Source organism: Nocardioides sp. NPDC047086 (assembly GCF_040643685.1).
Taxonomy (GTDB): Bacteria; Actinomycetota; Actinomycetes; order Propionibacteriales; family Nocardioidaceae; genus Nocardioides.
Genome location: NZ_JBEYUV010000005.1, coordinates 67475 through 176969 on the forward strand (window position 1 = coordinate 67475; position 109495 = coordinate 176969).

Below are 109495 nucleotides of genomic sequence, written 5' to 3' on the forward strand. Positions count from 1 at the left end.
TACCTCGGTGAACAGTCACCCACCGACCGAGTTACCTCGGTGAACAGTCACCCACCGACCGAGTTACCTCGGTGAACAGTCACCCACCGACCGAGTTACCTCGGTGAACAGTCACCCACCGACCGAGTCCCGCCACGCGACGAGGTCCTCGAGCGGCTTGAGGTCGTAGCCGGGACCGCCGACGCCGTAGGTGAACAGCCGGGCACCGGCGTCGTAGAGCGGCTTGGCGGCCTCTGCGCTGTTCGCCGCGGTCGAGACCTCGATCTCGCTCACGTCGCGGCCGATGGACTCGCAGTGATCGGCGAGGATGCCGCGCTTGCGCTCGAGGGTCGGGACGTCGGAGAAGGAGTGCCAGATGTCGGCGTGCTTCGCGACGTACTTCAGGGTCTTCTTCTCCCCGCCGCCACCGATCATGACCGGGATCTTGCGGAGGGGTGCGGGGTTGAGCTCGGACCAGCGCTTCTCGATGCGCGGGAGCGCCTCACCGAGCGCGTCGAGGCGCGAACCGGCGGTGCCGAAGTCGTAGCCGTACTCGGTGTAGTCCTTCTCGAACCAGCCCGACCCGATCCCGAACAGCAGCCGCCCGCCGGAGATGTGGTCGACGGTGCGGGCCATGTCGGCGAGCAGCTCGGGGTTGCGGTAGGAGTTGCAGGTCACCAGGCAGCCGATCTCGACGCGGGTGGTCTGCTCGGCCCAGGCCCCGAGCATCGTCCAGGCCTCGAAGTGCTTGCCCTCGGGCTCGCCGTAGAGCGGGTAGAAGTGGTCCCAGTTGAAGATCACGTCGACGCCGATCTCCTCCGCGCGGCGGGCGGCCTCGCGGATCTGGGCGTAGTCGGCGTGCTGGGGCTGGATCTGGACTCCGATGCGGATCGTCATGTGGCCAACCCTACGGAGCGCCTGGCTTCCGTCCTCGCGTGAATCGGCCCTATCGTTCGGCGAGCGGCGAATCGCGCCGTACGAGAGCTGAAGAGGGTGCGAGATGCGACTCGGTTGGGATCTGCACGATGACGGCAAGAACGTACGCGAGGGCGCGATCGTCAAGCCCGGGGAGCGGTTGAGCTGGCCCCGGACGATCGGCTTCGGCGGCCAGCACGTGGTCGCGATGTTCGGCGCCACGTTCCTGGTGCCGTTGCTGACCGGCTTCCCGCCGACCACGACGCTGTTCTTCTCCGGTCTCGGCACCCTGCTCTTCCTGCTCATCACCCGCAACCGGCTGCCCAGCTACCTCGGCTCCTCGTTCGCCTTCATCGCGCCGATCGGTGCCGCGATGGGTGGCGGCGGGATGGGCTCGGCGCTCTTCGGCATCCTGGTCACCGGTGCGCTGCTGGCGCTGGTCGGCGTGATCGTGATGGTCACCGGCACCGGCTGGATCGAGGCGCTGATGCCGCCGGTGGTGACCGGTGCGATCGTGGCGCTGATCGGTCTCAACCTGGCGTCGGCCGCGACCAACAACGTCGTCGGTGGTGACCCGACCAGTCCCGACAACGGGGCGGTGCTGGTCGCCGCGATCACCCTGGCGACCGTGCTGGTCGTCGCCGTCGCCTTCCGCGGCCTGATCGCGCGGCTCTCCATCCTGGTCGGCGTCGTCGTCGGCTACATCGCCGCGCTCATCATGGGCCAGATCGACACCTCGGCGTTCGAGAAGGCCGCCTGGTTCGGCCTCCCCGACTTCTCCACCCCGTCCCTCGACTGGGCCGTGGTGCCGATGTTCCTCCCCGTCGTGCTCGTCCTCGTCGCCGAGAACGTCGGCCACGTACGCAGCGTCGCGCACCTCGCCGGCGACGACTCCATCAACCGCGAGACCGGCCGGGCGCTGTTCGCCGACGGCCTCGCCACCACCATCGCCGGTGGTTTCGGCGGCTCGGCGACCACGACGTACGGCGAGAACATCGGCGTCATGACCGCGACCCGGGTGTTCTCGACGGCCGCCTACTGGGTCGCCGGCGTGGTGGCCGTGCTGCTGTCGCTGTCGCCCAAGTTCGGCGCTCTCCTGAACACGATCCCCGCCGGTGTGCTCGGCGGGATCACCGTCGCGCTCTACGGCCTGATCGGCCTGATCGGCATCCGGATCTGGATGGACAACCGGGTCGACTTCGCCGACCCGGTCAACCAGTTCACCGCCGCGGTCGCCCTGGTCATCGGCATCGGCAACCTCACCCTGAGCTTCGGCGACCTCACCTTCACCGGCATCGCGCTGGGCACCATCGCCGCGGTCGTGATCTACCACGGGATGAGTGCGCTGGCACGCCTGCGAGGCCGCCGCTGAGCCGGCGGCTCAGTGCTTGTTCAGAGCGCGCTCAGAGCTTGCTGCGATCGGTCGGCGTCGGCGAGAAGGCCGCGCTGAGCCGAAGCACCTTGGCGAACTCGATGATCTTCTCCACGGGCAGGAAGCCGTCCCCCTCACCCGACCCGATGACGACGCCACCGTTGTCGAGTCTCTCGAGGTGCTTGTCCATACCCCCCGGCAGGGCCTTGGCCCTCCCCTCGGAGAGGTAGTTCAGGTAGCCGAGCTTCGGCCCCGGCTTTCCGGCGGGCTGCACCTCGGCGAGGGCTTCGTTGAGCGATCTCGAGGTCACCGCGGCCCAATCCGGGTCCCAGGCAGCGGCGAGCTGACGAAGGACCCGGTCGGCGAATTTCGCGACATCGGCACCACGCCACTTCACCACGATGCTGTTGCGCACCCTGGCAGATTCGGTATATCCGCCGACGACCAAGGTGATCGCCACCATGATTCGATCTCCGCGCCCCCGATAAGCCTGGCTGATTCCAAGATTCGGAGCGTCGGTGTTCTCACGGAACGCGTCGGAGATCGCTTTCAGTGCGTTATCCCGATCGTCCAGCGACTTTCCGGGCATCGCGGGCGAGGACCATGAGATCTTCTCGCCGAAGACCTCATCGAGGCCTGCGATGAAGGCGCTCAGCTCGTCCGCGACCTGCTCAGGTGTCTCCTGGCGTGGACCCCAGAATCCTCGTGCGATCAGCTCTTCATCCACGGTCATGACCGTATCACCGCTCCCTCTTCATATCGGCCGTCGAACTCTGCCCGGCTCACCGTCGTGACCTGAGGTTCAGCCATTGCTCTTCGGCGCATTCCAGCCGTCCCAATCGCTGGCGGGATTGACGAAGTCCTGGTGCCTGACCGAGATAGGAAGATCGAAGTCCTCGAAGAGGGTCCGCGCCGCCTCCATGGCCTCTTTGTTCGAGAAGACCCACTCCACCGGGGTGTCGCCCGCCGCGTCCACCTGTCGTAGGGCTTGATCGAGCCATTCCTTTTCCTTGGCTCCGTTGGGATATCCCCACGAGTCGATCATCTTCCCGTAACCGTGCTTGGTCTCGATCAGCTTCCCGTCGAGGATTCCGTCGAACTTGACCTCGTTGTCCATCGATCCACGGAGGCAGAACTCCAGCCCGTCGTCCTTGCCGGTCACCTGGCGTTCGAACTCGGCGCCGAGCTTCTGCTGGAGAAACTTGTGGTTCCGGTTGACGGGCCTCCACTCGCCGGGGCCCAGCCGGCCGTCCAGCTGACGACGAGCCTCCGCCTGCTTCCGGATGTCCTCGGCGACGTCGTCGGCGTTCTTCTTGAGCGAGTCCCCGACCCCGGTGAGGACCTCGCCCGCCTTCTCGAAGGCCTCCTTGGCGACATCGCCGATCTGCTTGGCCATAGCTGTCTCCTACGAGGCGAAGAGGGGAAGGGCGGACACGTCGGCGGCGAATGTCGTGCACAGGTCGTACTGGTCGGCGCCGCAGTCGCTGAGCGCGGTCGCGATCTGCTCCATCAGGTCGTAGCTGAGCTGGGTCGCCGCGGTCGCCTCGCCGTCGGTCACGATCGGAGCCTCGGCGATCGACATGGCGAGCTCGGTGATCGTTCCGGTCAGCGGCTCGATCACCATGCTCGCGACCTGACCGATCACCTCTTCCATCGCGATGTCGGTGGCGATGTCGAGCGCCTTCTTCCGAGCGGCGATGATCGCTGCGTTGCCGACCACGCTGAGGCCTCCGGTGACCACGGCGGTCGCCGCCGCTGCCGCGATCTGCGCCGCGGTGATCGTCAGCTCGGCGATCACCTTCACCTTCAGCCCGACGATCGCATCAGCGAGGATGTCGATCCCCGTGGCAACCTCGGGCAGCATGTCGAGCAGCCCGTCCATGTTGGCCGTACGGTTGTCGGTCCATGCCCTGATCAGCGCATTCACCGACTGCGCCTTGGCCCCGTCGCCGAGCTCGTTGACCCGGATCTCCAGCTCATCGAGGGTGGCGCGGAGGTTCGACTCCAGACCGCGCACCAGCTGCGCGGCGTCGCGGACCGCGTCCTCGTTGACGTTCGGCCACTCGTAGCCGAGCAGGTCGAGTACGAAATCCAGCTCCCCAGGGATGGTCATCCCCACGTCTCAGCCCTCCCATCGTCATGCGGACATGTCAGAAGCCCATGACGGGGTCGGCACACGAACCCGAGCAGGAGCCACCGCGACGGAAGAGGTTAGTGAAGATCCAGGCGCGCGGACAGCGAATTCTCGCGATCTCCCGCCCCGTTGTGGAGGCCGGTCAGGGAAGGCGCTCCAAGAGGTCGGCGATGTCGACGCGGGCACCGGTGTAGAACGGCACCTCCTCGCGTACGTGGCGACGGGTCTCGGAGCCGCGCAGATGACGCATCAGGTCGACGATGCGGGAGAGGTCGTCGGCCTCGAAGGCCAGCATCCACTCGTAGTCACCGAGGGCGAAGGAGGGAACGGTGTTGGCCCGCACGTCGGGGTAGTCTCGCGCCATCTGGCCGTGCTCGGCGAGGAGGCGGCGGCGCTCCTTGTCGTCGAGGAGGTACCACTCGTAGGAGCGGATGAACGGGTAGACCGCGACGTAGTCGTGGGTGCGCTCGTCGGCGAGGAACGCGGGCAGGTGGCTCCGGTTGAACTCGGCCGGGCGGTGCAGCGCCATCTGCGACCAGACCGGCACCAGCCGGCCGCCGAAGGCGGTGCGGCGCAGGCGGTGGTAGGCCGACTGGAGCTTGTCGGAGGACGCGGCGTGCAGCCAGAACATCACGTCGGCGTCGGCGCGCAGGCCGGCCACGTCGTAGGTGCCGCGCACCACGATGTCCTCCTCGGCGAAGGCCGCGAAGAGCTCCTCGACCTCGACCGCCTCGGCCTTGCGGTCGGCGTCACCGAGGGTCTCCTCGAGGGAGAAGACCGACCACATCGTGTAGCGGATGGTCTCGTTGAGCTCGTTGATCTTGGCTGCGTTGGACTTGATGTCGGCCTGCGGGTCGGTCATGCCCCCATTTTGCGCTACGCCCGGTCGCCGATCCCCTCCGGGCTCCGTCCTCGGACCTCTAGGGTGTGGGCATGCTGCCGCTGCGTACCCGCATCTTCGCCTTCCTCCAGGAGCGCCTGGTCAAGCCACCGCTCAACGCGGAGGAGATGATCGCGCTGCGCGCCCAGCGCGAGGGGTTCCGCACCGGGCCGGTCACCGCCCTCCTCTTCGGCCGCCCCGCGGATGTCGAGACCAAGGAGACGTACGTCGACGGGCGCCGTTTCGCGATCTACACGCCTCCTGGTGTCGGCGACGCCGCCCCGGTCGTCATCAACTACCACGGTGGCGGCTGGTGTCTGGGGACGCCGGAGCAGAGTGCGTGGGTCTCCTCGCACGTCGCCGCGGAGACCGGGTCGATCGTGATCGCGCCGTCCTACCGACTGGCGCCGGAGCACCCGTTCCCGGCCGCCGTCGAGGACGCCTGGTCCGCCTTGGAGTGGGTGGCGAAGAACGCCGCCGACCTGGGTGGGGACCCCTCGCGGATCGCGGTGATGGGCGACAGCGCCGGCGGCAACCTGGCGGCCGTGGTCTCCTTGATGGCTCGTGATGCGGGCGGGCCGGCGGTGCGGGCCCAGGTGCTGATCTATCCGGCCGTGGAGATGTACGAGAAGTTCCCCTCCGAGGCGGCCAACGCCAACGGGCCGGTGCTCACCTCGACGCAGATGAGCACCTTCGGCCACCTCTACATGGGCGATCGCTACGGGGACGAGTCCTGGCAGGCCTCACCTCTGCGTGCCGCGTCCCACGCCGACCTGCCGCCGGCCCACATCATCACCGCGCTGCACGACCCGATCCGCGACCACGGCACCCGATACGCGGAGGTGCTCCGTGCCGCCGGGACGCCGGTCTCGCTCGTGGACTACGACACCGCGTTCCACGGGTTCATGTCGCTCCCCGGAGTCGCTCCGGCCGCGCAGGAGGCTCTCGCCGGGATCGTCGCGTTCCTGCGGTGAGATCATCAACAACTTTCAACAATCGATTGGGCGTCTGTTAACCCTCCGCGCCCAGCCGTGTTGTAGCGTTCCACTCGGGTGTCCATCGCCAGGTTGTCTCGGGTTGTGCGCCACCTCGATCCCCCCCATTCGCCTGCAGCTGAGAGCGCTTTCGCGTCCCCTCGGCGAACCTGCGCATACCGGAAGGGCGTAGCGACATGCCAGACGTCTCAGTCAAGATCGAGACCCTTGATCAGACGGTCAAGAAGCTGGACTCGATCATCGACGAGTTCGACCACGCGGTCGGCAACTCCGACGCACTCGAAGGCGCCATCGGGAATCCGTTCCGCCGCGGCGAGCTGCGCGGCCAGGCCGACGACTTCGAACAGCGCTGGGACATGAAGCGCAAGGATCTCAAGGACGAGCTCTCCGACGTGCGAGACCACATCAAAGGCGTCGTCGAGGGATTCCAGAACTGGGACAGCGAGACGGCTCTCCTGTTCCAGCAGAAATAGACGGATGGAGTGAGTCATGGATCAGTCACCCAAGGGCCGGGAGATCCAACCTCTCACCGGCGACTCGGCGGTGATCGTCGCTCGCGGGAACAAGATCGAAGAGCTCGGCGTGCAGATGTCCGAGGCGGCCACTGTCCTCGAGCAGGTCGCCACCGGCGAGCTGGCCGACGGCCAGATGCAGGGCAAGGCCGTCGCCGAGCTCCAGGACAAGATCGGGTCCTCCTACGAGACGTTGCGGGAGGCCAGCGAGCTCTACACGCCCGTGGGGCCGCTGATCGCTGCGTACGGCACGAGCCTCGGCGAACAGCAAGCCAAGATGGGGCCGTTGGTCGAGTCCTGCACGGACAAGTGGACCACCTATGAGGGGCTCCCGGGAGACCGCGAAGCGGACGATGACGAGGGGCAGGCCAAGAAGGCCGCCTACGACGAATGGCAGGACGACGCGGAGACCTGGGATGCCGAGTACGACACCTGGGAAGACGCCTATGACCTCGCGGTCAACGGCATCGGCAACGAGATGGCCGGCAGCATCAAGGACGGCTTCTGGGAGATCTTCGGCTTCCTGATCAACATCCTCGAGGCCATCGCGATGGTCTTCATGATCGCCGGGCTCTTCCTCGGTGGAATCGTCGCCGTCATCGGATTCGCCCTCGGCGCCTTGGTGCTGATCGGCAAGATCGTCCAGGCCTCAGCCGGCAAATGCGAGGTGACAGACGTGCTCCTAGCGGTTCTCGCGGTGCTCCCCTTCGGAAAGCTCGGCCAGATCGGCAAGGCCTGGGGCCAGCTGGGGAAGGGCGCCGCCTCCGGCGGGAAGACCGCCGGCGCGGCCGGACGAGGCTTCGGAAACTTTGCTCTGAAACGAGCGGCGCCGCTGAACCCACCTCCCGTGAACGTCACGTTCGGCGCCAAGTTCAAGACCGCACTCTCCATCTCCACCGGCTTCAGGGAGGTCCCCCGGACCAGGGCCGCTTGGATGGCCAACCCGTTCAAGCCCCCCAAGGACATTCCCGTGGGCATCATGAGCGGCTCCGACATCGCCACCGGGATGGCCATCTACGGGGGGATACGCACAGGGACCTGGGGCCAGAAGATCGGGGCCGGCTTCGACGGGCTCAGCGGCCTGGGGAAGTGGGCAGGCGAGTGGTACGGCACCACCTCGACGAGCCAGGGGCTGGACGAGCGCCGGACCCATGACCAGCAGAGCAGACAACCCTCGGAGGCATGATGCCGGAGACATGGCAAGCTGAGATCGCCCAGCCATCGGAGCGTTGGATCTGGGTCCCGAACGCGGGCGAGCTCGACGCCGCGGGTGCGGAGACCTGGGTCGAGGACGTGCTCGCCGCGCTCCGCGACACCTGGGACGGCGACTGGACCGACGAGGTCGACCCCGACGCTCGTGCGCTGCTCGCCCACCACCTCGCCGGCGACCTCCACCCCGGGACGCTGGCCTCGATGCTCCACTGGCCGCTGCCCGCGCCCGTCCTCAGCCGGGTGCGGGTCGTACTCGGGGGCGGTGAGCCGACCTCGCCCGAGGAGTGGCGGCAGCAGGGCTTCGACGTCGATGAGTACGCCGGGGCCGCTCTCGGTCCCGGACTGAGATGTCTCGCGTCCAGGACCGGAGAGGTCGACGGGGAGACCGTCGAGTTCCTCACCGGCATCTTCGTCTTCGCGACGCAGGAGATCAGCGTGATGGTCGTGGTCGAGGCAGGCGCACCCGAGATCTTCGGTCTCACCATCGCGGACATGCCGCTCTTCCTCGCCGAGCTCGAGGTCGTACGCCCCGATGGCACCCCGTTCTCGGCAGAGCCGGTGCCCGGCATGCCGAACGACCCGTTGGACGTATGGGAGGACTCATCCTTTGTCTGAAGCAGCACCCGCCCCGCAGTCATCGCTACGCGAGCTGCTCGGCGGCACCAAGGAGCCGGAGTTCGAGCTGAAGCTCCTCCCCGGCTGGGAGCGACACTCCCCCGGTGAGGCCGACCGGGCCGCGATGGACGCGGCGTTGAAGAAGCGCTTCATGAGCATCAACCGGCCCGAGCTCCACGCCTCCATGCGTGCGCAGCTCGATCAGGCGTACGCGCTCATGAAGCAGCAGCAGGTCAAGGCCTACTTCGCCGCCACCGCCGAGACCGACAGCCTCGCCCTCATCCCCGGCGCGATCGTCGCGACGACCTTCCACGCCCACAACGGCGGGACCCTCGACACCCACGTCGCCGCGATCATCCGTGACCACGGCGCCAAGCCGCTCTTCGGCGACAAGCGGTTCATCCGCTACGAGCACGAGTCGACCAAGACCGCCGAGGGCGACGATCCGGTGATCGTGACGTCGATCGCCTACATGACCCCGATCCCCGGCTCGAAACGGCGCCGGGGGCTTCAGCTCACTGCGACCCTGGCGCGGCCGATCGAGATGGCGGCGACCGACGAGAAGTTCGTGGCCTGGAAGCTGGCGCTGGACGTCTGCGTCTCGACGCTGCGGTGGGTCCCGGCGGCCTGAGAGCATCCTGGTCAGGCGCGCGTCAGCTCCGCGGCGGCTCGGTGGGCCGAGCCGATCGTGGCGGGGATGCCGACGCCGTCGTAGGACGCACCGGCAAGGGCGAGTCCGGGGACGCCCCGGAGTCCCTGCCGGATCCGGGCGACGCGGTCGAGGTGGCCGACGGGATACTGCGGGAGCGCGTCGGTCCAGCGCTGGACGTGCACGTCGGTCGGCGTTGCGGTGATCCCGGCGAACTCGGCAAGGGCAGCCAGGGAGTCGGCGATCAGGCGGTCGTCGTCGTCCGAGGGTGGCTCACCGTGGCGCCCGATGGAGGTACGCAGATAGTTGCCGCGCTCCCCCACCCAGGCCCACTTGGCGAAGGAGAAGGTGGAGGCCTTGATCGCGCAGTCCTCGACCGGCGGGACGAGGAAGCCGGACCGCCCGGACAGTTCCGCGGGGAGGTCCGGGAAGGCGAAGGTCACCACCGCAACGCTCGCAGTCTCGATCGCGGACAGCTCGCGCGCCACCGACGGAGCCGTCGAGCGGAGCAGCCTCGCGGCGACCGGTGCGGGTGTCGCGACCACGACGGCATCGGCCGCCTCCACCTCGTCACCGGTCTCGATCAGGAAGCCCTGCGGGGTCCGGGTGACGGTGTCGACGGGAGTGTCGAGCCGGATATCGAGGCCTTCGGCGAGGGTCTCGGGCAGCCGGGACATCCCGCCGTCGATCCCGGCGAAGACCGGGATGTCAGAGGCCGGGAGCGCGGCGGCGGCCTCCAGCAGCGACCCCTTCTCGGCCAGCATGAACAGCTGCGGCGCGGCCGCCTTGACCGAGATCGCGCGGGCGTGGCCGGCGTAGACCCCCGCCAGCAAAGGATCCGCCAGCCGGTCGGCCGTCTCGTCCCCGAAACGGGACGCGATGAAGTCACCGACCGAGATGTCCTCGTCCGTTTTCGCAGGTGGGAGAGTGGGTTCGCGGCGTACGACCTCCAGGGTCGACTCCGAGAGGAGTCCCGAGGACTCCAGTGCGGCCAGGTCGAGGGGCACGCCCATGATCGAGCGCGGGATCGGCCTCAGCGCGCCGCGCGACCAGATCGAGGACTTCGCATCCGTCGGGTGCACGATCTCGAGGCCGACCTCACGAGCCAGGGACACTCCCTCCGGCCGGCGGTTGAGCATCGCCTCGGCGCCGACGTCGACCAGCTGCCCGGCGACGGACTCCCCGCGGATCTTTCCCCCGACCCGGCTGGAGGCCTCCAGCACCGTGACCCGGTGGCCCTTCAGGGACAGATCGCGGGCCGCGGTCAGCCCGGCGATCCCTGCTCCGACGACGATGACACGCACAGGAGAAGTCTCGCACCCCGGTGATCGTCGGGGTCAGGCGAGCCGCTCGACCGCGTTCTTCGCCTCGACCAGCCCGGCGCCGGTCGCCTCCCGGTAGACCTTGATCGCCTCGATCTTCTTGCCCGCACGCACCAGGGCCACGACCTCGTCCTGGCGCGGCAGCGGTGGCTCCTCCAGCCCCGCGTGCTTCAGGAGGAGGTCGACCTTGTCCTCGAGCCTGTTCATCCGGCGGCTGAGCTCGGTCCGGGTCCTCGTCGCCGACGACTCGATCGTGAAGTAGAGCAGGACCAGACCGACGAGGGCTACGACTCCGATGACATCCACAGCCAAACCCTAGTGCCGAGGCCTCGGCAGGTTGGCGTCAGCTGGCCAGCTTTCCGAAGTTGGAGCGGTGGAAGACCAGGGGCTGGCCGGCGCCGTGGTCGGCGGCGTGGAGCTGGAGGAGTACGACGATGTGGTCGCCGGCCTCGACCTCGCGATAGACGGTGCAGTCGAACCGTGCCAGGCCCTCGTCGAGGGTGAGGGCGCCGTCGCGGGACGAGCTGACCACGAGGCCGTCGAAGCGGGAGTCGACCGGACCGGCGAGCCGGCGGCAGACCTCGCCGTGATGCTCGGCGAGCACGGTGACCCCCAGGTGCGAGGACCGCCTCAGGTCGGGCCAGGTCTTCGAGGTCCGGGCCACCGAGAAGGAGACCAGGGGCGGGTCCAGGGACACCGAGGTGAACGAGGAGGCCGCCAGGCCGATCGGCTTGCCGTCGATGAGGGCCGCGACCGCGACCACACCGGTCGGAAAGACCCCGAACGCCTTCCTCAAGGCTTGCGGATCGAGGTCCTGGTTGGTCGTCAGGGGCGGTACGTTCGTCATCTCTGGTCCTCTCGTCGTGATGTCATCTAATCGATGAGCCCGGGTTCGACGACCGTGCTGAAGTCGACCTTCTCGGGGATCTCGCCTGCCTCGAAGAAGGCGTCGGCCAGCTGCTGCTCGGAGGCGATGTGCTCCTCGGTCACCGGGCCGACCACGGAGGCCTTCTTCGTCGCCACCTCGCTGGTCGTCGAGACCGGGAGGCCCGACTCGGAGGCCCAGCCCTCGCCCCACTTGTCGGGGTTCTCCTGTGCCCACTCGAAGCCATCCCTGACCAGGCCGACGAAGTGCTGGATCGACTCGCGGGTGTCGGTCTCCTCCAGCGAGGCCGCCGAGGCGATCTCGAAGGCGAGGTACGGGTCGGTGGAGCCGCCCTCGTCGGCGGTGATGTCGATGGCGCCGTCCTCGTTGACGGCCTGAGTGACGAAGTTGACGGCCTGAGTGACGAACGGGTCCCAGATCGACCAGGCGTCGACCTCACCGGCCTGGAACGCCGCCAGCCCCTCGGCGGGCTGGAGGTACTGCGGGTCGACGTCGTCGAGGGTCAGACCGGCCGACTCCAGCGCCAGCAGCAGGTGGCCGTGGGCGGAGGTGCCCTTGCCGACGGCGATCTTCTTCCCCTTCAGGTCGGCGGAGGACCTGATGTCGGACCCCTTCGGGACCAGGATCGAGTCGGTCTTCTCGTCCTGCTCCTCGACGGTGGCGATGACCTTGAAGGCTGCGCCGGCGGCGGCTCCGAAGATCGGCGGCGCCGAGCCGACCCAGGCCACGTCGATCTGGTCGGCGGCAGCCGCTTCGATGATCGGCGGCCCGGCGGTGAACTCCGACCACTCGATCTCGTAGGGCAGGTCCTCCAGAAGACCGGCCTGGGTCAGCACGGAGCGGATGCCGTCCTTCTGGACGCCGACCCGAAGTAAGGGCTTGCCCTCCTCAGCCGAGCCGGACGAGCCACAGGCGGCGAGTGCACCGCCGAGAAGGACGAGCGCGGCCGGGGCGACGAGGAGACGCGTGAGAATGCTGTGTGGGGACATTGATTCGATGCCTTCTGTCTGTCGGTCGGGGGTCATGCGGCCTGGTCGACCACGCCCAGGAGCGTCAGCAGCGCCGCTCGGCGCTCGACGATCTCGGGGTGGTCCCGTCGACGCGGGTGCGGCAACGTGATCTGCTCGTCGTGGACGATGGCGCCCTCGTCGATGAGGATCACCCGGTCGGCGAGCAGGAGAGCCTCCTCGACGTCATGGGTGACCATGAGGACGGCCGGGCGATGGGCGTCGACCAGGCGGCGTACGAGGTCCTGGGCGGCGATCCGGGTGAGCGCGTCCAGGGCGCTGAACGGCTCGTCGAGGAGGAGCAGGTCCGGCTCACGCACGAGCGCGCGGGCCAGCGCCACCCGTTGACGCTGACCGCCGGAGAGCTGACGCAGCCAGGCCTTCTCGCGCCCTTCCAGGCCGACCTCGGCGAGCATCTGCCGGGCGTGGGCGACGGCGCCGGGGCCCCTCAGACCCAGCGAGACGTTGTCGAGCACCGTACGCCACGGAAACAGCCGTGGGTCCTGGAAGACGACCGCCGGGGCGGTCCCCGTGACCACCGTCCCGGTGGCACCGGAGTCGAGGCCGCCGACGATGCGCAGCAGGGTGGACTTGCCGCTCCCGGAGCGGCCCAGCAGGGCCACGAACTCCCCGGAGCGGATCTCCAGATCGATCCCGGCGAGCACCTCGTGCTCGCCGAAGGCACGGTGAACCCGCGCCAGCGAGGCGACGACGCTCATGCCGCCGCCTCCGTAGCGGAAGGCGAAGAGTACGGACGCGGCGGCCTGAGGCCTATGGTCGCTCGCTGACGCTCGCTCATGCCGCCACCTCCGTAGCGGAAGGCGAAGAGTACGGACGCGGCGGCCTGAGGCCTATGGTCGCTCGCTGACGCTCGCTCATGCGCTTCTCCCTTCGTCACGCCAGCGCAGGGCGCGGCGCTCGAGCAGTCGTACGGCCCAGTCGGTGAGCAGCCCGAGCACGGCGTAGCAGAGCAGGCCGACCACGATCACGTCGGTCTGCAAGAAGTCGCGCGCGTTGTTGATCAGGAAGCCGAGACCGGCGCCGGCATTGACCTGCTCGGCCACGATCAACGCGATCCAGGCCATGCCGAGTGCCTGACGCAGCCCGACCAGCAGGCCGGGCGTGACCGCCGGCAGGTACAGGTGGCGCAGGCGCTCGGACCAGGTGAGCCGCAGCGCGCCGGCCACCTCGGCGAGGTCCTGATCGACCCCGCGCAGGGCCGCGACCAGGTTGAGGTAGAGCGGCACGATCACGAAGAGCGCCACCAGGTAGATCTTGGGCTCCTCCTTGATCCCGAACCAGATGATGAACAGCGGCACCAGCCCGAACAGCGGCAGTGTCCGCAGCATCTGGACCAACGGGTCGACCAGGGCGTCACCCAGAGCGCTCAGACCGACGATCCCACCGAGCACGAACGCGATCAGCGCCCCGAGCAGGAAGCCGAGGGCGGCGCGGCGCGCGGAAACGGCGATCGCCTCCTGCAGCTGCCCGCTGCCGATCAGCTCCCAGGCGGTGCCGGCCAGCTGCACCGGCGACGCCAGGGTGCGCTCGTCGAGGATCCCGAGCGAGGAGAGCAGCTGCCACGCCGCCAGCACGAACACCGGGCTGAGCGAACGCAGGACCCTGAGCGTACGCGGCGCGAGCACGCTCCGGCGTGCCGAGACCGTCCGCCCGGCGGGCGCTCCGGCGACCTCCTCGACGGCCGGATCGGTCGCGGCCAGACCAACCACCTGGCTCATCGGGGCGCCCCGAACGGGACCGCGGCCCCGCGGCCGACCACCGGGGCCGGGTGGGACCACAGGCCCCGGCGGGCGAGCTCGGGCAGGACGCCCTCACCGAACCAGTAGGACTCCTCCAGGTGCGGGTAGCCGGAGAGGACGAACTCGGAGATCCCGACGGAGTGGTAGGCCTCGATCAGGTCGGCGATCTCGGTGTAGGAGCCGACCAGCGCGGTGCCGGCACCGCCGCGGACCAGCCCGACGCCCGCCCACAGGTTGGGGTGGATCTCGAGCCCGTCGCGCGAGCCCTGGTTGAGCTCGAGCATCCGCCGCTGGCCCTCCGAGACGCTGCGGGAGAGCCCGGCCTGGACGCGCTCGATGTCCTCGTCGGAGATGTTCTCCAGCAGCCGGTCGGCCTCCGCCCACGCGGCTGCCGAGGTCTCGCGGGCGATCGAGTGCAGCCGGATCCCGAAGCGGAGCTCGCGCCCACGGTCGGCGGCCAGCTTCTGCACCTTGGCGATCTTCTCGGCGACCGCCGCGGGCGGCTCGCCCCAGGTCAGGTAGACGTCGGCATGGTCGGCGGCCACCTCCAGGGCGGCCGGCGAGGAGCCGCCGAAGTAGACGTCCGGGACGGGCGTCGGCCGCTGCTCGAGGCTCGCGTTCTCCACCGAGAGGTGCTGCCCGGAGAAGGTCACCGTCTCCCCCGCCCAGAGCCGGCGGACGATGTGCAGGAACTCCCCGCACCGCTCATACCGCTCGTCCTTGGCGAGGAAGTCGCCGTACATCCGCTGCTCGTGGTCCTCACCGCCGGTGACGACGTTGAGGAGCAGTCGCTGCCCCGACAGATTCTGGAACGTACCCGCCATCTGCGCGGCCAGGTAGGGCGAGACCGAGTCGGGCCGGAAGGCGACCAGGAACTTCAACCGCTCCGAGAGCGAGCTGAGCATCGCGGTCGTCACCCAGGCGTCCTCGCACCAGGCACCGGTCGGCGTCAGTGCCGCCTCGAAGCCGAGCTGCTCGGCGCTGCGGGCGATCTGGCCGAGGTAGGGCACCGTCGCGGGACGGCCCGCCGCCAGCGCGCTGACGCCGTGGCCACCGCCGATCACGTGACGGCCGTCGCCGCCGTTGGTCGGGAGGAACCAGTGGAACTTGAGGGTGCTCATCGCTGCCTTTCGGTGGGATGTGTGGGATGTGTGCGGAGCTGCAGGTCAGATCTGCCCGTGCCGAGGCGGCGGGGTCCGGTCGACGGCCCAGCGCCCGAGGTGCTGGACCTTCCACGCGGCCGGGTCGTGGAGGGTGTGGGTGCGCGCGTTGCGCCAGTGGCGGTCGAGGTTGGTGGTCGTCAGAGCCGACCGGGCGCCGGAGACCTCGAGCAGCCTGCTGGTGACGTCGACCGAGACCTTCGCGGTCGAGGCCCGGGCGGCCGCCACGGCCAGGCTCGCCTCCGCGGCTGAGGTCTCGGTGAGGTCCGCGTCGGCCTCGTCCACGCGTCGCCCCGCCTCGACGAGGAGCGCCTCGGCGCTGCGTACGGCCAGTTCCATCTCGCCGAAGGCCTGGACGACCAGCGGGTCCTGCGCGGCCGTCTCGACCCCGGCGAACGCGACGGCGTCGGCGTAGGGGCGGGACTTCGTGCGTACGAACTCGGAGGCCTCGTCCAGTGCGCGCCGGGCGATCCCGGCGTCGATGGCCGCGTGCAGCAGTTGGGCGAAGGCGCCGTAGGTCGTCGGCACCTCGAACGTGACCGCGAACGGCGTCACCCACTCATCGGCCACGGGGACATCGGTGAGGCGCACCGTCCCCGACCCGGTCGTACGCTGCCCGACGGCGTCCCAGTCGTCGATGATCTCGACGCCGGGAGTCTCGGTACGGACCCAGGCCACCTGCAGCGGGCCGTCGCCGCCGCGCCGCGCGAGGACGGCGAGGTAGTCGGCGAAGAGGGACCCGGTGCAGTAGAACTTCTCGCCGTTCAGCAGCCACTCCCCCTCCTCCCGAGCAGGCGTGAGGGTCGTCCGGATGTCGCGTACATGCGACGTCTTGAACTCCGACTGCGCGTTGGCGACCAGCGCCCCGGCCCGCACCTCGCTGTAGATCCGCTGCTGCTGCTCGCGGGTGCCGTTCAGCCGGAGCTGGTTGAGGAAGACGAAGTGGCTGTGCGGGACCTGGCCCAGGTTGGGGTCACCCCACGAGACCAGCCGGAACACCTCCGCCACCGTCGTCGCCGGCAGCGCCGGACCGCCGAACTCGAGGGGGACCGTGAGCGCGCCGAGCCCGGCGGCGGCGTACGCCTTGACCTGGTCGTAGGGTAGCGCCCTGACCCGGTCGCGTCCGCCGTCGCCGAGCGCGAGCTCGTCGGCCAGCCGCCGCGCCACGAGCGGCGCGGTCTCGGCATCGAGTCGGGCGATCTCCGTCGTGCTCAAGCCACGGGCTCCAGCTGCTGGGCCTCGAACTCGCGCACGATGGGGAGGACCTTCTGACCGAAGTACTCGACGTCCTCGAGGTAGTGCAGGAAGCCGCCGAGGATCAGGTCGGCGCCGGCCCGCTTGAGCTCCACGATCCGCTCGGCGACCTGCTGGGGGGTGCCGATCAGACCGGTGCGGAAGCCGTCGTTGTACTGCACCAGGTCCTCGAAGGTGGAGTCCTGCCACATCCCGGTCTTGTCGCCGGTCGACTGCCCGGCCTGCTTGACCGCGGAGCCGAAGCCCTCGACGGCCTCACGGTCGGCCTTGTCGATGATCTCCCTGAGGGTCTCGCGGGCCTCCTTCTCGGTGTCGCGGGCGACGATGAAGCCGTTGATGCCGAAGCGGACCCGGCGACCCAGCGGCTCGGCGACCGCGTTGACGTCCTGGATCTGCGCGGCGAGGCCCTCGGGGGTGTTGCCGTTGGCGAAGTACCAGTCCGAGACGCGGCCGGCCATCGCCTTGGCGTCGGAGGAGTTGCCGCCCTGGAAGATCTCCGGGTGCGGACGCCCCTCGCTGGCCAGCGGCTTCGGCTTCAGGTCGAAGTCGTGCAGCCGGTAGAAGTCGCCGTTGAGCTCAGCCGCGTCGCTCGTCCAGATCTCGCGCAGGTAGCTGATGAACTCCTCCGAGCGGCGGTAGCGCTCGCCGTGCTCGAGCCAGGGCTCCCCGAGCTGGGTGAACTCGTTCTTGAACCAGCCGGAGACGACGTTGACGGCCGCGCGTCCGCCGGAGATGTGATCGGCGGTCGCCAGGAACTTGGCCAGCACGCCGGGCTGCCACAGTCCCGGGTGGACGGCGGCGATCACCTTCAGCCGCTCGGTGGCCAGCAGCAGCGCGAGCGAGAACGAGGTGGACTCGTGCTGGTAGGCCGCCCCGTAGGAGGCCATGTAGCGCACCTGGGACAGGGCGTACTCGAAGCCGTTGTTCTCGGCCAGCTGCGCGAGCTTCTTGTTGTAGTCGTAGCTCCAGTCGGTGCGCTGCTCGATCTTGCTCACCACCAGGCCGCCGCTGACGTTGGGCACCCAGTAGGCGAACTTCAGGGGCTCGGTTGCCGGTGAAGTCATGCTGGTCTCCTTGGATCGCGAATGTCTACTAAACTTATCTGATTAAACACACGACGGGACCGGATCTCCCGATGTGGACCACCGGAAGACCCGATCCCGTGATAGGCGCCGCCTATCAGGCGGCGACGAGGCGAGAGGCCCTACTGATCACCGCAGGGCGGCTCACGTGTACCAGGTCGGCGCGGGGATCTCGCCGAGCAGCGCGTAGCGGCCCACCTCGGCCCGCTTGTGAGCCACCGGGTCATGCAGCGAGTGCGTCCGGATGTTGCGCCAGAAGATGTCCAGACCGACCTTGTTGGAGGTCGCCCGGGCCCCGGTGAGGTCGTAGACCTTGGTGCCGATCTCGAGGCCGGCGTCTCCGGAGTGCCGACCAGCCGCGCCGCCCAGGCCCACAGGTAGTGGTAGCCGAGCAGCTGACCGATGGAGCCGTCACCCGCGGCGACCGCCCGGATCACGCGCAGCGCGGTCGTCCAGTCCTGGCCGGCGCCGCCGTGCCCGGCGGGGCCCAGCAGGGTGACCAGGCCGCTCTCCTTGAGCATGTTCACCTCGTACGTCGGGACCTGGTTGGCCCGGTCGCGGGCGACCGCGTCCGCGGAGAGCCTGGTGGCCACCTCTCGGGCACGGTCGACCCAACCCTCCGGAGTCGTGGGTGCCGCGCCGAACTCCGCGGCGTTGCGTACAGCTTCGGTTGTCATCGCGCCCTCTCAGTCTTGCGTCGTGGAAGCTTGCATCTTTAGTCCACTAAGTTAGTAGAGAATGAGTGGCGGGCGCCTGCTGGACGCCAGCGATCACCGATCACCCGCTCGGGATCACCGATCACGGCCCTAGGAGAAGACAGCGTGAGGATCGAGCAGCTGGAGTACATCGCAGCCGTGACGCAGCACGGCTCGCTGCGCCGCGCGAGCGAGCAGCTCCACATCTCCCAGCCCGCCCTGAGCGAGGCGATCACCAAGCTCGAGCGCGAGCTCGGCGTGACCCTGCTCGACCGGCGCCGCGCCGGCGCCCGGATCAGCCGCGAGGGCCAGGAGCTGCTGCACTCCATGTCCGACATCCTGGAGGCCGTCGACCGCCTCCGCCTGGCCGCGGGCGACCAGAACGCCGGCGTCAGCTCGGTGCGGGTCGGCACGGTCCATGCCGGCACCTCGACCGTGCTGCTACCGACGTTGCGGAGGTTCGCCGACGAGCACCCGCGGACGAGCGTCGAGGTGCGCACCATGGTGCAGGAGGACATCTACCTCGCCCTCGCCGAGGGCACGATCGACATCGGGCTGGTCAACCTGCTCGACGGCGACGACCTGCCACCGACGGTCGAGGGCACCGTGCTTCTCCACGGGCGGCCGATCGTCGTGCTGCCCGCGGGCCACCCGCTCACCGCCCGCGACGAGGTCACCGTCGAGGAGCTCCGCGAGGAGCCGTTCGTCGGCATGCGCACGGGCTATCTGATGTACCGGTTCGCCCACCGCGTCTTCGGTCGCGACCTCCCCCGCCACTGGCACGCCACCGACGGCGCCGAGATGGGCAAGATGATGGTGGGCGAGGGCCTCGGACTGACCCTGCTGCCCGACTACAGCGTCGTCGGCGACCCCCGCGAGACCGGCGGGCACATCGCCGTACGCCGCCTCGCCGGAGACCGATCCCGGGTGACGATGGTCGCGGTGCGACGGCACAACGCGCGTACGACCTCGGGGGCACGCAGCCTGCTCGACCTGCTCGCCGAGACGGCTGCCCGCTCCCAGCCGGCTGGCTCTCAGCCCTCGGCCGGCTCGTAGCTCTGCACGAACTCGGTGAGCCGGGCGAGCTGGTCGGGGTCGGTGCTCGGGATGACGCCGTGGCCGAGGTTGAAGATGTGGCCCTTGGCGCGACGACCGGTCGCGACGATCTTCCCGGCCTGCTCGAGCATCACCTCGGTGGGCGCGAAGACGAGGGCGGGGTCGAGGTTGCCCTGGACCCCGAAGCCGTCACCGAGCTGGGCGATCGCCCAGTCCAGCGGGGTGCGCCAGTCGACGCCGACGACCTCGGCACCGGCGCTGCCCATCAGCGGCAGGAGCATGGCGGAGTTGACGCCGAAGTGGATCCGCGGGACGCCGAGCTCGCCGATCCGGGACAGCACCTGGCTGGAGTAGGGCAGCACGTGACGCTCGTAGTCGGCGGGCGTGCAGGCGCCGGCCCAGGAGTCGAAGAGCTGCACCGCGGAGGCGCCCGCGCGGACCTGGACCTCCAGGAACGCGCCGGAGATCCCGGCGATCTTGCGCATCAGGGCGTCCCACACGTCGGCGGCACCGAACATGAGCGCCTTGGTCTTGGCGTACTCCTTCGAGGGGCCGCCCTCGACCAGGTACGAGGCCACCGTGAACGGCGCGCCGGCGAAGCCGATCAGCGGGGTGCCGCCGTTGATGCCGCCGAGCTCGCCGACCAGGTTCTGGACGGCCTCGGTGATGTAGGGGACGTGCTCCGGAGTCAGGTCCGGGATCGCCTCCACGTCGGCCAGGGTCCGGACCGGGTTCGCGATCACCGGGCCGACACCGGGCTTGATGTCGAGATCGACACCGACCGCCTTCAAGGGCAGCACGATGTCCGAGAAGAAGATGGCCGCGTCGACCCCGTAGCGGCGTACGGGCTGGAGGGTGATCTCGGTGATCAGGTCGGCGTTCTGGCAGGACTCGAGCATGCCGATGCCCTCGCGGACCTTCAGATACTCGGGCAGCGACCGGCCGGCCTGGCGCATGAACCACACCGGCGTACGGCTGGGCTTCCGCCCCGCGAGCGCCTGCAGGAACGGGGAGGATGCGAGCGCGTCGGCAGTCGTCCCAGGGGTATTCACAGCGGCCACCGGGCAATGGTCCCATCCGGTGCGGCGTGTACGCACATCGCGAATCGCGCAGAAGACATACCCTGTTCACATGGTCGTCCGTGGAGAGTCGCGTCCCGCCGCGGGACCGGAGACCGGTCCCGCCGTGTTCCGGTCCGCCGCGGCAGGAATGCGCGCCGCGACCTTCCGGCCCGAGGTGCTGGCCGAGGAGATGCCGGCGCCCCAGCGGATCGCTCCGTACGCCGCGGCGCTGTCGGCCGATGTGACCGTCGGCGACGTCGACGTGGCGACCGGACGACTGATCCTGCTGCACGATCCCGACGGCAACGACGCCTGGGGCACGGTGCACGGACTGCCCGGAACGTTCCGCCTGGTGGCGTACGCACGGGCCGACATCGACGTCGAGCACATCAGCGACCCGCTGCTGGGTGAGGTCGGCTGGTCCTGGCTCCTCGACGCGCTCTCCGGTCACGGTGCCGAGCACGTCGCCGCCGCGGGCACCGTGACGCGCGTGGCCACCGAGTCCTACGGTGGGATGGCCGATGAGGAAGGCACCGCCCAGATCGAGATCCGCGCCTCCTGGACGCCGGTGGGGCCCGGGTCGGGCGACCTGGACGTGCGACCGCACACCGAGGCGTGGGGCGAGCTGCTCTGCACGGCCGCGGGACTTCCTCCGGTGCCGGAGGGTGTCACCGTCATGCCGAGCCGGCGAGGGCAGCGAGGCGCGTGATCGAAGACAGGACCGAGGCCGAGACAGGGCCGGACACACCAGAAGATGCTGCTCCGGCGCCGCTGCTGACCCTGCGCGACGGGCTGCCTCCCGTGACCGACACCGACGAGGGCCTGGTCAAGGCCGCGGCCGCCATCGCCGCTGGGACCGGACCGGTCGGGATCGACGCCGAGCGTGCCTCCGGCTACCGCTACTCCAACCGCGCCTACCTGATCCAGCTTCGCCGCGAAGGCTCCGGGATCTGGCTGATCGACCCGATCGAGCTGACCACGATGCAGCCGCTCGTCGACGCGCTCGAGGGCACCGAGTGGATCCTGCACGCCGCCACTCAGGACCTGCCCTGTCTCAGCGACCTCGGCCTGCACCCCGCCGCCCTGTTCGACACCGAGCTCGCCGGGCGGCTGCTGGGCTATCCACGCGTCGGGCTCGGCACCCTGGTCGAGACGGTGCTGGGCTTCACCATGCTCAAGGAGCACTCCGCGGCCGACTGGTCGACCCGGCCGCTGCCGGACGCCTGGCTCGAGTACGCGGCGCTCGACGTCGAGGTGCTCGTCGAGCTGCGTGAGGCGTTGGCCGCCGAGCTCGTCGCGCAGGGTAAGGACGCCTGGGCCCGTCAGGAGTTCGACTGGCTGCGCGGGTTCGAGGCCCCGGTGCGTACGGATGCCTGGAGACGCACCTCCGGCATGCACCGCGTCCGTGGCCGCCGCGGTCTCGCCGCGGTGCGTGAGCTGTGGACCGAGCGCGACCGGATCGCGCAGCAGCGTGACGTCACCCCGAGCCGGATCATCCCCGATGCCGCGATCGTCGCCGCGGCGCAGGACCTCCCGCAGGACAAGGCCTCGCTGCTCGGGCTGAAGGGCTTCCACGGCCGCGGCGCCGAGCGCTACGCGACCTCCTGGGTGAAGGCGCTCAACCGCGCGGTCACGATGGACGAGGACGAGCTCCCGGTGCGGTCGCCGCGCTCCGAGGGTCCTCCCCCGCCTCGCGCCTGGGCCGACAAGGATCCCGTCGCCGCCCGGCGTCTCACGCTGGCACGTGAGTCCGTCAACACCCTCGCCGAGGCGCGGAACCTCCCCGCCGAGAACCTGCTCACTCCCGACTTCCTGCGCCGTGCCATGTGGACGCCTCCGAAGACCCGCGACCCCGGCGCCCTGCTCGACGGCATCATCGAGATGCTCTCCGGGTTCGGCGCCCGCGGCTGGCAGATCGCCCTCACCGCCCCGCTGCTCACCGACGCCGTCCTGCACGCCGATCTCGAGTCCTGACGCCCCCTGTCTCCCGTCGGAGCCGCTAGGCGGCCTCGCGGCTCGACCGGCTGTTACTGACCCTCGGCGGCTAGGAGCTGGGCGAGATGGAGGGGGACGGGGAGGCCGGGGGCGTGGGCTGCGGGAAGACCGTCTTGGAGAGCTCGTCGATCTGGACCGCGTAGTCCTCGACCTGGTCGAGCTCGGCGACCGCGAAGGAGCCTCGGACGGCGACGGCGGCGACCTTCTGGAGCTGGGCGAGCTGGGTGGCCTCGGGGAGGACCTGCATGTCGCGGACCGTGTCGGTGAAGATGCGGGCGTTCTTGGGGTTGCGCTCGGGCTGGGTGAAGACCGGGGCGTAGCCGACCTCGGAGTTGACCGGTACGAAGTGGCCGGTGCGGACCATCTTCACGACCGACTCGGTCGAGATGAGGTAGGTGAGGAAGTCGGCGGTGGCGTCGGGGTCGGCGGTCTCCGCCCCCATGCACAGCCCGGCGTAGTCGCCGGTGGTGCCGTTGCCACCCGGCATCGGCATCACGTCCCACTCCATCGCGTCGGTCGCCCGAAGGTCCGAGACCAGCGAACGGTCACCGACCAGCGCCACCAGACGGCCCTGCTTGAAGGCCTGGAACGGAGTGCGACCGTTGAGGTCCTTCGAGGTGGCCAGCACGTTGGGCTGGGTCAACGCCTCGACCAGGTCCTCGTAGGCTCCGGCCGAGTCCTCCAGCGCAGTGGTCGTCGGAGCCAGCGGGTCGTCGAAGAGGGTCGCGCCGGCGCCGGCGAGCCAGGGCATCAGCGAGGAGAGGTTCTGCTCGACGTAGGTGCCCCGGACGCCCTTGTGGTGCTCGGTGGCGTAGGTCAGCGCCGAGCTGAACTGCTCGAGGGTCCAGCCGCGCAGGGAGCCATCGGCGCGGACGCTGGGAGTGGGCAGACCCTCCTCCTTCATGGCGTCGAAGTCGATCAGCCCGGTGTTGACGTAGACGACCTGCGGCGAGACCGAGTAGGGCATGCACTCCAGGCGGCGCTCGACGGAGAAGTCCTCCATCGCCTCGCGGGAGTACTTGTCACCGAAGTCGACGTTGCGGGCCTCGAGCAGGGTGTCGACGGGCTGGATCAGCTTGTCCTCGGCGAACGTGGCGACGTCGGCACGTGGGGTGAGCACCACGTCGACCTTCTCGCCGCTGTTGACCGCGGCGGTGAGCTGATCGTCGGTCGGCCAGGACTTCACCTCGACGGTGACGTTGGGGACCTCTTGGGTGTATTCGGCAGCCAGCTGCTTGTAGGTGTCGACCAGCGCCTTGTGGCCGGAGACCCCGAAGACCAGCTTCACCTTCGTCGGCGCCTTCGTCGCGGTGCTCGGCGACGGCGTCGAGGCCGGCTCACCACCGCAGGCGGCGAGGGACGCCGAGAGAACCGTCACCAGAAGCGCCGTTGCCAGCCGCGTGCGCCGCACCATTTCCTCCATCTCAACACCAGGACCGGGTCTGTGATGGAACCACAGACCCGGTTTACCAGCGATTCACTTTACGATACGTACCTGGACACTTCCTGAGAACCCGGCCCGGGGACGGCCTCAGGCGAGGTGATCGCGTGCGGCCTTGATCACATCATCGAAGATCTCTTTGGCCAGCACATCGCCCTCACGGCGTACGTCGGCAGGGTCTATCCGGATCAGCCGGTCCAGGCGCACCTCGGAGGGCCGGCCCTGACGGTCCCAGCCGCCGGCGCCGACATCCATCCAGTGCCGGCCGTTCCGCGACTCCTGCTCCTCGTCGCGGTCGTGGTCCTTGCTGGTCAGCATCAGACACAGAAGTACGCCGGCTCGCTGGCCGATCACGAGAACGGGCCGGTCCTTGCCCTGCGTCGCGTCGTCCTCGTACGGCACCCAGCCCCACACGACCTCGCCGGGGTCGGCATTGCCGTCACCGAGCTCGGGCTCGTAGGAGATGGCGCCCTCGCGCGGTGCGGGCTGGGTGTCGGTCACTTCGGCTCCTGGGTCGGTGGCTGGCGTCATGGCCGCCCAGCCGAGGTGCACCGAAAAAGATGATGAACACGCCGGACCGGGAGCGCCTCACGGCGCAAGGCCGCTCGTAGCGGCTGAAGTTGGGACCCGGGGCTGCCACAGCCCGACGTGTTCAGTCACCATTGTAACGGTGCCCCCAACCTTCGCCGCATCAAAGCGAACAGGAGGCTACCGCAATTCAGATCAACCGCTGCTCGAGCTCCGCATGACCCGCCGCCTCGAGCTGTTCGGAGAGCTGCAGCATGTTGCGTACGTCCTTGGCCGCCGCATCCGGGTCCAGGGCCGCGCGCCCGGCGGCGATGACGCGGGAGAACGCCGCGGCGCGGAGCAGCACCACGGCGAAGTCGCTGCCGGCGATGCCGCGCAGCACCTCGTCGACCATCGCCTTGAGCTCCTGCGGTCCGGGCGGCTCGGCGACACCGGCCACGACCTGCGCGACCTGGGCCTTCGCCCGCCCGGCCTCGAACTCGCGCGCGGCACCGACCGGGTCGGCGTAGACCCAGCTGCGCAGCAGGTAGAGCCGCCACAGGCAGCCGGCCAGTGACTCCGCCGGCGAGCTCGACCAGACCTCCGCGATCGTCTCGATTCCCTCGGACTCAGCCAGATGGAGGATCCGCTCGGCGACAGCGGGGTCGTCGCTGTCCCGCGCCCCACGTACGAGCGCCGTCGCCGCCGCGTCGGCCGCCTCCTGCACGAGCGCAGGGTCGTCGCCCCCGAGGAGGGAGTCGAAGAAGCCGTCCCCGGGACGCATCGGCGAATGAAACTCTCTGGCCATCGGATCGAGGGTAGCGGCCGCCGCCGACATGTGACACCCGTTCCCGCGCTACCCCAGCAGCTTGCGGATCCGCGCGTCGGAGACCTTCTCGGCGGTGCCGAGGTGTTGTGCCCAGAGCTGGACGCGGTACTCCTCGAGCATCCACCGCACCTGCCGCAGCCGCGGACCGGGCGGCCGGCCCTCGGGCAGCGCCTCGACCTGGTGCAGGTAGGCGTCCTGCAGCGACGCGATCCGGTCGTGGGTCGCGCGGTCGGCACGCAGGTCACCGTCGAGCTTGCGACGGCGCTCGACGATCGCCTTCAGATAGGTCGGGTAACGCCTGATGTACTGCGCACCCGCGTCCGCGACGAACCCGCGATACACCAGCCGGGCGAGCTGGTCCTTCATGTCGGTCAGGGCGGGGAGCTGGAACATGTCGGCTCGCCCGGAGAGCGCCTTGTCGGTCTCGCGGTACGCCTCGAGTGCCCGCATCACGTCGGCGAGGACCGCACGGACGGCCGCGGCCAGGTCGGCCGGCGTGCCCGCGGCCGCCAGCACGGCGGCGTACGTCTCGGGCGTCCACGGCAGCGGACGGGCATCGACCAGCTGGCGGACGACGGCGGCACGGCAGTCCTCGACGAGCTCGGCGGCGCTCGGGTAGGGCGACCCGGCCAAGGCGAGCTTCTCCATCGTGGAGAGCCCGTCGACGACCTGCTTGGTGACGTCGGGCAGCGCCAGGAGCAGCAGGCGGGCGACGCCGAGACGATGACGTGCCTCGGCCTCCTCCGCGGAGCCGGCGACGACGAGACCGACGGTCGTGCCCTCGTCGGACAGGCAGGGGAAGACCGTGACCTCGTGGCCCGCGCGCTTCTCGGTGACCGTGGCCTCGATCGTCCCGAAGACCCACGAGGTCTCACCGGTGCGGGTGTGGCCGGCCGAGGCGGCGACCTCAGCGATCGCGGCCTCGAACTCGCCCTCGAGCGGCGCCTTGAGTGCGTCCAGATCCTTGCCGCGAGCCGTCTCGCGCCCGTCCTCGCCGACGACCCGGTAGGTCGGGCGCAGGTGCTCGGGCACCTTGGTCCAGTCCCAGGCCTCGCGAGGGATGTGCACCCCCGCGGTCGAGCGCGCCCAGCGCTCGAGCGCGGTCAGCAGCGGCTCCTCCCCGGGCGGGGTCTCCTTCAGGAAGGCGCGCGCCTTGTCGGGAGCCGGCACGAAGCTGACCCGCAGCGGCTTGGGAAGCGACCGGATCAGCGCGGTCACCAGCTCCTCGCGCAGCCCCGGCACCAGCCAGGAGAAGTCGTCGGCGCCGACCCGGTTGAGCGTGGCGACGGGTACGTCGATCGTCAGCCCGTCATCGGCCGCGCCGGGCTCGAAGTGGTAGCTCAGATCGAACGTCAGCGGGCCTGCGTCCCACGAGGCTGGGAAGTCGCTCTCGGTCACCTCGCCCGCGGCGTCGTTGGTGAGCATCGACAGCTCGAAGGTGAGCAGGTCGGGCGTCTCCCGCCGAGCCTGCTTCCACCACTGGTCGAAGTGAGCGCCGGAGACGATGGAGGCCGGCAGCCGGCGGTCGTAGAAGTCGAAGAGCGCGTGCTCGTCGACCACGATGTCGCGGCGCCGGGCGCGGTGCTCGAGCTCCTCGGCCTCCTCGACGAGCTTCGCGTTGTCGCGGAGGAAGCGGTGGTTCGTACGCCACTCGCCGTAGACCAGCGCATGCCGGATGAAGAGCTCACGGGAGAGCTCGGGGTCGATCTTGCCGAAGGCGACGGGACGGTCGGCGACCAGCGGCACGCCGTAGAGGGTCACCTTCTCCCGGGCCATCACCGAGGCGCGCTTCTGGGACCAGTGCGGCTCGGAGTAGGTGCGTTTGACCAGGTCACGGCCGAGGCTCTCGGCCCATTCGGGCTTGATCGAGGCGTTCTGCCGAGCCCAGAGCCGCGAGGTCTCGACGAGCTCGGCGGACATCACGAACTGGGGATTCTTCCGGTGCAGCGCCGAGCCGGGGAAGATCGCGAACTTCGCCCCACGGGCACCGAGATACTCCCGCGGCCCGGGGCGCCGCTTATCCCGTGCCCGCGCCGCGTCGGCCTTGGAATCGCGCTCCTCGAGCGCGCCGATGTGCGAGAGCAGCCCGGAGAGCAGCGCCTGGTGGATCCCGTCGGCGTCGTAGGCCGCCCCCTCAGAATTCAGTCCGGTCTCCCCGGCCTCCACCACGTCGCGATGTCCCTTGCCGAGGTCGATCTTCATCTCCCGGCACACCTGCCGCAGCTGCGACTCCAGGTCCTGCCACTCCCGGACGCGTACGTAGTGGAGGAACTCCCGCTTGCACAGCCGCCGGAACGCGCTGGAGGAGAGCTCGTGCTGCTGCTCCTTCAGGTAGCGCCACAGGTTGAGCCAGGTGAGGAAGTCGGAGGTCTCGTCCTTGAACCGCGCGTGCAACTGGTCGGCCTGCGCCTGCTCCTTGGGATGGTCCTGCCCCGGCCGCTCACGCGGGTCCTGGAGCGAGAGCGCGGCAGCGACGACGATGACGTCGCGTACGCAGCCGAGCCGCTCGGCCTCGAGCACCATCCGGGCCAGCCGCGGGTCGATCGGCAGCCTGGCCAGCCGGCGGCCCAGCTTGGTCAGCCGCTGCCCCCGCATCGCGCCGAGCTCCTCGAGAAGCTGTACGCCGGCGGTGATGTTGCGCCGGTCCGGCGCCTCCACGAACGGGAACCGGGCGATGTCACCCAGCCCGAGCGAGGCCATCTGCAGGATGACCGAGGCCAGGTTGGTGCGCAGGATCTCCGGGTCGGTGAACTCAGGGCGACCGAGATAGTCCTCCTCGGAGTAGAGCCGGATCGCGATGCCCGCCTCGACCCGCCCGGTACGTCCCGACCGCTGGTTCGCCGAGGCCTGCGAGATCGGCTCGATCGGCAGCCGCTGCACCTTGGTGCGTGCGGAGTAGCGCGAGATGCGGGCGACGCCGGTGTCGACGACGTACTTGATCCCCGGGACCGTCAGCGACGTCTCGGCGACGTTGGTCGCGAGCACGATCCGGCGGCCGGTGTGGGGCGAGAAGACCCGGTGCTGGTCGGCGGCCGAGAGCCGCGAGAAGAGCGGGACGATCTCGACGAGACCGGTCCCGGAGCGTCCCTTGTTCAGCCCCAGCGCATCGGCCAGAGCGTCGGCCGCATCCCGGATCTCCCGCTCACCCGGCAGGAAGACGAGCACGTCCCCCGGTCCCTCGGCCGAGAGCTCCTTGACCGCGTCGACGATGGCCTCGGTCTGGTCGCGGACGACGACCTCGCCCTCTTCGTCCTCCTCGGAGAGCTCCATCAGCGGCCGGTAGCGGACCTCGACCGGATACGTACGCCCGGAGACCTCGATGATCGGCGCCGGCTCACCTGTCCTCACGTCGGAGAAGTGGGCTGCGAACCGCTCCGGGTCGATCGTCGCGGAGGTGATGATCAGCTTCAGGTCGGGGCGCCGCGGCAGCAGCCGGCGCAGGTAGCCCAGCAGGAAGTCGATGTTGAGCGACCGCTCGTGGGCCTCGTCGATGATGATCGTGTCGTAGCGACGCAGGTCGCGGTCGCGCTGCAGCTCGGCGAGCAGGATGCCGTCGGTCATCAGCTTGATCCGCGACGCCTTGGACGACTTGTCCATGAACCGCACCTGATAGCCGACCAGGTCGCCCAGCTCGGTGCCGAGCTCGGAGGCGATCCGCTCAGCCACCGACCGTGCCGCGATCCGGCGTGGCTGGGTGTGCCCGATCAGCCCGGCGGAGCCGCGCCCGAGCTCGAGGCAGATCTTGGGCAGCTGCGTCGTCTTCCCCGACCCGGTCTCACCGGCGATGATCACGACCTGGTGGTCACGGATGGCCGCGGCGATGTCCTCGCGGCGCTGGGTGACCGGGAGCTCGGCAGGGTAGGTGATCGCGACGGAGGTGGCGGCGGGCTGGTCGGACTCGGACATGAGGTCACCTATTCTCCCCCGGCCTACCCCTCCACCGCACATCGGTTTATCTCCCGCCCCGGCCCGCCAGATGGCGGGAGCAGTCGATGTGATTCCCGCCACAGGCCGGGTTCCGTGGACGAGGGTCACGGTGGAGGCTGTGAACACCCCATCGACGAAGGAGTGGCCATGACCGAGACCACCACCAGCGAGATCTTCCCGGACACCCCCGTCCGGCCGCCGTTCGATCCCGAGCTCGTGCCCGTGCTCGAGGCGGTGCGCGAGGCGCTCCCGACGTTCTCCGCGGAGAGGCTCGCCGCGCTGCGACAGCAGACCACCGAGGGCTTCCCCGGCATGGACCCGGTCGACCTGACCGTCGGCGGTGCGGTGCAGGTCGAGGAGCGTCAGGTGCCCGGCCCCGAGGGCGCTCCGGACATCACCCTGCTGATCCTGAGGCCCACCGCCGAGGGCGCCCCGCGTCCGGCGGTCTACCACACCCATGGCGGCGGAATGGTGGTCGGCGACCGCAGGTTCGGCGTGGAGACCTTCCTGCCGCAGGTGGCCGAGGGCAACGCCGTGGTGGTGTCCGTCGAGTACCGCCTCGCGCCCGAGCACCCGGACCCGGCTCCCGTCGAGGACTGCTACGCCGGCCTCGTCTGGACGGCGAAGAACGCCGCGGAGCTCGGCATCGACCCCGAGCGCATCATGATCGCCGGAGCCAGCGCCGGCGGTGGTCTCGCCGCCGGCACGGCCCTGCTCGCCCGGGACCGGGCCTTCCCCCGGCTGAGCCACCAGATCCTCATCTGCCCGATGCTCGACGACCGCCTCGAGACCCACAGCAGCCGCATGCTGGACGAGGAGGGGGTCTGGGATCGCAACTCCAACCTGTTCGGCTGGACGGCGCTGCTCGGCGAGCGCCGCGGGGGCCCGGACGTATCGCCGTACGCCGCCCCGGCGCGCGCCGAGGACCTCACCGGCCTCCCGCGCACCTACATCGACACCGGCTCGGCGGAGTCCTTCCGCGACGAGACGCTGACCTACGCGCGCCGGCTGTCCGAGGCCGGTGTCAGCGTCGACCTCCACATGTGGGGCGGCGGGTTCCACGGCTTCGACCTGATGGCGGCGCACACGGCGCTCTCCCGCGCCTCGGTCGCGACGCGCGAGGAGTTCATCCGCAGAGCGCTCGAGGCCTGATCCGCTGGCCCGCTCGCCGCCGGTGGGCGATAGTGGCGGGGGAGGTTTCAGGTGCGAGATCTGATCGGCAAGCTCGAGGTGGTCGATGACGACACGGCCAGTGCGCTGCGCGTCATCGACCACTTCGACCGTCTCGTGGACGAGAGGTCCTCGACGGCCGCGGTCGTGCGCGCCGCGGCGGCGCTGGCGGGCTCACCCGCAGGCCTCCACGACGCCGCGCGCGGCGTGGTCAAGCGGTTCGGGGCCGATGGGCGGGCGCTGACCGGCGAGACCGAGGGCGGCCGGCACCACGAGCCGATCCCCGGCCAGCCCGGCTCCTGGCTCTGGCTCGAGCGCGCCGGGGAGGACGGCCCGCTCGACGCGCTCATCCTCGAGCGCGCCGCCCGCGCCCTGCAGGCGCTCAGCACGGGTTCCTCCGACCCCTCGACCAGCGGGCTGGTCCGGATCGCGTGCGACCCCGACGCGACCGAGACCGACAGGCGCGACGCGGTCGCACGGCTCGGCCTGACCGGCCCGGTCACGGTCGTGCTGAGCACCTCGGCCAACCTGCGGGCTTCGCTGATCAGCACGGTCGGTGCCCTGGTGGTCGAGCTGCTTCCCGGCAGGCCCACCATCCCGGAGGGCGTTCGCGCCGGAGCCGCCGTCGCCCCCGACCCGATCCACCTGCCGACCGCGCTGGAGCAGGCGCGGACGGCCCTCCGGCTGGCTGCCGACGTCGGCGTTCTCGCGCCCGCGGTCGTCCGCTACGACGACCTCGGGGCACTCGCCGTGATCGCCGAGCGGATCAGCGCCGACGAGGCGGCGGGGGTGGCTGACGTACGACGTCTCGACGAGCTGCTCGAGGGTCATCCGTGGGTCGTGGACACGCTCCACGCGGTGCTGGACCAGCTGAGCCTGCGGCAGTCAGCCGCGATGCTCCATGTGCACCACTCGACGCTGCAGGAGCGGCTGACGTGGCTCAGTGGTCAGCTCGGCTACGCGCCCATCAAGGGGCGGGGACGTCAGCGCGCGGCGGTCACGCTGCTGCTGTGGCGTGTGGCCCACGGCACCGACCAGCAGGCCGTGGAGGATCCGCACTAGGCGGGTCTTGGTCCTGGCACCTAGATTATGTCCCCATGACCGGGGAGCCGAGCGAGACCGAGGTCCAGGATGCGCTGCGTGCGCTCCGAGGAGAGGACGACACCCTCAACGAGCGGTCGGTGCAGACCGCTCTCGACCTTCATCGGCTGCGCGATGCGCTGACCCGGTTCGGCGACGACGAGCCATCCGGCGACACGAAACCGGCGCGGGACAGGTTCCGACTCTGAGTCGAAATCGGCCAATGGGTGGGACGCCGAGTTACGTCGGGGATTTCAAGAGGGTTACCGTTGCTGATCGTGACCGAATCTCTAACAGTGCGTGACAACCGCACCGGGGTGGAGTACGACATCCCGATCACCGACGGCACCATCCGCGCCGCCGACCTGGGGAAGATCAAGGCCGCTGACCCGGCCACCCAAGAAGAAGGTCCTGGCCTGGCCGTCTATGACCCCGGCTTCGTCAACACCGCTTCCTGCCGATCTTCCGTCACCTATATCGACGGTGACAAGGGCGTGCTCGAATATCGCGGCTATCCCATCGAGCAGCTCGCCGAGAAGTCGAGTTTCCTGGAGGTCTCCTATCTCCTGGTCCACGGCGCGCTGCCGACCAAGGAGGAGTACGACGCGTGGGTGCACGAGATCACCTTCCACACGTTCGTGCACGAGAACATCAAGGAGTTCATGCAGGGCTTCCGCTATGACGCCCACCCGATGGGCATGCTCATGGCGTCGGTCGGCGCGATGTCGACGTTCTACCCGGACGCCGCGAACATCTCCGACCCCGACAACCGTCGCCTGCAGATCATCCGGCTGATCGCCAAGATGCCGACGCTGGGCGCATGGGCGTTCCGGCACGCGCAGGGCAAGCCGTACGTCTACCCGGACAACGACCTGTCCTACACCGGCAACTTCCTCTCGATGCTCTTCAAGATGAGCGAGTCGAAGTACGCACCGGACGAGCGCATCGTCAAGGCGCTCGACACCCTCTTCATCCTGCACGCCGACCACGAGCAGAACGCCTCGGCCAACGCCGTCCGCAGCGTGGGCTCGACCCAGGTCGACCCCTACTCCTCGGTGGCTGCCGGCGTCGGCGCCCTCTTCGGCCCGCTCCACGGCGGCGCCAACGAGGCCGTGCTCCGGATGCTGCGCCGCATCGGCAAGGTGGAGAACATCCCCGCCTTCATCGAGGGCGTCAAGGCCGGCAACGAGCGGCTGATGGGCTTCGGTCACCGGGTCTACAAGAACTACGACCCGCGCGCGACGATCATCAAGCAGCAGGCGCTCAACGTCTTCGAGGTCACGGGCACCAACCCGCTGCTCAACATCGCGATGGAGCTGGAGAAGATCGCGCTCGAGGACGAGTACTTCGTCAAGCGCAAGCTCTACCCGAACGTCGACTTCTACTCCGGCCTGATCTACGAGGCCCTGGAGTTCCCGCCGGAGATGTTCACCGTGCTGTTCGCCATCGGGCGTACGCCGGGCTGGCTCTCCCAGTGGCTGGAGCTCGTCCAGGACAAGGAGCAGAAGATCGCCCGTCCGAAGCAGATCTACACCGGCGAGCGCGGACTCACCTTCGTCCCGCGCGACGTGCGCTGGAAGTGAGCGCTTAGCCAGGCTCGAGTCGGCGCAAACCTCCCGGAGCGAAGCGAGGACGGATTTGCGCCGACTCGAGACGAGCAGCGCATAGGAGAGACATGGCTGACGTGGACGGTGTCATCTGGGACTTCGGGAACGTATTGATCCGCTGGGACCCGCTCCCGGCGATCGCGGCGGGGGTCGGTGACGCCGACGCCCGCGCGTTCCTGGGGTCCTACGACTTCCACGCGTGGAACTACGCCCAGGACGCCGGCCGCACCTGGGCTCAGGCACTCACCGCGCTCGAGGGCGACGCACCCCAGTGGCTCAGCGCCGGGGCGGCGTACGTCGACAACTTCCCGCTCGCGCTGCTCGGCCCGGTCCCCGGCACTCACGAGCTGGTCCGCGAGCTCGCCGACGCCGGGGTCGCGCAGCTCGGACTGACCAACTGGTCGGCCGAGCTCTATCCGCATGCTCCGGCGACGTACGACGTGATCGAGCTGCTCGGTGACGTCGTCGTCTCCGGTGAGGTGCGCCTGGCCAAGCCCGATCCGGCGATCTACCAGCTGGTCGCCGAGCGCGCCGGGATGCCGTTGGACCGGCTGGCGTTCATCGACGACAGCGTCGCCAACGTGGCCGCGGCCGCGGCGCTGGGTATGCACGCGATCCAGTTCACCGGAGCCGAGCACCTCCGCACCGACCTGCTCGCGCTCGGCCTTCCGCTCTAGAGGGCCCGCTCGGGGGCGCGCTCCAGACGGCGTACGCCCGCGAAGGAGATCGACAGCAGGGCGCTGCCGGAGATCACCGCGGCGACCACGAACAGCCAGGCGTCGAAACCCACCGCGACGGCGACCGGACCGACGAGCGCGAGCCCCACGGGGCGGGCGACGAACGAGCCGACGATGTCGAAGGAGTAGACCCGGGAGAGCTTCTCCTCGGGGATCTCCTGCTGGATCGCGATCTGCCAGAAGATGTCGAAGACCTGCAGCCCGAAGCCGTGCAGGAACGCGCCGATGAGGATCGGCCAGAGCGTGTCCGAGATGGCCATCGAGATCGGGAAGAGGCCGGTCATCGCCAGGAAGAGCACTCCCACGGAGAGCAGCCGGCGTGGGCGGAACTTCAGGCAGAACAGGCCGCCGACGAAGAACCCGGCCATCAGGGCGGAGAGCGCGAAGCCCCACGACGCCCGGCCGATCCCCTCGCCGACCACGATCGGCCCGAGCACGCTGTGCGCCCCCGACCAGAACAGGTGGTAGAGCAGCGCCTGCAGGATGAGGAACCACAGCCACGAGTGCCGCATCACCTCGCGGAAGCCCTCGGCGAGGTCGCCGAGCATCGAGGCCTTGTGGGGCGGGCGCTCATGGGGCACCCGCATGCCTGCGTAGGCGACGGCGGCGACGGCGAAGGTGAGCGCGTCGACCGTGATCGCCCAGCCGGGGCCGACCGCGGCCACGAGCACACCGCCGAGCGCGTAGCCGATGGTCGACGCGGTGGTCTGGAGCAGCGACCGGAGCGAGACGGCGGCACCCAGCTCCTCCTCGGGCACGACCACCTTGGTCATCGCCATCGCCGAGGGCTGGTTGAGCGCGGCGACGATGCCCGCGAGACCACCCATCACCGCGATCGAGGGGATCGTCGCAACCCCGAGGATGATCGTCGCCGCCAGCGACCCGATCACGACGGCGCTGATCGCGGCTGTGCCCTCCATCATCACCTTGCGCGAGACCCGGTCGCCGAGCACTCCCCCGGCCAGCGTGGTCACGACCTGGCAGGCTGCGAACACGGCCTCGACCAGGCCGAGCTGGACCGCCGAGCCACCCAGGTCGAGCACCGCGAACGCCAGCGCGACCGGCGTGATCGCATTGCCCAGCGACGAGGCGGCCGTCCCGGTCACGAGCCGACGGAAGTTGCGGTGCCTCAGCGGCGAACGCCGCCCGGTCGGCGGGTCGGTGGTAATTGCGGTCATGCGGGAAAGTTACTTCGCCAGCGAACTATTCGCCAACGAATTATCGGCCCGACCGAACGGTAGGGTCGGAGCATGCCCGAGATGCGACCTCCCGCCGAGACGACCGAGGGAGTGCCCGCACGAAGCGCGGACGCCACGGAGGACTGGGCCGACCGTCACGTGGCGAGGTGGCGCGACCACTGGATCGACATCGACTTCGACGACGAGATCGAGGCGATCACGGTGCGGATCGGCTTCATCGCGAAGTTCTTCAACGATGCTCGCGCGACGGCGGTGAGCGAGGTCGGGCTGGCCGACTTCGAGTACAAGACGCTTCACATGCTGATGATCCGCGACACCCCCGGTCACGCCTCGCCGACCGCCCTCGCGAAGGATCTCGACATCAGTCCGGCCGGGATGACGGGCCGGCTCGACAGCATGGAGAAGTCCGGGTGGGTGCGGCGTACGACATCGGCGGAGGACCGCCGCAAGATCAGCGTCGAGGCGACCAAGGCCGGCATCGAGATCTGGCGACGGGCGATGGACCTGCGCGGCGAGGCCGAGACCAGGCTGCTGGAGACGCTGAGCTCGGAGCGTCGTACGGAGCTGGCGGCTCTGCTCAAGCAGCTGACCCTGCGGATGGAGGCCGAGTAGGGACTGCGCGGATCTGCGTACGCCACGGTCGCCGGTGAGCGGATCCACGCACGCCCCGTCAGGGCCAGCCTGGGGGCATGACCACCACACCTGAGACCAGACCCTTCCGCTTCGGCGTCGTCGCGGCCCAGGCACCCACGGGGGCAGCCTGGAGCGACCTCGCCCGCCGCGTCGAGAGCGCGGGCTACGACACGCTCGTCATGCCGGACAACGTGTCCTTCGGCCATGCCGTCTTCCCTGCCCTGGCCGCCGCCGCGGCGGTGACCACGAGGCTGCACGTGGGGACGTACGTCCTGGCCAACGACTTCCGCCATCCCGTCCAGGTCGCCAAGGAGTCGGCGACGCTCTCGGTGCTCTCGGGCGGGCGCTTCGAGCTGGGGCTCGGCGCCGGTCGCCCCGACTCGGCCCGGGAGAACGCGATGCTGGGGCTGGGCTTCGACCGCCCGGGCGTACGCATCGACCGGCTCGTCGAGTCGATCGGCGTCATCAAGCGGCTCCTGGCCGGCGAGACCGTCACGGTCGACGGACCCCACCACCGGGCCACCGAGGCCTCGGTGCTCCCCTACGGGACCGAACCCCAGCAGGTGCCGATCCTCATCGCCGGCGGCGGTCCGCGGATGCTGCGGGTTGCGGGCGAGCACGCCGACATCGCCGCTCTCGGGGTCCCGTTCGACGCCGAGGAGTCGACGGTGCGCACGGCAGTCGATCACGTACGCTCCGCCGACCGCCCCGAGGGCGGCACGCCCGAGCTCAACATGAACCTGATGGCCGTGGGCGACACCGTTCCGCGCTATCTGGCCGGACGGCTCGACCCCGCAGCGCTGGCCGCGAAGGGCGCCATCGGCGTCGTCAGCGGCTCTCGCGAGGAGATGGCCGACCAGATCCGCGAGCGCCGGGAACGGCTGGGCGTCTCCTACGTCGTGGTCGGCGAGGAGCTCATGGAGGCATTCGCCCCGGTCGTCGGCCTGCTCGCCGGGTCCTGAGGCATCTCTTCGAGACCGCATAGCCCCGTCTCAGCCCGTTCACAGGGACACTGGTCACACTCGAAGACATGACCGAACTCCCTCCTCCGCAGCCGAGTGGGACTCCGCCGCAGTGGACTCCCCCGGCTCCCGCCGGCCCCACTCAGCCTCCCGCCGGCCCGTTCGCGCCCCCGCCGGCGCAGACCTCCGTCATGCCGGCCGTGCCCGGCGCCCCCGGCGCCCCGGGCGCCCCCGTCAAGAAGCGCGCCGCGGGCCGCACCGGCCTCGTCGCGGCGGTCCTCGCCGGCGCCCTGGTCGCCGGTGGTGCCGCCGGCGTCGGTGGCGCTGCCGTCTACGGCGCCCTCAACGATGACGGCAGCGGCGGCGGGGCGAACACCCCCGCCACCTCGCAGGTCGTCGACGCGAAGGCCCCCGAGGGCAGCATCGAGAAGGTCTCGGCCAAGGTGCTCCCCTCCGTCGTGAAGATCGAGGTCACCTCCCAGCAGGGCTCCGGCTCGGGCTCCGGGGTCGTCATCTCCTCCGACGGCACGATCCTGACCAACAACCACGTGGTCGAGCTGGCGGCCAACGGTGGCACGGTGACCGTCGACTTCAACGACGGTACGAAGGCCTCCGCCGAGGTCCTCGGGACCGACCCGCTCACCGACACCGCCGTGATCAAGGCGAAGGGCGTCTCCGACCTCACGCCGATCACGATCGGCAAGTCCTCCAACCTCACCGTCGGCCAGAGCGTCGTGGCGATCGGCTCCCCGTTCGGGCTCGACTCCACGGTGACCACCGGCATCGTCAGCGCCCTCGACCGCCCGGTCAACGTCGGCGTCGACCAGAGCGGCGCGGCCACCGTCTACCCCGCGGTGCAGACCGACGCGGCGATCAACCCCGGCAACTCCGGTGGCGCGCTCGTCGACCTCAACGGCAACCTCGTCGGCATCAACGCCTCGATCCGCTCCGGCGGCGCGACCAGCGAGGACGCGGGCTCGATCGGCATCGGGTTCGCCATCCCGATCGACGAGATCCAGCCGATCGTCGAGCAGCTCGAGAAGGGCGAGCAGGCCACCCACGCGCAGTTCGGCATCTCGGTCTCCGACGCTCCCCAGGCCCAGAGCGGCCAGACCTCGGTCACCGGGGCGCAGGTCCAGGAGGTCGGCAACGGCAGCACCGCCGAGAAGGCCGGCCTGGAGAAGGGCGACATCATCACCAAGGTCGACGACCACGTCATCACCGGATCGGACTCCCTCGTGGCGACCGTCCGCTCCTACCGCCCCGATGACAAGGTCGACGTCAGCTGGTCACGCAACGGCGAGGAGCAGACCGCGAAGGTCACCCTGGACTCCGACGCCTCCTGATCTCCCCGCAAGGGCGCTGGGCCCCGCAGGGACTCAGCGCCGCGGGGTGCCAACATCCGAGCGCCTCATACCCGCCTTCCGAGCCGGGGATGGGGCGCTCGAGCATGGTCCGGCTCGGGCTCAGGAGACCTGCTTCTGGATGCTGCACAGCCACTCGACCGGCTCGAAGCCCATGGCCTCGTTGACCTGAATCATGTGGGCGTTGACCTCGGCGTTGTACGTCGTCAGGGTCGGGACCTCGGGCCGCTCGGCCTGGAGCAGCCGGAGGTTGGCGACCTTCACCGCCAGCCCGAGCCGGTGGCCCCGGTGGGCCGCCTCGACCAGGGTGCCCCACTGATAGCTGTTGCCGTCCAGGCTCGAGTAGCCGATCACCGTGTAGGCGACCACGCGGCCACCGGCGTCCAGCGCCACCGAGTGGTAGAGGGTGCGCTTCTGGGCCGCGACCAGCTCCTCGGTCTCGCGCACCCTCGCCACGTCGGGCTCAGGCGCCTCGACGTCGAGGTCGCCGGTCGGCGCCTCGGTCTCCAGGCTGGCGTCGAGCACCGCCCAGCTCTCGACGATGTCGTCGGGCACCCGGCCGACCCAGGACCGCAGCGTGTAGTCGCCATGCTTCTCGGCGGCCTCCGCCGCCAACCGGTCGAGGACGTGGTCCGGCACCGGGAGCCGCAGCAGGCGGCGTACCTCCACCAGGGCGGGCGCATAGCCCCGGGCGATCCCGAAGTCCCGCCCCGGCGATCCCTTACCACCGGAGCCGAGCGACCAGGGCCACCAGACCTCCCCCGTCAACGACGTACGCCCCTGGGCGCGGGCCTCCGCCTCGACATGGTCGAGCAGCCCGGCGCCATGGCCCCGGCGCCGGTGGGCCGGGAGCACCGCCACCACGAGCGTCGCGCGGTGGAGGTTGTCGAGCAGCGGCATGGCCATCCAGGCAGCCGCGACGACCTCTCCCCCGACGCGCCCGACGTAGGCGCGTCGGTCGGTCTTCTCGCTCTGCTGCTGCAGCTCGACGCGCTGCTCCTCACGCGCCCACAGATCCGCGTCGGGGCCGCGTACGTCGAGCCACGACGCGGTCATCACGTCGTACCACGCGTCGAAGACGTCGTCGTCGAACGGGTCGACGCGCTCGATCACCAGCTCGCTCATCGCGACCTCTCCACTCTGGTCTCGTCCCAGACCGGTTCCGGGGACTCGTAGACGTCACCGTTGGCGCCATAGACCAGGAAGCGGTCGAAGCCACGGGCGAACCAGCGGTCGTGGGTGACCGCGATGACGGTGCCCTCGAACGACTCCAGCCCCGCCTCGAGGGCCTCGGCGGACTGGACGTCGAGGTTGTCGGTCGGCTCGTCGAGCAGCAGCAACGTCGCGCCCGAGAGCTCGAGCAGGAGGATCTGGAAGCGCGCCTGCTGCCCTCCCGAGAGCGAGTCGAAGTTCTGCTCCGCCGCGTGCGCGAGCTCGTAGCGGTCGAGCACCCGCGAGGCAGCCTCGCGCCCCATGCCCGCGCGTCCACGCCCGTCAGGCGTTGCCTCACCGCGGTGCAGGATGTCGAGCAACGTACGCCCCACCAGCTCCGGATGGGCATGGGTCTGCACGAACCAGCCCGGCCGTACGCGGGCGCCGAGCTTGGCCGTCCCCTGGTGGCGAACCGGGTCGATGGGGGTGTCCTCGACCGGGCGGTGCTCCACGTCCGGGTCGGTGCCGCCGCGGGCGAGCAGCCGCAGAAAGTGGGACTTGCCCGAGCCGTTGGAGCCCAGCACGGCGACCCGCTCGCCGTACCAGACCTCCAGGTCGAACGGGTTCATCAGTCCGGTGAGCTCGAGCGCCTCGCAGACCACCGCACGCTTGCCGGTGCGCCCGCCGCGCAGCCGCATCTGCACCGCCTGCTCTCGTGGCTGCTCGACGGGCGGGCCGGCCTCCTCGAACTTCCGGAGCCGGGTCTGGGCCGCCTTGTACTGGCTGGACATCCCGTCGTTGTATTCAGACTTGACCTTCAGCCGCAGGACCAGCGCCTTGATCTTGGCGTGCTCCTCGTCCCAGCGACGGCGCTGCTCCTCGAATCGCAGGAACCGGTCTTTGCGGGCCTCGTGGTAGGAGGCGAACCCACCAGGGTGCGTCCACGTGCTGTTGCCGGCCCCGGACGCGCCGAGCTCGACCGTGACCACCCTGGTCGCGGTGTTGTCCAGCAGCTCACGGTCGTGGCTGACGTAGAGGATCGTCTTCGGGGACTCCCGGATGCGCTCCTCGAGCCAGATCTTGCCAGGCACGTCGAGGAAGTTGTCGGGCTCGTCGAGCAGGAGGACCTGGTCGGGGCCGCGGAGGAGATACTCCAGGACGAGGCGCTTCTGCTCGCCGCCGGACAGCGTGTCCAGCGAGCGGTAGCGAGCGCGGTCGTAGGGCACGCCGAGCCCGGCCATGGTGCACACGTCCCAGACGACCTCGATGTCGTAGCCGCCGGCGTCGGCGTACTCGGCCAGCGCGGTCGCGTAGCGCATCTGCAGCCGCTCGTCCTCCGACGACATCAGCTCCAGCTCGCACGCCTCCACCGCCGCCGTCGCCTCGCGCACCCGCACGGGCGCGACCGAGAGCAGCAGCTCACCGACGGTCGAGGAGCCCTTGCCGACCATCTGCCGCATCACCCCCAGGCCGCCGGAGCGTGCGACGGATCCGGCCGTCGGGGTCAGCTCACCGGTGACGATCCTGAGCAGCGTCGTCTTCCCGGCGCCGTTGGCGCCGACCAGCGCGACCTTCGCCCCCTCGCCCACCCGGAAGGAGACGTCGTCGAGCAGCACTCGTCCGTCCGGCAGCTGGAACCTCACTCCAGCAACGTCCACATGTCCCACAGCCGTCCAGTCTGGCACCCGTGTCGAATGGTTATTACCGGACGGGTTCGATCCAGCGGTCCCATCAGCAGAACGTGACGCTCGACACATTTTGGCAATTAACGATATGACTGTCGCCATGCCTCCGCTCGACAGCCAGATCGCTGACCTGCTCACCCTCTTCGCGAAGGGCCAGCCCCTGGAGTCCTTCGACCCACCGACGGCACGAGCGCTCTACCGCGCGCTGGGCGAGGGCATCCCGCTTCCACCTGTCGGATCGGTGGAGAGCTCGGTGATCCCAGGGCCGGCCGGCGACCTGGACGTACGCATCTACCGGCCCACCACGCAGGGGCCGCTGCCCACGATCGTGATGTTCCACGGCGGCGGCTGGGTGGTCGGCGACCTCGACACCCACGAGGACCAGGCCCGCAACCTCGCCACGATCTGCGACGCCGTGGTCGTCGCGGTCGACTACCGGCTCGCCCCCGAGAACCCGTTCCCCGCCGCCTACGACGACGCGCTGGCCGCGGCTCGCTGGGTCAGCGACAACGCCGCCACGCTCGGCGGTGACGGCCGGGTCGCGGTCGCCGGTGACAGCGCCGGCGGAAACCTGTCGGCCGTGGTCGCGCAGGTCTTCCGCGACGAGGGGCGCGAGCTCGCCGCCCAGCTGCTGATCTACCCGGCGACCGACATGACCAGCGGCTACCCGTCCTACGCGGAGAACGGCCACGGCTACTTCCTCGAGCTGCCGACGATGAAGTGGTTCTCCGACAACTACGTCGGCGACGCGGATCGCGCCGACCCCCGGCTGAGCCCGATCAAGGGCCGCCTGGAGGGCCTGGCACCGGCGGTCGTGGTCACCGCGGAGTTCGACCCGCTGCGCGACGAGGGCATCGCGTACGCCAAGGCGCTGGAGAGCTCGGGGGTCCCCACGACCTACCACCACTGCGACGGCCTCATCCACGGCTTCTTCGCGATGGGCCACCACTCGCAGGCCGCGCAGCTGGCGATCGAGGAGACGTGCGCGCTGTTCAGGACCGTCCTCCACGGGTGATCCCGGGGCGCTCCTGAAGGGCGATCCTGAGGGGTGATCCAAGACACAACCTCAAACCAGGGTTATTCCTGATGACCGGCGTTTGGCGATGGTCCAGACTGGCCGCATGTCGATTGCTGCCCAGGTGCGTCCCCTTGTATGGGCGATGACGCGACCGCTGACCGAGCGTGCCCGCAAGCTTGCCCTGCAGTTCGCGATGCGAGGCAAGGAGTCGCCGATCCCCGACATCACCACGCTGCGCAAGATCCCCGAGCATCTGACCTTCCCGCTGCGCCGTGACGGCCTCGACCCGGTCCCGATGCTCGCCGAGAGCCGCGAGCAGGCGCCGGTCACCAAGCTGGGCTCGGTGCTCGGCCTCGACATCGTGCTGGTCACCGGGCATGCCGAGTCCAAGCACGTCCTGGCCGACCGGCACGCCTACTCCAACGACATGCGCCACCTGCTCGGCACCCGCAAGCGCACCGACGCCGAGGGCATCGGCGGCCTCGGCATGACCGACCCGCCCGATCACACCAAGCTCCGCGGGCTGCTGACCCCCGAGTTCACGATGCGCCGCCTCGGCCGCCTCAACGAGATGATCGACCGGATCGTCACCGACGCCCTCGACGACATGGAGGCCAACGGCCCCGAGGTCGACCTGGTCCAGCACTTCGGCTTCGAGATCCCGTTCCGGGTGATCTGTGAGCTCCTGGGCATGCCCGAGGACGTACGCGACGAGTTCCACAAGCTCGGCATGGCCCGTTTCGACCTCTCAGAGGGCGGTGCCGGCGCGTTCGGTGCGGCCACCGAGACCAGGACGTTCCTCATCGAGCAGGTCCGTCAGCAGCGCGCCGAGCCCGGCGACGGCATGATCGGCGAGATCATCCGCAACAAGGGCTCGGAGTACGACGACGTCGAGCTCGGCGGTCTCGCCGACGGTGTCTTCCTCGGCGGCTACGAGACCTCTGCCTCCATGCTCTCCATGGGCGCCTACGTCCTGATGCAGAACCGGGAGGCGTACGAGATCCTGCGCTCGGGCGACCGCGCTGAGGTCGACAAGGTCGTCGAGGAGCTGCTCCGCTACCTGTGCCCGGTGCAGCTGGCGTTCCCGCGGTTCGCCCGCGAGGACCACGACCTCTTCGGTCTGCCGGTCAAGAAGGGCGCTGTCGTCCTGGTCAGCCTCACCGGCGCCAACCGGGACCCCGCGGTGATGCCGAAGCCGGAGCAGTTCGACCTCCGCAACGCCGACACCATGCACTTCGCCTTCGGTCACGGCATGCACCGCTGCGTCGGCGCCGAGCTGGCCCGCATGGAGCTCCGCGCGGCACTGACCGGCCTCGCCCGCCGCTTCCCCGACCTGGCGATGGCCACCGACGACCCCGGCGACCTCGGCTGGCGCGACCTCTCGGTCGTCTACAGCCTCGACCGGCTCCCGGTCCGGCTGGCCAAGAACCCGGTCCCCGCCTGACCCGACCCCCGCCGAGTCGGCGCATCTTGACACGAAATCCCGCCGAGTCGGCTCGTTATGACGAGCCGACTCGGCGGAGTTCGGGTCAGGCCGGGTACGCCGGCGCCTAGGACTTAGCATGACCGAGCCACTCGCGCACGGATGCTCGAGTGCGCTGACTCGATCGTGTCGGCTGACCTATCGGTCCCAGACTGAGCGCTCAGCCGTCGCGGCGCTCAGGCGCCGGCTCCTCGCTGATCGCCACGGCGATCCAGGGCGCCAAGACGTACGCCGGGATCGCCAGCAGCGGCAGGCTCGTCATCGGGGTCGCGATGATCACGAACGCGGCCCCGGTGCAGAACCGACCCAGGCCGGCGCGCATGCTCAGGTACGCCCCGACGGCCGGCCCGATCAGGCCCACGACGAGCATCACCGGCACGCTCACCAGCCGCGACAGCTCGATCCCGGAGCTCGTGACGGCAAGGTAGACAGGCAGCACCGTCACCAGGCTCAGCAGCGCGGCGGCGCCCCAGGCCTGGTAGGAGCGGGCCAGGCGCTGACGGTTGCTCAGCGCGGGGGTGGTCATCGCGGGACTGGTCATGGACGGAGTCTGGCAGCGCACCCCGCGCGATCAGCAGTGAGACGCGCGAGAGGGCGGAAACCGACACCTGGACCGTTCAGGAACGGCGCGTCTCGAGGACACGGAAGCCCTTGGCGCTGGCGATGCGGGTGGTGGGGTAGCCCTGCTCGCCGAGCCAGCGCTGGAGCGAGTCGCCGCCGAGGTTCTTGCCGACGACCATGACCGCGCGGCCGCCGGGGGCCAGACGCGGGAGCCAGGTGAGCAGGAGCTCATGGAGGGCCTGCTTGCCGATCCGGATCGGCGGGTTGCTCCAGATCTCGTCGTACGTCATCCCCGGGTCGATCTCGGCCGGAACCGCCGCGCGATACCGGTCGCCGAGCCCGAGGGAGGCGGCGTTCTCGTTGGCCAGCAGGACGGCGCGCTCGTTGACGTCGACCCCGGTGACCTGCGCGGACGGCGCGGCCAAGGCGCAGGCGAGCCCGATGATCCCGTAGCCGCAGCCCATGTCGAGGATGCGCCCACCGGCCGGCGGGTCGGTCTCCCGGAACAGCACCGCGGTACCGACATCGAGCCGCCCCTTGGCGAAGACGCCCGATCCCGAGACCAGCGAGAGATCCAGGTCCCACACGGTCGTGGTGACGGGGATCCGCTCGAAGGGCACCGACGGGTCGGCGGAGAAGTAGTGCTCGTCATCGGTCCCGGTCAAGCTCGTGCTCTCCTCGTCGGTTCATGGTGCGCTCGTGCTGGGCCGCCAGCATGTCGTCGGGCGGATAGGCGACCTCTTCGAGGGTCAGGCCGTTGGCCGGCGCGATCGGGATCGACGAGGACCGCGAGCGCGAGGCCAGCGACTCCTTGGCCCAGCTGACGTCCTTGCGGCCCTCGCCGATCACCATCAGGCACCCGACCAGCGAGCGCACCATGGAGTGACAGAAGGCGTCGGCGAGGACGGTCGCCTCGATGATCCCGTCGGGGCGCCGGTCCCAGCTGAGCCGGCGCAGCTCGCGGATCGTGGTCGCGCCCTCGCGCGGCTTGCAGAAGGACGCGAAGTCGTTGAGCCCGACGAGGTCGGCGGAGGCGACGTTCATCAGCGACAGGTCGAGCGGCCGGGTCCGGTAGAGCACGTGCCCGCGCTGCAGCGGGTCGACATACGCCGGGTCGTCCACGATCCGGTAGACGTAGCGTCGCCACAGCGCCGAGAACCGGGCGTTGAAGCCCACCGGCGCCTCGACGGCGGCCCGAACGCGCAGGTCGGCGGGGAGGATCCCGTTCAACCGGCGCACCAGCGAGTCGAGCGGCGACTGTTCGGAGCGTCCACGCGAGGACTCGAGCACCTCGGCGTCGATGTCGAAGTGCGCCACCTGTCCGCGGGCGTGCACACCCGAGTCCGTGCGCCCGGCGACCGTCACCCACACCTGGGACCGCTCCCCCGTCGCCGGCACCCGCAGCGCGGTCGCCAGCGCGTCCTGGAGCACTCCCTGGACCGTACGCAGCCCCGGCTGGGTCGCCCAGCCGTGGAACATGGTGCCGTCGTAGGCGAGGTCGATCCTGATACGCACGTCACTCATTGTCCCAGCAACCCCCGCCCCGAGCGGAATGCGCGAGGACGCTTTGCCACACTTTGTCCATGAACTATGTGATCTTCGGAGCGGGCGCGGTCGGCGGCGTCGTGGGCGGTCTGCTGCACCGGGCAGGGGTCGAGGTCACCCTCGTGGCCCGCGGCGAGCACCTCCGCGCGATCCAGGAAACCGGCCTCACCCTCGACACCCCCGGCGGCGTGCTCACCCTCGACGTCCCCGCCGCGGAGGACGCGAGCCAGGTCGCCTGGACCGAGGACACCGTCGCGCTCCTCAGCGTCAAGGGCCAGCAGACCGAGGCGGCGCTCGAGGGCCTGGCAGCGTACGCCCCGCCGGAGACCCCGATCGTCTCCCTGCAGAACGGCGTCGCGAACGAGCCGCGGATCCTGCGGCGCTTCGCCCGGACGTACGCCATCCACGTCATCCTCCCGGCCACCTTCCTCACCCCGGGCACCGTCGTCCAGGACTCCGGCGACAAGCCCGGCATCCTCGACATCGGCCGCTACCCCAGCGGCGTCGACGAGACCAGCAGCGCGATCGCGAACGACCTGGTCAAGGCAGGGTTCCTGAGCGAGCCGCGCGCGGACATCATGGCCTGGAAGTACCGCAAGCTCCTCAACAACCTCGGCAACGGCATCAACGCCGCGATCGCCCCCGGCCCCAGCGACGAGGAGATCTACGCTCGCTGCCTGGTCGAGGCCGAGGCTGCTCTGGCTGCCGCCGGCATCAGCGTCGTGACCGCCGAGGAGGACCGGGCCCGACGGGTCGGCCACATCACCGGACGCGGCCGCGCCAACAACAGCTCGACCTGGCAGAGCCTCAGCCGCGGCACCGGCGTCGAGATCGACTACCTCTCCGGAGAGATCGTGCTGCTCGGTCGCCTCCACGGCGTCCCGACGCCGGCCAACGAGGCCATCCAGCGCGCGGTCCACGACATCGCCCGCACCGGTGCCGAGCCCGGCAGCATCGACGGCGCCGACTTCCTGGCGGGGATCTGACGGCCGCGCCCGAATGGGGTGGTCACCCGGCAGCGGATCGGGCAGTGTGCCTGGCATGAGCCATGCCGCGCCGCCTCCGCCGTCGCCGTTCCCGCCGACCCACGTCGCCGGGGCTACTCCTCGATCGCTCAAGGGCACCACCGTCGTCGTGATCGTGACGGTGGTGATCCTGCAGCTGGCGATCGCGCTGGTCGGCCTCGTCCTGACGTACGTCCTGGACGGCTCGGCGGCCAGCATGACGCTCACCACGGTCGCGACCATCCTGCTCAACGCGCTGCTGTACGCCGTGGTGGCAGCGGGCGCGGCGTACATCGCCCGCACTCCGACGGCCCGGCTCCTGGGCATCGTGCTGCCGATGCTCTCCTGGCTGTTGAGCTCCGGGCTCTGGTACGGCCTGCCCCAGCTGCTCGACTTCTACAACGCGGCCATCGCCGGTCTTCTCGGACCGCTGTTCCTCGTGATGGTCCTGGCCGGCTGGGGATGCGCCGCCTGGACCGGCCGCCGTTGGCTGATCGGACTCCCCATCACCTACCTCCTGCTCATCGGCGTGCAGGTGTCCCTGTCGCTCACGTTGACGCCGGACGTGTCCATCGACAACATCGCGGTGATGCTGATCGTGTCCGCATTCACCACGCTCGCGACGACGCTGGTCCTGGTCCTCGGCGGGGTCGTCTGCTGGCTGCTCGCGCAGACAGAGCAGACCGAGCAGGCCGCCGGGCAGTGACGGTCGGGAGATGACAGTCAGGAGATGACTGTGGCCCGCCACCCTCGCGGGTGACGGGCCACGGTTCAGAACCAGATCAGGCCTTGGCCTCGTCCTCGGTGGTCTCCGCAGCGGGAGTCTCCTCGGCAGCAACCTCGGTCTCGGTGGTCTCCTCGGCAGCGGTCTCCTCGACCGGCGCCTCCTCGACCTTCTCCTCAGCCGGGGCGGCAACCGGAGCCGCGGCAGCCGGAGCAGCCTTGGTCTTCGGCTCGTAGGCCTCGTTGACGAGCTCGATCACAGCCATCGGAGCGTTGTCGCCCTTACGAGGACCGATCTTGGTGATCCGGGTGTAGCCACCCGGACGCTCCGCGAACTGCTCGGCGATCTCGGTGAAGAGGGTGTGCACGACGGACTTGTCGCGGATGGTCTTGAGGACCTCGCGACGGTTGTGCAGGTCACCCTTCTTGGCCTTGGTGATCAGCTTCTCCGCGACGGGGCGGAGGTGCCGGGCCTTGGCCTCGGTGGTGGTGATGCGGCCGTTCTCGAACAGCGCGGTGGCGAGGTTCGAGAGGATCAGCTTCTGGTGCGCGGGCGAACCGCCGAAACGGGCACCCTTCTTCGGGGTAGGCATCGTGCCTGCTCCTTCTCTCCGGCCGTGTCAGGTACCGGGGTAGACGCCCCTCACGGGGCGGTTTTGGTGGAAACTCAGTACTGCTCGTCCTCGACGAACGCGTCGTCGTCATCGTCGCCGTAGGCGGCGAGAGCGGCAGACGGGTCGAAGCCCGGAGCGCTGTCCTTGAGGGACAGGCCCATCTCGTGCAGCTTCAGCTTGACCTCGTCGATCGACTTGGCGCCGAAGTTGCGGATGTCGAGCAGGTCCTGCTCCGAGCGCGAGATGAGCTCACCCACGGTGTGGATGCCTTCACGCTTGAGGCAGTTGTAGGAGCGAACGGTCAGCTGCAGGTCCTCGACCGGGAGGGCGAGGTCGGCGGCGAGCTGCTCGTCGACCGGCGACGGGCCGATGTCGATGCCCTCGGCGTCGACGTTCAGCTCGCGGGCCAGACCGAAGAGCTCGACCAGGGTCTTACCGGCCGAGGCGATCGCGTCGCGGGGAGCGATCGACGGCTTGGTCTCGACGTCGATGACCAGCTTGTCGAAGTCCGTGCGCTGCTCGACACGGGTGGCCTCGACCTTGTAGCTGACCTTGAGGACCGGCGAGTAGATCGAGTCGACCGGGATGCGGCCGATCTCGTTCTCGGCGCCCTTGTTCTGCACGGCGGAGACGTAGCCACGGCCACGCTCGACGACGAGCTCGAGCTCGATCTTGCCCTTGTCGGACAGCGTCGCAATCTTCAGGTCAGGGTTGTGCACCTCGACACCGGCCGGCGGCGCGATGTCGGCAGCGGTGACGTCACCGGCACCGGACTTGCGCAGGTACATGGTGACGGGCTCGTCGTGCTCGGAGGAGACGACCAGACCCTTGAGGTTGAGGATGATCTCGGTGACATCCTCCTTGACGCCCTCGATGGTCGAGAACTCGTGGAGAACACCGTCGATCTTGATCGAGGTGACCGAGGCACCGGGGATCGAGGAGAGCAGGGTGCGGCGAAGAGAGTTGCCCAGCGTGTAACCGAAGCCCGGCTCGAGGGGCTCGATCACGAAGCGGGAGCGGAACTCCTCGACGGACTCTTCCGACAGGGTGGGGCGCTGTGCGATAAGCACTGATTTGTCCTTTCCGGGCCGACCGCTATTTGACGGACCCGAACTTCAAGGGGTGATGACGGAAGGCTGTGGGGCTGGCAAGGCCCCGGCGTACGACTTCGTATGAAGTTGAACGCCGGGGACTCACCGTGGTTACTGCTGAGGGTTGATCAGAGCTTCGAGTAGTACTCGACGATCAGCTGCTCCTGGACCGGGACGTCGATCTGCGCCCGGACCGGAAGCTGGTGGATCAGGATGCGCATGCGCGACGGCACGGCCTCGATCCACGCGGGGACGACGCGCTCGCCGTGGGTCTCGCGAGCCACGATGAACGGGGTCATCTCAAGGGACTTCTCGCGAACGTCGATGACGTCGTGAGCGGAGACCTGGAACGAAGGCACGTTGACCTTCTTGCCGTTGACCAGGAAGTGGCCGTGGACGACCAGCTGGCGGGCCTGGCGGCGGGTGCGGGCGAAGCCGGCGCGGTAGACGACGTTGTCCAGGCGACCCTCGAGGAGCACCAGGAGGTTGTCGCCGGTCTTGCCACCGCGGCGGTGGGCCTCGGCGTAGTAGGAGGCGAACTGCTTCTCCATCACGCCGTACGTGAAGCGAGCCTTCTGCTTCTCACGAAGCTGGAGGAGGTACTCGCTCTCCTTGATGCGGCCGCGGCCGTGCTGGCCGGGAGGGTAGGGGCGCTTCTCGAACGCCGCGTCGTTGCCGACAAGGTCGACACCGAGACGGCGCGACTTGCGGGTCATGGGTCCGGTGTAACGGGCCATTACTCTTCAGTCTCCTTCTATGTCTCGGTGGGGATCAAACGCGGCGGCGCTTGGGCGGACGGCAGCCGTTGTGCGGAGCCGGCGTGACGTCCTGGATGGTGCCGACCTCGAGGCCGATCGCACCCAGGGAACGGATCGCGGTCTCGCGGCCCGAGCCCGGGCCCTTCACGAAGACGTCGATCTTCTTCATGCCGTGGTCCATCGCGCGGCGGCCAGCGGCCTCGGCGGCCATCTGCGCGGCGAACGGGGTGGACTTACGCGAGCCCTTGAAACCGACGGTGCCGGCCGAGGCCCACGAGATCACCGCACCGGTCGGGTCGGTGATCGTGACGATCGTGTTGTTGAACGTGCTCTTGATGTGGGCCTCGCCCTGAGCGACGTTCTTCTTCTCCTTGCGACGAACCTTCGTCGCCCCCTGACGGGTCTTCGGAGGCATGCATTAACTCCTGTGTTGGCTGGTCTGTGAGATCGAGGCGAAAGCCGGATCAACGCGCAGGGCGCGTCGGATCACTTGGCCTTCTTCTTGCCGGCGACGGTGCGCTTCGGGCCCTTGCGGGTGCGCGCGTTGGTCTTGGTGCGCTGACCGCGGACCGGAAGGCCCTGACGGTGGCGGCGACCCTGGTAGCTGCCGATCTCGATCTTGCGACGGATGTCAGCCTGGACCTCACGACGGAGGTCACCCTCGGTCTGGATGCCCTGGGCCTCGATCTCGTCGCGGAGCTTGACCAGCTCGTCCTCGGCCAGAGCGTGCACCCGGGTGTTCGGGTTGACGCCGGTGGCCTCGAGGAGCTTCTGCGAGGTGGTACGGCCGATGCCGTAGATGTAGGTGAGAGCGATCTCCACGCGCTTGTCGCGCGGAAGGTCAACACCTTGGAGGCGTGCCATTATGTTCCTTCTGGTTGCGTCAGAGGTGTCGGTCGGGTCGCGTCCCGGGGTGGCACCCTCGGGCTCCGGCCTCTGCTCCGGAGGTGAGTTCGGACCCAGAAAGATCTGGCACAGCGTCCTAGCGACTCGATGAAGTATTCAGTTGTGCTGCGAGCTGGGACTCAGCCCTGGCGCTGCTTGTGGCGCGGGTTCTCGCAGATCACCATGACGCGGCCGTGGCGACGGATCACCTTGCACTTGTCACAGATCTTCTTCACGCTCGGGTTGACCTTCATGTCAGCCCTTTCTTGATCGTCGGCTGGTTACTTGTACCGGTAGACGATCCGACCGCGCGTCAGGTCGTAGGGAGAAAGCTCCACCACCACGCGGTCCTCGGGGAGGATCCGGATGTAGTGCTGCCGCATCTTGCCGCTGATGTGGGCGAGAACCTTGTGTCCGTTGCTCAGCTCCACACGGAACATGGCGTTGGGGAGGGCCTCCACTACGGTGCCCTCGATCTCGATCACGCCTTCTTTCTTCGGCATGCCCTCTGCAATCTGTTGGTCGGTCATCTACCGTTCAAACCACGGATCGGATGACCCGCGGGCGGTCCGGGAACCTCTCCGAGAGTTCGGAGTGGACCTCGTGAAGCCATCTGCATGTCTCACCCGCGAGCGCACAGAAGCGCGCTGACCGGGCAGCCGCGAGGCACGACGAGACAGACCCACGTTGGACCGACTACCAAGCGTAGACCCCTAGAACAGGAATGCCCTAATCGTCAAGCCGCCACATCCGTAGAGCAATGCGAAGAATACGGACGTGGCGGCTTGAACCTTTGGGTCGCTCGCTGACGCTCGCTCAGGCCCTGGTGGCCGCGTCCGCCTGAGCGACCTCCGCGACGTACGCGAGCGCGGCCTCCGGGTCGCCGAGGAACGGGCCGAGATCCTCGGGGTGCGGGAACAGCCGGGTGAACCGGTCCGCCACCGCCTGGTGCTGCGTGGCCGCGCCGAGCACCTGCTGCACGTGGTCGGGAAGCGGGTTGAGCAGCGCGTCGGTCAGGCCGGTCGAGTGCTGGGCACGGGTCTCCCAGAAGGTCTCGAAGGTCTCCTGCATCCATGCCGGGTCGAACGGCCGGTCGCCGCGCTCCAGGATCGCCTGGGTGTAGATCCCCGCGCAGTGGGCGGCGTTGTTGGAGCCCTGGCCCGCGATCGGGTCGTTGACCACGACGACGTCGCCCATGCCGAAGACGAAGGTGCCGTCCGCCACCTCGGCGTACGGCTTGCGGATCGTGCCGGTGAAGGCGCCCGAGAGCGAGGCGCGGGCGTCGGTGGGCTCGCAGTCACGCATCAGCTCACCCTCCCACGGCATGTGCTCGAGCATCACGTGCTGCAGCCGGCGCAGGTGCTCGTCGGGGCGGGGGTGGTCCCAGAAGCAGTCGAAGGGGCCGTCGGGGATCGCCTCGACGAACGCGACCCGGCTCGGCCCGAACTGGGTCAGGGCGCTGATCACGAACAGCTCCCCCACACCGGGCGCGACGTTGATCCGCATGCTTCCGGCGGGGAAGTCGTCGGGCTCGACCATGCCGTGGAGGTAGATGGCCGAGAGCGCCCGTCCGGGGGTGTCGTACTTGGACCGGACCGGGTCGCGGTCGAACAGCTCGACGAGCTCGCCCTTGCCGGCCGCGATCAGGGTCAGCTCGTACATCGAGGCCAGGCCGGCCAGGTCGGAGGTCATCACCGGGTGGTAGATGATCCGGCCGCCCCGGTCCTCGAACAGCTCCAGCCAGGAGGACATCTTCAGGCGCTGGTCGATGGACATGGCGTACGGCTCCCAGGGGCCGTCGAACTTGAGCGCGCGAACCCCGGGCTCCGGGCTGACCGAGATGCCGACCGCAGGGATGCGGGGCGCCTCGTCCTCCCACAGGTTGAGGTCGTAGACACGCTCGTAGGCAAGGGCAGGGTCGAACATGACCTGCGTCGACATCGGCCAGCCGTCGCGCAGCTCGTCGGGCGTACGCGCGGACATGACCGTCACCTCGTAGCCCTCGGCCTGGAGGCTGAGAGCGAGCTGCATGCCCGCCTGTCCGGCGCCGACGATCAGGATCTTGCGCAATGAAACTCCTTCGGAGTTGGGGGCGCCTCCGGGCTCAGGCGCGTGTGGGGGTGGTTTTCATCGTGTGCGAGAGGCAGGCGACCAACGTCTTGGCCGTCGACCTGCGGTCGCGGGCGTCCACGGTCACCAGTGGCGTCCGCTCGTCGAGGCAGAGCGCGTCGCGCACCTTCTCCAGGGAGTGGGTCAGCTTCCCGTCGAACAGGTTGACCGCCACGATGAACGGCACGTCGGTGTCGTTCTCGAAGTAGTTGACCGCCGGGAAGGACGCGTCGAGCTGGCGGGTGTCGACGAGTACGACGGCACCGCTGGCGCCGCGGCACAGGTCGTCCCACATCGGCCAGAACCGGGGCTGACCCGGGGTGCCGAACAGGTAGAGCAGCAGGTCGGGAGCGAGGGTGACCCGGCCGAAGTCCATCGCGACCGTGGTGGTCGTCTTGGCGCTCGAGTCCGAGAGCGGGTCCAGCGACTCACCGGCCTGCGTCATCCATGCCTCGGTGTTGACCGGCGGGATCTCCGAGACCGAGGAGACCAGGGTCGACTTCCCGACGCCGAACCCTCCCGCGATCACGAGCTTTGCAGAGGTGACGGTCAGTGCCGGGCGGTCAGCCGAGCTCGGAAAGGCCATCGATAACTCTCTTCAACAGACGGTGGTCGAACGGGGAGTCGTAGGCCCCCTCATTGATCTGCAGGTGCTCGGTCGAGGCAAGATCCTCGAGCAGCACTCGCGTCACCCCGAGCGAGATCCCGCAGTGTGCGGACAGCTCCGCGACCGACTGTGGCCCGAGACGTACGCGGTCGTAGAGCCTGCGCGACTCGGGCGTCAGCTTCGCGGCCGCGCGCGCGTCGAAGTGGGCCGCGGAGACCAGCGTGTGCACGTACAGCTGGTGGTTGGTCTTGGTGCGGCCGCCGGTGAGCACGTAGGGACGTACCCACGGGTTCTGCTGACTCACATTCTCTCCCCGGCCATCGAGCTGACCGTCATCTGACGCAGCTCGTCGCGCATCTGCGGGGTGAGTACGTGGCCGACTGCGTCGACCATCTGGGCCATCTTGTGGGCGACGACGCCCAGGTTCGCACCGGCACCGACGAGGACGGCGAAGCCCGCGAGGTCACCGATGCCCATGAAGAGGAAGTGTCCGGTGTGGAACTTCAGCATCACCTGGTCACAGCCGGGCTCGCCCACCTCACGCGCGATGTTGTTGCCGAGGCTGATCACTCCGGCCGTCATCGCGGCGAGCGGGTCGGCGACGTTGGCGGACATGCCGCCAGCACCGATCAGCGGGAGTCCGTCGGAGGAGACGATGAGCGCATGGGTCACACCGGGGGTGGAGCTGGCGAAGTTGTCGATCAGCCAGCTGAATTCCTTGGGGTCGCGGGGGACGACCGGGCTTTCCATTACGAAAGGGTTCCTTTCACTGCTGGGTCTTAGCTACCAAGGGAGAACGCGTCGAGATCGTCGGCGAAGGAGTGCCGGGCCGACGACTGGTCCTCGGGCGAGGACTCCTCCGTCTGCGGTCCAACAGCTGCTTCGGGCACGGTCTGCTTGCTGCGCAGGCTGACCGGCTCCCGGCGCGGGAGCGCGCCCGACTCTACTGGGCCGCTCTGGTCGGCGGACATGGAGGCCTCGTTCGTCTCATCCGTCCCATCCATCTCACCGAAGAGCGGGATCGACGTCTTCATCGTGTCGGTGGAGAGGTCTGGCGACGGCTGCTCGCTGGGCGCCGGTGCGAACTGGGCCGCCGACTGCTGCGCAACCGGCTGTTGACCGGTCTGTGGCGCAGCCTGTTGCTCGGCCCGTGGCACGGGCCGGCGGACGGGCTCGAGCGAGGCCGGTCGCATCTCCGGCTGAGCAGGCCGGGCTACCGGCTGCGGCGCGGACTGGGGCACCGCCTGAGGCGCGGACCGGGGTCCCCGCCGCCGCGGAGCGGGAGGCAGCACCGCGACGCTGCTCGCGCTCGAGGTCCGCGGCAGCTCGGCAGGCTCGAGCGGCGTGACCGGCAGCTCGCAGAGGAGCTGGGCCGGCACCGTCACCATCGCGATCATCCCGTTGCCCGGGGCGGGGCGGGTGGCGAGGCGTACGTCGATGTCGTACTTGCGGGCGATCCGGTGCACCACCGGGAACCCGGTGTGGCTCCCGGACTTGCTGACCAGCTCCACGATCGGGCCCGCCAGCAGCGCGTTGAGGCGGCCCACCGACCGCTCCGGGATGCCGATGCCGGTGTCCTCGATACGGAACAGCACGTCGCCGGCGTCGGCGAGGTGGACGTTGATCGTCACCGCACCCGGGGAGTACTTCGTCGCGTTGTCCAGCAGCGCGGCGATCAGGCACGAGACGTCGTCGGCGGCGTAGCCGATGATGGCAAGGTCGCTCACCCGGCCGATCGTCACCTGGTTGTAGCGCTCGATGCCCGACATCGCCATCCGGATGATGTCCAGCAGCGAGGTGTCGATGCCACCCATCTCGTCCTCGGCGCGGTCGGCGAGCGTACGCAGGTCGCGACTCGCGCGCCGCATGCGGGTGACGGCGTGGTCGACCTCGTAGAGCTTCTTCAACCGATCGGGGTCGTCCTCGTCGGCCTCGAGCCCGTCGAGCGAGAGCCGCATCTGCTCGGCCAGGCTGATCAGGTGGAGGCCGAACTGCTCCATGATCTCGGGCCAGGCCTCGTCCTCGTCCTCCTGGAGAGGCGGTGGCGTGGAGGAGATCTGTGGCATGGCGGGGTTCGTGTTCGATGGCACCGGAGAAAAGGGCACGGCCTGCCCCCCGGTCGGAGGGAATGAGCGAGCAAGACCCGGATCTGACTGCTCAGCGAGCGTCGCAGTCTGGGGCCCCCGGCGCTTCAACAAGCGCAGGCTCCAGCGTGTCATGAGGCGGCACTTTCAAATGTGGAGAAGGAAACAGAGCGGTGAACAGACTGGCACAACCGGTGCGCGAGCGTAGCGATACGCACCCAGAACCAGACAGTGTCCTAGGTCCCTCGTCCCAAGTGGCTCAGGCGCGCCGTCACCTCGCGACGAGGTGGCCCGATCCTAGCGGCCGCCCAAATCAGTCGGCCAGCAGGCGCAGGGTCTCCTCACGGGCCGGCGCGGTGCGCGGGTCCGTCCCCTCGTACGCCGACCCGACCGGGTTCACCATGACCTCGTCCACGCCGTACTCCTCGGCCATCCCGGCCAGGCGCGCCTTCGCGTACGCCGCGGAGCCGATGATCCAACGGCTCCGCATCGTGTCGACGAGCACCTGGTGGGCCTCGGGGATCTCGGTCTTCTCGGCCTCGTCGATGCTGGGCTGCGCGGTCAGCGGCTGACCGGTGCGCAGCTTCAGCATGGTCAGCAGCTGGGGCAGCGCCCGGCGGTCGGCCTCCTCGGCGGTCTCGGCCACGCTCGCGTTCACGGTCAGGAAAGTCTTCGGCTCGCCGAGGAGCTCGGAGGGCTGGAAGGTCGAGCGGTAGAGCTCGATCATCGCCTTGGTGTCGGTGCCGTTGCCCGCGAAGTGGTGGGCGAAGACGTAGGGCAGGCCCTTCTCGGCAGCCAGACGCGCCGAGTAGTCGGAGGAGCCGAGCAGCCAGAGCTCGGCGACCGACGCTGCCGACGGGGTCGCGTGCAGGACGTGCTGGCGGCCGCCGGCCATCAGCCCGACGCCCTCCGGCGCCATCATCGCGACGATGTTGTCGAGGTACTCCGGGAAGCGGTTGACCGCATCATCGGTGACGCCGCCGGCGCCGTGGCGCAGCGCCCAGGAGGTGACCGGGTCGGTCCCCGGGGCACGACCGATGCCTAGGTCGATCCGTCCCGGGAACGCCGCCTCGAGCAGCGAGAACTGCTCGGCCACCACCAGCGGTGCGTGGTTGGGCAGCATCACTCCCCCGGACCCGACCCGGATCCGTTCGGTCGCACCGGCCACCAGTGAGATCAGCACCGGCGGGTTGGTCGACCCGACCGCCGGCATGTTGTGGTGCTCGGCAAGCCAGTAGCGCTCGTACCCGAGCTCGTCGGCCACCTTCGCCAATGACAGCGTCGCGGCGAGGGCATCTGCGGAGGACTGGTCCTTACGGACCGGGACGAGGTCGAGAACACTCAGCTTCACGTGAAGTCTCAACCCCCTCCCGGCCGTCGCTTATTCCGGCGGCAGCAGCGCGCGCAGTCCGTCGGCGACCGCCGAGCGCCACCAGGCGTAGTCGTGGCCACCGTTGTGCTCGGCGGAGGTGACGTCGATCCCAGCGGCACGGAGGCGGTCGACGAGGTCGTGGTGGAGCTCGTCGAGGACCCACTCCTGGGTGCCGTGTGCCAGATGCACGCGGGTCTTCGCCTCGGCCGTGACCGCGTCGGCGAGGTCGTCGAGCCACAGCGAGGCCGACTGGCTGGCGACACCGTGGATGTGCCCGGGATAGGTCAGTCCGGCACGGAGCGCGGTGACGCCGCCGAGGCTCTGGCCCACGACGTAGGTCTCCTCGGAGACGGCGCGACGCTCACGCACCCACGGCAGCAGCTGGTTGACGATGTAGTCGGCGCCCTCGCCACCGGCGAGCTCCTCCCAGCGCTTGTCGCGGCCGCCGGAGGCGGGCAGGACGCAGCGTACGTGGCGGAGGTGACCGTCGGCGATCAGGTTGTCGAGCGTGGTCGGCAGCGAGTGGTGGTCGGTCCAGATCTCACCGTCGAGGGCGACCACGAGCGGCAGGTCGACGTTGAGACCGGCGCCGGCGGGATCGTAGAGCCACACGTCGCGGCCGTCGGGGCCCGCCTCGAGCGTCACCGTGCCGGCGACGACGTCGTCACGGCGGAACAGCCACGGCTGCAGCGGAGCGTCGGGCAAGGAGACGACCGACTGCTTGACGCCCTGCCGGTTGTGGCACCAGTCGGGGTTGAGCGGGTCGAGGTAGCCGCGGTGCAGCACGGCGCGCAGCTCGACCTGCCCGCCGCTCTCCCACGGGGCCGGCTCGCCGGGGTGCTTGCACAGGAAGGAGTAGGAGGCCCGCCAGTCGCCCTTCATCAGGAACGATGCGTGCCACAGGTCGGTGCCCGCCTTCCGCTCGAGCATCGTCTCGGCGAGATGACGCTCGTCGGTCAGCCGGTTGGCGAAGAGGAGCACCTCTTCGGCCTCGTCATCGCGCCAGCAGAACGTGACGATCACCTCGCCCCCACCGGCACCCGTCTCCTCTACAAGCGGGAGCGAGGTGGCGATCTGGTCCCAGAACATGTCGATGTCCTCGGGACTGAGGCGGTCGACGATCGCGCTTCGCGTCCGTGCTGATGGATTGGGTCGCGCCGCCGTTGGGGGTCGCAACTGCGTACTCATCCGGTTCTTCCTCCCGAGTACGGGGCTCTCTCTGTCCCCGCGGGCTGACCAAGTTACTCACAGTCGGGGCCTCACGCGAGATGCCGAGGTCCCTTTCTCTGTCAACTGATAGGTGATGTCGCATATCCGCCAGTCAAAGGTGTGGATAAGCGGGATTCGTTCAGTTTCCGATCAGCTTTCGGTCCACATGTCGGCACAGATCGCGACGGCGCCGAGGAATCCGGAGCCCTCCCACTGGGTGAGCCGGACTGCTCCCACCCGGTCCGCCGGGGCGTCGCCGGACGGGTCGCCGGCGAGGACGTCGAGGCGCTGCGCGGCCGCCATGCTGCCGTGCCCGGCCTTGACCAGAGCCTCCTTGCGCACCCACAACCGCGTGAACGCGTACGCAGCGTCCTCCTGCCCCGCCACCCAGGCCGCCTCGCGCCTGGAGAGCGCCCGGTCAGGACCGCGAGAGACCTTCTCCACATCGATGCCGCAGCCTCGGCCGGCGGCGACCGCGGCGACCTGGCCGCGGGTGTGACTGAGGCTCACCCGGACCGCTGCGGCATCGGCCACCGACGGCGCTCCGTGCTCGGAGCTGCCGCAGCGAGCACAACGCTGCTCGATCACGATCTCCTCGCGCGAGGTGCCCAGCAGCTCCGCAGCGCACTCGCGGACGAGGACGTGCGCGGCGACGTACGCCCGCTTGTCGGCCTCGGCGACCAGCCGCTCGTGACGCGCCCGCTCCCCAGCGGTGAGCAGCCCGAGGTCGGCGTCGACCTCGGCCATCGGCGCGAACCGCACGATCTGAGTCATCGGAGACTCAGTGACCGCCCCAGGGCACCCCGAGCTTGCCGAGCATCTCCTCGCCACCGTCGAGCGCGGTGAGAACCCAGGCGCCGTCGGAGGTGAGCGCGAAGGTGTGTTCGAAGTGGGCCGCCCAGGAGCCGTCGTCGGTCACGACGGTCCAGTCGTCCTCCAGGGTGGTGACCTCGGGGCCACCGAGGGTGAGCATCGGCTCGACGGCGAGCGCGATGCCGCGCTGCAGCTTGGGACCCTTGCCGGGCTTGCCGTAGTTGAATACCGACGGCTCCATGTGCATCTCGGTGCCGATGCCGTGGCCGCTGAAGTCCTCGAGGATGCCGTAGTCGCCCTGGGACTCCACATAGGTCTCGATGGCGTGCGAGATGTCGGTGACCCGTCCACCGAGGCGGGCAGCGGCGATGCCGTGCCACATGGACTCCTCGGTGACGCGCATCAGTTCGGAGACCTCCTCGGGCACCGAGCCCATGGCCACCGTGATCGCGGCGTCGCCGTGCCAGCCCTCGACGATGGCGCCACAGTCGATGGAGATGATGTCGCCGTCCTGGAGCACCCGGGAACCCGGGATGCCGTGGACCACGACCTCGTCGACCGAGGCACAGATCGAGCCCGGGAAGCCGTGGTAGCCCTTGAACGACGGAACGCCACCCCGGGACCGGATCGAGTCCTCGGCAATGGCGTCGAGCTCGAGAAGGGTGACTCCGGGCCGCGCCGCGGCCCGGAGCACCTCGAGCGTCTCGCCGACCACGAGGCCGGCCCGACGCATCTTCTCGATCTGCTCAGGGGTCTTGATCTGGACCTTGTTCAAGAAGCCCACTGCTCCCCCGTTGCGTACACGATATTTGGTTCAGGACTCAGGGACGATGTCGAGCTCGTCGAAGATCCGCTTGGTCACGTCGTCGACGTCACCCATACCGTCGATCTCGTGGACCAGGCCACGGCCCTTGTAGACCTCGATCAGCGGCGCGGTCTCCTCGAGGTAGACCTCCTGGCGACGGCGGATGACGTCCTCGGTGTCGTCGGCACGACCCTCGAGCTCGGCACGCTGCAGCAGCCGCTGCACGATCTCATCCTTGTCGACCGTCAGCACGACCACGGCGTCCAGCGCGTGGCCGGTGTACTTGATCATCCCGTCGAGCTCCTCGACCTGCGCGAGCGTGCGCGGGTAGCCGTCGAGCAGGAACCCCTGGGCCGCGTCGGGCTCGTCGATCCGGTTGCGGACCATCAGGTTGGTGATCGAGTCCGGGACGTACTCTCCCTTGTCCATGTAGGACGCTGCCTCGACGCCCAGAGGCGTGCCCTGGGAGACGTTGGCACGGAAGATGTCGCCGGTCGAGATCGCCGGGATCCCGAAGTGCTCGGCAATGAACTTCGCCTGGGTGCCCTTGCCGGCTCCCGGCGGGCCCATGATGATCAGTCTCATCGGAGGAACCCTTCATAGTTGCGCTGCTGGAGCTGGCTCTCGATCTGCTTCACCGTGTCCAGGGCAACGCCGACCATGATGAGGATCGAGGTGCCGCCGAACGGGAAGTTCTGGTTGGCGCCGATGAGCGCCAACGCGATCAGCGGGATGAGCGCAACCAGACCGAGGTAGAGCGAGCCCGGCAGTGTGATACGGGACAAAACGTAGGACAGGTAGTCCTCGGTCGGCTTCCCGGCCCGAATTCCAGGAATGAAGCCGCCGTATTTCTTCATGTTGTCGGCGACCTCCGGTGGGTTGAAGGTGATCGACACGTAGAAGTAGGTGAAGAAGATGATCAACGCGAAGTACGTCGCCATGTAGACCGGGTGGTCGCCACGGACGAAGTAGTTGTTGATCCAGTCGACCCACGCCGGCGGGTTCTGCGCGTTCTGGTTGAACTGCGCCGCCATCGCCGGCAGGTAGAGCAGGGACGAGGCGAAGATGACCGGGATGACACCGGCCTGGTTCACCTTGAGCGGGATGTAGGTCGAGGAGCCGCCGAACATCTTGCGACCGACCATCCGGCGCGCGTACTGGACCGGGATCCGGCGCTGGGCCTGCTCGATGAAGATGACCGCCGCCATGATCGCCAGACCGATGACGATCACGATCGCGAAGGTCCACCAGCCCTTGTCGTTCTTGACCGCCCACATGGTGGCCGGGAACGTGGCGACGACCTGGGTGAAGATGAGGATCGACATACCGTTGCCGATGCCGCGCTCGGTGATGAGCTCACCGAGCCACATGATGACCGCGGTGCCGGCGGTCATGGTGACGACCATGACCAGGAAGGTGGCGGTGCCGTCGTCGTGCAGCAGCGGCTGCGTGCAGCCCTGGAGCAGGTCGCCGGAGCGAGCCAGCGCGACGATGCCGGTGGCCTGCAGGACAGCGAGGCCGAGGGTCAGGTAGCGGGTGTACTGCGTGATCTTGGTCTGCCCCGCCTGGCCCTCCTTCTTGAGGCGCTCGAGGCGAGGGATCACCACGACGAGAAGCTGCAGGATGATGCTCGCGGTGATGTACGGCATGATGCCGAGCGCGAAGATCGTCAACTGCAGCAGGGCGCCACCGGAGAAGAGATTGACCAGGTTGTAGAGGCCGGCGCTGTCACCGGTCTGAGCCGTGTCAAGACACTGCTGGACGTTCGCGACGTGAACGCCAGGAGCCGGGATCTGGGACCCAGCCCTGAAGATCACGACGATGAAGAGAACGAAGAGCAGCTTCTTGCGCAGGTCCGGGGTACGGAACGCTGATGCGAACGCGCCAAGCACGAATGGTTCCTCTTTCGACAATCAGGGGTCGCAGGGCCTGCGCCGATGCGAAAACCCGTGGCAGCCTAACAGCCCCCACGGCAGTTCTTGCACGTAGGGCTGAAACAGCGGGAGCGCGGTCGGGACCCCGAAGGGGCGACCCGGCCGCGCTCCCACGTGACAGGCTCTACGTTAGTAGAACTGTCAGAGAACCGTGACAGTTCCGCCAGCGGCCTCGATCTTCTCCTTGGCAGTGCCGGAGAAGGCGTTGGCGCTGATCTCGACCTTGACGGTCAGGTCACCCTGGCCCAGGACCTTGACCGGGTGGCCCTTGCGGACGGCACCCTTCTCGATCAGGGTCTCGGGAGTGACGACGCCACCCTCGGGGAAAAGCTCGTTGAGCTTGTCGAGGTTGACGACCTGGAACTCCACCTTGAAGGGGTTCTTGAAACCCTTCAGCTTGGGGAGCCGCATGTGCATCGGGGTCTGGCCACCCTCGAAGTAAGCGGGGACCTGGTAACGGGCCTTCGTGCCCTTGGTACCACGGCCGGCCGTCTTACCCTTGGACGCCTCACCACGACCCACGCGGGTCTTGGCCTTCTTGGCACCGGGAGCCGGCGCCAGGTTGTGCACCTTGAGTGCCATATCAGTCGACCTCCTCGACCGTCACCAGGTGACGGACGGTCTGGACCATGCCGCGGATCTCCGGGCGGTCCTCCTTGACGACCACGTCGCCGATCCGCTTGAGACCGAGCGTACGCAGGGTGTCTCGCTGGTTCTGCTTCAGACCGACGAGGCCCTTCTTCTGCTGGACCTTCAGCTGCGCCATCAGGCCGACACCTCCACGGCGGGAGCCGCGGCCTCGACCTGCGCCTTGAGCAGCGCGTCGGGGGCGACGTCCTCAACGGGGAGACCACGGCGGGCGGCGACTGCCTCAGGCGTCTCGAGCATCCTGAGGGCCTCCACCGTCGCGTGGACGATGTTGATCTGGTTGGACGAACCGAGCGACTTGCTCAGCACGTCGTGGATGCCGGCGCACTCCAGGACGGCGCGCACCGGACCACCGGCGATGACACCGGTACCAGGGGCGGCCGGACGGAGAAGGACCACACCAGCGGCCTTCTCACCCTGCACCGGGTGCGGGATCGTGCCCTGGATGCGGGGAACGCGGAAGAAGTGCTTCTTCGCTTCCTCGACACCCTTGGCGATCGCCGCGGGAACTTCCTTCGCCTTACCGTAGCCGACGCCGACCAGACCTTCACCGTCACCGACGATCACAAGGGCGGTGAAGCTGAAGCGACGACCACCCTTCACGACCTTGGCAACTCGGTTGATCGCGACGACCTTCTCGATGTAGGCGGTCTTGTCGGCGCTCTGGTTGCGACGGTCGTCGCGACCTCGGCGCTCGCCACCACGCTGTCCGCGCTGGGCTCCGCTCATCAGACTTTCCTCTTCTCTCGTTCGATCGTTGCGATCAGAAGGTCAGACCGGCCTCGCGCGCGCCATCGGCGAGCGCGGCGACACGGCCGTGGTACTTGTTGCCGGCACGGTCGAAGACGACGGTCTCCACCCCAGCGGCCTTGGCACGCGACGCAACCAGCTCGCCGACCTGCTTGGCCTTGGCGGTCTTGTCACCGGAGGCCGACCGCAGGTCGCCCTCGATGGTCGAAGCCGAGGCAAGCGTCTTGCCGGCCAGGTCGTCGACGACCTGGGCGGTGATGTGCTTGGCCGACCGGGTCACGACGAGGCGCGGGCGCTCCGGCGTACCCTCGATCTTCTTGCGACCGCGGGCCTGGCGACGCAGGCGCGAGCGGACACGGGAAGCGGTGTGCTTGTTGTTCGACAGCGAGATGGCCATCACTTACCAGCCTTTCCGACCTTGCGGCGGATGTTCTCGCCGGCGTAACGAACGCCCTTGCCCTTGTAGGGCTCCGGCTTGCGCAGCTTGCGAATGTTGGCCGCAACCTCACCGACGAGCTGCTTGTCGATGCCGACGACACCGAGCTTGGTCGGACCGTCGGTGGTGAAGGTGATGCCCTCGGGCGCGTCGAAGACGATCGAGTGGGAGTAACCCAGCTGGAACTCCAGCTTGGTCGGGCCCTTCGACAGCACGCGGTAACCCACGCCGACGATCTCGAGCTTCTTCTCGTAGCCCTCGGTGACACCCAGGACCATGTTGTTGATCAGCGTGCGGGACAGGCCGTGCAGGGCCTTGTTGTCCCGGCTGTCGTCGGGGCGCTTGACGTCGAGGACGCCACGGCCCTCATCGTCCTGGCCCTTCTCGACGGTGATCGGGTCGACCACGGTGTGCGACAGGGAGCCCTTGGGGCCCTTGACGCTCACGACCTGGCCGTCGATGGTGACGTCCACGCCGGCCGGAACCGGGACGGGGAGCTTGCCAATACGCGACATTTCTTCTCTCTCCCTTCCCTGATTACCAGACGTAGGCGAGGACTTCCCCACCTACGCCCTTCTTGTTCGCCTGGCGGTCGGTCAGCAGACCCTGGCTCGTCGAGATGATCGCGACGCCGAGGCCGCCGAGCACCTTGGGGAGACCGGTGTGCTTCGCGTAGACACGCAGACCGGGCTTGCTGATGCGGCGTACGCCGGCAATCGAGCGCTCACGGTTGCGGCCGTACTTGAGGGTGATCGACAGGGTCTTGCCGACCTGGCCCTCGGCGGGCTCCAGCACCTCGTACTTGGTGATGTAGCCCTCCTGCTGGAGGATCTCAGCGACGCCCTGCTTCAGCTTGCTGTACGGCATCGAAACCGCATCGTGGTACGCCTGGTTGGCGTTACGCAGACGAGTGAGCATGTCTGCGATCGGGTCAGTCATCGTCATTGGCCGAACGGCCCTTTCTCGTAGTGGTTTCCTCACGACACACAGTCATGAGGACCTTCAACGTCAGTGGTTGGAACGGTGATCGCTCACCAGGAGGACTTGGTGACGCCGGGCAGCTCGCCGCGGTGGGCCATCTCACGCAGGCAGATGCGGCACAGGCCGAACTTGCGGAACACAGCCTTCGGGCGGCCGCAGCGCTGGCAGCGGGTGTAACCGCGAACCGCGAACTTCGGCTTGCGGGCGGCCTTCACCTTGAGAGCGGTCTTCGCCATCTCAGTTGTTCTCCTTGAACGGGAAGCCGAGCGCCTTGAGCAGCGCGCGACCCTGGTCATCGTTGGTGGCAGTCGTCACGAGGGTGATGTCCATGCCCCGCGAGCGGTCGATCTTGTCCTGGTTGATCTCGTGGAACATGACCTGCTCGGTGAGACCGAAGGTGTAGTTGCCGTTGCCGTCGAACTGCTTGCCGTTGAGACCGCGGAAGTCCCTGATGCGGGGCAGCGCGAGCGAGAGCAGGCGGTCGAGGAACTCCCACATGCGGTCGCCGCGCAGCGTGACGTGCGCACCGATCGGCATGCCCTCACGCAGCTTGAACTGCGCGATGGACTTCTTCGCCTTGTTGATCAGCGGCTTCTGGCCGGTGATCGCGGTCAGGTCGTTGACAGCGCCCTCGATCAGCTTGGAGTCGCGAGCAGCCTCGCCGACACCCATGTTGACGACGATCTTGGTCAGACCGGGGATCTGCATGACATTCGGGATCTCGAACTCGGCCTGCAGGGCCGGGGCGATCTCCTCGCGGTACTTCGTCTTGAGGCGCGGGGCCACAGCGGTGTCGGTCATGATCAGATGTCCTTACCGGTCTTGCGCGAGATGCGAACGCTGCGCTCGGCGGCGTACGTCGACCCGTCGGGGCGACGCTTCTGGACCGTCTCACGGCGGAAGCCGACGCGAACCGGCTCGCCACCCTCGAGCAGCTGGACGTTGGAAACGTGGATCGGGGCCTCGGTGTTCACGATGCCGCCGGTGGTGCCGGCGCGGCCGCCCTGGTCCTGGACCTTGGTGTGCTTCTTGACGAGGTTGATGCCCTCGACGATCACACGGTCCTCCTGGGTGAGGACAGCGATCACCTTGCCGGAGCCGCCCTTGTCCTTACCAGCGATCACCTTGACGGTGTCGCCCTTCTTGATGTGCGAGCGACCCATCACAGCACCTCCGGCGCGAGCGAGATGATCTTCATGAACTTCTTGTCGCGCAGCTCACGGCCGACCGGGCCGAAGATGCGGGTGCCTCGCGGCTCGCCGTCGTTCTTGAGAATGACGGCGGCGTTCTCGTCGAAGCGGATGTACGAGCCGTCAGCGCGGCGGCGCTCCTTGACGGTGCGCACGATGACGGCCTTGACGACGTCACCCTTCTTCACGTTGCCACCGGGGATAGCGTCCTTGACGGTGGCGACGATGGTGTCGCCGATGCCGGCGTAGCGACGACCAGAACCACCGAGCACACGAATGCAAAGGATCTCCTTCGCACCAGTGTTGTCGGCGACCTTGAGTCGCGACTCCTGCTGGATCATTACTTCTCCTTGTCGAGCTGGTTCTCTCCCCGCTCCAGGGCGGGTGAGCCTTGCCGAACGTAATGGGATTTGATGGGCACAGGCCCAGCGAACAATGGTCGCTGGACCTGCGCCCTTTGGTCAATTTGGCGGCGTTTGACGCCGGCCGGATCCGTCTCCTAGGAGACAAGGATCACTTGGCGCGCTCGACGACCTCGACGAGGCGCCACCGCTTGGTGGCGGACAGCGGCCGGGTCTCCATGACCAGGACGCGGTCGCCGATGCCGGCGGTGTTCTGCTCGTCGTGAGCCTTGAGCTTGCTGCTACGGCGCATGACCTTGCCGTAGAGCGGGTGCTTCACGCGGTCCTCGACCTCGACGACGATGGTCTTGTCCATCTTGTCGCTGACGACGAGGCCCTCGCGCACCTTGCGCGTGTTGCGCTCGGTGCCCTCAGTGGTGGTCTCAGCCATCTCAGGCCTCCTCGGTGGTCTCGGTGCCCGGGGCCACGCGGATGCCGAGCTCGCGCTCACGCACCACGGTGTAGATCCGGGCGATGTCCTTCTTGACGGTGCGGAGCCGACCGTGGCTCTCCAGCTGGCCGGTGGCCGCCTGGAACCGGAGGTTGAACAGCTCCTCCTTCGCCTCGCGCAGCTTCGCCTCGAGGTCGACGTCGGTGAGCTCGTCCAGCTCGAACGCCTGCAGGGAGTTAGCCATCAGAACTCACCAGCCTCTCGCGTGATGAAACGGCACTTCATGGGCAGCTTGTGGATCGCGCGGCGCATCGCCTCGCGGGCCGTGTTCTCGTCGACACCGGAGAGCTCGAACATGACGCGGCCCGGCTTGACGTTGGCCACCCACCACTCGGGCGAACCCTTACCGGAACCCATGCGGGTCTCGGCCGGCTTCTTGGTCAGCGGGATGTCGGGGTAGATGTTGATCCACACCTTGCCGCCTCGCTTGATGTGACGAGTCATCGCGATACGCGCTGCCTCGATCTGGCGGTTGGTCACGTAGTGACCTTCGATTGCCTGGATGCCGAAGTCACCGAAGGCCAGCTTCGTGCCACCCTTGGCCACGCCAGTGCGCTTCGGGTGGTGCTGCTTGCGGTGCTTGACTCGACGGGGCATCAGCATGGGTCAGCCCTCCTGGGTCGTGGTCTCGGCGGCGGGAGCCTCAGCGGCAGCCGGCGCCTCAGTCTTCGCCGCGCGGTCAGCGCGGTTCGGGCGGTCACCACGGGAGCCACGCGACGGACGGTCGCCGCGGCCACCGCGACGGTCGTTGCCACCGCGACCCGGGACGCCCGCACGGGCGGCCTGGGCGGCCTGACGCTCGGCACGCGAGCCGGAGACCTCACCCTTGTAGATCCAGACCTTCACGCCGATGCGGCCGAAGGTCGTGCGGGCCTCGTAGAAGCCGTAGTCGATGTCGGCACGCAGCGTGTGCAGCGGGACGCGGCCCTCGCGGTAGAACTCCGTACGCGACATCTCGGCACCGTTGAGACGACCCGAGCACTGGATCCGGATGCCCTTGGCACCGGAGCGCATGGTGGTCTGCATGGCCTTGCGCATCGCGCGGCGGAACTGCACGCGACCGCTGAGCTGCTCGGCGACACCCTGGGCGACCAGCTGAGCGTCGACCTCGGGGTTCTTGACCTCGAGGATGTTCAGCTGAACCTGCTTGCCGGTGAGCTTCTCCAGCTCGGTGCGGAGGCGGTCGGCCTCGGCGCCGCGGCGACCGATGACGATGCCGGGACGCGCGGTGTGGATGTCCACACGGACGCGGTCACGGGTGCGCTCGATCTCGACCTTGGCGATGCCGGCCCGCTCCATGCCCTTGCTGAGCAGCTTGCGGATCTTGACGTCCTCGCCGACGTACTCCTTGTACTGCTTGTCGGCGTACCAACGCGACTTGTGGTCGGTCGAGATGCCCAGGCGGAAGCCGTTCGGGTTGATCTTCTGACCCATTACTTCTTACCGCCCTTCTCGACGACGTCGGCCGGCTGCACGACCAGGGTGATGTGCGAGGTCCGCTTGTTGATGCGGGTCGCACGACCCTGGGCGCGGGGGCGCCAGCGCTTCATGGTCGGACCTTCGTCGACCATGGCGACCGAGACGACGAGGTCGTCACGGTCCAGACCCTCGGTCGACACCGCGTTGGCGATGGCGCTCTCGAGAACCTTGTAAACAGTCTCCGAGGCTGCCTGCGGCGCGAACTGCAGCAGGGACAGAGCCTCGTCGACGGGCAGGCCGCGGACCAGGTCGACGACGCGGCGTGCCTTCAGCGGGGTGATCCGCACGAAGCGGGCACTCGCGAAGGCACCCGGCTGGTCGCCGAGCAGGGAGTCGCGGCGGGCGCTGATGCGCTGCCGTTCGGTGGTGGTCATCGACGGCGTCCCTTCCGGTCGTCCTTGATGTGACCCTTGAACGTGCGGGTCGGGGCGAACTCGCCCAGCTTGTGGCCGACCATCGAGTCGGACACGAAGACCGGGACGTGCTTGCGACCGTCGTGCACCGCGATGGTGTGACCGATCATCTCGGGCACGATCATCGAGCGGCGCGACCAGGTCTTGATCACGTTGTGGGTGCCCTTCTCGTTCTCGGCGTCCACCTTCTTCTGAAGGTGGTCGTCGATGAAGGGGCCCTTCTTCAGGCTGCGAGGCATTGCTTACTTCCTACCCTTCCCGCTCTTACGGCGGCGGATGATCTGCGAGTCAGAGGCCTTGCGCTTACGCGTACGGCCCTCGGGCTTACCCCAGGGGCTGACCGGGTGACGGCCACCAGAGGTCTTACCCTCACCACCACCGTGCGGGTGGTCGACCGGGTTCATGACGACACCGCGGACGGTCGGGCGAACGCCCTTCCACCGCATGCGGCCGGCCTTACCCCAGTTGATGTTGGACTGCTCGGCGTTGCCGACCTGGCCGATGGTGGCGCGGCAGCGCACATCGACGAAGCGCATCTCACCCGAAGGCATACGGAGCGTGGCCTTGGAGCCCTCACGAGCGACCAGCTGGGCGCTCATGCCGGCGGAGCGGGCGATCTTCGCGCCGCCACCCGGACGCAGCTCAACATTGTGGATGGTGGTACCAACCGGGATGTTGCGCAGCGGGAGGTTGTTGCCGGGCTTGATGTCGGCGGTCGGGCCGGACTCGACGACGGTGCCCTGGGCGACGCCGACGGGCGCGAGGATGTAGCGCTTCTCGCCGTCGAAGTAGTGCAGCAGGGCGATGCGGGCGGTGCGGTTGGGGTCGTACTCGATGTGAGCGACCTTGGCCGGCACGCCGTCCTTGTCGTAGCGACGGAAGTCGATGATCCGGTACGCACGCTTGTGACCGCCACCGATGTGGCGGGTCGTGATGCGACCCTGGTTGTTGCGGCCACCCTTCTTGGGAAGGGGCTTGGTCAGCGACTTCTCCGGCGTGGTCCGAGTGATCTCGGCGAAGTCGGCCACGGACGAGCCACGACGGCCCGGGGTGGTCGGCTTGTACTTACGAATAGCCATGTTCAGTCAGTCCTTCTCACGCGCCGAAGATGTCGATGCGGTCGCCCTCAGCCAGGGAGACGATCGCGCGCTTGGTGTCGGGGCGCTTGCCCAGGCCGTAACGCGTACGACGAGCCTTGCCCTTGCGGTTGATCGTGTTGACCGAGGTCACCTTGACGTCGAACACCTTCTCGACCGCGATCTTGATCTCGGTCTTGTTCGCGTCGGGGCGAACGATGAAGGTGTACTTGTTCTGGTCGAGGAGGCCGTAGCTCTTCTCGGAGACCACCGGCGCGATCAGGATGTCGCGGGGGTCGTAGTGCAGCGTGCTCACTTGTCGGCCTCCTTCTTCTTACCGGCCTCGACGAAACCAGCAGCGATGGCGTCCTCGGCGGACTTGAAGTAGAACTCCGCCTTGGTGGACTCGTACCAACGGCCGCCCGGGGCGTGGAACTTCTTGTCCTTGCCCTTGACGTTGCCCTTGATGTCGAAGCCCTCGGGAGCCGAGCCGTCCTCGAGCGGCACGACTGCGCCCTCGGGAAGGTCGATCTCCTTGGCGGGCTCGACGGCAGCCTCCTTGGTCGCGTCCTTCTCGACCTCACCGATGGTGACGGTCTTCTTGGCGGCGACGGTCGGCTTGCCCGAGATGAAGACCTCGAAGGCCGGCTTGGAGAAGACAACATCGTCGGAGACGAGGACGTCGTAGGTGTTGAGCTGGTCGGCCCAGAGCAGGTGCACCTCGGGGGCGTTGCGCAGGCTCAGCGCGGCGACGGACTCGGAGCGGTCCAGGACGACGAGGTAACGCTTGACGTCCGAGATCGCCTTGAGGGCGGTCAGCGCGGTCTTGGTCGAGGGCGCCTCGAGGGCGAACTCGGCCACGTGGATCTGGCCGGCACGAGCCCGGTCGGAGAGGGCACCGCGGAGTGCGGCAGCCTTCATCTTCTTGGGGGTGCGCTGGCTGTAGTCACGCGGCTGCGGGCCGTGGACGGTGCCACCACCGGCGAACTGCGGCGCGCGGGTCGAACCCTGACGGGCGCGACCGGTGCCCTTCTGCTTGTAGGGCTTGCGGCCGCCGCCGCGGACCTCGCCGCGGGTCTTGGTGGCGTGCGTGCCCTGGCGCGCAGCGGCCTGCTGCGCGACGACGACCTGGTGGATCAGCGGGATGTTGACCTCAACATCGAAGATCTCAGCCGGGAAGTCGACCTTGACAGTCTTGATAGCCATGATCAGGCCTCCAGCTTCTTAGCAGCCGAGCGGAGGACCACGAGGCCACCCTTGGGGCCAGGAATGGCGCCCTTGACCAGGATGAGGCCCTTCTCGGTGTCGACGGCGTGCACGGTCAGGTTCTGGGTGGTGACGGTGTCAGTACCCATGTGACCGGCCATGCGGACGCCCTTGAACACGCGACCCGGGGTGGCGCAAGCGCCGATCGATCCCGGCTTGCGGTGGTTGCGGTGAGCACCGTGGGAGGCGCCGACACCGGAGAAGCCGTGACGCTTCATGGTGCCCGCGAAACCCTTGCCCTTCGAGGTGCCCGTCACGTCGATCTCCTCGCCGATGGCGAAGGTGTCGACGGGGAGCTCCTGGCCGGCGGAGTACGACGCGGCGTCAGCGGTGCGGATCTCGGCCAGGTGGCGGCGCGGCGTGGTGCCGGCCTTCTCGAACTGGCCGGCGCCCGGCTTGTTCACCTTGCGGCCGTCGATCTCGCCGTAGCCGATCTGCACGGCGTTGTAGCCGTCGGCCTCGGGGGTGCGGACCTGGGTCACGACGTTGGTGTTCGCCGCGATGACGGTCACGGGGACGACGACGTTGTTCTCGTCCCACAGCTGGGTCATGCCGAGCTTGGTGCCCAGGAGACCCTTCACGTTGCGTTCGATCGTCATGTCGTCAACCTCAGAGCTTGATCTCGATGTCGACACCAGCAGGCAGGTCGAGCCGCATGAGGGAGTCAACAGTCTTCGGGGTCGGGTCGATGATGTCGATGAGGCGCTTGTGGGTGCGCATCTCGAAGTGCTCGCGCGAGTCCTTGTACTTGTGGGGCGAGCGGATGACGCAGTACACGTTCTTCTCGGTCGGCAGCGGCACCGGGCCGGCGACCTTGGCACCCGTACGGGTGACCGTGTCCACGATCTTTCGCGCCGAGGTGTCGATCACCTCGTGGTCATAGGCCTTGAGCCTGATGCGGATCTTCTGTCCCGCCATCTGTCTCTCTCGTCCTTCTTGGTCAGCGTGCCGCGTGCTACAGGCTTCCTCCGGCTGAGTCGGCCCGGTTGCTCACCTCTGGCTCCGACCCCCGCGGTCGGGCGTGTCGCTTATTTTTCACAAACGAGCACGCCGGACATCTCGACGGGACTTTCACCATCAGCTTCACTGGAACCACGCCTTCGGGATGGGCACACGACGACCACAGACCACATCCGGACAGGCTGATCAGCCTGCTCAGGTGACGCGATTCAGTAGTCAAGGTGTGCACACCCCAGCGAAGATTCACTGGAGCAACCAGAGAATCTTGTCACGCGTACGCAGGTGGCTCCAAATCAACGATGTCGTCTGGGTCGCTCTGAGAGGATGCCCCCAACCGGGCGAGTTCGCCGGCCGTCGCGACGAGGAGCATCAGCATGTCAGGAGTGTGGCCACCCCCACCGGGTGAGCAACCTCATCAGGGCGCGGCGAACCCGTCGACCCCGCCCCCACCGGGCCAGCCGGTGCCGCCCGCGCAGCCATGGCAGCCCCAGCCGGCGCCACCGAGCTGGGCCCAGCCGCTGCCGCCGGCCCACAAGCCGGGAGCGATCCCGCTGCGCCCGCTGGGCCTCGGCGACATGCTCGACGGCGCCTTCCGGCTCGTACGTTTCAACCCGGGCGCCACGGTCGGCGCCTCGGTACTCGTGGCGGCTGTCGCGATGGCCATACCGCTGGGGGTCACCGCGGCGATGACCTTCACCGGCGACAGCCTGGAGTGGTTCGGGGTCGGCCTCGAGGACCCCGACTACCAACCCGGCAACTCCGAGATCATCGGCATGCTGGTGGCCTTCGGCTCCCTCTTCCTCGGCTCGGTCCTGCAGGCGATCGGCGGGATCCTGGTGGCCGGGATGATCTCCCACGTCGCCCATGCGGCCGCGATCGGCCGCAAGCTCACCCTGGCACAGGCGTGGGCGGCCACCCACGGCGACCGCTGGCGGCTGATCGGGCTGGCGCTGCTGAGCGGGGTGACCTTCACGCTGGTCCTGGCGGTCGCGGTGACGCCCGTCGTGGTGCTCGCGCTCGTGGTCGACAGTCCCATCCCGGCGATCCTGGTCGGCCTGCTGATGTTCCTGCTGCTGATCGTGGCCACGATCTTCCTGACGGTGCGGCTCTACCTGCTCGCGGTGCCGGCACTGATGCTGGAGCACACCGGCGTCTTCGGTGCCATCGGTCGGGCCTGGCAGCTGTCGGCCAGACAGTTCTGGCGGCTCTTCGGGATCTGGCTGCTGGCCGCCATCATCGCCGGCTTCGCCTCCCAGATCGTCGCCTTCCCGATCAGCATGCTCGCCAGCGTCGTGGGCATCGTGCAGCCCGACCTCTACTTCCTCGCGACCATCGCCGGCAGCGCCGTCTCGACCGTGGTCTCCGCTGCGATCGTGACCCCGTTCAGCGGCGCGGTGACCAACCTGCAGTACCTCGACCAGCGCATCCGCAAGGAGTCCTACGAGGTCGACCTCATGGAGCAGGCCGGGCTGCTGAGCAGATGATCCTCCTCCAACAAACCCCTCCTCTGACGCCGACGTCCGAGGAGGGCCGCTCCTGGCTCCGGCGCGAGCTGGCCGGGCCGGAGTACCACGACCTCGACCTCATCGAGCGGATCCTGCGCTGGATCGAGCGCACCCTGTCCGACGGCCTGCCCTCGGTCGGTGAGGTGCCCTGGGCGCAGACCGTCGCCGCGATGGTCGTCTTCGCGGCGCTCCTGGTCGGGCTCGGCCTGCTGGTCTCGCGGGCGCGGCGCAGCCCTCGGGTCGCCCGCGACCGCAACGGGGACGTCCTCACCGACGAGTCGCTCTCGGCGGCCGCGCTCCGGGCGCGGGCCGAGACTGCGTACGCGTCCGGGGATCATGGTGCCGCGGTCGTCGATGGGTTCCGGGCTCTGGCCAGACGGCAGGTCGAGCGTGGCCGGCTGTCCGAGGATCCCGGGCTGACCGCCGCCGAGGTCGCCGCGAGCCTGGAGCGGGAGATGTCGCTCGAGGGCCGCGCCGGGCGTGCCGCGGAGCTGTTCAACGAGGTGCTCTACGGCGACCACCCCGCCACGCGTGAGCAGGCCGAGGGCGTACTCGCTCTCGAGCAGGAGCTGGCGGTGGCGCGATGAGTACGCAGGCCCCGGCCCCGGCTGACTCGGCCGCCGGACGGCCGGGCTGGTTCCGCCGGCGCCGGCCGATCCTGATCGTCGCGCTGGCCTTCGTGATCGCGGTCGCGCTGGCGTACATCGCGACGCCGAAGGGCGGGGAGTCCTTTGCCGCCTACGACCCCGAGAGCCCCGACCCCGACGGCACCCGGGCGCTGGTCCAGGCGCTCGAGGACCACGGCGTCGAGGTGGAGATCGTCCGCTCGTCGAAGCGTCTGGAGAGCACCGAGATCGGGCCGGACACGACGGTCTTGGTGACCGGTACCGACGCGCTCGGCGAGGACACCGCCTCCCGGCTGCGCGAGCGCACCGACGCCGCCGACCTGATCCTGGCCGAGCCCGCTCCGTACGTCTCGGCGATGCTCGGGATCCCCTATGCGGTCGCCCAGACGTCCGAGGCGGTCGAGGCGGACTGCGACGACCCGCGCTGGGCAGGGCTCAGCATCCAGGCCGATGCGGTCTCGGCGTACGACGCCGGCTCCTGCTTCCCGCACCAGGGTGGCGCGGTGCTCGCTCCCGCGGAGGGCCTCACCGTCTGGGGCGCGCCGCAGGTGCTGACCAACGACCAGATCCTGCGGGCGGACAACGCCGCGGTGGCGCTGCGGCTGCTGGGCGAGAACGATCACCTGGTCTGGTACGTCCCCTCGCTCAAGGACCTCGCCCCCGACGAGGCCCACTCCCCCGCGTCGTTGCTGCCGCGCTGGATCAGGCCGGCGCTGTGGCTCCTGCTGCTCGCGGTCGTCGCCTTCGCCGTCGCGCGCGGGCGGCGGCTGGGCCCGCTGGCGGTCGAACCGCTGCCGGTCCACGTCCGCGCCGGGGAGACGACGCGCAGCCTGGGCCGGCTCTACCGCCGTTCCGGCGACCGCACGCACGCCGCGTCGACGCTGCGGCAGGCAGCCCGCACCCGCCTCGCCCGACGGCTGCGGTTGGGGCGTCATGCCACCCCGGAGGCCGTCGTGCGCGCCGTGGTCCAGCACACCGGACGCCCGGATCTCGAGGTCTCCGCGCTGCTCACCGATGCCCCGATCCAGAACGACCAAGACCTGATCACGCTGGCCAACGCGCTGGCGGCCCTTGAGGAAGAGGTACGACACCCATGACCCAATCCGAGACCATCCCCTCCGTGTCGCCCGACGGCGCGCGTGAGCGGCTCACCGCGGTCCGGGCCGAGGTCGCCAAGGCGGTCGTCGGGCAGGACGCCGCGGTCTCCGGGCTGCTGGTCGCGCTGGTGTGCGGCGGCCACGTACTCATGGAGGGCGTGCCCGGCACCGCCAAGACGCTGTTGGTGCGGTCGCTGTCGGCCGCCTTGTCGGTCGAGACGCGCCGCGTGCAGTTCACCCCCGACCTGATGCCCGGCGACATCACCGGGTCGATGGTGGTCGAGTCGTCCCACGGCGAGCTCACCTTCCGGGAGGGGCCGGTCTTCACCAACCTGCTCCTCGCCGACGAGATCAACCGCACCCCGCCGAAGACCCAGTCGGCGCTGCTCGAGGCGATGGAGGAGGGGCAGGTCTCGGTCGACGGGGTCACCCGCGCGCTGCCGCGCCCGTTCCTGGTCGCCGCGACCCAGAACCCGATCGAGTACGAGGGTGTCTACCCGCTCCCCGAGGCCCAGCTCGACCGGTTCCTGCTGAAGGTCGTCCTGCCGGTGCCCTCGCGCTCCGACGAGGTGCAGATCCTCGACCGGCACGCCTCGGGCTTCGACCCGCGCGACGTCGCCGGCGCCGGCGTAACGGCGGTCGCCTCGGGCGCCGACATCGAGGCCGCCCGCCGGCACGTCTCGACGGTCCAGGTCTCCCCCGCGGTCACCGGCTACATCGTCGACATCGCCCGGGCGACCCGCGAGTCCCCGTCGCTGTCGGCCGGGGTCTCCCCGCGCGGCGCCACCGCCCTGCTCCGCTCGGCGCGTGCCTGGGCCTGGCTCGCCGGGCGCGACTTCGTGACCCCCGACGACGTGAAGTCGCTCGCCCACGCCACCCTCGCCCACCGCCTGGCACTGCGCCCCGAGGCCGAGCTCGAGGGCGTCCAGGTGAGCCAGGTCCTCTCCTCCGCCATCGGCGCCGTCCCCGTTCCCCGATGACCACCCCCGCCCGAGGCGTCACCCCCGCAGGCCGAAGCGTCAGTTCTGTAGATCGAGATGTCAGCGCGAGGTCCTGCTGATGGCGATCACCTGGCGCGTCCCACTGCTCATGCTGGCCGGCGTCATCCCGGTCGTCCTACGCCCGGCCGGGAGCACGGCGGCGGTGTGGATCCTGCTCGTGGTGGCGCTGGCGCTCCTCGACGTACTCCTGGCGCCCAAGCCGACGACACTGGAGATCAGCAGGGTCCCGCTCGGCGGGATCAGGCTGGGCGAGTCGACGACGTCGGACCTGATGCTCCGCTCCCCCGCCCGCCACGTCCGGGCGCTGGTACGAGATGCCTGGCAGCCCACCGCCGGCGCCGATCAGAATCGGCATCGGATCCGGCTCGGTCGCGGCGAGAGCACCAGGCTGCGTACGCCGCTGCGGCCGCGCCGCCGCGGAGATCTGCGGGCGTTGGGGGTGACGGTGAGGGCGTACGGACCCTTGGGTCTGGGCGCCCGGCAGCGCACGATCCCGGTGGCGGGCTCGGTGCGGGTGCTGCCAGCATTCGAGTCACGCAAGCATCTGCCCTCGCGCCTCCAGCGTCTGCGCGAGCTCGACGGCCGGGCCGCGGTCCGGGTCCGCGGGCAGGGGACGGAGTTCGACTCGCTGCGGGAGTACGTCCGCGGTGACGACGTACGCTCCATCGACTGGCGCACCACCGCCCGCTCCCGCACCGTCGTGGTCCGCACCTGGCAGCCGGAACGGGACCGTCGCGTAGTGCTGGTCCTCGACACCTCCCGCACCTCGGCCGGCCGGATCGAGGGCGCCGGCGGCGGGGTGCCGCGGCTCGACTCGGCGATGGATGCCGGACTCCTGCTCGCCGCCATCGCCTCACGCGCCGGGGACCGGATCGACTTCATCGCCGGAGACCTGCGGGTACGCTCCCGGGTCCGGCTCGCCGGCCAGCGCGACGTCACCCAGCGGCTGCAGGAGACGATGGCCGACCTCGAGCCGGTCATCGCCGAAGCCGACTGGTCCAACCTCGCCGGCGCGGTCGCCGGCCTTGGCCGCCATCGCGCGCTCGTCGTACTGCTGACGCCCCTCGACCCGCACGCGATCGAGGAGTCGCTCCTCCCCGTCCTCCCGGTCCTGACCCAGCACCACCGAGTCGTCATCGCGTCGGTCCGCGACCCCGAGCTCGAGGCCACCGCCGCCTCCCGCGACACCCTCGAGGACGTCTACGCCGCAGCCGCCGCCGAGCAGATCCTCCGCCGCCGCGACCACACCGCAGCCATGCTCCGCACCCTCGGCGTCGACATCGTCGACGCCGACGCCGAGTCCCTCCCACCCGCTCTCGCAGACCACTACCTGCAGCTCAAGGCCACCGGTCAGCTCTGATCGGTCGAGCAGGCGAAGGTCGAACCGGTCAGCAACTGCTGCGTGGAGGTCAGAGTGGGAGAACGCTTGAGCAACGTCCTCCTGGAAAAGCTGTGATGAAGCCCTTCTGGCTCATCACTAGGCAGCTTCCCGGAAGTCCGCGACGGCGCCCTGCCACGCGTGACGGATCTCGGGCGGCACGAACATGTCGTCCCACATCTCGGCGAGCTGGCCGCCGTCGATGTAATCGACGAGGACCGACGGGGTCGCCTCGAGCATGAGGGTGCGGTACGCGAGCGCCCGGTCGTTCCAGTCCGCCAGGTCGAACGTGCCGCCACCACCCGACCAGTGAACGCTGTGCGGCAGGGTCACGGTCGCCGTGGCACGTTCGGGCTCGAGGCGCCACAACCGGTTCGGCACTGCCAACGGCCGGCCGATCCGGCTCATCACGGTCCGGAAAGACACCAAGCCGCTCGGCGTACGCACCATCTCGCCCGGGGACATGGTTGCCATGCGTCCAGCGTACGCCGAAATGTTCCCGACTGGGAACATTCAGGACTGGGTGGCGACCCGGTCCTCGAGCAGGCGTTCGTCGATGTCTCCCGTCTCGCCGTGGGAGGCGGCGGCGCGACCGACGATGAAGACGTACACGAAGAAGGCGAGCTCGGCGAGCACGCCGATGCCGACGCGGGCCCAGGTGGGGAGGGGCGAGGGGGTGACGAAGGCTTCGATGATGCCGGAGATCAGGAGCACGACGATGAGGCCGAGGGCGATGCCGGCGGCGGTACGGCCTTCGCGGGCCATCGACTGCCCACGGGTCAGCGAGCCGGGGTCTATCCAGGACCAGAAGATCCGCAGACCGACGGCGCCGGCGACGAAGACGGCGGTCAGCTCGAGCAGCCCGTGGGGAAGGATCAGACCCCAGAAGAGGCCGCCGCGGTCGTGGCGGTGCATCAGGGTGCCCAGGATCGCCAGATTGGAGATGTTCTGGAACATCGAGTAGATCACCGGCAGCCCGAGCGCACCCAGGGCGATGCAGATGAACGAGACCCAGACGTTGTTGACCCAGACCTGGGTGGCGAACGAGGAGGCCGCGTGCTCGCTGTAGTAGCCCTCGATGTCGTGCTCGACCAGCTGCTTGACCTGCTCCGGTCCGAGCAGCGACTGCTCGACCTCCGGGTGGCGCAGCAACCACCAGATCATCACCGCGGTGACCACGATGTTGGCCGCCATCATCCCCAGCCACCACCAGCGCAGCCGGTAGAGAGCCGCCGGGAACCGATGGGTGAAAAACCGCAGGAAGCCGGTCCAGGTGCTCGTCCGGGTGCCGGTGGTGCGGTTGCGGGCCGCCGCCAGCAGCACCGAGAGGTGCTGGACGACCGTCGGGTCGGGGGCGTTGCTGCGTACGACCGAGAGCTGGGTGCTCACCCGCTGATAGAGCTCGACCAGCTCGTCGGCCTGGGCACCGCCCAGCCGCCGCTCGGCCAGCAGCTGCTCGAGCCTGGCCCGGTCGGCGGCGGTAGCGGCCAGATACGCGTCGAGATCCACGCCCGCAGCGTACGCTGACCGCCATGACCTCCGCGCCGCAATCGCCCGAGCGACGCCCCCAGGAGAGGGCGCTCCTCACCGAGGACGACCTGGTCACCGGAGACGCGGTAGCCCTCGACCTGCCGGCCGCCGGGCTGGGGATGCGCCTGCTGTCGGGTCTCATCGACGTCATCGTGGTGACGGCACTGCTGATCGTGACGCTGTTCGTCTTCATGACCGCCGCTCCGGCGACAGACGAAGCCCTGGCCTGGGCCGCCTACATCGCGGCGACCGCGTCGGTCCTGCTGGTCTTCCCGACGATCATCGAGACGCTCACCCGCGGCCGCTCGCTCGGCAAGCTCGCGCTCGGGCTGCGTACGGTGCGCGACGACGGCGGGGCGATCAGCTTCCACCATGCGTTCGTACGCGCCCTGATCGGCGTCGTCGAGATCTACGCCACCAGCGGCACCGTCGCGTTCCTCACCGCGATGATCCATCCCCGCGGCAAGCGGCTGGGTGACATCGCGGCCGGGACATACGTCATCCGCGTGCGGGTGCCGCTCCGTCCCCCGGCACCGATCCGGATGCCTCCCGAGCTCGCCGCCTGGGCCTCCCGCGCGGACGTCGCCACGCTCCCGGTCGGCCTGTCCCTGGCGGTGCGACGGTTCCTGTCCGGTGAGGTCGGCACCTACACCGACCCGGTCCGCCGCCACGCTCTCGCCGAGCGCCTGGCGACCCACGTGCAGACGTACGTCGCTCCGGGCCCGCCTCCGGGCACCCCGCCCGAGGCCTACCTGGCCGCGGTGCTCGCCACCCGCCGCGATCGGGACGCCGCCCGGCTCGCCCGCGACGAAGAGCTCAGGGCTCGCCTCACCGCGCGCTGAGCCGCTTGGCGCTGAGCCCGACCGACTTCAGCTCCAGCTCGGCCAGCCTCGCCACGACCTCGGCGTCACCGTCACGCCACGCCCCGACCGGGTCGTCGCTGATCGTGACCAGCTTGTGCAGCGGCTGGGTCGCCATCGCGCGCAGCGCCACCAGATCGGCGCCGGTGCCGGCCTCCAGGAAGCGCTGGGTCGAGGTCGCGTTTCGGATGAATCGCCACCGCAGCGGCACGTAGACCATCAGCCACATGAGCACCGGGACGACCACGACCCCGACGGCGAGCCAGATCGCGAGGGTGGAGACGGCCTCGACCTGGGCCTCCCCCGCTGCGCGGAGCTGGTCGGCAGCCTTCGCGGCGCCCTCGAACGGGACCGCGATGCCGTCGTTGACCAGCGGCAGGTCATCGACCTTCCCGGCCGCCTCGAGCAGCTTCGCCGAGAGCGAGGTGCCGGCGTCGTCCATCTTCTCGCCGGGTACGGCGAGCGCCGAGACCATCTCGTGGACGAACCTGCCGATGAGGACCCAGCAGACGACCCACGCCACCGTCATCAGGTCGGCGAGCAGCTGGGCGGCGAGACGCGGGGGCCTGTCGGCGTACAACTTCATGCCGCTGATCTTGACGGCTCCCCGCCTACAGATCAGTCACGACACGGGTAGTTCGGGTCAACGCCGGTAGAGCAGGTCGGTGATGACCCGGTCCTTGGCCAGTCCCTTGCGCTCGAACTTGGTCACCGGGCGCTCGTCCCAGCGCTCGACGACACCGCCGCTCAGCAGCGGCTCCGCGTCGAGGACCTCGGTCATCTGCTCGGCGTACTCGACCCAGTCGGTGGCCAGTCGCCAGGTCCCGCCGGGGGCGAGTCGCTCCGCGATCATCCGCGCGTTCGTAGGTGTCACCAGGCGCCGCTTGTGGTGGCGGGTCTTGTGCCACGGGTCGGGGAAGAACGTCCAGATCTCGCTGACCGACCCCGGGTCGACAAGGTTCTCGAGCGTCCAGAGCGCATCGACGCTGCAGAAACGTACGTTCGTCGCACCTGCCGCACCTACGCGGGCCAGGCTCTCGGCGACCCCGGGCCGCCACACCTCCAGGGCCAGGATGTTCGCCTCGGGGCGGTTGGCCGCCAGTACCGCGGTTGCCTCTCCCACGCCGCCGCCGATGTCGACGATCAGGGGTGCCTTGCGACCGAACCAGCTCTCCAGGGAAAAGCCCGGCTCGTCCACCGCCTCGTCGGGGATCACCCACTCGGCGGCGTACGCGTCCCAGGCCTTCTGCTGCTTGGGGTCCAGGCGGCTGCCGCGGCGGGTGTAGGTGAGGACCTCTCTTACGGTGCGGCCGTCGTCGAGGAGCTTCTGGTGGGGCCTTGCGGGGCGTACTGGGTGGTTTGGGTCTGTCATCTTTTCTTGCCTTGATCTCGTGCCCGCGCTGACTCGGCAAGCAAGGAGCATCTGGTCCAACGCGAAGGACCCCCTTCGCCTTGCGGCTCCGGGGGCCCTCCACGTTGGATCAGACGATCACTTACTTGATGATCTTCGTGACCCGACCCGCGCCGACGGTGCGACCGCCCTCACGGATAGCGAACTTCAGACCCTCGTCCATCGCGATGGGCTGGATGAGCTCGACCGACATCTCGGTGTTGTCACCCGGCATAACCATCTCGGTGCCCTCGGGGAGGGTCACAACGCCGGTCACGTCCGTGGTCCGGAAGTAGAACTGCGGACGGTAGTTGTTGAAGAACGGGGTGTGACGGCCACCCTCCTCCTTCGAGAGGATGTAGACAGAGCCCTCGAAGTTGGTGTGGGGGGTCGTGGTGCCCGGCTTGATGACAACCATGCCGCGCTCGACGTCCTCGCGCTTGGTGCCACGGAGCAGCAGACCGACGTTCTCACCAGCCTGGCCCTCGTCGAGCAGCTTGCGGAACATCTCGACGCCGGTAACGGTCGACTTCTGCGAGGTCTCGCGGATGCCGACGATCTCGACCTCCTCACCGACCTTGACGATGCCGCGCTCGATACGACCGGTGATGACGGTGCCACGACCGGTGATCGTGAAGACGTCCTCGACGGGCATCAGGAACGGCTTGTCGGTCTCACGGGCCGGGGTCGGGATGTAGTCGTCGACGGCCTGCATGAGCTCGGCGACCGAGTCCATCCACTTCTGCTCGCCCTGCAGGGCGGGGTAAGCGGCCACGCGGACAACCGGCAGGTCGTCACCCGGGAACTCGTACTCGGAGAGGAGCTCGCGCACCTCCATCTCGACGAGCTCGATGAGCTCATCGTCGTCGACCATGTCGCACTTGTTGAGCGCGACGACGATCGAGGGCACGCCGACCTGGCGGGCCAGGAGCACGTGCTCCTTGGTCTGCGGCATCGGGCCGTCAGTGGCGGCGACCACGAGGATCGCGCCGTCCATCTGCGCGGCACCGGTGATCATGTTCTTGATGTAGTCCGCGTGACCCGGGCAGTCGACGTGAGCGTAGTGACGCGTCTCGGTCTGGTACTCGATGTGCGCGATCGAGATCGTGATACCGCGCTGACGCTCCTCGGGGGCCTTGTCGATGTCCTCGAACGCGAACTCCGGGTTCAGGTCCGGGTACTTCGTGTGCAGCACCTTCGAGATCGCCGCGGTAAGGGTGGTCTTACCGTGGTCGATGTGACCGATGGTGCCGATGTTGACGTGCGGCTTGTTCCGCTCGAACTTCGCCTTAGCCACTGTGGGCTCCTCCTGGTGTGATTTTCTTACTGACTCGTACTGAGTGGTGTTGCTGCCGAAGTCCCTGGTCGGGCGACCCGAAGGTCACTCGCCGCGGGCCTTCTTGATGATCTCGTCGGCGACGTTCGTGGGAACCTCGGCGTACGAGTCGAACTCCATCGAGTACGACGCCTGACCGCTGGTCTTGGACCGGAGGTCACCGACGTACCCGAACATCTCGGACAGCGGAACGAGAGCCTGGACGACCATGTCGCCGTGGCGCTCCTCCTGAGACGACACCTGGCCGCGACGCGAGTTGATGTCGCCGATAACGGTGCCGAGGAACGACTCGGGGGTCGTGACCTCGACGGCGAACATCGGCTCCAGCAGGACGGCCTTGGCCATCCGCGCGGCCTCCTTGAAGGCCTGGTTGCCGGCGATCTTGAAGGCGAGCTCGGAGGAGTCGACGTCGTGGTAGGCGCCGTCCTCGAGCGAGACCTTCACGTCGACCATGGGGAAGCCGGCGAGAATACCGAACTCCATGGCGTCCTGCGCACCCTGGTCGACCGAGGGGATGTACTCCTTCGGAACGCGACCACCGGTGACGTTGTTGACAAACTCGTAGCCCGCACCCTGGCCGGTCTCCTCGTCGATGTTGGGCTCGACGGAGATGACGACCTTCGCGAACTGACCGGAACCACCGGTCTGCTTCTTGTGGGTGTAGCTGTGGTTCTCGACCTTCTTGCGAAGCGTCTCGCGGTAGGCGACCTGCGGCTTGCCGACGGTGGCCTCGACCTTGAACTCGCGCTTCATCCGGTCGACGAAGACCTCGAGGTGGAGCTCACCCATACCAGCGATGATGGTCTGGCCGGTCTGCTCGTCGGTCTTGACCGTGAAAGTCGGGTCTTCCTCGGTGAGGCGCTGAATCGCCGTGCCGAGCTTCTGCTGGTCACCCTTGGTCTTCGGCTCGATGGCGACCTCGATCACGGGGGCCGGGAAGCTCATCGACTCCAGGACGACCGGGTTGGCCGGGTCGCACAGGGTGTGACCGGTCTTGGTGTCCTTCAGACCCATGACGGCCACGATCTGGCCGGCGCCCACCGAGTTGATCTCCTCACGCTTGTTGGCGTGCATCTGGTAGATCTTGCCGATGCGCTCCTTGCGGCCGTTGATCGGGTTGACCACGGTCGCACCCGCCTCGACCTTGCCGGAGTAGACGCGCAGGTAGAACAACTTGCCCAGGTGGGGGTCGGAGGCAATCTTGAAGACCAGACCGGAGAAGGGCTCGTCCTCGGAAGGCTTGCGAGCGACCTCGATCTCCTCGTCCTTGACGTCGTGACCGACGATCGACTCGACGTCGACGGGCGAGGGCAGGTAGTCGACGATCGCGTCGAGCAGGGGCTGGACGCCCTTGTTCTTGAACGCGGTGCCGGTGAGGATCGGGTTGAGCTTGTCGGCCAGGGTGGCGCGACGGACGGCGGCCTTCAGGGTCGGCGCGTCGAAGACGTCACCGTCCTCGAGGTAGACCTCCATGATGTCGTCGTCGGCCTCGGCGAGGGTCTCGACGAGCTTCTCGCGCCACTCGGCGGCCTTGTCGACCATGTCGGCAGGGATCTCCTCGACGACGTAGTCCTCACCCTGGGCGGTCTCGCCGCGCCAGACCTTGGCGTTCATCTCGATGAGGTCGACGACGCCGATGAAGTCGGACTCGGCACCGATCGGCAGTTGCAGCACCAGCGGGGTGGCGTGCAGCTTGTCGACGATCGAGTCGACGACCATGTAGAAGTCGGCACCCGTGCGGTCGAGCTTGTTGACGAAGCACATCCGCGGGACGGCGTACTTGTTCGCCTGACGCCACACGGTCTGCGACTGCGGCTCGACACCGGCAACGCCGTCGAACACTGCGACGGCACCGTCCAGGACGCGCAGCGAACGCTCCACCTCGACGGTGAAGTCGACGTGCCCCGGGGTGTCGATGATGTTGATCTGGTGGTCCTTCCACCAGCAGGTCGTCGCGGCAGACGTGATCGTGATGCCGCGCTCCTGCTCCTGCTCCATCCAGTCCATCGTGGCTGCGCCCTCGTGGACCTCACCGATCTTGTACGAGATACCGGTGTAGAACAGGATGCGCTCGGTGGTGGTGGTCTTACCGGCATCGATGTGCGCCATGATGCCGATGTTGCGGACCACATTGAGGTCCGTGGTGATGTCGACGGCCACTGTCTTCAGCGTTCCTTAAAGAGATTGTCTTCGGTCTGGATGGACGGGGTGCCCACATTGTGATGCAAGCACCCCGCCGTACGTCACCAGCGGTAGTGCGCGAAGGCCTTGTTGGACTCGGCCATCTTGTGGGTGTCCTCACGCTTCTTCACAGCGGCACCGAGGCCGTTGCTGGCGTCGAGGATCTCGTTCATCAGGCGCTCGGCCATCGTCTTCTCACGACGGTCCTGGGCGTAGCCGACGAGCCAGCGCAGCGCGAGCGTGGTGCCACGCGTGCCCTTGACCTCGATCGGAACCTGGTAGGTCGCGCCACCGACGCGGCGGGACTTGACCTCGATGGCCGGCTTCACGTTGTCCATCGCACGCTTGAGCGTGACCACGGGGTCGGTGCCGGTCTTCTCGCGGCAGCCCTCGAGGGCGGTGTAGACGATGCGCTGCGCAACCTGCTTCTTGCCGTCCTGCAGGACCTTGCTCACCAGCTGGGTGACCAGCTGGGAACCGTAGACGGGGTCGACGACGAGCGGACGCTTGGGAGCGGGACCCTTACGAGGCATCTCACTTCTCCTTCTTCGCGCCGTAGCGCGAGCGGGCCTGCTTGCGGTTCTTGACACCCTGGGTGTCGAGCGTGCCGCGAATGATCTTGTAACGAACGCCGGGGAGGTCCTTCACACGACCGCCGCGGACGAGCACGATGGAGTGCTCCTGAAGGTTGTGACCCACACCCGGGATGTAAGCGGTGACCTCGACGCCGGAGGAGAGGCGCACACGGGCGACCTTCCGGAGGGCGGAGTTCGGCTTCTTCGGGGTGGTGGTGTAGACGCGCGTGCAGACGCCACGGCGCTGCGGCGATCCCTTGAGGGCAGGCGTCTTCGACTTCGTCGCCTTGTCCTCGCGGCCCTTGCGGACCAGCTGGTTGATGGTGGGCACCTCGGTGGTTCCCCTTCTTTTCTGCTCTCACTACGCGGCGCTCTGCCGCGAAGGATCCAATGTTGTGCGTCCAGGTGGTGCGATACCAACTGGTCCCGCCTAGCCCCCGAGGTCGGGCGTGTCGCCCTTACCTCAACAGCACGAAGACGGATCTTTCGAACCGAATCCCCACTTGAGGGCGCCGAACCCGGGTCCGAGACCCATTTCTCGAGCTTGTTCCGGGCACGCGCGACGGCCTGGTTGTCCCAGACACGCTCCAGAGGCTACCCGGCGGCCTGAGAGGGGGTCAAAACGGCCCGGATACCACCTCTGAGCGCGGCGAGGACCAGCACCCCCGCAAGCGTACCCACCAACACCAGAGCGCCACTGGCGTACAGGGTCGCGCGGGCGCCGAAGTGCTCGCCGACGAAGCCGATGAGCGGAGCGCCCAGCGGGGTACCGCCCATCAGGACGGTCATGTAGATCGCCATCACCCGGCCACGGAACTCCGGGGCCGCCTCGGTCTGCATCGTGGCGTTGCAGGCGTTGAGGGTGGTGATCGTGAAGAAGCCGAGGACGGGCGAGATCAGGGCGAAGAGGGCGTACGTCGGCATCATCCCGGACACGATGACGGTGAGGCCGAACCCAGTCGCCGCAAGCACGATCAGCTTGAGCGGGATCCGGGTGCGGCGGGCACCGAGCAGGGCGCCGGAGAGCGAGCCGATGGCCAGGACGGTGCCGAGCAGGCCGTACTCGCTGGCGCCCTTGCCGAACTCCTCGGTCGCCATCAGGGCCGAGGTGATCGGGAAGTTCGCCCCGAAGGTGCCGACGAAGAAGATGATCACCAGGACCATCAACATCTTGGGCTGCGTACGGATGTAGGCGAGGCCCTCACGCAGCATCCCGCTGCGCCGCGCAACCGGATCGGGCGAGTGCAGCTCGGCGGTGTTCATCCGCTGCAGCTGGCCGATCACGGCGAGGTAGGAGACCGCGTTGACGAGGATCACCCAGCCGGTCGCCTCGGGACCGCTGCCCAGCCAGCCGATGAGGAGCCCGGCCAGCGCCGGCCCGATCAGACGGGCGAGGTTGAACGAAGCCGAGTTGAGACCGACGGCGTTGGTGAGGTCGTCGGGGTGGACCATCTCCGAGACGAACGACTGCCGGCCGGGCCCGTCGAACGCGGCACCGGTGCCGAAGAGGAACGCGATCACGTAGACCATCCACACCTCGGCGTGGCCGCTCACCGCGAGCACACCGAGCAGGAGCGACATCAGGGCCATCCAGCCCTGGGCCGCCTGCAGCAGACGCCGCTTCGGGAAGCGGTCGGCGATGACCCCGGCGTAGGGGCTGAGCAGGAGGATGGGCAGGAACTGCAGACCGGTGGTGATACCGAGTGCCGCTCCCCCGCCGCCCAGGCTCAGGACCAACCAGTCCTGGGCGATGCGTTGCATCCAGGTGCCGACGTTGGAGACGACACTGCCGGCTAGGTAGAGGCGGTAGTTGTGGCTGCGCAGGGAACGGAACGTGGGACTCAACTGGTGGCTATTCTCTCCATGATCGAAGCGGCTGTGCGGAGGGCGGCGAGCTCGTCCGCATCGAGGTCGACAAGCTGCTGGGCGAGCCAGGCGTCCCGGCTGAGCCGGTCCTTGCGTACGGTGCGGCGGCCCTTGTCGGTGATCGAGACCAGCACCTGGCGGCGGTCGGTCTCACCCTGGCGGCGGACGACGTAGCCGCCCTGCTCGAGGAAGTTGACCATCCTGGTCATGCTCGGCGGCTGGACGCGCTCGCGCCCGGCGAGGACGCCGAGGGTCATCTCGTCGCATGCGTACAACGCCCCGAGCACCGCCATCGACCCCAGGGAGAGGTCGTTGTCGGGGTGGCGCTCGTTGGCCAGTCGGCGGCGCATCCGCATGACGGAGGTGCGTAGCACCGAGGCGACCTCGGGGATGTCGGAGGCCGCGTCAGAGACGGAGGCGGGCTGTGCGGTAGGCATGTCGGTAAGCATAACTGCTTACCGGCGCTAACTATTCCCGGAAGCGACGGCGCCCTGAGGAGGGCGCCGTCACAGGGTCAGGACATCGCAGCGAGCATGAGGATGTCGTCCCGGCTGTAGGTGCGGCCGGGGTGAGCCTCAGCGAGGTGCTGCTGCACCTGCTCGACCAGCTCGTCGTCGGTCTCCGTGCGGAAGTTGGTGCCGCACGGGCAGCGGAGCGAAGCCATCAGGGACCTCCAAGTCGTCAGCGTTCCTCCCCCACCCTACCGGCTGGTGGTGACCCATAAGATGAGGTCCCATGAGCGACCAGTACCGCGACGACGACTATTCCGGCACCTACCCGGAGCAGCAGTACGACGGGTACGAGGGCGACTACTACCCCGAGGAGGGCGGCTACGCCCAGGACTACGGCTACGACGGGCCGGCTGCCGAGGAGCCGGTCCAGGCCGCCCCGGAGCCGAAGATCGAGCTCGTCGACCAGGACGGCATCCGCGCCTTCGAGCTCGCCACCCTCGGCTGGCTGGTCGGGTTCGTGGCTCTGCTCCCGTTCTGGGGCCTGCTCAACGACCGCGGCTGGACCTGGTGGATCTGGACCTGCCTGGCCGCCTTCGGGATCGGCGCGATCGGCATCGAGCTGACCCGGCGCCGCAAGGCCCGCCGGCTGCGCGCCGAGGGTCTCGCCTGACGGCTAGAACGGCTCGGCGTCGTCGCTGATCGTGTCGAAGACCGGGTCGGGCAGCGGCTGCGGCTCGTGCTTCTTCGCCAGCCGCACCTCCGAGTGCGCGCCGCACCCGTGGTTGAGGCTGACCACCTTGCCGTCGTCGTTGGCGTCGCCGTTGGCGCAGACACCGAAGCTCGTGGCCAGGTGACCGGTCAGCCGGACCAGGAAGCCACAGCTGTGGCACTGGTCGGGGGCGGCCTGGGCGAGCGGCGCTTCGGGACCGCCGTCACCGGCGTACCACCGCTCGGCGGCAGCGTCGAAGCCGGAGATGGACAGGGTCCGGACGCGGCCGAGGCCGAGGTCCTTGGCGACCTCCCGCACCTGAGCCTTCTCGTCGGCGTCGAGCGGGTCGTCACCGAAGGCGTACGTCGGGACCAGCCGGGCGTCGTCGTCCTCGACCGGGAGCAGATCACCGGGCGAGAGGTCGCCCGGCTTGATCCGTTCGCGGTAGGGCACCCAGGCGGGCGCCACGATCGCGGCGTCACCGGGGACGAGGACGACCTCGTTGACGGTCAGTTCGGTCTTGTCGCCGACGACGGGGACATAGACGACCGTGACCGACCAGTGCCACCCCACGTAGCCCTTGCGGGCGCAGGCGAACAGGTGGGTCACGACGCCCGGGCCAGCACCCTTCTCGACCACATGGCCGAGATGTTCTCCGACGTCACCGGCTGGCACGTCGGACAGGAGCGCGGCGCGGGCCTCGTCGACGGCAGCGACGGCCGTCGCATCGGCGTACGGGGTCGTGATCACGGACCACATCTTCACCCACAGGCGCCTCAGGTGCCACTTCGGGGTCACCTTGCGCCACCACAACCTGAACTTCCGCACAACGCGTGATCCTCCCAGACGTACGCCTCTACTGCACAGTCACGGCAGCCCTTGAAACGCCAACACCCGCCGGAGCGGGGCTGCGGCGGGTGTTGGTGACGCTTGGCTACTGAAGAGCGCGCGTGGAGACCATGGAGAGGACGTACTCGACGAGCGAGATCAGCGTCGCCTTGGTCGACTGGCGGTCGCGAGCGTCACAGGTGACGATCGGGATGTCCGGGCGCAGAGCCAGGGCCTCACGGATCTGCTCCGGCTTGTAGGCCTGGTTGGCGCCGAAGACATTGTGGGCCACGACGAACGGCACGTTGCGGGACTCGAAGTAGTCGATCGCGCCAAAGGAGTCGGCGAGGCGACGGGTGTCGATGAGCACCACAGCGCCGATGGCGCCCTGGGTCAGGTCGTCCCACATGAACCAGAACCGGTTCTGACCGGGGGTGCCGAACAGGTAGAGGATCAGGTCGGAGTCGAGGGAGACTCGACCGAAGTCCATCGCGACCGTGGTCGTCTTCTTGTTGGGCACTGCGGAGAGGTCGTCGACGCCGGCGGTCGCCTGCGTCATCACGGCCTCGGTCGTCAGGGGGACGATCTCCGAGACGGATCCCACGAAGGTCGTCTTACCAACGCCGAACCCGCCGGCGATGACGATCTTCGCAGACATCGTCGCCTGCTTGGAGTCGGTGGTCACTGCATTACTCCTGTCAAAGCTTCCTCAGGCCGGACAGCACGCGCTCGAGGAGAGCGGTGTCCGGGGCGTCCGGGACCTTGCTGGCGTGCACCTGCACCACGCCGCGCTCCGCAAGGTCACCGATCAAGACTCGGGCAACACCCAGGGGCACCCGGATGAGCGCCGCGACCTCAGCGACGGAACGGCTCTCGCGGCAGAGCTCTGCGATCGTCCGCTCCTCGGGCGACCGGACGTAGCCGTCGATCACGTAACGGTCAGTGATCACCAGTGCTTCCATCGGGAAGACACGCTTGGGTTGCGTGCGGCCACGGGTCAGGGCGTACGGCCTGACCAGCGGCGGCGGTTCGGATGCGTGGTTGCTCACGATCTCGGTCCTAGGGTCGGGGCACTGATCAGGCGCCGGTTCTGGTATCGGGGGTGAGGGCGGTGGCAACACGCGAGATCAACAGCTGCATCTGGTAGCCAACCTGTCCCAGATCGCAGTCGGGGGCGGCGAGGGCAGCAAGGCTGGAACCCTCACCAACCGCCATGAGGACCAGATAGCCACCGTCCATCTCGATGACCATCTGCTGGACATTACCCGCCGCGAAGCAGCGAGCCGCTCCCTGGGTAAGACTGGTGAGACCGGAGGCGATCGCCGAGAGCTGGTCGGCCCGGTCCGGGGGGAAGTCGACGGAGCTGGCCATCGGCATGCCATCAGCCGACACCAAGATCGCGTGAGCGATGTCAGGGGTGCGCTGGGTCAGGCTGTCGACAAGCCAGTCCAGTCCTGCGGGGGCCGTTGTCACTGCTGCTCCTCACCTTCGGGGTTGCTTTCCGCCTCAGCGGGGTTGTTGCGGGCGCGGCTGACGCCCTTCTGGAAGCTGGACATGCCACGGGTGCGGCGCGCGTCCATGTTACGCGGACCTGATGACGGTGGTGTGACCGAAGGCGCAGCGCCTGGGATCAGGTTCTGGCCCGGGACGCGGACGGGGAGGCCACCCTGCGTGATGGTCGCCGGCTCCTGCTCCTGCAGGTGCTCCAGCTCCTGCGCCCGGCGCCAGCCCTCGTCGCCCGGCGAGGACCAGCTCATCGGCGTGGTCGGCTCGTCGTCCTGGGCGACCGGCTCGTCGACCGGCTCGTCGATCGGCGCGCCCGCCGGACGGGTCTCGTTGGGCTTGGGTCCCGGGCCGGCCTTGGCGGCCGGGGCGATCGGGTCGCTGAGCGGGTCGCCCTTGGACTCCATCGCCCGGCGTGCACCGAGCGGGCGACGACGGGTGAACCACTCCGACTGGAGGTCGTCGAAGATCGAGCTGCCCTCGTCATCGAGGATCGGAACCTCGGTGGTCGAGTCGAGCGGGTTCGGCGAGTTGGTCGGCTCCGGTGCCATCGGGCCCATCGGGCTCGGGGCGATCGCGTCACCGGCAGGACCGAACGGGTCGTCGTCGGGACCGAAGCCCGGCGGCGGCGTACGCGGCGTGGTGCGCTCGTTGGGGCGCTCGAAGGTGCGGAACGCGCCGGTGTCGGTGCCGAACGGGCTTCCGCCCTGGCCGTCCGGGTCGCGACGCGGCAGGTCGCCGGTCTCGGTGCTCGGGTCGAAGCGACCGTCGGGGAAGCGCGCGGCCAGGTCCTCGGCCTTGCGAACCGGCAGCATGTTGGACAGGAAGTTCTGCTGTTGTCCGCTGGGGCTCTGCTGCGGCGCCGGCGGCTGGTTGGCACCGAACGGGTCGCCACCGAACGGGTCTCCCCCGTACTGCGGCTGGCCACCGCTGAACTGCTGCGGCTGCGCCGGGAAGCTGCCCGTGCGCGCCCCCGGACCCTCGAAGCCCGGGTCACCCGGCATCGGCGGGACACCGCCGAAAGCGGGCTGCTGGCCCGTCTGCGGTCCGCCCTGCCCGAAGCCGTTGTGCTGGCCCGAGTGGCCGTTGGCACCCTGCTGCGGGAAGGCCGACGCGCCACCACCCGAGAGGTTGGGGTGGTTGGAGGCGCCAGGCGTACGGCTCGGCAGCGCCGGGGGCGCTGCGGCGGAGGCCGCGGGCGCCTCGGGGGCCGGAAGAGCACCGACGGGCACGTCGTAGGGGTTGCCGCCGGCGTACGGCTGGGCGTCGTAGGCGGGCATCCCGTACTGCATCTCGTAGGGAAGCTCGCCGGTGCCCGGGTAGGCGCCGGTCTGCTGGCCGTAGCCGCCCTGCTGGAAGGCGTAGGCGTCGAAGCCCTGCTGCTGGCCGGACGGAGCCTCCGCGTGAGCGCCGACGATCGTGGTGACCGGCATCTCGACGCGCGCGACCACACCGCGGGGGCGGTTGGGAACGAGCTCGATGTAGAGACCGTGACGCGCCGCCAGGCGCGCGACCACGACCAGACCCATCATCCGGGCGACGTCGGCGTCGAGGCCGGTCGCACGGCGCAGCTTCATGTTGGCCGCGTCGAGCTCCTCCGGCGTCATGCCGATACCGAGGTCCTCGATCTCGACCAGCAGCGGCGCGGCGGGGCCGGCGCGGAAGGTGCGGATCGTGACCGCGGTGTCGGGCGGGGAGAAGTTGGTCGCGTTCTCGATCAACTCAGCGAGCAGGTGCACGAGGTCACCCGCGATCGCGCCTTCGAACTCGGCGTTCTCGTCCGAGTCGATGTCGACCCGGGCGAACTGCTCGATCTCGGAGGCCGCGGCACGGAGGACGTCGAGGACCGGCACCGGACCACGAGCCGCGTGGCCGATCTCGCCACCGGCGAGGACCAGGAGGGACTCGTCGTTGCGGCGCATTCGGGTGGCGAGGTGGTCCAGGCGGAACAGGTTCGCGAGGTCGTCGGGGTCCTGCTCGTTGGCCTCGAGCTGGTCGATGAGCTGAAGCTGACGCTCGACGAGGCTCTGCGAACGGCGGGAGAGGTTCATGAACATCTTGTCGACGTTCGTACGCAGCTCGGCCTGCTCGCCCGCCAGCCGGATCGCCTCGACGTGGACGGCGTCGAACGCGTCCGCGACGTCACCGATCTCGTCTCGACGCGCGATGTCCAGGGGCTCCACATGTGTGTCCACCGGGCCTTCGGCCTGGTTCATGTAGGCGACTCGCTCAGGAAGGTCGTGGTTGGCCAGGTTGTAGGCCAGGCGACGCAGCTGGCTCAGCGGCGACAGGATCGAACGGGCCGCGACCAGGCCGACGGCGAGGGCGAAGATCAGCACACCGAGAACGAGGAGCCCGATCACGATGGCGTCTCGGGTCGCGTCGTCCTTGATCTGCTCGACGTCGTCGCTGATCTCCTGCGCGGTCTGGACGATCATCTTCTGCAGACCACGGATGAACTCCGTGCTGGCCTGGGTGTACTGGTCCGGGGTCATCTTGACCCGGTCCGTGCTGCCGCTGGAGATCACCTGGTTGACGACCCGGTGGGCGGGGGCTCCGATCGCGCCCTCGTCGGTGGTGTCGTTGGTCAGCTCGTCGAGCTGCTGACGGATGTTGTCGGACGTCTTCGCGTAGTAGTCGGCCGTGGACAGGCGCCACTTGGCCTCGGCGCGGGCGAGCTCTGCGAACTCCTCGTCGCTGAGGACGTCGGGGTTGACCGCGCCCTGGCCCTCCTTGACCGCCTTCGCGCTCAGAGCCTTCATCATGATCATGCGCTCGACGCCCATGGCTTCCGAAGCCGGACGCACGTTGCTGATCGCGGCGATCTTGGAGAAGACCTCGTCGTTCTCCAGGGTCGGCATCTGCGCCGAGATCCCGAAGAGGTTGTTCATCACGGTCGTGTAGGCCAGCTGGGCCTCGACCTGGGTGTCCCGCTCCTGGATCTGCGCACGCAGGTCGTCGATGCCGTTGAGCGCCTGCTGGATCTCGACGATGCTGTTCTCGAGGTCCTTGTCGTCGCCGGCGTCGATCTCCTTCGCCTTGGCGCTCCAGGCCTCGATCGACTCGTCGGTCTTCTGCTGCAGCGGCCGCATGACGACCTCGGGAACGCCCGCGAGCGCTCCGTCCCGCTCGAACAGAATGTTGATCGCGAGTTGGTAGGTGTCAGGCAGTGCCTGGGCGACAGTCTCGGCCTGGCGTGCTTCCGCCTGGGCTGAGAGGGCGCGCGAAATGCTCAACCCGCCGAACACCATCGCCGCGATGGTCGGGATGAGCAGCACGAAGATGAGGCGCGCTCGAATTCCCTGCCAGGGCTTACGTTCCGGACGGTGGGTTGTGCTTGCGTATGGCTCGGCCATTACTCCCTCTCGTGGCCATGTCACATCATTCCCGAGAGGCATGCACCCTCTGTGGCGCACACCCCAGTCCCCCGCCGCGAAGTCTGCTGGCACCCGGGCGTACCTGTCTGCAGTCTTTGGCGACCGTAAACTTACGTCATAACTGGTCTCGATTACCAATGGTGTACGAAATCATTTGCAAATCTATGGAGGGGTAGGCGGAGTATAGGCCTCGCCCACGCCTGGGACGAGACGGCGACCCGTCCGTGGACGCCGTCGACGGCCGCAGAGGGGAATACCTCACGCATCTCTGGGCGCTGAGGACTAGGCTCTCCCGCGTCGGCCGTCACAGTCGCCGGGCGACGTACGTTTGAAGCGCTGATGCGCGAGGAAGGGGCAAGCTGCCGTGCCTACTGGCAAGGTCAAGTGGTTCGACGCCACCAAGGGCTTCGGGTTTCTGTCGCAGGACGACGGTCCGGACGTGTACGTCCATGCCGACGCGCTCCCCGAGGGCGCTGCCAAGACCTTGAAGGCCGGCACCCGGGTGGAGTTCGGCATCGCCCAGGGGCGCCGCGGTGAGCAGGCGCTCTCGGTGACCGTCCTCGAGCGCTCCCCGTCCGTCGCCGGGCGCCAGCGTGCCGCCAAGCGCCGCAAGCCCGAGGAGATGGAGCTGATCGTCGAGAACGTGATCAAGCTCCTCGACGACATCCGCGACGGCTACGCCCAGGGCCGACCGCCCACGCGCGAGCTGGCCAAGAAGGTCTCCCCCGCGCTGCGCCAGATCGCCGACGAGTTCGAGCTCTAGATCCAGCTCAGGTCGGGGATCAGGGTCTGCACGCCGACCACCAGGCCGGCGACGTTCACCGCCAGCAGGACGAGGATCCAGAGCACCGACGGGATGCCAGTCAGGCCGGCGAGCTGGTCGGGGTCGGAGCCGCGGCGACCGCGCTCCCCGCGGCCGAGGAGCTCCAGGAGCGGCCTCGGTGAGGCGAGCAGGAGCAGCCAGGTGACCAGCGTCGCGACGATGGTCTGGATGCGGCCGTCGGCGTACCAGCTGATCGCACCCAGAGCGGCGCCGAGCACCAGCAGGACGACGAGGCCGTAGCCGTTGCGTACCCACAGCAGCAGCACGAGCATCGCCGCCACCAGCAGCCACAGCAGCCCCAGGGCGTGGCCGGCGGCGAGCATGGTCGCGCTGAGCAGTCCGAGGAGCGCTGGGGCGAGGTAGCCGGCGGCGAGCATCGCCACCATCCCTGGCCCCGAGGGCTTGCCGCGCGAGAGGGTGACGCCCGAGGTGTCGGAGTGGAGCTTGATCCCGGCCAGGCGCCTCCCCACCAGGACCGCCACCACCGCGTGCCCGGCCTCGTGGACGACCGTGACACCGAGACGTACGGTGCGCCAGGTCCCGCGCCACACGACCAGCACCAGGGCGACGAGCCCGGCGCCGACCAGCCAAGGCGCTTCGGGGACGGTCTGGGTCGCGGTGATCGTGTCCCAGAACTCCCTCACGCCGTCACCTCCGTAGCGCAAGCGCCAGAATACGAACGCGACGGCGTGATGCGCTCATGGTTCGCTCGCTGACGCTCCCTCACCTGACTGCCTTCTGGTTCATCGATCCGGAGCGGAAGCCCCGCGGGTCGATCTCCGCGGCTGGGAATCCTGCGTCTGTCACGGTCTTGAGCACCTCGTCGGCATGGTGGGGGTCGAGAGGCAGGAGGGTAGCGGACAGCTCCACGGTCGCCTTCTCCCCGTGGTCACGCACCCGCAGGTCCACCCTGGCCGCGTCGTGGCCACGGGCGGCCAGGACGCTGCGTACGCCCTGCTCTGCTCTCTCCACGCGCGCGAGGCGCCTCGGGGTGACCTCGAGTCCGTAGGCGATCCGGCTGGAGAGGCAGGCCGCTGCCGGCTTGTCCCAGGTCGGCAGCTCCCAGCGGCGCGAGGCCTCACGGATCTGCGCCTTGGTCAGCCCGGCGTCCCTGAGCGGGGTGATCGCGCCACGCTCGGCGGCCGCGCGGATACCGGGCCGGAGGCCGTTGAGCCCCTCGATCGCGTCGTCGGCGTTGGTGCCGGTGGCCACGTGGGCGAGGCCGAGCTCCCTGGCCAGCGGCACGAGGGTGTCGAGCAGCTCGGCCTTGCAGAAGAAGCACCGGTCGGTGCCGTTGGCCCGGTAGCCCTCCCGCTCGATCTCGTGGGTCTGGGGGGTGATGAGGCGTACGCCGAGGCTCCTCGCGAAATCGGCGGCCGGGTCCCTCTCGGCGATCGGGAGACTGTGCGAGTAGCCCGTCGCCGCGGCGACGTCGTCGCTGCCCAGAGCCCTGGTCGCGGCCGCCAGGAGGAACGCGCTGTCGGCGCCGCCGGAGAAGGCGACCAGCACGCTGCCCCGAGTCTTGAGATCCGCTTCGAGAGCGTTGAGCCGTTGGTCGAGGTCGGACACGCTTCGACCCTATCCGCGCGCCCCAGGGGCTCCTGCGGCGCGACGCCGGGAGGCCGGCTGGTGGATCAGTGCGCGCTGGTGAATTCTGGATAGCGTCCGGGCCCGGACCGTCGTCTGGATAGGGTCTCACCATGGGGGCAGAGCTGGGGGCGTCGACGGGTTCGAGCCGACGGCAGAAGGGACTTCTGGGGTCGCTCATCGAGATCCTGGTCATCGCGGCGACAGCGATCCTGCTCGCCGTCATCATCAAGACGTTCCTGGCCCAGGCGTTCTACATCCCCTCGGAGTCGATGCAGCCCGGGCTGGAGGTCAACGACCGCGTGCTGGTGGAGAAGCCCTCCTACTGGATGGGCGGCACGCCCGAACGCGGCGACGTCGTCGTCTTCACCGATCCCGGCGGCTGGCTCTCCGCCAACCAGATCGCACCTGCGCCGACCGGCTTCCGGGCCGTGCTCGCCAAGATCGGGCTCTACCCGACTGGCGACCATCTGGTGAAGCGGGTCATCGGAGTCCCGGGCGACACCGTGGAGTGCTGCGAGTCGGGGCGCATCGTCGTCAACGGCACGTCCTTGGACGAGTCCTCCTTCATCGCTCCCTCCGAGACCTGCGCCGGCCCGATGGCGCAGGACAACGGGTCGTACGTCCAGGGCGGCTGCCGGGGCTGGAAGGCCGTGGTCCCCGAGGGCCGGCTTTTCGTGATGGGCGACAACCGCGCCAACTCCGCCGACTCGTCCTTCCACCTGTGCAGCCCCGAACGCCAGGAGTCGGGCGACGAGGCCTGCTCGAACGCCTTCGTACCCGTCTCCGACGTCGTCGGCCGCGTCGCCGTCGTCTTCTGGCCCACCGACCGCTTCGGCGTCGAGCACCGCCCGGAGACCTTCGACTCCGTCGACTGAGCACTCCCCGCCGAGTCGGTCGTTGTGGCGGCCGAGAATGCAGTTGTGGGCAACGAAACCGGAGTTTCGTCGCCCACAGCTACAGATTCGACCCGCCACATGTGCAGATTCGGCGGAAGGGGTCAGGCCTCGCGCACCACGTCCATGGTGCGGTCGCCGAACTTGACCTTGTCGCCGTCGACGAGGGCCGCGGGGCGGCGGGCGCCGAGAGCGCGGGCGGCACCCTTACGAATCAGGGTGGTGCCGTTGGTGGAGCCGCGGTCCATGACCACGAGCGTTCCGTCGGCCGCGACCTGGAACTGGGCGTGGGTCTTGGACAGGGACATGTCGCTGGAGGAGAGGGCCACCCGGTGGGCGACCTCCTCGCCGGGACGCGGCTCGGGGCCGCGACCGACGATGGCGAGCCCCTCGACCACGAAGCTCTGGCCGGTGTCGAACGTGACCCGCCAGCGAGCCGTTGCCGCGGGCGGCGCCGTGGGTGCGGGCGGCGGCGGAGGGGCCGGCTGCGCCGCCGGTTGCGCTGCGCGCGGGGCCGGCGGGGCGGGCGGGGCGGCTGGAGCAGGTGGAGCGGGCGGCACGGGGGCCGCCGGAGCCTGGCGGGCGATCGGAGCCGGGACCTGAGTCTGGGCTGCCTGAGCCTCGGCCGCCGCCTGAGCGGCGCTCTGGGTCGGGGCGGCGGGGGTCTGCGGCCGCTCGGCCCGCTCCGGGGTCGCCTCGGCCTGCTTCAGGCGCATGGTGGTCAGGTTGACGATGCGGCGCGGCGCGGGGGCCTCCTCCTCGGCCTCGACGACCGCCGGAGGACGTACGTCCACCACGACCGAGCCAGCACGGCGGTCATGCCACCCCTGGCGCCGGCCACGGTCGTCCATCGCCGCGACCCACGCGAAGGTGGCGGTGCCGATGCCGAGCGTCGGGATCGTGCAGAGACCGAGCAGGGCCTGGCGCACGAACGCCTTGCCGACACCGATGGGCCGGCCCGCGGTTCCGGAGTCGTCGCTGACCACGCGGAGCCCGAGGGCCATCTTCCCGGGGGTCTTGCCCCCGGAGCCGGTGAGTACGGTGCCGACCAGCCAGACCGCCAGCACCACGCCGGCGATCAGGCCGACACCGGGAAGCGGGTTGTCGTTGCGGAAGAAGATCAGCCAGGCGGCGAACCCCGCAGCGGCGAAGATCGCCCAGGCGATCACCCGGTCGATCGCGAACGCGTAGAACCGGCGGTCCGGCTCCGCGATCGCCGCCTCGACGGCTGGGGCCGGTAGACCGGCCACGCTCATGCCGCCGCCTCCGTACGAGAAGACAAAGAATACGGACGCGGCGGCCTGAGGCCCATCCTCACTCGCTGGCGCTCGCTCATGCCGCCGTCTCCACGTGGGAGAACGGCGACACGAGCGAGAGCCGATCGATCATGGGTTGGTCACCCGGATCGTCAGGCTGTCACCGAGGTCGATGACAGCGCCCGGCATGAGCTGGACGGGTACGCCGGGGCGTAGATCCTCCGGGCCGAGACCGGGCTGGACCAGCACTGTGCCGTTGGTCGAGCCGAGGTCGGTGACCACTGCGGCGCCGTGGTCGACACCGGCACCGGGACGGATCTCGCAGTGGGTCGAGGAGATCTCCTGGTGGGGGCTCGGCACGGTCACCAGCATCGGCTGCTCGGTGGGCGTGAACCGGCTCGCCTCGGGGGCGCGGCCGACCAGGACGACCCGGTCGACCTCGACGCGGTCGCCACTGGAGAACTCCAGGCGTGCGACCGGGTAGGCGGTCACCTTCGGTGCCTCGGGCTGGCCGGGGATCCCGGCGAGACCGGCGTTGAGGTCCTCGCCGACGCCGATGCGGGTCAGACCGTCGTGGTCGTCCTCATCGGGGTTGGGCTCCTCCCAGACCGGCTCGTCGTGGGTCTCGGGAACCGGCGCCACGGGCGGAGCCGGCGGCGCGGGCGGGGCCGGGAACGCCGGAGGGGCCGGGGGTGCCGGAGGGATGTCGGTCGGCTGCGCACCGGTCGGCGGGCCGTCGAAGGGCGGCGCCTCGATCGGTGCGTCGCTCGGGGCAGCGTCGATCAGACCCTCGGCCGGTGCGTCCTCGAAGGGAGCGGGCGGCGCGTCCACCGGAGGCGGCGGAGGCGTCGTCAGCGGCGGCGGAGGCGGCACCGAGGGCGGACCGAAGCCGGGCGCCTGAGCCGATTCGGGCTCGTCGTAGGAGTCCGGCTCGCCGTAGGACTCGGGCTCGTCGTACGACTGCTCGTCGACGGCCGGGAGGACCTCGGTCTCCGCGTCGAAAGCCGCGTCCGTGTCGCCCACGGGCTCCGGGGAGACCGCGGAGGGACCGAAGGAGGATGCCACGGCAGCGGCGTGCTCGTCGCTGGCGTAGTCGTCCTCGTAGCCACCGGAGGCGGGCTCGGGGAAGTCCTGCTCGTCGGCGTCCTGGGAGGCGGCCGGCATCTCGAACGCCTCGGTCGGCTCGGTCAGGTCGTCGTGACGCGGCGCCGATGCCTCGCCGGACTCGTCGCCGCGGTTGACCGAGATCGGCTCGTCCGACTCGGAGTCCGCGTCGAAGTCGGGCTCCGGGCCGAGGTCTGCCTCCGTGTCGGAGTCCGGCTGCGAGTCGGCCGCGAGACCGGGGAGGTCACCCGAGACCGGAATCGGCGGAACGACAGAGAGCGATGGCGGAGCCGCGACCGGCTCGTCCTCGTCGAGGCCCTGCTCCTCGGCGGAGTCCAGGTCGTCGGCGAACTCGGGGTAGTTCTCCTCGGGAAGAGGGTCGGTGAGCGGATCGCCCGCGGCCGGCTCGTCGACGCTCTCGTCGGAGCCCTCCTCGACCGCCACCGGGGCAGGTACGAAACCGGCTCGGCTCTCCGGCGAGTCGTCCTGGGTGGACTCCGGGGCCGGCGGCGGAACCTCGAGACCCGAGACCCGCAGCAGGCCACCCAGCGCCGTCATCGGCTCACCGGTCGCGCCCTCCTCGCCGAGCGAGACAGACATCCTGGTGACACCCTCGAGGGTGCGCTCGACCCACGTCTTCGACGACGAGCCGTCGACCTCGACGGCGCCCTCACCAGCCTCGAACGAGACCACGGACGGGCCGCGTACGACCGTGCGCACGCTCCCGCCGTCAGGCGTGACGTCCCCGGAGATGAGGACGAAGCCCGGCAACGAGCTCAAGCCGGTCGCGACGAGTGCGTCGAGCACCTCGTCGAACCCGGCACCGTCGTCGACGAGCGCCCACAGGGCGCCCGCGCGGCTCTTCTCCGAGGGCGGGAGCAGCACCGTGGCGCTCTCACCGATGATGCCGAACCATGTGCCCGGCGTGTAGGACGTGCTTGCGATGGTCGCTGTCTGTCGCTCACTCATGCGGCCACCTCCGTGGCGCAAGCGCCAGAATACGGACGTGGCCGCCTGAGGCCTGAGGTCGCTCGCTGACGCTCACTCATGGCAGCACTCCTAGCTTCTGCTCCATACTCACCCTTTGTTGCTCCGAGTCATACGGGTTCTCCTCCGTCAATCCCATCACATCGACCACGATCGCGGTGGCGTTGTCCCTGCCACCCGCCTCCACCGCGGCGGCGACGAGCTTCTCGGCCGTGTCGCGGGCGTCGGTGTCCTCCGCCGCGAGGATGTCGGCGATCTCAGAATCCGAGATCATTCCGCTCACGCCGTCCGAGCACAGCATCAGCCGCGCGCCCACCGGCAGGGTCACCTGGAAGATGTCGGGGACGGCCGGGGCCATCCCGCCCAGCGCCCTGGTCACCACGTTGCGCTCCGGGTGGTGCTCGGCCTGCTCGCGCGTGATCTGCCCCGAGTCGACGAGCTCCTGGACCAGACTGTGGTCGCGGCTGAGCTGGCTCAGCGTGCCGTCGAAGTATCGGTAGATACGCGAGTCGCCGACGTTGAGCAGGATCCACAACGGACTGCTTCCGCCGTCGGCGATCAGAGCCGCGGCGCAGGTGGTGCCGGACTGATAGTCGGAGGCCCCGCGCGAGCGCTGCTCGAGCGCGAAGGCCACGATCCGGTCCTGGGCCGACTGGAGGGCCTCAACCATCGCCTGGCTGCCGGACTCGGACACGTAATGGGTGCCGCCGAGCTTGGCGAACTCCTGGATCACCATCTCGCTGGCGATGTCACCACCGTCGTGACCGCCCATACCGTCCGCGACGACGAAGACCGGTGGCTCGGCCACATGGGAGTCTTCGTTGACCTTCCGCACCTGGCCGACATCTGTCGCGGCCCCGTGCGCGATCACTACTTTCCTGGACATCTCGCCCCCTAGGCCTGCCGGGATAGCGTGATGCCGATGGACACAGGCTTCCGCTCTCTCGCAGACCAGTTGCGCTCTTGGCCCACAGAGCGCATCTCACGCCTGCTTCTTGCTCGTCCTGATCTCGCCACGCCGTCCCCTCATGACTCCGGCCAACTCGCCGCCCGAGCAGCCACTCGCACATCCTTGCACTCCGCGATGGATGACCTTAACCATCTCGAGCTGATCGTGCTTGATGCCGTTGTCCTCGCGAATCAAACCACCAAAGCCCACTTATCTTCCATGGTGAACGCTGAAGTGGACGCCGCGACACGGGCACTTTCTCATCTGGAGGACACCTGCCTGGTGTGGCGCTCCCTCGACGGCCTGCGCGCGGTGACCGGTGTCGCGGCCCTGCTGCGGGGCTCGCCGGGCACCTCGGGGCTGCAGCCGTTCGCCGCTGACCAGCAAGAAGGCGTACGCAGCCTGCCGGCTGTGTCGGCAGAGGCGCGCGCGATGCTGGCGGCCGTCGACGCCGGCGGCGGGCAGGCCTCCTCCTCCCGCGCGCGCCCGGGCGTCTCGGTGGCCGAGGCGGCCGGACCGGCGGAGGAGCTCATCGCCCACGGGCTGCTGGTGTCCTCGGGCGACGGCATGCTGACCCTGCCCGGCGAGGTCGGGCTCGCGCTGCGGGGCGGACGGACGACGGCCGACCCCGTGGACGTCCCACCGCCCCTGCCGACCTCCTCACGGACGTCCACGCTGGTCGACCGCGCGGCCGCGGGCGCCGCCTTCGAGCTCGTACGCAACCTCGAGCTGCTCCTCGACGCCTGGAGCGCCGCGCCACCCCGGTCGCTGCGCGGCGGGGCGGGGCTGACCGTGCGCGACCTGCGGGCGACCGCCGAGCGGCTCCACCTCACCGAACCGGGCGCGGCCCTGCTGATCGAGGTCGCCTGGTCCTCGGGGCTGCTCGCGCTGGGCACCGACGAGGAGGGCGACCCGTCCTGGATGCCGACCGAGCTCTTCGACCAGTGGCTCCAGCAGCCACTGGCGGCCCGCTGGGCGCACGTCGCCGGCGCCTGGCTGGCCTCGCCGCGCCTTCCCGGCCTCGTCGGGCAGCGTGACCCGGCTGGGAAGACGTGGAACGCGCTGGCGCCCGACCTGGCCGGCGCCTCGGCCGTGGAGACCCGGCGGCTGACGCTGGGCCTGCTCGCCGGGCTTCCGGACGGCGAGGTGCTCGCCGCGGGCACCGGTCCGGCCGCGGTCGTGGCGAGGCTGGCCTGGGAGCGGCCGCGCCGGCCGCGCACCCGCACCGAGTCTCGCGAGTCGCTGGTGGCCTGGGCGCTCACCGAGGCGGAGAGCCTCGGGCTCACCGCGTTCGGCGGGCTGGCTGCGTACGGTCGCCTGCTGGTGGCCGGCGAGGACCCGGTCCCGACCCTGGCCGGGCTGCTGCCGGAGCCGGTCGACCACGTGCTGCTCCAGGGCGACCTGACCGCGGTCGCACCGGGGCCGCTGGAGCCGGCGCTGGCTCGCACGCTGGCCGTGGTGGCGACGGTGGAGTCGCACGGCGGAGCGACGGTCTACCGGTTCACCAAGGAGTCCGTGCGCCGGGCGATGGACCGCGGCTGGACCGCCACCGAGATCCACGCGTTCCTCACCGCCGCCTCCCGCACCCCCGTTCCGCAGGCGCTCACCTACCTGGTCGACGACACGGCGCGTACGTTCGGGACGGTCCGGGTCGGGTTCGCCGCCGCCTACCTGCGCAGCGACGACGAGGCGGCGCTGGCCGAGCTGCTGGCCCATCCGGCGGCCGAGTCGCTGGGGCTGCGGCGGCTGGCGCCGACGGTCGTCGTCAGCACCGTCGCGCTCGACTCGCTCCTCCCCCGGCTGCGCGAGCTGGGACTGGCGCCGGTCGTCGAGGCACCCGACGGGACGGTCCACGTCGCGCGTCCCGATGCCAAACGCGCCAAGGCCCGCAACGCGCCGCGCCCAGCAGGTGCCCAGGAAGCCCAACTCACCGTGCGCGCGACCGCGGTGGCCGCGCGCATCCAGGCCGGCGACGAGACCGCCGCCTCCCGCCCGTTGCCACCCGAGCCGGCCTCGACCATGGCGATCCTCCACGAGGCCATCGATGCCGGGGAGCAGGTCGTGATCTCCTACGTCGACGGCCGCGGGGTCGCCGGTGAGGCCCGCGTCGAGCCCGTGGGCATCGACGGCGGCTCCCTCGCGGCCCGGGTGGAGGACGACGTACGTTCCTTCGCGCTGTCCCGGATCAGGAGTGTCCGGCCGGGGTCGTGACCTTCGGCTCGGCCTCTGCCGGCTGCTCGGGCTCCCCGGATCTCCGGCGGCCGCGCCAGAGCATGCGGCCGCGGGTCTCCCACTGGGAGAGCGCAACCGCGAGGATGAGCGCGACGCCGTAGAAGAGGTCGTTGACCCAGCGCGGTGAGCCGCCGAGCTGGAGGCCCTTGATGCCGACGGCGAGGACGTACATCGCCACCAGGGTGCCCCACACGTTGAACCGCCCGCCCCGGAACTGGGTCGACCCCAGGAACACAGCGGTCAGCGCGGGGAGGAGGAACGACGGCCCGACGGTCGGGTCACCGGCGTTGAGGCGGCTGGTGAGGAGGGCACCGGCCAGCGCGGCGATCGCGCCGCCGGCCATCAGCGCGCCGGTCTGGATCCGAGCCACGCCGACGCCGGCGAGCCGGGCGGAGTCGGGGTTGAATCCGGAGGCGTACATCCGGCGGCCGACGGGGGTGCGCTCGAGGACGTACCAGCTCACCAGGGCCACCGCGAACAGGATGTAGACCGGCACCGTCACACCGGCCCACTGCGTCGTGGCGAGGGTACGGTAGGAGGGGCCGAGGTCGAGGATCTGCTGGCTGCCGGAGACCCACGCCATCCCGGCGAGCAGGATGGAGCTCATCGCCAGCGTGGCCACGATCGGCTCCACGCGCAGCCGGGTGATGACGACCGCGGTGACCCAGCCGATCAGTGCGCCGACCACCAGCACCAGCGGGAGCTGGACCAGGATCGGAAGCCCCGCCTTGGCCAGCAGCCAGGCCGACAGGATCGCGGTGAAACCGACCTGGGCCCCGATGGCCAGGTTGAGCGAGCCGGTGACCAGCGGGATCAGAGCCGCCAGCGCGGCCAGCCCGGTGAGCGCCTCGGCGTCGAGGATCGAGCGCCACACGCCGATCTGGAGGAACCGGTCCGGGATCCAGATCGAGAAGACGACGAACATCACCACGAAGATGTAGACGGCGCTGATGTTGCGGAAGGAGAGTGCGCGCAGGTTCACGATGGTCCTTGGTTCTGGCTCTCGGGGTGGTCGGGCGTCAGGCCGTAGCCCTCGACGAGCAGGCGGTGCTCGGTGAGCGTCGCACCGGCTAGCTCGGCTGCGAGGCGGCCGTCTCGCAGGACGAGCACGCGGTCGCAGAGCCGCAGCAGCTCCTTGGTGTCCGAGGAGCTCACCAGCACCGCGGTCCCGTTGGCCGCGGCCTGCCCGACCGCCTCGTAGATGGTGGTCTTGGCGCCGATGTCGACGCCCTGGGTCGGCTCGTCGAGCAGCAGCACCAGCGGGTCGTCACGCAGCCACCTGGCCAGCACGATCTTCTGCTGGTTGCCCCCGCTGAACAGCCCGAACCGCTGCTCGGTGCGATGCGGACGAACGTCGTACGCAGCCAGCCGGCGCTCCGCCTCCGTGCGCTCGCGACGGGTGTTGATGGCGCCGCCGGCACCGAGAACGGTGCGCATCTGCGGCAAAGTGAGGTTCTCCCGGGCGCTCATCTGGGCGGTGGAGCCGTGCCGGGCGCGATCGCCCGGAACGAAGGCGACGTTGCGCCGGATGCTGGTCGCCGGGGTCGGCGCCAGGACGACAGCACCGTCGACGGTGAAGCTCCCCGCTTGGGACCGCACCGCGCCGAAGAGCAGCGAGGGCACCGCCTCCCGGCCCGAGCCGAGCACGCCGGCGACGCCGACGACCTCGCCCGGGTGCAGATCGAGGTCGAGGTGCTCGATGGCGCCACCGCGCAGGCCACGGACGCTCAGGACCGGGTCGGTGCTGCGTACGTCCTGGGGCTGGTGGGCCTCGATCTGCGCCGAGGTGGCGCCGGTGATGAGCTCGACGAGCCGGTCGTGGTCGAGTCCGTCGACCGGCTCCGCGGCGACGACTCGTCCGTCGCGCAGCACCACGACCCGGTCGGCGAGCGCGAAGACCTCGTCGAGGCGGTGGGAGATGAACATGACGCCCGCACCGTCGACCGCGAGACGGCGGACCGCCGAGAAGAGGACCTCCACCTCGGCACCGTGCAGCGACTCGGTGGGCTCGTCCAGGACGAGCACGTTGCGCGGGTGCGTCCAGCCGTCCAAGGCGCGGGCGATCGCGACGATCGCACGCTGGCCGGGCGTCAGGGACGCGACCGGAACGGTGACGTCGAACGCGTCCCCGAACCGGGAGACGAGCTCGACGGCACGGCGGCGCTCGGCCCGACTGTCATGGGGCCGCAGTCGGGCCGAGCCGATCAGGTTCAGGTTCTCGACAGCGGTCAGCGCACCGACCAGCGCGAGATCCTGATGGATGAAGTGCAGCTCGGCTGCCTCTTCGCCGTCCGAAGCGGGAAGCTCGACGGTGCCGCCGTCAGCGGCGTACCTGCCCGCGAGGACCTTGACCAGGGTCGACTTCCCGGAGCCGTTGTGGCCGAGCACGGCCACCACCTCGCCGCCGCGCACCTCGAGCGAGACGTCGTCGAGCGCCCGCAGGCCCGGAAAGTCCTTCACCAGGGAGGTGACCCGCAGCAGCGGGTCACCCCTCGATATCTCGGCCGACATCGCTCAGTCGACCAGCCAGATCTTGGCGAAGAGCGCCTCGAGGTCCTCGACCGCCTGGTAGCCGACTGTCGCGTCCTCCGGGAGGTTCTCGGCGTCCGTCACCCGGGTCAGGGTCGAGGCACGGACCTCGGTCGCCGGCCACTCGTACGCGTCGCCGTTCATCTCCCGTAGCAGCTGGTCCAGGACCGTCCACATCATCAGGCTGAGGTCGACCGAGAGGGTCGCGTCCTGGTCACCGGAGCCGATCTGCTCGTAGTTGGGCGGCGAGGTCCACATCCCGATGCCCTTGGTGTCGATGCCGGCCAGCTTCAGCTTCTGGGGCAGGCCGATCTGGACCTCGTCGACGGCGGCGATGAAGTACTCCGTGTCCGGGTTGGCCTGCAGGTCGCTGACCACGCGGTCGGCCGCGGTGGAGCCCAGCTCGGCGATCGGAATGTCGACGGTGCGCAGCGTGCAGTCGGGGCAGAGCTCCTTCATCTTCGCCTTCGCCCCCTCCAGCTCCAGCGGCGAGAACGGGAACTCGGGCACGTTGTAGAAGACGTACTCGCTCGCGCCCTCCGAGCGCATCACGGCAGCCGCGGCCAGCGCGGCGCCGTTGGCCTTCATCCAGTCCGGGCCATTGAACGCCTCGGGCAGATCGTGCTCGACGGTGTTCATCACCGACCCGGAGGCGATCGGAATCCCCTTCTCCGCCAGCGCCTTGGTCTGCGCCTCGAAGAAGACCGGGTCCAGGGTGATGTTGATGACGCCGTCGGGCGCCTTCTCGACGACGGTGTTCATGGCGGCGTTGATGCTCTGCGCGTCCCGGCCGACCTCGACCCGCTCCAGCTCCAGCCCGAGCAGCTTCGCCGGCGCCTGCAGGTTGCCCCACATCACCGCGCTCACAGGGGTGCCGACATCGAGATAGACGACCTCGGCGCCTGGGGCGATGGGCTTGGAGAGCGGCTCATCGATCAGCGGTTCCTTCTCGCCCTCGCCGTTCCACGGCTCCAGGTAGGCCTGCGCGGCCTCGACGTCGGCGTCGGCGCTCGCACCGCTCCCGGCTCCGCTCTCGCTTCCGCAGCCGGCGAGCAGCAGCGCTCCGGCGGCCAGCGCCGTGTACATCCGTTTCGTTCTCATTGTGCGTCGTCCTTGTCTCAGGTGGATCAGGTGGATCTGTGGGGGACCCGAGAGGGTTCAGAAGGGGTACGCCTGGATCTGCGACTGCACCGTGACCCACTGGGTCTCGGTGAAGGCGTCGATGTTGGCCTCGTGGCCACCGAACCGGGCGCCGGTGCCGGAGTCGCCGACGCCACCGAATGGCGCCTGGGCCTCGTCGTCGACGGTCTGGTCGTTGACGTGCACGATCCCGCTGGGGATCCTGTCGGCGAGCTCGTAGCCCGCGAACGGATCCGTGGTGAGGACGCCGACCGAGAGGCCGTAGTCGCTGTGGCGGACCAGCTCGATCGCCTCGTCGAGGGTCTCGAACCGGGTCACTGGTGCGACCGGCCCGAAGATCTCGTGGGCGAACGCGGGATGCTCCGGCGTCACCGCGGACAGCACCGTCGGCTGGTAGAAGAGGCCCTCGTACGTCCCGCCCGTCTCCAGTCTCGCGCCGGCCTCGATCGACCCGGTGACCAGGGCGTGCACCTTGTCCCGCTGACCCGCGTCGATGACCGGACCCAGAGGTACGCCGGTCGTGGGGTCGCCCACGGGGATGGCCGCGGCCTTGGCGGCCAGGGTCGCGACGTACTCGTCGTAGATGTCGGCGTGGACCAGGTGGCGGCCCGTGGTCATGCAGATCTGGCCCTGGTGGAGGAAGGAGCCCCAGGCGCCGGCCGAGGCCGCGGCGGTGACATCGACGCCGGGCAGCACGATCAAGGCGTTGTTGCCGCCGAGCTCGAGGTGGGCCCGCTTGAGCAGGCGCCCGGCGCGCTCCCCGATGACCCGGCCGGCCCCGGTCGAGCCGGTGAAGGAGATGACCGGCACCTCTGGATGATCGACCAGCGCCGAACCGGCCGCGACCCGTCCCGGGACGACGGCGAGCAGCCCGGCCGGGAGCCCGGCCTCCTCCAGGAGCGCGGCGAGGAACAGCCCGCCGCCGACGCTGGTGCGCGGGTCGGGCTTGAGGACCACGGAGTTGCCCAGCGCGAGCGCCGGGAAGACCGAGCGGGCGGCCAGGATCGCCGGGAAGTTGAACGGCGAGATGACGCCGACGACTCCGACCGGGCGACGCCGGGCGACGCTCAGCCGCGGGTGGGACGACTGGAGCAGCTGCCCGTAGGGCATCAGCGCGGTCGCGGCGGCCTGGTGGAGCTCGGCGGCGACCAGCCCGGCCTCGAAAGCGGCCTTGCCCTGGCCGGAGCCTGCCTCGCGGACGAGCCAGTCGACGAGCAGGTCCTGATGGTCGGCCAGGATCGCGGCGGCCCGGCGCATCACCTCGGCGCGCGCCTCGGCCGGCCGGACGGCCCACTCCCGCTGCGCCTCGACGCCCAGGCTCACGGCCTGGTCGATGTCGGCGGCCTCTCCGGAGGCCACCGAGGCAATCACCTCGCCGGTCGCCGGCGCGGACACCTCCAGCGTCCCGCTCAGCCTCACCCAGCCCCCGACGTACGCCCTGCCGGTCCACTGGTCCTGGTCGAAGAACCCCATCACACTCCCTCGTCTACATCCGGCGACAGCAGCCTCTGGTGGCTGGCGCCGCACCGACGCTACGGTGGGTCGCCGCCGCCTGAACCGACGATTTGTGCACGGTGCCGGGCGGGGCCGGGCGTGACCGGCATCACGTTCCTTAGGCTCATTTCAGACGGGAGGAGGACGAGATGAGCGCGGTGGTCGAGGTCGACAGCGCCGACGCCTGGCAGTCGGTCGTGAGCAACTGCTTCGTGCCTCTGGCCTGCAACGACGTCGAGCCCGGGTTCACCGGCCGGATGGAGCACACCCAGCTCGACGACGGCATCGCGGTCGCGCTCGCGACGTCCTCGGGCCACAGCTCGACCCGCACCGCCCGGCTCGCCCGCGGCGCCGGCGGGGACGACCTGCACCTGTCGCTGCAGCGCTCCAGCACCGGCACGGTCTCCTCCGGGTCCCGGACCGTCGCAGTGCAGCCCGGGTCGGTGTCCGTCTACCGGGTCGACGCCCCCTATCTCGTGGACTACTCCGCGCCGCGCCAGCAGCAGCTCCTGGTCCAGGTCTCGCGATCCTCGATGCGGCTGCCGAGCGGGATGCTCGGCGAGGCCGCGGACCGGGTCGCACTCCCCCGGGTCCAGGAGGCGCCGGCGGCACGTGCCCTCTTCTCCTACGCGGCCGCGCTCCCCGAGGCGGAGAGCTCGGCCGAGGTGGCGACCGTCGTCCGGGACCTGGCCGCGGTGATGATCCACTCCGCGTTCACCAGCGCACCGGTCACCCCGCATACCACCGCCGGGCTGCACCACACCGTGCGCCAGCACCTGCGCGA

The 109495-nt window shown here is 69.2% G+C and carries 122 protein-coding genes and 1 pseudogene (1 of these 123 only partly in view); 32 read left to right on the forward strand and 91 right to left on the reverse strand.

The features are described 5' to 3' along the window. Positions 1-111: 111 nt before the first annotated feature. Positions 112-876, reverse strand: a complete 765-nt coding sequence (locus ABZ796_RS05785; protein WP_357335341.1) for an LLM class F420-dependent oxidoreductase — start codon at positions 874-876, stop codon at positions 112-114. Positions 877-979: 103 nt separating this feature from the next. Here ABZ796_RS05785 and ABZ796_RS05790 point away from each other — a divergent pair, with 103 nt between their 5' ends. Then, on the forward strand, positions 980-2266 hold the full coding sequence (locus tag ABZ796_RS05790) for a solute carrier family 23 protein (protein ID WP_357335343.1): 1287 nt from the start codon (positions 980-982) through the stop codon (positions 2264-2266). A 31-nt stretch (positions 2267-2297) separates the two neighbouring features. Here ABZ796_RS05790 and ABZ796_RS05795 read toward each other — a convergent pair whose 3' ends face one another. The 4 genes from ABZ796_RS05795 to hemQ all read right to left on the reverse strand — a co-directional run bounded on the left by ABZ796_RS05795 (position 2298) and on the right by hemQ (position 5262). Then, positions 2298-2993 (reverse strand): Imm52 family immunity protein, encoded by a 696-nt coding sequence (locus ABZ796_RS05795; RefSeq protein ID WP_357335344.1) that lies wholly within the window; start codon positions 2991-2993, stop codon positions 2298-2300. 75 nt (positions 2994-3068) lie between these two features. Then, entirely contained in the window at positions 3069-3662 is a 594-nt protein-coding gene (locus ABZ796_RS05800) for a Tox-REase-5 domain-containing protein (RefSeq protein WP_357335346.1), read from the reverse strand. A gap of 9 nt (positions 3663-3671) precedes the next feature. Then, positions 3672-4379 (reverse strand): hypothetical protein, encoded by a 708-nt coding sequence (locus tag ABZ796_RS05805; RefSeq protein ID WP_357335348.1) that lies wholly within the window; start codon positions 4377-4379, stop codon positions 3672-3674. Positions 4380-4542: 163 nt separating this feature from the next. Then, complete coding sequence (gene hemQ / locus ABZ796_RS05810) at positions 4543-5262, reverse strand: hydrogen peroxide-dependent heme synthase (RefSeq protein ID WP_357335350.1); 720 nt, start codon at positions 5260-5262, stop codon at positions 4543-4545. 71 nt (positions 5263-5333) lie between these two features. Here hemQ and ABZ796_RS05815 point away from each other — a divergent pair, with 71 nt between their 5' ends. The 5 genes from ABZ796_RS05815 to ABZ796_RS05835 all read left to right on the forward strand — a co-directional run bounded on the left by ABZ796_RS05815 (position 5334) and on the right by ABZ796_RS05835 (position 9245). Further along, positions 5334-6254 (forward strand): alpha/beta hydrolase, encoded by a 921-nt coding sequence (locus tag ABZ796_RS05815; RefSeq protein ID WP_357335351.1) that lies wholly within the window; start codon positions 5334-5336, stop codon positions 6252-6254. A gap of 197 nt (positions 6255-6451) precedes the next feature. Further along, a complete protein-coding gene (locus ABZ796_RS05820; protein WP_357335353.1) occupies positions 6452-6748 on the forward strand; it encodes a flagellar protein FlgN in 297 nt (98 codons plus the stop codon). Positions 6749-6764: 16 nt separating this feature from the next. Next, a complete protein-coding gene (locus ABZ796_RS05825) occupies positions 6765-7973 on the forward strand; it encodes a hypothetical protein (RefSeq protein WP_357335355.1) in 1209 nt (402 codons plus the stop codon). Then, positions 7973-8614 (forward strand): hypothetical protein, encoded by a 642-nt coding sequence (locus ABZ796_RS05830; RefSeq protein WP_357335357.1) that lies wholly within the window; start codon positions 7973-7975, stop codon positions 8612-8614. The genes ABZ796_RS05825 and ABZ796_RS05830 overlap by 1 nt, the downstream gene beginning before the upstream one ends. Beyond that, entirely contained in the window at positions 8607-9245 is a 639-nt protein-coding gene (locus tag ABZ796_RS05835; protein WP_357335359.1) for a protein TPRXL, read from the forward strand. Before ABZ796_RS05830 ends, ABZ796_RS05835 begins: the two co-directional genes overlap by 8 nt. An 11-nt stretch (positions 9246-9256) precedes the next feature. On the opposite strand, the gene hemG is transcribed toward ABZ796_RS05835, so the two are convergent. The 11 genes and pseudogenes from hemG to ABZ796_RS05890 form a co-directional block, all read right to left on the reverse strand. Next, a complete protein-coding gene (gene hemG, locus ABZ796_RS05840; protein ID WP_357335360.1) occupies positions 9257-10567 on the reverse strand; it encodes a protoporphyrinogen oxidase in 1311 nt (436 codons plus the stop codon). A gap of 33 nt (positions 10568-10600) precedes the next feature. Next, positions 10601-10891, reverse strand: coding sequence for a ribosomal protein L7/L12 (locus tag ABZ796_RS05845; RefSeq protein ID WP_357335362.1), 291 nt, complete (start codon positions 10889-10891; stop codon positions 10601-10603). Positions 10892-10928: 37 nt separating this feature from the next. Continuing rightward, complete coding sequence (locus ABZ796_RS05850; protein WP_357335364.1) at positions 10929-11432, reverse strand: flavin reductase family protein; 504 nt, start codon at positions 11430-11432, stop codon at positions 10929-10931. A 26-nt stretch (positions 11433-11458) separates the two neighbouring features. After that, a complete protein-coding gene (locus ABZ796_RS05855) occupies positions 11459-12460 on the reverse strand; it encodes an ABC transporter substrate-binding protein (protein WP_357335365.1) in 1002 nt (333 codons plus the stop codon). Positions 12461-12492: 32 nt separating this feature from the next. Beyond that, the gene (locus tag ABZ796_RS05860) at positions 12493-13197 is read right to left on the reverse strand and encodes an ABC transporter ATP-binding protein (protein WP_357335367.1); all 705 of its coding nucleotides are present in this window, start codon (positions 13195-13197) and stop codon (positions 12493-12495) included. A gap of 156 nt (positions 13198-13353) precedes the next feature. Continuing rightward, the gene (locus ABZ796_RS05865; RefSeq protein ID WP_357335368.1) at positions 13354-14217 is read right to left on the reverse strand and encodes an ABC transporter permease; all 864 of its coding nucleotides are present in this window, start codon (positions 14215-14217) and stop codon (positions 13354-13356) included. Beyond that, positions 14214-15359 (reverse strand): LLM class flavin-dependent oxidoreductase, encoded by a 1146-nt coding sequence (locus ABZ796_RS05870; protein WP_357335370.1) that lies wholly within the window; start codon positions 15357-15359, stop codon positions 14214-14216. The genes ABZ796_RS05865 and ABZ796_RS05870 overlap by 4 nt, the downstream gene beginning before the upstream one ends. A gap of 45 nt (positions 15360-15404) precedes the next feature. Further along, positions 15405-16613 (reverse strand): SfnB family sulfur acquisition oxidoreductase, encoded by a 1209-nt coding sequence (locus ABZ796_RS05875; protein WP_357335372.1) that lies wholly within the window; start codon positions 16611-16613, stop codon positions 15405-15407. Further along, the gene (gene sfnG, locus ABZ796_RS05880) at positions 16610-17716 is read right to left on the reverse strand and encodes a dimethylsulfone monooxygenase SfnG (RefSeq protein ID WP_357335374.1); all 1107 of its coding nucleotides are present in this window, start codon (positions 17714-17716) and stop codon (positions 16610-16612) included. Before sfnG ends, ABZ796_RS05875 begins: the two co-directional genes overlap by 4 nt. 162 nt (positions 17717-17878) lie before the next feature. Next, positions 17879-18109 carry a hypothetical protein gene (locus tag ABZ796_RS05885; protein WP_357335514.1) on the reverse strand — a complete coding sequence of 77 codons (231 nt, stop codon included), beginning with the start codon at positions 18107-18109 and terminating at the stop codon, positions 17879-17881. A 23-nt stretch (positions 18110-18132) separates the two neighbouring features. Beyond that, a pseudogene (locus tag ABZ796_RS05890) lies at positions 18133-18411 on the reverse strand (acyl-CoA dehydrogenase family protein); the annotation flags it as partial. Between the two features lie 144 nt (positions 18412-18555). Between ABZ796_RS05890 and ABZ796_RS05895 the strand changes: the two are divergent. Next, positions 18556-19485 carry a LysR family transcriptional regulator gene (locus ABZ796_RS05895; RefSeq protein ID WP_357335376.1) on the forward strand — a complete coding sequence of 310 codons (930 nt, stop codon included), beginning with the start codon at positions 18556-18558 and terminating at the stop codon, positions 19483-19485. Here ABZ796_RS05895 and hemE read toward each other — a convergent pair. Continuing rightward, positions 19464-20546, reverse strand: coding sequence for a uroporphyrinogen decarboxylase (gene hemE, locus ABZ796_RS05900; RefSeq protein ID WP_357335378.1), 1083 nt, complete (start codon positions 20544-20546; stop codon positions 19464-19466). The genes ABZ796_RS05895 and hemE overlap by 22 nt on opposite strands. A gap of 70 nt (positions 20547-20616) precedes the next feature. Here hemE and ABZ796_RS05905 point away from each other — a divergent pair, with 70 nt between their 5' ends. Both ABZ796_RS05905 and ABZ796_RS05910 read left to right on the forward strand, forming a co-directional pair. Continuing rightward, positions 20617-21255 carry a DUF3000 domain-containing protein gene (locus ABZ796_RS05905; protein WP_357335379.1) on the forward strand — a complete coding sequence of 213 codons (639 nt, stop codon included), beginning with the start codon at positions 20617-20619 and terminating at the stop codon, positions 21253-21255. Next, positions 21252-22520, forward strand: coding sequence for a ribonuclease D (locus ABZ796_RS05910; RefSeq protein WP_357335381.1), 1269 nt, complete (start codon positions 21252-21254; stop codon positions 22518-22520). The genes ABZ796_RS05905 and ABZ796_RS05910 overlap by 4 nt, the downstream gene beginning before the upstream one ends. A 70-nt stretch (positions 22521-22590) precedes the next feature. On the opposite strand, the gene ABZ796_RS05915 is transcribed toward ABZ796_RS05910, so the two are convergent. The 4 genes from ABZ796_RS05915 to hrpA all read right to left on the reverse strand — a co-directional run bounded on the left by ABZ796_RS05915 (position 22591) and on the right by hrpA (position 29224). Next, positions 22591-23919 (reverse strand): extracellular solute-binding protein, encoded by a 1329-nt coding sequence (locus ABZ796_RS05915; protein ID WP_357335383.1) that lies wholly within the window; start codon positions 23917-23919, stop codon positions 22591-22593. A 153-nt stretch (positions 23920-24072) separates the two neighbouring features. Continuing rightward, positions 24073-24483, reverse strand: a complete 411-nt coding sequence (locus tag ABZ796_RS05920; RefSeq protein ID WP_357335385.1) for a type II toxin-antitoxin system PemK/MazF family toxin — start codon at positions 24481-24483, stop codon at positions 24073-24075. A gap of 217 nt (positions 24484-24700) precedes the next feature. Then, on the reverse strand, positions 24701-25297 hold the full coding sequence (locus ABZ796_RS05925; protein ID WP_357335386.1) for a hypothetical protein: 597 nt from the start codon (positions 25295-25297) through the stop codon (positions 24701-24703). A 48-nt stretch (positions 25298-25345) separates the two neighbouring features. Further along, positions 25346-29224, reverse strand: coding sequence for an ATP-dependent RNA helicase HrpA (gene hrpA / locus ABZ796_RS05930; protein WP_357335388.1), 3879 nt, complete (start codon positions 29222-29224; stop codon positions 25346-25348). Between the two features lie 168 nt (positions 29225-29392). Between hrpA and ABZ796_RS05935 the strand changes: the two genes are divergently transcribed. From ABZ796_RS05935 to ABZ796_RS05955, 5 genes are all read left to right on the forward strand, one after another. Continuing rightward, positions 29393-30397: an alpha/beta hydrolase gene (locus ABZ796_RS05935; protein ID WP_357335390.1), complete on the forward strand. Its 1005-nt coding sequence runs from the start codon at positions 29393-29395 to the stop codon at positions 30395-30397. 51 nt (positions 30398-30448) lie between these two features. Continuing rightward, a complete protein-coding gene (locus ABZ796_RS05940) occupies positions 30449-31477 on the forward strand; it encodes a hypothetical protein (RefSeq protein WP_357335392.1) in 1029 nt (342 codons plus the stop codon). Between the two features lie 35 nt (positions 31478-31512). After that, positions 31513-31704, forward strand: a complete 192-nt coding sequence (locus tag ABZ796_RS05945; RefSeq protein ID WP_091052443.1) for a hypothetical protein — start codon at positions 31513-31515, stop codon at positions 31702-31704. A gap of 87 nt (positions 31705-31791) precedes the next feature. Further along, positions 31792-33078 (forward strand): citrate synthase, encoded by a 1287-nt coding sequence (locus ABZ796_RS05950; protein WP_357335394.1) that lies wholly within the window; start codon positions 31792-31794, stop codon positions 33076-33078. A 92-nt stretch (positions 33079-33170) separates the two neighbouring features. Next, complete coding sequence (locus tag ABZ796_RS05955) at positions 33171-33779, forward strand: HAD-IA family hydrolase (RefSeq protein ID WP_357335396.1); 609 nt, start codon at positions 33171-33173, stop codon at positions 33777-33779. Here ABZ796_RS05955 and ABZ796_RS05960 read toward each other — a convergent pair. Next, positions 33776-35017, reverse strand: a complete 1242-nt coding sequence (locus ABZ796_RS05960; protein WP_357335398.1) for an MFS transporter — start codon at positions 35015-35017, stop codon at positions 33776-33778. The genes ABZ796_RS05955 and ABZ796_RS05960 overlap by 4 nt on opposite strands. A 72-nt stretch (positions 35018-35089) precedes the next feature. Between ABZ796_RS05960 and ABZ796_RS05965 the strand changes: the two genes are divergently transcribed. From ABZ796_RS05965 to ABZ796_RS05975, 3 genes are all read left to right on the forward strand, one after another. Next, on the forward strand, positions 35090-35650 hold the full coding sequence (locus tag ABZ796_RS05965) for a MarR family transcriptional regulator (RefSeq protein WP_357335399.1): 561 nt from the start codon (positions 35090-35092) through the stop codon (positions 35648-35650). A 77-nt stretch (positions 35651-35727) separates the two neighbouring features. Beyond that, entirely contained in the window at positions 35728-36633 is a 906-nt protein-coding gene (locus ABZ796_RS05970) for a TIGR03621 family F420-dependent LLM class oxidoreductase (protein WP_357335401.1), read from the forward strand. A gap of 68 nt (positions 36634-36701) precedes the next feature. Further along, positions 36702-37979, forward strand: coding sequence for a trypsin-like peptidase domain-containing protein (locus tag ABZ796_RS05975; protein ID WP_357335402.1), 1278 nt, complete (start codon positions 36702-36704; stop codon positions 37977-37979). A 120-nt stretch (positions 37980-38099) separates the two neighbouring features. Here ABZ796_RS05975 and ABZ796_RS05980 read toward each other — a convergent pair whose 3' ends face one another. After that, entirely contained in the window at positions 38100-39122 is a 1023-nt protein-coding gene (locus tag ABZ796_RS05980; protein ID WP_357335403.1) for a GNAT family N-acetyltransferase, read from the reverse strand. Continuing rightward, positions 39119-40816, reverse strand: a complete 1698-nt coding sequence (locus ABZ796_RS05985; protein WP_357335404.1) for an ATP-binding cassette domain-containing protein — start codon at positions 40814-40816, stop codon at positions 39119-39121. Before ABZ796_RS05985 ends, ABZ796_RS05980 begins: the two co-directional genes overlap by 4 nt. A gap of 118 nt (positions 40817-40934) precedes the next feature. Between ABZ796_RS05985 and ABZ796_RS05990 the strand changes: the two genes are divergently transcribed. Together ABZ796_RS05990 and ABZ796_RS05995 are read left to right on the forward strand one after the other, a co-directional pair. Continuing rightward, on the forward strand, positions 40935-41849 hold the full coding sequence (locus ABZ796_RS05990; RefSeq protein WP_357335405.1) for an alpha/beta hydrolase: 915 nt from the start codon (positions 40935-40937) through the stop codon (positions 41847-41849). 106 nt (positions 41850-41955) lie between these two features. Beyond that, complete coding sequence (locus tag ABZ796_RS05995) at positions 41956-43296, forward strand: cytochrome P450 (RefSeq protein ID WP_357335406.1); 1341 nt, start codon at positions 41956-41958, stop codon at positions 43294-43296. 199 nt (positions 43297-43495) lie between these two features. On the opposite strand, the gene ABZ796_RS06000 is transcribed toward ABZ796_RS05995, so the two are convergent. From ABZ796_RS06000 to truA, 3 genes are all read right to left on the reverse strand, one after another. Next, positions 43496-43876, reverse strand: a complete 381-nt coding sequence (locus ABZ796_RS06000; RefSeq protein WP_357335407.1) for a hypothetical protein — start codon at positions 43874-43876, stop codon at positions 43496-43498. 76 nt (positions 43877-43952) lie between these two features. Continuing rightward, positions 43953-44561 carry a methyltransferase gene (locus ABZ796_RS06005; RefSeq protein WP_357335408.1) on the reverse strand — a complete coding sequence of 203 codons (609 nt, stop codon included), beginning with the start codon at positions 44559-44561 and terminating at the stop codon, positions 43953-43955. Further along, positions 44545-45411 (reverse strand): tRNA pseudouridine(38-40) synthase TruA, encoded by an 867-nt coding sequence (gene truA / locus ABZ796_RS06010; protein ID WP_357335409.1) that lies wholly within the window; start codon positions 45409-45411, stop codon positions 44545-44547. The genes ABZ796_RS06005 and truA overlap by 17 nt, the downstream gene beginning before the upstream one ends. 68 nt (positions 45412-45479) lie before the next feature. Here truA and ABZ796_RS06015 point away from each other — a divergent pair, with 68 nt between their 5' ends. Next, positions 45480-46427 carry a 2-dehydropantoate 2-reductase gene (locus tag ABZ796_RS06015; RefSeq protein ID WP_357335410.1) on the forward strand — a complete coding sequence of 316 codons (948 nt, stop codon included), beginning with the start codon at positions 45480-45482 and terminating at the stop codon, positions 46425-46427. A gap of 55 nt (positions 46428-46482) precedes the next feature. Next, a complete protein-coding gene (locus ABZ796_RS06020) occupies positions 46483-47151 on the forward strand; it encodes a hypothetical protein (protein ID WP_357335411.1) in 669 nt (222 codons plus the stop codon). A gap of 76 nt (positions 47152-47227) precedes the next feature. On the opposite strand, the gene rplQ is transcribed toward ABZ796_RS06020, so the two are convergent. The 39 genes from rplQ to rpsJ form a co-directional block, all read right to left on the reverse strand. Further along, a complete protein-coding gene (gene rplQ, locus ABZ796_RS06025; protein ID WP_357335412.1) occupies positions 47228-47761 on the reverse strand; it encodes a 50S ribosomal protein L17 in 534 nt (177 codons plus the stop codon). A 74-nt stretch (positions 47762-47835) separates the two neighbouring features. Further along, entirely contained in the window at positions 47836-48852 is a 1017-nt protein-coding gene (locus tag ABZ796_RS06030) for a DNA-directed RNA polymerase subunit alpha (RefSeq protein WP_008361061.1), read from the reverse strand. Between the two features lie 149 nt (positions 48853-49001). Further along, positions 49002-49610, reverse strand: a complete 609-nt coding sequence (rpsD, locus tag ABZ796_RS06035) for a 30S ribosomal protein S4 (protein ID WP_357335413.1) — start codon at positions 49608-49610, stop codon at positions 49002-49004. Positions 49611-49644: 34 nt separating this feature from the next. Further along, positions 49645-50046 (reverse strand): 30S ribosomal protein S11, encoded by a 402-nt coding sequence (rpsK, locus tag ABZ796_RS06040; RefSeq protein ID WP_091052417.1) that lies wholly within the window; start codon positions 50044-50046, stop codon positions 49645-49647. A gap of 71 nt (positions 50047-50117) precedes the next feature. Further along, on the reverse strand, positions 50118-50495 hold the full coding sequence (gene rpsM, locus ABZ796_RS06045) for a 30S ribosomal protein S13 (protein ID WP_008361056.1): 378 nt from the start codon (positions 50493-50495) through the stop codon (positions 50118-50120). Between the two features lie 161 nt (positions 50496-50656). Next, on the reverse strand, positions 50657-50770 hold the full coding sequence (rpmJ, locus tag ABZ796_RS06050) for a 50S ribosomal protein L36 (RefSeq protein WP_008361054.1): 114 nt from the start codon (positions 50768-50770) through the stop codon (positions 50657-50659). 27 nt (positions 50771-50797) lie between these two features. Then, positions 50798-51019, reverse strand: a complete 222-nt coding sequence (gene infA, locus ABZ796_RS06055; protein WP_011757309.1) for a translation initiation factor IF-1 — start codon at positions 51017-51019, stop codon at positions 50798-50800. 313 nt (positions 51020-51332) lie between these two features. After that, entirely contained in the window at positions 51333-52586 is a 1254-nt protein-coding gene (locus ABZ796_RS06060; protein ID WP_357335414.1) for a styrene monooxygenase/indole monooxygenase family protein, read from the reverse strand. A gap of 34 nt (positions 52587-52620) precedes the next feature. Then, positions 52621-53211, reverse strand: a complete 591-nt coding sequence (locus ABZ796_RS06065) for an ATP/GTP-binding protein (protein WP_357335415.1) — start codon at positions 53209-53211, stop codon at positions 52621-52623. After that, a complete protein-coding gene (locus tag ABZ796_RS06070) occupies positions 53189-53536 on the reverse strand; it encodes a DUF742 domain-containing protein (RefSeq protein ID WP_355224278.1) in 348 nt (115 codons plus the stop codon). The genes ABZ796_RS06065 and ABZ796_RS06070 overlap by 23 nt, the downstream gene beginning before the upstream one ends. After that, entirely contained in the window at positions 53533-53982 is a 450-nt protein-coding gene (locus ABZ796_RS06075) for a roadblock/LC7 domain-containing protein (RefSeq protein WP_357335416.1), read from the reverse strand. The genes ABZ796_RS06070 and ABZ796_RS06075 overlap by 4 nt, the downstream gene beginning before the upstream one ends. Before the next feature lie 29 nt (positions 53983-54011). Continuing rightward, positions 54012-55298: an ATP-binding protein gene (locus ABZ796_RS06080; protein ID WP_357335417.1), complete on the reverse strand. Its 1287-nt coding sequence runs from the start codon at positions 55296-55298 to the stop codon at positions 54012-54014. A gap of 331 nt (positions 55299-55629) precedes the next feature. Then, complete coding sequence (locus ABZ796_RS06085; RefSeq protein ID WP_357335418.1) at positions 55630-56667, reverse strand: LLM class flavin-dependent oxidoreductase; 1038 nt, start codon at positions 56665-56667, stop codon at positions 55630-55632. Between the two features lie 30 nt (positions 56668-56697). Next, positions 56698-57777, reverse strand: a complete 1080-nt coding sequence (locus tag ABZ796_RS06090) for an enterochelin esterase domain-containing protein (RefSeq protein WP_357335419.1) — start codon at positions 57775-57777, stop codon at positions 56698-56700. A gap of 270 nt (positions 57778-58047) precedes the next feature. Continuing rightward, a complete protein-coding gene (locus tag ABZ796_RS06095) occupies positions 58048-58671 on the reverse strand; it encodes a 4'-phosphopantetheinyl transferase superfamily protein (RefSeq protein WP_357335421.1) in 624 nt (207 codons plus the stop codon). A gap of 7 nt (positions 58672-58678) precedes the next feature. Next, entirely contained in the window at positions 58679-59494 is an 816-nt protein-coding gene (map, locus tag ABZ796_RS06100; protein ID WP_357335422.1) for a type I methionyl aminopeptidase, read from the reverse strand. Positions 59495-59524: 30 nt separating this feature from the next. Then, positions 59525-60100: an adenylate kinase gene (locus tag ABZ796_RS06105; protein ID WP_357335424.1), complete on the reverse strand. Its 576-nt coding sequence runs from the start codon at positions 60098-60100 to the stop codon at positions 59525-59527. After that, on the reverse strand, positions 60097-61407 hold the full coding sequence (secY, locus tag ABZ796_RS06110) for a preprotein translocase subunit SecY (protein ID WP_357335425.1): 1311 nt from the start codon (positions 61405-61407) through the stop codon (positions 60097-60099). The genes ABZ796_RS06105 and secY overlap by 4 nt, the downstream gene beginning before the upstream one ends. Positions 61408-61590: 183 nt before the next feature. Further along, positions 61591-62031 (reverse strand): 50S ribosomal protein L15, encoded by a 441-nt coding sequence (gene rplO, locus ABZ796_RS06115; protein ID WP_091052397.1) that lies wholly within the window; start codon positions 62029-62031, stop codon positions 61591-61593. A gap of 1 nt (position 62032) precedes the next feature. After that, positions 62033-62215, reverse strand: a complete 183-nt coding sequence (gene rpmD, locus ABZ796_RS06120) for a 50S ribosomal protein L30 (RefSeq protein WP_008361029.1) — start codon at positions 62213-62215, stop codon at positions 62033-62035. Further along, complete coding sequence (gene rpsE, locus ABZ796_RS06125) at positions 62215-62826, reverse strand: 30S ribosomal protein S5 (RefSeq protein WP_357335427.1); 612 nt, start codon at positions 62824-62826, stop codon at positions 62215-62217. The genes rpmD and rpsE overlap by 1 nt, the downstream gene beginning before the upstream one ends. 34 nt (positions 62827-62860) lie before the next feature. Further along, a complete protein-coding gene (gene rplR / locus ABZ796_RS06130) occupies positions 62861-63244 on the reverse strand; it encodes a 50S ribosomal protein L18 (protein ID WP_008361025.1) in 384 nt (127 codons plus the stop codon). Then, positions 63244-63798 carry a 50S ribosomal protein L6 gene (rplF, locus tag ABZ796_RS06135; protein ID WP_355224291.1) on the reverse strand — a complete coding sequence of 185 codons (555 nt, stop codon included), beginning with the start codon at positions 63796-63798 and terminating at the stop codon, positions 63244-63246. Before rplF ends, rplR begins: the two co-directional genes overlap by 1 nt. A 22-nt stretch (positions 63799-63820) precedes the next feature. Continuing rightward, positions 63821-64228 carry a 30S ribosomal protein S8 gene (gene rpsH / locus ABZ796_RS06140; protein WP_357335430.1) on the reverse strand — a complete coding sequence of 136 codons (408 nt, stop codon included), beginning with the start codon at positions 64226-64228 and terminating at the stop codon, positions 63821-63823. A gap of 86 nt (positions 64229-64314) precedes the next feature. Next, positions 64315-64500, reverse strand: a complete 186-nt coding sequence (locus tag ABZ796_RS06145) for a type Z 30S ribosomal protein S14 (protein ID WP_017932844.1) — start codon at positions 64498-64500, stop codon at positions 64315-64317. A 1-nt stretch (position 64501) separates the two neighbouring features. Continuing rightward, positions 64502-65065 (reverse strand): 50S ribosomal protein L5, encoded by a 564-nt coding sequence (gene rplE, locus ABZ796_RS06150; protein ID WP_183544357.1) that lies wholly within the window; start codon positions 65063-65065, stop codon positions 64502-64504. 2 nt (positions 65066-65067) lie between these two features. Then, positions 65068-65427, reverse strand: coding sequence for a 50S ribosomal protein L24 (gene rplX / locus ABZ796_RS06155; protein ID WP_141806214.1), 360 nt, complete (start codon positions 65425-65427; stop codon positions 65068-65070). Next, the gene (gene rplN / locus ABZ796_RS06160) at positions 65427-65795 is read right to left on the reverse strand and encodes a 50S ribosomal protein L14 (protein ID WP_008361015.1); all 369 of its coding nucleotides are present in this window, start codon (positions 65793-65795) and stop codon (positions 65427-65429) included. Before rplN ends, rplX begins: the two co-directional genes overlap by 1 nt. Positions 65796-65967: 172 nt before the next feature. Next, on the reverse strand, positions 65968-66246 hold the full coding sequence (rpsQ, locus tag ABZ796_RS06165) for a 30S ribosomal protein S17 (protein WP_357335433.1): 279 nt from the start codon (positions 66244-66246) through the stop codon (positions 65968-65970). 1 nt (position 66247) lies between these two features. After that, complete coding sequence (rpmC, locus tag ABZ796_RS06170; protein ID WP_008361011.1) at positions 66248-66490, reverse strand: 50S ribosomal protein L29; 243 nt, start codon at positions 66488-66490, stop codon at positions 66248-66250. After that, positions 66490-66909, reverse strand: coding sequence for a 50S ribosomal protein L16 (rplP, locus tag ABZ796_RS06175; protein ID WP_357335435.1), 420 nt, complete (start codon positions 66907-66909; stop codon positions 66490-66492). Before rplP ends, rpmC begins: the two co-directional genes overlap by 1 nt. A gap of 3 nt (positions 66910-66912) precedes the next feature. Beyond that, positions 66913-67740: a 30S ribosomal protein S3 gene (rpsC, locus tag ABZ796_RS06180; protein ID WP_045550115.1), complete on the reverse strand. Its 828-nt coding sequence runs from the start codon at positions 67738-67740 to the stop codon at positions 66913-66915. Continuing rightward, positions 67740-68159, reverse strand: coding sequence for a 50S ribosomal protein L22 (rplV, locus tag ABZ796_RS06185; RefSeq protein WP_091052384.1), 420 nt, complete (start codon positions 68157-68159; stop codon positions 67740-67742). Before rplV ends, rpsC begins: the two co-directional genes overlap by 1 nt. Continuing rightward, positions 68156-68437 (reverse strand): 30S ribosomal protein S19, encoded by a 282-nt coding sequence (gene rpsS, locus ABZ796_RS06190; RefSeq protein ID WP_008361004.1) that lies wholly within the window; start codon positions 68435-68437, stop codon positions 68156-68158. The genes rplV and rpsS overlap by 4 nt, the downstream gene beginning before the upstream one ends. A gap of 3 nt (positions 68438-68440) precedes the next feature. Continuing rightward, the gene (gene rplB / locus ABZ796_RS06195) at positions 68441-69277 is read right to left on the reverse strand and encodes a 50S ribosomal protein L2 (RefSeq protein WP_357335437.1); all 837 of its coding nucleotides are present in this window, start codon (positions 69275-69277) and stop codon (positions 68441-68443) included. A 16-nt stretch (positions 69278-69293) separates the two neighbouring features. Next, the gene (rplW, locus tag ABZ796_RS06200; RefSeq protein WP_008360999.1) at positions 69294-69590 is read right to left on the reverse strand and encodes a 50S ribosomal protein L23; all 297 of its coding nucleotides are present in this window, start codon (positions 69588-69590) and stop codon (positions 69294-69296) included. Further along, positions 69587-70480 (reverse strand): 50S ribosomal protein L4, encoded by an 894-nt coding sequence (rplD, locus tag ABZ796_RS06205; protein ID WP_357335440.1) that lies wholly within the window; start codon positions 70478-70480, stop codon positions 69587-69589. The genes rplW and rplD overlap by 4 nt, the downstream gene beginning before the upstream one ends. Positions 70481-70482: 2 nt before the next feature. Next, entirely contained in the window at positions 70483-71139 is a 657-nt protein-coding gene (gene rplC / locus ABZ796_RS06210) for a 50S ribosomal protein L3 (protein WP_091052379.1), read from the reverse strand. A gap of 10 nt (positions 71140-71149) precedes the next feature. Then, complete coding sequence (gene rpsJ, locus ABZ796_RS06215; protein WP_008360994.1) at positions 71150-71458, reverse strand: 30S ribosomal protein S10; 309 nt, start codon at positions 71456-71458, stop codon at positions 71150-71152. Between the two features lie 416 nt (positions 71459-71874). Here rpsJ and ABZ796_RS06220 point away from each other — a divergent pair, with 416 nt between their 5' ends. The 5 genes from ABZ796_RS06220 to ABZ796_RS06240 all read left to right on the forward strand — a co-directional run bounded on the left by ABZ796_RS06220 (position 71875) and on the right by ABZ796_RS06240 (position 77089). Beyond that, on the forward strand, positions 71875-72984 hold the full coding sequence (locus ABZ796_RS06220; RefSeq protein ID WP_357335443.1) for a hypothetical protein: 1110 nt from the start codon (positions 71875-71877) through the stop codon (positions 72982-72984). After that, positions 72981-73592: a DUF4129 domain-containing protein gene (locus ABZ796_RS06225; protein WP_357335445.1), complete on the forward strand. Its 612-nt coding sequence runs from the start codon at positions 72981-72983 to the stop codon at positions 73590-73592. The genes ABZ796_RS06220 and ABZ796_RS06225 overlap by 4 nt, the downstream gene beginning before the upstream one ends. Continuing rightward, on the forward strand, positions 73589-74728 hold the full coding sequence (locus tag ABZ796_RS06230) for a DUF4350 domain-containing protein (RefSeq protein ID WP_357335447.1): 1140 nt from the start codon (positions 73589-73591) through the stop codon (positions 74726-74728). Before ABZ796_RS06225 ends, ABZ796_RS06230 begins: the two co-directional genes overlap by 4 nt. After that, positions 74725-75708 (forward strand): MoxR family ATPase, encoded by a 984-nt coding sequence (locus ABZ796_RS06235; protein ID WP_357335448.1) that lies wholly within the window; start codon positions 74725-74727, stop codon positions 75706-75708. The genes ABZ796_RS06230 and ABZ796_RS06235 overlap by 4 nt, the downstream gene beginning before the upstream one ends. A 79-nt stretch (positions 75709-75787) precedes the next feature. Further along, positions 75788-77089, forward strand: coding sequence for a DUF58 domain-containing protein (locus tag ABZ796_RS06240; protein WP_357335450.1), 1302 nt, complete (start codon positions 75788-75790; stop codon positions 77087-77089). A gap of 117 nt (positions 77090-77206) precedes the next feature. Here ABZ796_RS06240 and ABZ796_RS06245 read toward each other — a convergent pair whose 3' ends face one another. Both ABZ796_RS06245 and ABZ796_RS06250 read right to left on the reverse strand, forming a co-directional pair. Next, complete coding sequence (locus tag ABZ796_RS06245) at positions 77207-77581, reverse strand: hypothetical protein (RefSeq protein ID WP_357335452.1); 375 nt, start codon at positions 77579-77581, stop codon at positions 77207-77209. A 39-nt stretch (positions 77582-77620) separates the two neighbouring features. Continuing rightward, entirely contained in the window at positions 77621-78616 is a 996-nt protein-coding gene (locus ABZ796_RS06250) for a stage II sporulation protein M (RefSeq protein ID WP_357335453.1), read from the reverse strand. Between the two features lie 23 nt (positions 78617-78639). On the opposite strand from ABZ796_RS06250, the gene ABZ796_RS06255 reads away from it, so the two are divergent. Then, a complete protein-coding gene (locus ABZ796_RS06255; protein ID WP_357335455.1) occupies positions 78640-79479 on the forward strand; it encodes an RDD family protein in 840 nt (279 codons plus the stop codon). Here the strand turns inward: ABZ796_RS06255 and ABZ796_RS06260 are convergent. The 9 genes from ABZ796_RS06260 to ABZ796_RS06300 form a co-directional block, all read right to left on the reverse strand. After that, complete coding sequence (locus tag ABZ796_RS06260) at positions 79466-80083, reverse strand: hypothetical protein (protein WP_357335457.1); 618 nt, start codon at positions 80081-80083, stop codon at positions 79466-79468. The two genes, ABZ796_RS06255 and ABZ796_RS06260, sit on opposite strands and share 14 nt — an antisense overlap. 57 nt (positions 80084-80140) lie before the next feature. Then, positions 80141-80869: a tRNA (guanosine(46)-N7)-methyltransferase TrmB gene (gene trmB, locus ABZ796_RS06265; protein WP_357335458.1), complete on the reverse strand. Its 729-nt coding sequence runs from the start codon at positions 80867-80869 to the stop codon at positions 80141-80143. Between the two features lie 121 nt (positions 80870-80990). Continuing rightward, positions 80991-82184 carry an elongation factor Tu gene (gene tuf / locus ABZ796_RS06270; protein ID WP_357335459.1) on the reverse strand — a complete coding sequence of 398 codons (1194 nt, stop codon included), beginning with the start codon at positions 82182-82184 and terminating at the stop codon, positions 80991-80993. Between the two features lie 84 nt (positions 82185-82268). Further along, positions 82269-84383, reverse strand: coding sequence for an elongation factor G (gene fusA, locus ABZ796_RS06275; protein WP_357335461.1), 2115 nt, complete (start codon positions 84381-84383; stop codon positions 82269-82271). An 83-nt stretch (positions 84384-84466) separates the two neighbouring features. Beyond that, positions 84467-84937 carry a 30S ribosomal protein S7 gene (gene rpsG, locus ABZ796_RS06280; protein ID WP_141806234.1) on the reverse strand — a complete coding sequence of 157 codons (471 nt, stop codon included), beginning with the start codon at positions 84935-84937 and terminating at the stop codon, positions 84467-84469. Between the two features lies 1 nt (position 84938). Beyond that, positions 84939-85310, reverse strand: coding sequence for a 30S ribosomal protein S12 (gene rpsL / locus ABZ796_RS06285; protein ID WP_091052356.1), 372 nt, complete (start codon positions 85308-85310; stop codon positions 84939-84941). 263 nt (positions 85311-85573) lie between these two features. Then, positions 85574-86824, reverse strand: coding sequence for an MFS transporter (locus tag ABZ796_RS06290; protein WP_357335463.1), 1251 nt, complete (start codon positions 86822-86824; stop codon positions 85574-85576). Beyond that, positions 86821-87282: a MarR family transcriptional regulator gene (locus ABZ796_RS06295; protein WP_357335464.1), complete on the reverse strand. Its 462-nt coding sequence runs from the start codon at positions 87280-87282 to the stop codon at positions 86821-86823. Before ABZ796_RS06295 ends, ABZ796_RS06290 begins: the two co-directional genes overlap by 4 nt. A gap of 77 nt (positions 87283-87359) precedes the next feature. After that, on the reverse strand, positions 87360-87509 hold the full coding sequence (locus ABZ796_RS06300) for a DUF1059 domain-containing protein (protein WP_357335466.1): 150 nt from the start codon (positions 87507-87509) through the stop codon (positions 87360-87362). Between the two features lie 71 nt (positions 87510-87580). Here ABZ796_RS06300 and ABZ796_RS06305 point away from each other — a divergent pair, with 71 nt between their 5' ends. Next, positions 87581-87967 carry a DUF2530 domain-containing protein gene (locus ABZ796_RS06305; protein ID WP_357335468.1) on the forward strand — a complete coding sequence of 129 codons (387 nt, stop codon included), beginning with the start codon at positions 87581-87583 and terminating at the stop codon, positions 87965-87967. Positions 87968-87970: 3 nt separating this feature from the next. On the opposite strand, the gene ABZ796_RS06310 is transcribed toward ABZ796_RS06305, so the two are convergent. The 5 genes from ABZ796_RS06310 to ABZ796_RS06330 all read right to left on the reverse strand — a co-directional run bounded on the left by ABZ796_RS06310 (position 87971) and on the right by ABZ796_RS06330 (position 93615). Beyond that, entirely contained in the window at positions 87971-88765 is a 795-nt protein-coding gene (locus tag ABZ796_RS06310) for a DUF3027 domain-containing protein (RefSeq protein WP_357335512.1), read from the reverse strand. A gap of 175 nt (positions 88766-88940) precedes the next feature. Continuing rightward, positions 88941-89492 (reverse strand): ATP/GTP-binding protein, encoded by a 552-nt coding sequence (locus tag ABZ796_RS06315; protein ID WP_084101379.1) that lies wholly within the window; start codon positions 89490-89492, stop codon positions 88941-88943. A 40-nt stretch (positions 89493-89532) separates the two neighbouring features. Beyond that, positions 89533-89883, reverse strand: a complete 351-nt coding sequence (locus ABZ796_RS06320; RefSeq protein WP_008360948.1) for a DUF742 domain-containing protein — start codon at positions 89881-89883, stop codon at positions 89533-89535. A 28-nt stretch (positions 89884-89911) separates the two neighbouring features. Then, entirely contained in the window at positions 89912-90307 is a 396-nt protein-coding gene (locus ABZ796_RS06325; protein WP_008360946.1) for a roadblock/LC7 domain-containing protein, read from the reverse strand. Beyond that, on the reverse strand, positions 90304-93615 hold the full coding sequence (locus ABZ796_RS06330; protein WP_357335469.1) for a nitrate- and nitrite sensing domain-containing protein: 3312 nt from the start codon (positions 93613-93615) through the stop codon (positions 90304-90306). Before ABZ796_RS06330 ends, ABZ796_RS06325 begins: the two co-directional genes overlap by 4 nt. 463 nt (positions 93616-94078) lie before the next feature. Here ABZ796_RS06330 and ABZ796_RS06335 point away from each other — a divergent pair, with 463 nt between their 5' ends. Continuing rightward, positions 94079-94477, forward strand: coding sequence for a cold shock domain-containing protein (locus ABZ796_RS06335; protein WP_357335471.1), 399 nt, complete (start codon positions 94079-94081; stop codon positions 94475-94477). On the opposite strand, the gene ABZ796_RS06340 is transcribed toward ABZ796_RS06335, so the two are convergent. Both ABZ796_RS06340 and ABZ796_RS06345 read right to left on the reverse strand, forming a co-directional pair. Beyond that, positions 94474-95181, reverse strand: a complete 708-nt coding sequence (locus tag ABZ796_RS06340; protein WP_357335472.1) for a M50 family metallopeptidase — start codon at positions 95179-95181, stop codon at positions 94474-94476. The two genes, ABZ796_RS06335 and ABZ796_RS06340, sit on opposite strands and share 4 nt — an antisense overlap. A 79-nt stretch (positions 95182-95260) precedes the next feature. Beyond that, positions 95261-96106 (reverse strand): ExsB family transcriptional regulator, encoded by an 846-nt coding sequence (locus ABZ796_RS06345; RefSeq protein WP_357335474.1) that lies wholly within the window; start codon positions 96104-96106, stop codon positions 95261-95263. Positions 96107-96237: 131 nt separating this feature from the next. Between ABZ796_RS06345 and lepB the strand changes: the two genes are divergently transcribed. Continuing rightward, positions 96238-97002, forward strand: a complete 765-nt coding sequence (gene lepB / locus ABZ796_RS06350) for a signal peptidase I (RefSeq protein WP_357335476.1) — start codon at positions 96238-96240, stop codon at positions 97000-97002. A 122-nt stretch (positions 97003-97124) separates the two neighbouring features. Here the strand turns inward: lepB and ABZ796_RS06355 are convergent, their stop codons facing one another. The 3 genes from ABZ796_RS06355 to ABZ796_RS06365 form a co-directional block, all read right to left on the reverse strand. Beyond that, entirely contained in the window at positions 97125-98276 is a 1152-nt protein-coding gene (locus tag ABZ796_RS06355) for an RDD family protein (RefSeq protein WP_357335478.1), read from the reverse strand. A 129-nt stretch (positions 98277-98405) separates the two neighbouring features. Next, positions 98406-100349: an FHA domain-containing protein gene (locus ABZ796_RS06360; RefSeq protein ID WP_357335479.1), complete on the reverse strand. Its 1944-nt coding sequence runs from the start codon at positions 100347-100349 to the stop codon at positions 98406-98408. 76 nt (positions 100350-100425) lie between these two features. Continuing rightward, entirely contained in the window at positions 100426-101253 is an 828-nt protein-coding gene (locus tag ABZ796_RS06365; protein WP_357335481.1) for a protein phosphatase 2C domain-containing protein, read from the reverse strand. A gap of 282 nt (positions 101254-101535) precedes the next feature. On the opposite strand from ABZ796_RS06365, the gene ABZ796_RS06370 reads away from it, so the two are divergent. Then, on the forward strand, positions 101536-103527 hold the full coding sequence (locus ABZ796_RS06370) for a helicase-associated domain-containing protein (RefSeq protein ID WP_357335483.1): 1992 nt from the start codon (positions 101536-101538) through the stop codon (positions 103525-103527). Here the strand turns inward: ABZ796_RS06370 and ABZ796_RS06375 are convergent. From ABZ796_RS06375 to ABZ796_RS06390, 4 genes are read right to left on the reverse strand one after another with little or no spacing between them, the layout of a single operon-like run. Beyond that, on the reverse strand, positions 103502-104530 hold the full coding sequence (locus ABZ796_RS06375; RefSeq protein ID WP_357335485.1) for an ABC transporter permease: 1029 nt from the start codon (positions 104528-104530) through the stop codon (positions 103502-103504). The genes ABZ796_RS06370 and ABZ796_RS06375 overlap by 26 nt on opposite strands. Then, positions 104527-106059 (reverse strand): sugar ABC transporter ATP-binding protein, encoded by a 1533-nt coding sequence (locus tag ABZ796_RS06380; RefSeq protein ID WP_357335486.1) that lies wholly within the window; start codon positions 106057-106059, stop codon positions 104527-104529. The genes ABZ796_RS06375 and ABZ796_RS06380 overlap by 4 nt, the downstream gene beginning before the upstream one ends. 3 nt (positions 106060-106062) lie before the next feature. Continuing rightward, positions 106063-107178 carry a substrate-binding domain-containing protein gene (locus ABZ796_RS06385; protein WP_357335488.1) on the reverse strand — a complete coding sequence of 372 codons (1116 nt, stop codon included), beginning with the start codon at positions 107176-107178 and terminating at the stop codon, positions 106063-106065. 57 nt (positions 107179-107235) lie between these two features. Next, on the reverse strand, positions 107236-108690 hold the full coding sequence (locus tag ABZ796_RS06390) for an aldehyde dehydrogenase family protein (RefSeq protein WP_357335490.1): 1455 nt from the start codon (positions 108688-108690) through the stop codon (positions 107236-107238). Positions 108691-108860: 170 nt separating this feature from the next. Between ABZ796_RS06390 and ABZ796_RS06395 the strand changes: the two genes are divergently transcribed. After that, on the forward strand, positions 108861-109495 hold the 5' portion of the coding sequence (locus ABZ796_RS06395; protein ID WP_357335492.1) for an AraC family transcriptional regulator. Its footprint extends 295 nt past the window's final position; the window shows 635 of its 930 coding nt (coding positions 1-635); the start codon lies at positions 108861-108863; the stop codon falls past the right edge of the window.

Coding starts and splice junctions, on each gene's coding strand:
- ABZ796_RS05785 (WP_357335341.1), bottom strand. CDS start 876: ATGACGATCCGCATCGGAGTCCAGATCCAGCCCCAGCACGCCGACTAC.
- ABZ796_RS05790 (WP_357335343.1), top strand. CDS start 980: ATGCGACTCGGTTGGGATCTGCACGATGACGGCAAGAACGTACGCGAG.
- ABZ796_RS05800 (WP_357335346.1), bottom strand. CDS start 3,662: ATGGCCAAGCAGATCGGCGATGTCGCCAAGGAGGCCTTCGAGAAGGCG.
- ABZ796_RS05805 (WP_357335348.1), bottom strand. CDS start 4,379: ATGACCATCCCTGGGGAGCTGGATTTCGTACTCGACCTGCTCGGCTAC.
- hemQ (WP_357335350.1), bottom strand. CDS start 5,262: ATGACCGACCCGCAGGCCGACATCAAGTCCAACGCAGCCAAGATCAAC.
- ABZ796_RS05815 (WP_357335351.1), top strand. CDS start 5,334: ATGCTGCCGCTGCGTACCCGCATCTTCGCCTTCCTCCAGGAGCGCCTG.
- ABZ796_RS05820 (WP_357335353.1), top strand. CDS start 6,452: ATGCCAGACGTCTCAGTCAAGATCGAGACCCTTGATCAGACGGTCAAG.
- ABZ796_RS05825 (WP_357335355.1), top strand. CDS start 6,765: ATGGATCAGTCACCCAAGGGCCGGGAGATCCAACCTCTCACCGGCGAC.
- ABZ796_RS05830 (WP_357335357.1), top strand. CDS start 7,973: ATGCCGGAGACATGGCAAGCTGAGATCGCCCAGCCATCGGAGCGTTGG.
- ABZ796_RS05850 (WP_357335364.1), bottom strand. CDS start 11,432: ATGACGAACGTACCGCCCCTGACGACCAACCAGGACCTCGATCCGCAA.
- ABZ796_RS05855 (WP_357335365.1), bottom strand. CDS start 12,460: ATGTCCCCACACAGCATTCTCACGCGTCTCCTCGTCGCCCCGGCCGCG.
- ABZ796_RS05860 (WP_357335367.1), bottom strand. CDS start 13,197: ATGAGCGTCGTCGCCTCGCTGGCGCGGGTTCACCGTGCCTTCGGCGAG.
- ABZ796_RS05865 (WP_357335368.1), bottom strand. CDS start 14,217: ATGAGCCAGGTGGTTGGTCTGGCCGCGACCGATCCGGCCGTCGAGGAG.
- ABZ796_RS05870 (WP_357335370.1), bottom strand. CDS start 15,359: ATGAGCACCCTCAAGTTCCACTGGTTCCTCCCGACCAACGGCGGCGAC.
- sfnG (WP_357335374.1), bottom strand. CDS start 17,716: ATGACTTCACCGGCAACCGAGCCCCTGAAGTTCGCCTACTGGGTGCCC.
- ABZ796_RS05905 (WP_357335379.1), top strand. CDS start 20,617: ATGGTCGTCCGTGGAGAGTCGCGTCCCGCCGCGGGACCGGAGACCGGT.
- ABZ796_RS05925 (WP_357335386.1), bottom strand. CDS start 25,297: ATGGCCAGAGAGTTTCATTCGCCGATGCGTCCCGGGGACGGCTTCTTC.
- hrpA (WP_357335388.1), bottom strand. CDS start 29,224: ATGTCCGAGTCCGACCAGCCCGCCGCCACCTCCGTCGCGATCACCTAC.
- ABZ796_RS05935 (WP_357335390.1), top strand. CDS start 29,393: ATGACCGAGACCACCACCAGCGAGATCTTCCCGGACACCCCCGTCCGG.
- ABZ796_RS05945 (WP_091052443.1), top strand. CDS start 31,513: ATGACCGGGGAGCCGAGCGAGACCGAGGTCCAGGATGCGCTGCGTGCG.
- ABZ796_RS05955 (WP_357335396.1), top strand. CDS start 33,171: ATGGCTGACGTGGACGGTGTCATCTGGGACTTCGGGAACGTATTGATC.
- ABZ796_RS05960 (WP_357335398.1), bottom strand. CDS start 35,017: ATGACCGCAATTACCACCGACCCGCCGACCGGGCGGCGTTCGCCGCTG.
- ABZ796_RS05965 (WP_357335399.1), top strand. CDS start 35,090: ATGCCCGAGATGCGACCTCCCGCCGAGACGACCGAGGGAGTGCCCGCA.
- ABZ796_RS05970 (WP_357335401.1), top strand. CDS start 35,728: ATGACCACCACACCTGAGACCAGACCCTTCCGCTTCGGCGTCGTCGCG.
- ABZ796_RS05975 (WP_357335402.1), top strand. CDS start 36,702: ATGACCGAACTCCCTCCTCCGCAGCCGAGTGGGACTCCGCCGCAGTGG.
- ABZ796_RS05980 (WP_357335403.1), bottom strand. CDS start 39,122: ATGAGCGAGCTGGTGATCGAGCGCGTCGACCCGTTCGACGACGACGTC.
- ABZ796_RS05990 (WP_357335405.1), top strand. CDS start 40,935: ATGCCTCCGCTCGACAGCCAGATCGCTGACCTGCTCACCCTCTTCGCG.
- ABZ796_RS05995 (WP_357335406.1), top strand. CDS start 41,956: ATGTCGATTGCTGCCCAGGTGCGTCCCCTTGTATGGGCGATGACGCGA.
- ABZ796_RS06000 (WP_357335407.1), bottom strand. CDS start 43,876: ATGACCAGTCCCGCGATGACCACCCCCGCGCTGAGCAACCGTCAGCGC.
- ABZ796_RS06015 (WP_357335410.1), top strand. CDS start 45,480: ATGAACTATGTGATCTTCGGAGCGGGCGCGGTCGGCGGCGTCGTGGGC.
- ABZ796_RS06020 (WP_357335411.1), top strand. CDS start 46,483: ATGAGCCATGCCGCGCCGCCTCCGCCGTCGCCGTTCCCGCCGACCCAC.
- rplQ (WP_357335412.1), bottom strand. CDS start 47,761: ATGCCTACCCCGAAGAAGGGTGCCCGTTTCGGCGGTTCGCCCGCGCAC.
- rpsD (WP_357335413.1), bottom strand. CDS start 49,610: ATGGCCCGTTACACCGGACCCATGACCCGCAAGTCGCGCCGTCTCGGT.
- rpsK (WP_091052417.1), bottom strand. CDS start 50,046: ATGCCTCCGAAGACCCGTCAGGGGGCGACGAAGGTTCGTCGCAAGGAG.
- rpsM (WP_008361056.1), bottom strand. CDS start 50,495: ATGGCACGCCTCCAAGGTGTTGACCTTCCGCGCGACAAGCGCGTGGAG.
- rpmJ (WP_008361054.1), bottom strand. CDS start 50,770: ATGAAGGTCAACCCGAGCGTGAAGAAGATCTGTGACAAGTGCAAGGTG.
- infA (WP_011757309.1), bottom strand. CDS start 51,019: ATGCCGAAGAAAGAAGGCGTGATCGAGATCGAGGGCACCGTAGTGGAG.
- ABZ796_RS06065 (WP_357335415.1), bottom strand. CDS start 53,211: ATGGCCTTTCCGAGCTCGGCTGACCGCCCGGCACTGACCGTCACCTCT.
- ABZ796_RS06075 (WP_357335416.1), bottom strand. CDS start 53,982: ATGGAAAGCCCGGTCGTCCCCCGCGACCCCAAGGAATTCAGCTGGCTG.
- ABZ796_RS06080 (WP_357335417.1), bottom strand. CDS start 55,298: ATGCCACAGATCTCCTCCACGCCACCGCCTCTCCAGGAGGACGAGGAC.
- ABZ796_RS06090 (WP_357335419.1), bottom strand. CDS start 57,777: ATGTTCTGGGACCAGATCGCCACCTCGCTCCCGCTTGTAGAGGAGACG.
- ABZ796_RS06095 (WP_357335421.1), bottom strand. CDS start 58,671: ATGACTCAGATCGTGCGGTTCGCGCCGATGGCCGAGGTCGACGCCGAC.
- ABZ796_RS06105 (WP_357335424.1), bottom strand. CDS start 60,100: ATGAGACTGATCATCATGGGCCCGCCGGGAGCCGGCAAGGGCACCCAG.
- rplO (WP_091052397.1), bottom strand. CDS start 62,031: ATGGCACTCAAGGTGCACAACCTGGCGCCGGCTCCCGGTGCCAAGAAG.
- rpmD (WP_008361029.1), bottom strand. CDS start 62,215: ATGGCGCAGCTGAAGGTCCAGCAGAAGAAGGGCCTCGTCGGTCTGAAG.
- rpsE (WP_357335427.1), bottom strand. CDS start 62,826: ATGAGCGGAGCCCAGCGCGGACAGCGTGGTGGCGAGCGCCGAGGTCGC.
- rplR (WP_008361025.1), bottom strand. CDS start 63,244: ATGGCCATCTCGCTGTCGAACAACAAGCACACCGCTTCCCGTGTCCGC.
- rplF (WP_355224291.1), bottom strand. CDS start 63,798: ATGTCGCGTATTGGCAAGCTCCCCGTCCCGGTTCCGGCCGGCGTGGAC.
- rpsH (WP_357335430.1), bottom strand. CDS start 64,228: ATGACGATGACTGACCCGATCGCAGACATGCTCACTCGTCTGCGTAAC.
- ABZ796_RS06145 (WP_017932844.1), bottom strand. CDS start 64,500: ATGGCGAAGACCGCTCTCAAGGTGAAGGCCGCCCGCAAGCCGAAGTTC.
- rplE (WP_183544357.1), bottom strand. CDS start 65,065: ATGACCGACACCGCTGTGGCCCCGCGCCTCAAGACGAAGTACCGCGAG.
- rplX (WP_141806214.1), bottom strand. CDS start 65,427: ATGGGTCGCTCGCACATCAAGAAGGGCGACACCGTCAAGGTGATCGCT.
- rplN (WP_008361015.1), bottom strand. CDS start 65,795: ATGATCCAGCAGGAGTCGCGACTCAAGGTCGCCGACAACACTGGTGCG.
- rpsQ (WP_357335433.1), bottom strand. CDS start 66,246: ATGGCTGAGACCACCACTGAGGGCACCGAGCGCAACACGCGCAAGGTG.
- rpmC (WP_008361011.1), bottom strand. CDS start 66,490: ATGGCTAACTCCCTGCAGGCGTTCGAGCTGGACGAGCTCACCGACGTC.
- rplP (WP_357335435.1), bottom strand. CDS start 66,909: ATGCTGATGCCCCGTCGAGTCAAGCACCGCAAGCAGCACCACCCGAAG.
- rpsC (WP_045550115.1), bottom strand. CDS start 67,740: ATGGGTCAGAAGATCAACCCGAACGGCTTCCGCCTGGGCATCTCGACC.
- rplV (WP_091052384.1), bottom strand. CDS start 68,159: ATGACCACCACCGAACGGCAGCGCATCAGCGCCCGCCGCGACTCCCTG.
- rpsS (WP_008361004.1), bottom strand. CDS start 68,437: ATGCCTCGCAGCCTGAAGAAGGGCCCCTTCATCGACGACCACCTTCAG.
- rplB (WP_357335437.1), bottom strand. CDS start 69,277: ATGGCTATTCGTAAGTACAAGCCGACCACCCCGGGCCGTCGTGGCTCG.
- rplD (WP_357335440.1), bottom strand. CDS start 70,480: ATGGCTATCAAGACTGTCAAGGTCGACTTCCCGGCTGAGATCTTCGAT.
- rplC (WP_091052379.1), bottom strand. CDS start 71,139: ATGACGATCGAACGCAACGTGAAGGGTCTCCTGGGCACCAAGCTCGGC.
- rpsJ (WP_008360994.1), bottom strand. CDS start 71,458: ATGGCGGGACAGAAGATCCGCATCAGGCTCAAGGCCTATGACCACGAG.
- ABZ796_RS06220 (WP_357335443.1), top strand. CDS start 71,875: ATGTCAGGAGTGTGGCCACCCCCACCGGGTGAGCAACCTCATCAGGGC.
- ABZ796_RS06225 (WP_357335445.1), top strand. CDS start 72,981: ATGATCCTCCTCCAACAAACCCCTCCTCTGACGCCGACGTCCGAGGAG.
- ABZ796_RS06230 (WP_357335447.1), top strand. CDS start 73,589: ATGAGTACGCAGGCCCCGGCCCCGGCTGACTCGGCCGCCGGACGGCCG.
- ABZ796_RS06235 (WP_357335448.1), top strand. CDS start 74,725: ATGACCCAATCCGAGACCATCCCCTCCGTGTCGCCCGACGGCGCGCGT.
- ABZ796_RS06240 (WP_357335450.1), top strand. CDS start 75,788: ATGGCGATCACCTGGCGCGTCCCACTGCTCATGCTGGCCGGCGTCATC.
- ABZ796_RS06245 (WP_357335452.1), bottom strand. CDS start 77,581: ATGGCAACCATGTCCCCGGGCGAGATGGTGCGTACGCCGAGCGGCTTG.
- ABZ796_RS06255 (WP_357335455.1), top strand. CDS start 78,640: ATGACCTCCGCGCCGCAATCGCCCGAGCGACGCCCCCAGGAGAGGGCG.
- ABZ796_RS06260 (WP_357335457.1), bottom strand. CDS start 80,083: ATGAAGTTGTACGCCGACAGGCCCCCGCGTCTCGCCGCCCAGCTGCTC.
- trmB (WP_357335458.1), bottom strand. CDS start 80,869: ATGACAGACCCAAACCACCCAGTACGCCCCGCAAGGCCCCACCAGAAG.
- rpsG (WP_141806234.1), bottom strand. CDS start 84,937: ATGCCTCGTAAGGGTCCCGCTCCCAAGCGTCCGCTCGTCGTCGACCCC.
- ABZ796_RS06295 (WP_357335464.1), bottom strand. CDS start 87,282: ATGCCTACCGCACAGCCCGCCTCCGTCTCTGACGCGGCCTCCGACATC.
- ABZ796_RS06300 (WP_357335466.1), bottom strand. CDS start 87,509: ATGGCTTCGCTCCGCTGCCCGTGCGGCACCAACTTCCGCACGGAGACC.
- ABZ796_RS06305 (WP_357335468.1), top strand. CDS start 87,581: ATGAGCGACCAGTACCGCGACGACGACTATTCCGGCACCTACCCGGAG.
- ABZ796_RS06310 (WP_357335512.1), bottom strand. CDS start 88,765: ATGTGGTCCGTGATCACGACCCCGTACGCCGATGCGACGGCCGTCGCT.
- ABZ796_RS06315 (WP_084101379.1), bottom strand. CDS start 89,492: ATGTCTGCGAAGATCGTCATCGCCGGCGGGTTCGGCGTTGGTAAGACG.
- lepB (WP_357335476.1), top strand. CDS start 96,238: ATGGGGGCAGAGCTGGGGGCGTCGACGGGTTCGAGCCGACGGCAGAAG.
- ABZ796_RS06355 (WP_357335478.1), bottom strand. CDS start 98,276: ATGAGCGTGGCCGGTCTACCGGCCCCAGCCGTCGAGGCGGCGATCGCG.
- ABZ796_RS06360 (WP_357335479.1), bottom strand. CDS start 100,349: ATGAGTGAGCGACAGACAGCGACCATCGCAAGCACGTCCTACACGCCG.
- ABZ796_RS06365 (WP_357335481.1), bottom strand. CDS start 101,253: ATGTCCAGGAAAGTAGTGATCGCGCACGGGGCCGCGACAGATGTCGGC.
- ABZ796_RS06370 (WP_357335483.1), top strand. CDS start 101,536: ATGGTGAACGCTGAAGTGGACGCCGCGACACGGGCACTTTCTCATCTG.
- ABZ796_RS06380 (WP_357335486.1), bottom strand. CDS start 106,059: ATGTCGGCCGAGATATCGAGGGGTGACCCGCTGCTGCGGGTCACCTCC.
- ABZ796_RS06385 (WP_357335488.1), bottom strand. CDS start 107,178: ATGAGAACGAAACGGATGTACACGGCGCTGGCCGCCGGAGCGCTGCTG.
- ABZ796_RS06390 (WP_357335490.1), bottom strand. CDS start 108,690: ATGGGGTTCTTCGACCAGGACCAGTGGACCGGCAGGGCGTACGTCGGG.